Here is a 113,555-nt window from a genome sequence, read left to right on the forward strand (position 1 = left end):
GGACACGAGGGCCTCCTGGACGTCGGTGCAGATGTCGTCGCAATCCACACCGAAACCAGAAGGCCCTCCTGTCGTTCAACAACCACCCACGGCGTGTCGCCTGTCACCAACGTCCCCGAACAGCACATCTAGCACGTCGATCAGCGCGCTCAGCCACGGCTCGTCCGCCCGGCCCCGCCGCCTCAGCGACCGCGCGATGTCCCAGCGGCCGTCCAGGCGGCCGTAGGCGTAGACGTACTCGACGGGCCGCCCGCGGGCGAGCCAGTCCCACACCCGCTTGTCGAGCGGCACCGCGGTCAGCGTGAGGGCGGAGGAGGCGGCGCGCGTCCAGGGCACGCGCCGGTCGCGCCACGGCCACGGCGCGGGGTCGGTCCTGGCCAGCGGGACCAGGCCGAGCACCCGCACCTCGCCGAGGCGGACGCCTTCCTCGGCGCACCACCGGCCGAGCTCGCCCGTCGCGGCGGTGAAGGAGCGGCCCGGGCCCACCAGGTCGCAGACCGCCACCGGCCGCCGCGGCGGCCCCGCCAGCGCGGCCGGGGTCAGCCCGGCGGCCGCCGCGGCGAGCCGCCACTCGGCGGCGGTGCAGCCGCGCAGCGTCGGCAGCCGGTGCACGGCGGCGGCGTGGCCGGTGCCGCGCAGCGCGACCTCCAGGAGCTGCCGGACGGGTCCGGCGGCGTCCTCGGCCAGCAGGAGCGGGCCGCCGCCCGAGCGCGCCGGCACGCCGGCGGTGCCCGCGGCGAGCCGCCCGAACCACACCCAGTCCCATCGTCCGTCGGGCCGCCGCGGCGCGCCGCCCAGGATCTCGTCGGCCGCCGGATCCCAGGGGGTAGGGGTCGTCGGCCTCGCGGGTCTCGACCTCGCAGAGCCGCACGGCGGCGGGCACCAGCCGCGTCTCCTGCCACACCGCGCAGTCGTCGATCCTGGTGCCGACCTCGGCGCCGCACGACGCGCACGCCAGGTTGGGCCGGGACCCGATGCCCTGGCACCCGTGGTCCGGCGGATCGTCCCGCACCTTCTCGATCACCAGGCGCGTGTTGTGGACGTCCCCGGGCGCGAAGATGAGCGTGCCGCGGCGGTCGGGGGCATCGTCCACGGCATAGGTGCCGGGCGCCATGCCCAGCGGGATCTCGCCGTGGCGGGGGTCGGTGCCGTGGTCGGGCAGGGGGACGCGCAGGACGGGCGCGGTGAGGCGGGCGCCGCAGGCCGCGCAGTGCAGCACGGTCCGCCGCCCGCCCCGCGCCACGTCCGCCACCTCAGCCCTTGACGCAGACGAGCTGCCGCAGGTGCGCGACCACCTCCACCAGGTCGGACTGCGCTTCGATCACCGACTCCAGGTCCTTGTAGGCGGCGGGGATCTCGTCGAGGACGCCGCCGTCCTTGCGGCACTCCACGCCCTGCGTCTGCGCCACCAGGTCGTCGACGGTGAACGTCTTGCGGGCCTTGTTGCGGCTCATCCTGCGTCCGGCGCCGTGCGAGGCGGAGTTGAAGGCCGCAGGGTTGCCCAGGCCGCGCACGATGTAGGTGCCGGTGGCCATCGACCCGGGGATGATGCCCAGGTCGCCCTTGCCGGCGCGGATCGCGCCCTTGCGGGTGACCAGCAGCTCCACCCCGTCGTAGACCTCCTCGGCCACGTAGTTGTGGTGGCAGGAGATCATCTCGCCCCAGCGGCAGCGCTGCTCGCCGAAGGTGCGGGTCATCACGTCCTGCGCCAGGGCGAGCATGACGGCGCGGTTGCGGCGCGCGTACTCCTGCGCCCAGAACAGGTCGCGCCGGTACTCCTCCATCTTGCGGGTGCCGGCGAGGAACACCGCCAGGTCCCGGTCGGGCAGGTCCTGGTTGTGCGGCAGCTTGCGGGCGGCCTCGATGTGGTGCTCGGCCAGCTCCTTGCCGATGTTGCGGGAACCGGAGTGCAGCACGATCCACACCGCGCCGCCGTCGTCGGCGCACACCTCCAGGAAGTGGTTGCCCGACCCGAGGGTGCCCATCTGGCCGCGGGCCCGGCCGAGCCGGCCGCGCACCGCCGGGTGCAGCTCCTCGAAGCCCTTCCAGAAGTCGTACCAGCCGCGTTCCTTCAGCCCGGGCAGTGCCGACGGGTCCACCGGCGTCTTGTGCGCGTGGTGGCCGACCGGGATCGCCTTCTCCAGGCGCGAGCGCAGCCGCCCGAGGTCGTCGGGCAGGTCCTCGACGGTCAGGGACGACTTCACCGCGGTCATGCCGCAGCCGATGTCCACGCCGACCGCGGCCGGGGACACCGCGTTGCGCATCGCGATGACCGAGCCGACGGTCGCGCCCTTGCCGTAGTGCACGTCGGGCATGACCGCCACGCCCTCCACCCACGGCAGGGCGGACACGTTGCGCAGCTGGTCGAGGGCGACGTCCTCGACGGTGGCCGGGTCCGTCCAGATGCGGATCGGAACGCGGCCGCCCTTGAGCGTCTGGTACGGCATCACCTGCTCCTCTCCACGATCGACGGCGAACCGAACCGTGATCTATGACGCCAGACCGCAAAGCGCCGGTTCAAACGATTTTCTGCGCAATTCTTTCTGCGGATCCGCCGGGCCGACCGGGAAAGATCACCGGCCGGGGACGCGGCGGCCGTCGGCGACGCGCTGGGTGAGGCCCTGGCCGTCCAGGTGCTCCAGCAAGGCCACGGCCACGCGGCGGTCGGTGCCCAGGGCCTGCGCGGCCCGGCCGACGCTGAACGGCTGCGGCAGCGCGCCGAGGATCCGCAGCGCCTCCCGGTCGGCCCCGGACGGCAGGACGACGTCGCCGCCCAGCCGCAGGATCGCGCCCGCCTGCTCGGCGGCGTCCAGCACCGGCGGGGTCAGGCCGAGTTCGGCCAGCCGTTCGGGGAGGGGCGCGCAGAACGGCGCGGACCGCAGCTCCTCGCGCAGCCGCCCCACCGCGACGACGACGTGCGGCGGCGGGCCCTGGTCGGGGCCGTGCACCCGGCCGCCGGCCAGGCGCAGCGGGGGCCGCACCAGGGCCTCGACCAGGCGGCAGGAGGGCAGGCCGAGCCGCAGCCGGGCGCGCTCCAGCGGCAGGCCCGGCGCCAGCGGCCGGGACGCGGCGCGCTCGGCGACCAGGCCCGCCAGGCGGTGGTACAGCGCCTCCCAGTGGCCGGGGTCGGCGAGCCACTCGCCGACCCGCACGGCGTCGGCGGGCGGCGCGCAGCCCATTGCGGCCAGTTCCGCGGCGTGCAGCACGCCGTGGCGGCGCAGCATCACCTCGCCGTCGGGGCGGTCCGGCCAGGACGCCAGCTCCCGGGCGCGGGCGGAGGTGTCGCCGCGCCGCACCAGCGTCGGGGGCCGCACGTCCAGCACGCTCACCCGGGCGACGGCGCGGCGCGCCGGGTCGCGCAGCACGGCGACGTCGCCGACGTGCAGCGGCAGCCGCGCGTTGAGGGTCAGGCGGGCGGTGTCGGGGCCCAGCGGCCGCAGCGCCACGGGCACGGCCGCCGCGCCGATGTGCAAGGTCATGCGCCGGGCCAGCCGCCCCGACGCCTCGCCGAACCCGGTGCGCACGTCGACGCAGCCGGTGGCGGTCCACCGGCGGGGGGTGACCAGGGCCGTGCCGCGTGCGACCCGGGCGGGGGCGACGCCGTCCAGCTCCACCGCCACGCGTGCCACGCCGTGCGCCCGCGTGCACGGCTCCCCGCCCGCCTCGACGGACCGCACCCGCACCCGTGCCCCGGCGGGCATGAGCAGCAGCTCGTCGCCCGCGGCGATGGTGCCGGCGGCCAGCGTGCCGTGGACGAGGGCGCCGCCGCCCAGGCCGCGCCCGACGCGGTCGGCCCACAGCCGGACCGGCGCCGCCGGGTCGGGTTCGGGCAGCCGCCCGGCCAGGCGGTCCAGTGCCGCGGCCAGCTCCTCGATGCCCGCGCCGGTGCGGGCGCTGACGGCGACGCTCTCGGCGCCCCGCAGGCCGGTGCGGGCGAGCCGTTCGCGCGCCTGGCGCAGCGCCAGCCGGGGGTCGGCGCGGTCGGAGCGGGTCACCACCAGCACGCCGTTGCGCACGCCGAGGGCGTCGACGGCGGCCAGGTGCTCCTCCGACTGGGGCATCCACCCCTCGTCGGCCGCCACCGCGAGCAGCACCGCCGGGACGGGGCCCGCGCCCGCGAGCATGGTGGCGACGGCCCGCTCGTGCCCGGGGACGTCCACGAACGCCATCCGGCGGCCCGACGGCAGCGTCGTCAGGGCGAACTCCAGCGCCGGGGACGGGACGCCGCGGCGCCCTTCCCGCCCGGCCCGGTCGCCGTCGCCGGCGTCTGCGCCGGGGTCGGGGTCGGCCGGGTCGTCCTGCCCGGCCGGCGGCAGCCCGGCCAGGGCGCGCACGAGCGTGGACTTGCCGTGGCCGGCGTGCCCGGCGGTCGCGACGACCTGCATCAGCTCCCTTTCCGGGGGCCGGGAGCCGCGGCGCGCCGCGGGCGGGCGCACCGGCGGCCGGGGACGGGCCGGCCGGCGGGCCGTTCGCGGAGCAGCCGGCCGCGATGACCGCGGACGCGGAGGATGGGGATACGAGGGACATTTGGCCGGGGGTCCACGTTGAGCAACCCTATGGACGCCGGGGGCCGTCGCGAAAGCCGAACGGGTTCACAGTATGAGATCACAATTACTGTTCCGGATGCGCGGCATCAGAGCGGAGCATGGCGGGGCGGGAGCCGCAGAACGGGAGGTGAGCCCCCCTTCCGGGAACCGCGCCCGGAAATCGGCGGAACGCCCGGAAGGGGGCGAACCGAACACATCCCCCGGACACGCGTCCGAACAATGCGGGCAGAACGGCGGGAGGAAGGCGGCGCCCGGAAAGGTGTCAGGAAAACCGCCCGTGACCCGCTCTGCGCGCGATACGGTATCGACCGACCGGCATCGACCGGTCAGCGTCGACCGACCGGCATTGCCCGGTCCGCATCGGCAGGTCAGCAGCCGGGCGCGGGGTGGTCGCGTCCGCCCGGGTGGGCGAGGAAGTCGTCGACCATGCGGTTGACGAGTTCGGCGAGCCGCCGGCGCTCCTCCTCCGACCACGAGGCGAGCGCCTCGTGCATCCAGCGGCGGCCCACCGCCCGCAGGCACTCGACCGCGTCGCGTCCCTCGGCGCGCAGCCGCACCGGCTGGGCGCGCCGGTCGCGGGCGTCGAGCACCCGCTCGACGTAGCCGGCCTCCTCCAGGCGCCGCACGAGGCGGGAGACGTGCGGGGCTTCGACGGCCAGGCGGGCGGCCAGCTCGCCGGGCCGCATCGGTCCACCGGTGTCGGCCAGCAGCCGCAGCAGCGGTACGGCGGCGCGGTCCACCGGCACCCCGGCGGCGGCGACCGTCCGGTCGTGCAGGCGGTGCCGCGTGAGCATGTGCGCCACCCGGCTCAGCGCCCGCTCGATCTCCACGATGTCGTCGGGCACGGCGCCGGACGGGGCTCCGCCGGGCGCGTCGCCGCTGGTTGCGGCGTCTGCGGGCACGGCGCCGGCGGGTTCGGCCTGCTTCGGGGGAGACATGTGATCCACCTTACAGTGCAATTACTTAATTTCAGAAACTAAGTACAATATCGGATTTGTCCATCTTCTCCCCGAACCCGGCCCGGCACGGGCCCAGGAGGTCGCTGCATGCCCGGCGTCGCCACGCCACCCGCCGAACTGACCGAACGCGCCCCCGCGGCGCCGCGCACCGGCCCGGCGCTGCTGGCGCTGGCCGCCGCGGGACTGGTGGTGTCGGTGCAGCAGACCCTGGTCATCCCCGTGCTGCCCCAGCTGATGCGCCTGTTCGACGCCTCGGTCAGCGCTGTGACGTGGGTGTTCACCGCGTCCCTGCTGGCCGGCGCGGTGGCCACGCCGGTGCTGTCGCGGCTCGGCGACATGTACGGCAAGAAGCGCATGATCATGCTGGCGATGGGGCTGCTGCTGGCCGGGTCGGTGGTGTGCGCGCTGTCCGGCTCGCTCGGCGTGCTGGTCGCCGGGCGCACCCTGCAGGGCACCTCGGCGGCGCTGATCCCGCTGGCCATCGGCATGATCCGGGACACCTTCCCGGCCGAGCGGATCACCACCGCGATCGGCGTGGTCAGCGCCACCATGGGCGTGGGCGGCACCGCCGGCATGATCGTCACAGGGCTGATCGCGGACCGGACCGAGGGGCACCGGCCGATCTTCTGGGTGGCCGCGGGCCTGGCCGCCGCCGGGCTGGCGCTGGTGCGCCTGTGCGCGCCCGACAACGGCGCCCGCGTGGGCGGCCGCCCCGACATCCCCGGCGCCGCCGTGCTGGCGGCGTGCCTGCTGTGCCTGCTGCTGGGCGTCAGCGAGGGCAACCGGTGGGGCTGGACGTCGGCGGGCGTGCTGGCGCTGTTCGGCGGCGCCGCCGTGCTGTGCGCGGCGTGGGTGGCGGTCGAGCTGCGGGTGCGCGAGCCGCTGGTGCGCCTGGCGCTGCTGGTCGGCCCGAAGTCGCTGTCGGCGAACCTGGCCTCGGCGCTGCTGGGCTTCTCGATGTTCGCCACGTTCACCCTCATCGCGGGCCTGGTGCAGGCGCGCCGGGACGAGGTCGGCTACGGGCTGGACGGCTCGGTGCTGGACGTGGGCCTGTACATGCTGCCCAACACCGTCACCATGCTGGTGATGTCGATGCTGTCGGGGCGCATAGCCGCCCGCATCGGGCCCGCCTACACCCTGGCCCTCGGGTCGGCGTTCGTGGCCGTCAGCTACCTGTGGCTGGCGGTGTCCGTCTCCCACGCCTACGACATGCTGGCGTTCAGCACCATCCAGGGCGTCGGGTTCGGCATCGCCTACGCGGCGCTGGGCACGCTGGCGGTGCGGCACGTGCCGATGGACCAGAGCGGCATCGCCAGCGGCATCAACTCGCTGGTGCGCACGACGGGCGGCAGCGTCGCGGGCGCCGTCACCGCCGCCGTGCTCAGCGCGCACACCATCGCGGGCACGTCCGTGCCGTCGCAGGGGGCGTACCAGCTGTGCTTCGCCATCGTGGCCGCGGGTGGCCTGCTGGCGGCGGTCGTGGCGGCGGGGCACGGCCTGCGCCACGGATGACCGCGGGTCTCGGCCGCGGCCCGGCCGGGTGCGGGCCCGGTGGCCGGACGGTGAAACACCCCTGCGGGACTTGACGAACGGCGCCGCGGGCATGCCCTATAAAGGTGCGCCCCGAAGTGCGATTGGGGCGGGGGACCCGACCCGGAGGACGACATGGGCGCCTACGCGGCCGCGTACGAACGCAGCATCACCGACCCGACCCGGTTCTGGGGGCTGGCGGCGCGCGACATCCGCTGGCTGGTCCCGCCGGACCGGGTGCTGGACGACGGGGCGCCGCCGTTCTACCGGTGGTTCACCGGGGGCGAGCTCAACACCTGCGACAACGCCCTGGACCTGCATGTGGAGGAGGGCCGCGGCGACCAGGCCGCCCTCATCTACGACAGCCCCGTCACCGGAACCGTGCGCAGCTACACCTACCGGGAGCTGACCGACCTGGTGGCGCGGTTCGCCGGGGCGCTGCGCGCGCAGGGCGTCGACCGCGGCGACCGGGTGGTGATCTACCTGCCGATGATCCCCGAGGCGGTGATCGCCATGCTGGCGTGCGCCCGGCTGGGCGCGGTGCACTCGGTGGTGTTCGGCGGGTTCGCCGCCCGCGAGCTGGCGGCGCGCATCGACCACGCCCGGCCCAAGGCCGTGGTGTCGGCGTCGTGCGGCATCGAGGGCAGCCGCGTGGTGGCGTACAAACCGCTGCTGGACGAGGCCCTCGAGCTGGCCGCGCACAAGGTCGAGCGCTGCGTGATCCGGCAGCGCCCGCAGCTGCACGCCGACCTGGTGCGCCCGCGCGACGTGGAGTGGGACGAGGCGGTCGCGCAGGCCGAACCGGCCGAGTGCGTCCCGGTGGCCTCCACCGACCCGCTGTACATCCTCTACACCTCCGGCACGACGGGCCGTCCCAAGGGCGTGGTCCGCGACAACGGCGGGCACGCGGTCGCGCTGCGCTGGTCGATGGAGAACATCTACGGCGTGGGGCCCGGCGACGTGTTCTGGGCGGCCTCGGACGTCGGCTGGGTCGTCGGGCACTCCTACATCGTGTACGCGCCGCTGCTGACCGGATGCACGACCGTCCTGTACGAGGGCAAGCCGGTCGGCACGCCGGACGCGGGCGCGTTCTGGCGGGTGGCGTCGCAGCACCGGGTCAAGGTGCTGTTCACCGCGCCGACCGCGATCCGGGCGGTGAAGAAGGAGGACCCGCGCGGCGAACTGCTCGCCTCCTACGACCTGTCGCGCCTGGAGGCGCTGTTCCTGGCGGGCGAGCGGCTGGACCCCGACACCTACCGGTGGGCGGCCGACCTGCTGCGCCGCCCCGTGATCGACCACTGGTGGCAGACCGAGACCGGGTGGCCGATGGCGGCGAACCCGCGGGGCCTGGAGCCCCTGCCGGTCAAGCCGGGGTCGCCGTCGGTGCCCGTCCCCGGGTACGACGTGCGGGTGCTGGCGGCCGACGGCACCCCCGCCCCGCCCGGCGTGGACGGCGACATCGTGGTGCGGCTGCCGCTGCCGCCGGGCACGCTGCCGACGCTGTGGCAGGACGACGCGCGGTTCGTCGAGTCGTACCTGACCCGCCACCCCGGCCACTACCTCACCGGCGACGGCGGCCACATCGACGAGGACGGCTACGTGTGGGTGATGGGCCGCACCGACGACGTCATCAACGTGGCCGGGCACCGGCTGTCGACGGGCGCGATGGAGGAGGTGATCGCCGCGCATCCGGCGGTGGCCGAGTGCGCGGTCATCGGCGTCCAGGACGCGGTGAAGGGGCAGGTGCCGCGCGCGCTGGTGGTGCTGGCGAGCGGCGCGGACGCCGAGCCCGAGGTGCTGCGCGACGAACTGGTGCGGATGGTGCGCGAGCAGGTCGGCCCCGTCGCGGCGCTGAAGGAGGTCGCGGTGGTGCGGGCGCTGCCCAAGACCCGCTCGGGCAAGATCCTGCGCGCCGCGATGCGCGGGATCGCCGACGGCCGGGAGGTCGCGGTGCCGTCGACGATCGAGGACCCGGCGGTGCTGGACGAGCTGCGCGGCGTGCTGCGGCCGGGCCCCGCGTCGCAGGACGCCGCGTCGCAGGGCCCCGCGTCGCAGGGCCCCGCGTCGCAGGGCCCCGCGTCGCAGGGCCCCGCGTCGCAGGGCCCCGCGTCGCAGGGCCCCGCGTCGTAGGGCGCCGCGTCGTAGGGCGCCGTGGTAGGGCGCGGCCGCCGGTCAGGGGACGGCGGCGGTGCTGGGCTCGCGGCCGCCGCCCTGGCCCGCCAGACGGTTCAGCGTCCGGGCGAAGGCGAACATCGCCGCGCCCGCCGCGACGGTCACCGCACCCAGCAGCAGGAAGTACCGCACCCCGCCCCACACGTCCTGCAGCCGGGCGACCTGCCCGCCGAGCGCGTCGCCGCACGCCACCGCCAGGAACCACACGCCCAGCAGCTGACCGACGAACGCGCGGGGCGCCAGCTTGACGGTGACCGACAGCCCGACCGGCGACAGCGCCAGCTCCCCCACGGTCTGCAGCAGGTAGACGGCGACCAGCCACAGCAGCGACACCCGGGCGCCGCCGGCCGCCGCGTGCGCGGCCACGGCCATCACCGCGAACGACAGCCCGCACATCACCAGCCCGAAGGCGAACTTCTGCGGGATGCTCACCCGGTCGCCCAGCCGCAGCCACAGCCAGGCGAAGAACCCGGACAGGCAGATGATCATGATGGGGTTGATGTTCTGCGTCCAGCTCGCGGGCATCCGCCAGCCGAACACGGTCAGGTCGACGCTGCGGGCGGCGAAGATGTTGAGCGGCCCGGCCGCCTGGTCGTAGATCATCCAGAACAGCGCGGCGGCCGCGAACAGCCACACGTAGGCGCGCAGCCGCGTCCGCTCCTCGGCGGTCACCTCGCGGCTGCGGAACAGGTAGGCGAAGTAGACCACCGGGACGGCCACGGCCGGCGCGGTCAGCGCCACGGTGACGTCGTCGACCGTGATGCCGCCGAGCAGCACGGCGGCGACGGCCGCGGCGGGCACCGCCGCGGCGAGCACGGCGGCCGCCGCCCGCACGAGCCTGCGGCGCTCGTCCGGGGTCAGCCGGTGCCCGGGCTGGTCGCCGACGCCGCGCAGGTGCCGGGCACCGAGCACGTACTGGGTGAGGCCGAGCGCCATTCCCGCGGCCGCGGCGCCGAACCCCAGGTGCCAGTCGACGTTCTCGCCGAGGTAGCCGACGACGAACGGGGCCAGCGCGCCGATGTTGACGCCCAGGTAGAACAGGGAGAACGCCGAGTCGCGGCGCGCGTCGTCCTCCTGGGCGTACAGGCGGCCGACCATCGTGGAGATGTTGGGCTTGAGCAGCCCCGACCCCAGGATGATCAGTGCCAGGCCCAGGTAGACCGGTCCTGGCCCGGCCGGCACCGCCATCGCCACGTGCCCGCACATGATGACCGTGCAGCCCGCCAGCACGGTGCGGCGCGCGCCGAGGATCCGGTCGGCCACCCAGCCGCCGGGCAGGGCGGCGAAGTAGACCATCGCCATGTACACGCCCAGCAGCGCCTTGGCGGTACCCTCGGCCAGGCCCATGCCCGACTGGGCCGGCGGGGCGATCAGGAACAGCACAAGGATCCCGCGCATCCCGTAGAAGCTGAACCGCTCCCACATCTCGGTGAAGAAGAGCGTGGCCAGCCCCCAGGGGTGCCCGAAGAACGTGCGCCCGGACGGCGCGCGCGCCAGAGTCGTCGCCATGCGCTCCCCCCGAGTTCCGCCGTGGCGCGTACACGTACCGGAACGCGTTTCTACCCGCGTGATCAGCGGCCGAACGGGCGGGCGGCGGGGTCAGCGCACGACGGGGTCAGCGGACGACGAGGGTGTGGGCGCGGCGCTCGACGAGCTCGCCGATGACGACCGCGCCGGGGATCTCGCCGGCGATCAGCAGGCCGCCGGAGGTCTGCGCGTCGGCCAGCAGCAGCCGGCGCTCCTCGGCGAGGCGGCCGAAGTCGGTGTGCGGGGACACCCACGCCAGGTTGCGGCGGGTGCCGCCGGGCACGAACCCGTCGCGGACGGACTCGCGCGCCCCGTCCAGGACGGGCACGGCGGCGGCGTCGACCACGGCGGTGACGCCGCTGGCCCGGGCGAGCTTGTACAGATGGCCGAGCAGCCCGAAGCCGGTGACGTCGGTGGCGCAGCGCACGCCCGCGGCCAGCGCGAGCCGGGCGGCCTCGTCGTTCAGGGCGGCCATCGACTCCACGGCGTGCGGGAACGCCTCGCCGGTGGCGCGGTGCCGGGCGGTGAGCGCGCCGGTGCCGATCGCCTTGGTCAGCGACAGCGGCAGGCCGGGCCGCCCGTCGGCCAGCCGCAGCAGCCGGCCGGGGTCCGCGGTGCCGGTCACCGCCAGACCGTACTTGGGCTCGGGGTCGTCGACGCTGTGCCCGCCGGCGACGGGGCAGCCCGCGCGTGCGGCGACGTCGCGGCCGCCGCGCAGCACCTCCCGCGCCACGTCCGCGGGCAGCACGTCGCGCGGCCAGCCGAGCAGGTTGAGCGCCATGACGGGCTCGCCGCCCACGGCGTACACGTCCGACAGCGCGTTGGCGGCGGCGATCCGGCCCCAGTCGTAGGGGTCGTCCACGACGGGCGGCAGCACGTCCACGGTGGACACCACCGCGCGGGTGCCGTCGAGCCGCAGCACGGCCGCGTCGTCGCCCTCGGCGGCGCCGAGCAGCAGGGAGCCGTCGCCGGCCGGCCCGGTCAGCCCGGAGATCAGTCCTTCCAGCTCGCCGGGCGGCAGTTTGCCCGCGCCGCCGCCACCGTGGGCGTACTGGGTCAGGCGCACAGCGGGGGAGGTCACAGCGGGATTTAACCGACAACACGCGAAATGATCAAGCAAACTGAGCGTATGGGGGCGGTTACCGACACCCCTCACAAATGCCTAACCAATGCCTCACTGGTCATGAAACCCGGATGAGGCTCGCGAAACCCACCAAGGTTTACCGTGAAGGCATGAGACGCCGCAGGCTGGCGTACGGCCTGATGATGGGCACCTGCCTGACGCTGTTCGTGCTCGCCTGGGCCGTGGTCCGGCGCTACTCCCCCGCGGCGGCGGTGGCGATGTCGCTGGTCGCGATGGTCATCCCGCCGTTCGCCGCGGTCGTGGCCAACCGGGGCATCGACCGCGGGGACGAGCGCGGCGAGGGCCACTGCGCCGACCGTCCGCAGGGCCGGGGCGGCGGCCGTCCGGGGGGTTGATCTCGCGCGACGCCGCCTCGCGGGGTACGGTCGCGGCTATGGGGCGGATCACCGTGCGCAAACCGGTCCTGCGGCTGAGCACCGCGGGGGTGCGGGGACGGCGCCCCGACACCCTCGCCGTCGAGGAACCCCTGGAGATCCGCGTCGCCGGGCGACCGCTCACCATCACCATGCGCACCCCCGGCGACGACTTCGACCTGGTCGCCGGGTTCCTGGTCGCCGAGGGCGTCATCGCGCGCGCCGACGACCTGGTGGCGCTGCGCTACTGCGCGGACACCGCCGAGCAGAACACCCTGGACGTGGTGCTGGCGGACCACGTGCCCCCGCCCGCCCCGGGCATGACCCGCGCGTTCGCCACCACCAGCGCCTGCGGCGTGTGCGGCAAGTCCAGCATCGAGGCGCTGCGCGTGGACCGCCCCTACGACATCGCCGCCGACCCCGTCGAGCTGACGCCCGAGGTGCTGGCGCGGCTGCCCGAGCGGCTGCGGGAGGCGCAGCGGGTGTTCGACCGCACCGGCGGCCTGCACGCGGCCGCGCTGTTCGACGCGGCCGGCGAGCCGCTGGCCGTGCGCGAGGACGTGGGCCGGCACAACGCCGTCGACAAGGTCGTCGGCTGGGCGCTGCGGGCGGGCCTGCTGCCGCTGACCGGCCGGATCCTGATGGTCAGCGGCCGGGCCTCCTTCGAGCTCACCCAGAAGGCGGCGCAGGCCGGGATCCCGGTGCTGGCGGCGGTGTCGGCGCCGTCGTCGCTCGCGGTGGACCTGGCCGAGGACGCCGGCATGACCCTCGTCGGGTTCCTGCGCGGCCAGACCATGAACGTCTACACCGGCGCCCACCGCGTCACCTCCTGACTCACGACGTTTCTGTCACCCGGGTGCCAACTGTGGGCCCGGTTTTGTGGCCTCGCTGTGAAGACCCCGCACCCGGCGCACGATTCACTTCTGGGACCGCCGAACCGGCTTCGGTCGTGCCCGAGGAGAGAGCGATGACGGACGTCGATGAGCGGCATCCTGTGATCAAGCCGCGCCGGGTGTCGTTCGACTGGTCGGACACCCCGCTGCACTGGATCCCCGGCGACCCGGTGGCCACGCACATCATCAACTCCTTCCACATCGTCCTGCCCGAGGGCGAGAAGTGGTTCATCCAGTGCGTCAAGGACGCGCGCCCGCACATCAGCGACGAGCGGCTGCTGGCGGAGATCAAAGGGTTCATCGGCCAGGAGATGGTGCACGCCCGCTCCCACCAGGGCGTGCTGGACCGGGTGCTGGCGGCCAACGGCATCGATGTCAGCCCGATCACCGAGCAGGCGGCGCGCGGCAACGCCGAGCGGCCCGCGCGGATGGCCGAGCTGAAGAAGCGCTCGCCCCGGGCGTGGCGGCGGCGGCTGCGCTTCGAGCTCGCCGCGGTCGCCGCGATCGAGCACTACACCGCCGTGCTCGGCCAGTGGATCATGGACAACCGGCGGCTGGACGCCGACGGCGCCGACCCGACCATGCTGGACCTGCTGCGCTGGCACGGCGCCGAGGAGGTCGAGCACCGCTCGGTGGTGTTCGACGTGTACCGGGCGATGGGCGGGCGCTACCCGATGCGCGTCGCGGCCTGGGCGGTGTCGCTGCTGTTTCTGTACTGGGCGCTGATCGGCGGGGCGCTCTACCTGCTCCGGCGGGACCCGACCGTGCGCGGCCCGGTGACGCTGCCGCGCCTCTACCGCGCCTACCGGCGGTCGGTCCGCAGGGGCCACGTGCCCGGCATCTTCCGGCTGCTGATCGGGGAGGCGCCGGTGTACCTGCGGCCGTCGCACCACCCCTCGCAGATCTGCTCGACGCCGCGGGCCCTGGAGTACCTGAAGCGCTCCCCCGCCGCGCAGGCGGCGGGCCAGGCCCCGTCCTGACCCCCGTGGCGGCGGCGCCCGGACCGCTTCCCCGGCGGAGAATCTCCCTCCGCGCGGCGGCATGCCGTACATTTTCGACTTGGCGTCCGCCGGTGGGCGGACGCCGGTCCGACCCCCCGACCCGCCGCAGGCGCGCCGGCGCGCCGACGGAAAGGCGTCCGCATGACGGTGAACGAGATCAGCCCCGCCGCCCCGGTGCAGCCTGCCATGGCGCAGCCCGATCAGGCGCAGTCCGATCCGGCGGAGGCCTCCCCGGCGCAGGCCGGCGCGGCCGGGGCCGGCTCCGGCGGGGCGAAGGCCGCGGCGAGGCGCGCGGCCAAGAGGCGGCGGCGCGTGCGCGGCGACGGCGTCGACCTGGCCGTGTACGAGCAGGGCGACCCGTCCCGTCCGACCGTGCTGCTCATGCACGGCTACCCCGACACCCACGCGGTGTGGGACGAGGTGGCCGAGCGCCTCGCCGACCGCTTCCACGTGGTGCGCTACGACGTGCGCGGCGCGGGCGCCTCGTCACGGCCGCGCGGGCGCATGCGGTACACCCTGGACTACCTGGTGGCCGACCTGGAGGCCGTGCTGGACGCCACCGCGCCGGAGAAGAAGGTGCACCTGGTCGGGCACGACTGGGGGTCCATCCAGGGGTGGGAGGCGGTGTGCACCCTCCCGCAGCGGTTCGCCTCGTTCACCTCGATCTCCGGCCCGTGCCTGGACCACGTGGCGCACTGGATGCGCCGCAGGCTGCGGCGCCCGACCCCGCGCAACCTGCGGCAGGCGGCCGGGCAGGCACTGCGGTCCTGGTACATCTACCTGTTCCAGACGCCGCTGCTGCCCGAGGTGCTGTGGCGCGCCGGGGCGGCCCGCGTGTTCGCCCGCGCCCTGGAGGCGGGCGAGGGCGTGCCGCTGCGCCCCGGGCACCCGGCCCGGACGCTGCCGCGCGACGGCGCCGCCGGCGTCCGGCTGTACCGCGCCGACATGCGCCGGCGCCTGCGCAGGCCGCGCGAGCGGCGCACGGACGTGCCGACGCAGGTGATCGTGCCCACCCGCGACCTGTTCGTCTCCCCGCATCTGGTGGCGGGCCTGGCCGGGCGCGCGCCCGACCTGTCGCTGCGGACGGTCGACGCCGGGCACTGGGTGCCGCGCAGCCGCCCCGACGTGGTCGCCGAGTGGATCGCCGAGCACATCGGCGCGGGCTGAGCGAGCACATCGGCACGGACTGAGTCGGCCCTGAGCCGGCCGTGAGTCGGCCCTGAGTCGGCAGGGTTTACCCGCGCGGGGTTTTCCGGCGGCCCCGGACATGCGAACTTGTGAACACGACATCAGGCCGACGCCCCCCTCGGCAGGTGGGCCCTACCGGCGCCGGAGTGTGTGACATGCGAATCCGCGACATCCTGCGTAGGAAAGGCGACGCGGTGACCACGGTGCGACCCGAGGCCGCGGTCCGGGACCTGCTGGCCACCCTGGCCCAGCACAACATCGGCGCGGCGGTGGTCTCGCCGGACGGCACGGCGATCGCCGGGATCGTCTCCGAGCGGGACGTGGTGCGCCGCCTGCACGAGCACGGCGCCGCGCTGCTCGGCCGCCCCGTCCGCGAGATCATGACCGCGGAGGTGCGCACCTGCACGCCCGACGCCGACGTGGACGAGCTGCGGCGCACGATGACCGAGCACCGCATCCGGCACCTGCCCGTCGTGGACGGCGGGCGGCTGGCCGGGATCGTCAGCATCGGCGACGTGGTCAAAAGCAGCATCGACGAGCTGGAGAGCGAACGCGAGTACCTCGTCGGCTACATCCAGCGCGCGCCCTGACGCGCGCCCCTCGACGCGCACGTCCCCCCGCCCGCGCGCGACGTCCAGCCGCGTGTGACAGCCCGAGGCGTCACACGTAGGTGGGCAGGGACGGGCGGACGGCGGGGGCCGCGTCGACCTGCGCCTGCGCCTGCGCCAGCCGGTCCACCGCGGCGCGCAGCGTCTCGGGCGGCAGGACGTACGGCAGGCGCAGCCGGTCCTCCAGCACGCCGTCCTCGCCGAACACCGGGCCGGGCACCACCCGCACGCCGAGCAGCAGCGCCGCGTCGGCGATCTGCGTGGCGACCGGCGCCTCCAGCCGCGGCCACAGCGACATGCCGCCCTCGGGCAGGGTGAAGGTCCAGCCGGGCAGCCGCTCGCGCAGCGCGGCGGCCAGCGCGTCGCGGCCGCGCAGCAGCGACGCCGCGCGTTCGGCCCGTACCTCCTCCCGCCGCAGCAGCAGCTCCCGCACGATCAGCTGCTCGAGCACCGGGCTGGCGATGTCGGTGGCCTCGCGCGACAGCGTCACCCTGCGCGCCAGCGGCGCGGACGCCCGGATCCAGCCGATGCGCAGCCCGCCCCACAGCAGCTTGGACGCCGACCCGACGCTCACCACCCGGCCGCCGGTGTCGAACACGGCCAGCGGCGGCGGCACCGGGGCGGCCAGGTCGTGCGCCAGGCCCGCGAACGTCTCGTCGGCGATGAGCACGGCGTCGGCGCGGCGGGCGGCCTCCACCAGCGCCTCCCGGGCGGACGCGGGCATCAGCAGGCCGGTCGGGTTGTGGAACTCGGGGACGGTGTAGACGGTGCGCACGGCCGTCTGCCGCATGGTGGCGGCGATCAGTTCGACGTCCCAGCCGTCGGCGACGCCGACCGGCACCAGCCGGGCGCCGCGGCGGCGCAGCGCGCCCAGCGCGTGCGGGTAGGTGGGCCGCTCCACCAGCACCGGGTCGCCGGCCTGCACCACCAGCTGGGTCAGCAGCGTCAGGGCGTGCTGCGCGCCGGTGGTGACGACGATCTGGTCCGCGCGGGTGGGCAGCCCGCGCGCGGTGTAGCCGTCGGCGATCACCTCGCGCAGCTCGGGCAGCCCGGCGGGCTGGTATCCGGGTTCGGCGGTGTGCCGGGGCAGTTCGGCCACGGCGGCTTCGACGGCCTCGCCGAAGATCTCGGGTGCGGCGGGGGTGGCGCAGCCCAGGTCGATGAACCCGGGGCCGGTGGGGGCCGCGGCCATGCCGAACCGCGGGTCGCCCTCGGCGCCGCCGCGCCGGGCAGGGGCGACGGCGGCCATGTTCGTCGCGGGCAGCGCCGTCCAGCTTCCGGAGCCCTGCCGGCTCTCCATGTAGCCGTCGGCGCGGAGCCGGTCGTAGGCGGCGGTCACGGTGGTGCGGCTGACGCCGAGGGCGGCGGCCAGGTCGCGTTCGGCGGGCAGGCGCGTGCGCAGCGCCAGCCGCCCGTCCAGGATCAGGCCGCGCACCGCCCGCGCCAGCGCAAGGTAGTAGGGGCGCTCCTGCGGGACGTCGCCGAGCAGCCGGGCCAGCTGCGGACCGCTCACATACCGGGAGGACATGGGTCCACTTTCGCATGATTGGCCCTATGTCGGCCAGACCATTGCCGCCCAAAATATTGGACGTTGTCCATATATCGAGGTGGGAGAGTAGGCACGAATGGCCCTGATGGCACGCCGTCTGGTCCAGCTGTATGCGGGATTGGCCCTTTACGGTCTGGGCATCGCCCTGCAGGTGTCGTCCGGGCTCGGCAACGACCCGTGGGACGTGTTCCACCAGGGCATGGCGCGCCGGTTCGGGCTGTCGATCGGCGCGTGGATCGTCATCATCGGGGCGTTGGTGATGCTGGCCTGGATCCCGCTGCGGCAGCGGCCGGGGATCGGCACGGTCAGCAACGCGCTGCTCGTCGGGGTCTTCGCCGACCTGTTCCTGTACCTGCTGCCGGACCCGGACGCCGCCGCGGCCCGCTGGGCGTTCCTGGTCGCGGGCATCGCGGTCAGCGGGTTCGCCACCGGCTGCTACATCGGCGCCGGGCTGGGTCCGGGGCCGCGCGACGGGCTGATGACGGGGCTGGCGGCCCGCGGCCACTCGGTCCGCGTCGTGCGCACCTCCATCGAGCTGAGCGTGCTGGCGGCGGGCTGGCTGCTCGGCGGCACGGTCGGTGTCGGCACCCTGCTGTACGCCGTGGCGATCGGCCCCCTGGCGCACGTGTTCATCCCCCTCCTGCAGATCAAGGAGCCCGTGCGGGACACCGTGCCTCCCGCCGCGGAGCGCACCGAGCCCGAGCCGGAACCCGCGTCGAACTGACCCCGGGGACGGCCGGGTCAGGTGAGGAACAGGCGGACGACCTGCTCGGCCACGGTCGCGAGCAGGCCGGCCGCCCCCTCGGTCAGCTCGGCCAGCGTGCGCGGGCCGTCGGCCAGGCTGAACGCGGCGGTCAGGCCGAGCGCGTGCAGGTCGTCCAGCGGCCCGGCCACGCTCCCGGCCAGCGCCACCGCCGGCACGCCGCGCTCGCGCGCCAGGTCCGCCACGACGGAGACGACCTTGCCGCCCGCGCTCTGGTCGTCCAGCCGCCCCTCCCCCGTGATCACCAGGTCGGCGGTGTCGAGCGCCGCGGGCAGGCCCATCAGGTCGGCCACCAGCTCGGCGCCTTGGGCGGGTGCGGCGTCCAGCACGCCGACCAGGCCGCCGCAGGTGCCGCCCGCCGCCCCGGCGCCCGGCAGGTCGTGCACGCGCCGCCCGGTGCGCTCGGCCAGCACGTCGGCGAACCGCACCAGCGCCGCGTCCAGCTCGGCGACCTGCTCGGGCGTGGCGCCCTTCTGCGGCCCGAACACCGCCGCCGCGCCGCGCGGGCCCACCAGGGGGTTGGTCACGTCGCAGGCGACGCGGAAGCGCGTCTCGCGCACCCCTTCGGCCAGCCCCGAGTCGTCGATCGCGGCGAGCCGGGCCAGCGCCGCGCCCCCGGGCGGCAGCTCGGCGCCGGCGGCGTCGGTGAAGCGCACGCCGAGCGCGCGCAGCAGCCCGGTGCCGCCGTCGGTGCCGGCGCTGCCGCCGATGCACACCAGCACGTCGCGGGCGCCGCGCCGCACCGCGTCGGCGACCAGCTCGCCGGTGCCGCGGGTGTCGGCGCGCAGCGGGTCCAGCTCGCCGGGGTCCAGCAGCGGCAGCCCGGACGCCGAGGCCAGCTCGACGACGGCGGCGCGTCCGTCCCGCGACAGCGCGTACCGGGCCGCGACGGGGCGTCCCAGCGGGTCGTGGGCGGTCAGCCGGACCTCCTGCCAGCCGGCGCCGCGTAGGAAGCAGTCCAGGGTGCCCTCGCCGCCGTCGGCCATCGGCACCGCGACGGTCTCGGCGCCGGGCGCCGCTCGCCGCACCCCCTCCGCCACGGCGGCGCACACCTGGGCGGCGCTCAGGCTGCCTTTGAACGAGTCGGGCGCGATGACGATCCGCAACGCTGGGCTCCCTTCTTCCGGGCACCGAACCATACGGGACCCGCCCGCGTCGGGCATTGGGCGCTCCGACAAAGGATCGCCGCCGCGTCTCCCGGAAAACTGTGCAGAGTGCACAACGGGTTAGCCGGTCTCGGCGGCCTCCAGGGCGACGTGCAGGGTGGCGGCGTCGGTGAAGCGGCGGGGGTCGCGGCCGGTGAGGTCGGCGATCCGGGCCAGCCGGTAGGCCAGGGTGTTGCGGTGGACGTTCAGCGCGCGGGCGGCCGCGGCGGCGTCGCGGTCGTGGTCGAGGTAGGCGCGCAGGGTGCGGCGCAGCTCATCGGGCAGCGCGCCGAGGACCCGCCCGGCCATCGCGGCGCGCTCCGCCTCGTCCACGCGGGCCAGCAGGACGGGCAGCTCCAGCTCCTCCAGCCGCCGCCGGCCCGTCCAGGGGCGGCGCAGCGCCAGCCGGGCCCGGGTGAGCACGTCGGTGAGCGCGGCCAGGTCGGCGGCGTCGCCCGCGTCCAGCAGGGCCCCGCCGGGCAGCTCCGCCCGCAGGGCCTCCAGCCGGGGCCGCAGCGCGGCCGCCGCGCCGGCGGCCGCCACCGCCCACAGCACGCCGTCGGCGTCGACGGCGGCCAGCACGCGCCGCTCGTCGGCGCCGAGCCTGCGGTCCAGGTCGCGGGTCGCGGCCGGGTCGGCGGCGCGCAGCGCGAACACCCGCGACGGCGGGCCGGGGCGGGCGTCCACCAGGCGCAGCCGGCGGCGCCACTCCGCCGCCGCAGGCCGCCCGGCCAGAAGGTCGGCGAGGATCTGCTCGCGGACGCGCCGCCGCCAGCCGGTCTCCTCGCGCAGCGCCCGCTGCGTGATCATCAGCTCGGTCATCAGCACCACCGCGGCGGCCAGCTCGCCGACCTCGCGGGGCTCGCCGGACACCCCGACCACCCCGGCGACCTCGGTGCCGCCGCCGGCGCCGCCGTCCCGGGCGGCGCGGATCGGCAGATTCACCCCCGCCCGGGTGCCGCCGAGCCGCCGGGCCTGCGCCCCGGTCACCGCGAACGGCTCGCCGGTCTCCAGCACCCGCCGGGCGCCCTCGTGCACCTCGCCGACGCGGGCCGGGTCGCCGCTGGCGATGATCACGCCGTGCCGGTCCATGATGTTGACGTTGCGGCCCAGCCGGCGGGTGATCTCGGCCACGATGGCCCGGGCGTCCTCCGCGCTGATCACACGGCCACGATAGCCGCGGGAGCGCGGCTCACGACTCGGCGGCCAGCTTGGTCAGCACCGAGGTGAACTCCCTTGGCAGCACCACCGAGTCGCCGTGGTAGCGCACGTCCAGCAGCGTCAGCTCGCCCATCCGCCACCAGTACAGGTGCGGGCTGAGCGAGCCGGGGCCGTCCTCGTAGGCGCGGTGGGCGTGCGCCTGCAGCTCGCGGGCGGCGTCGACGGCGGCCCGGTAGCGGGCGCGCGGGGAGCCGGCCCAGGGAAGCAGCGGGTGCGCGACGATCTGGCTGCGGTGGGGCGCCACCACCAGCGCGCCGTACGGGCCGATCGGCAGGTACTCCTCCAGCCACGCCAGGTGGGTGGCGGCGTAGAACGTCCAGCCGTGCAGCACCGACACCCGCACGCCGCGCAGCTCGTCCTCGTCGACCTGCAGCGGCCCGTCGGCGCGCACGTTGGAGCGGCCGAGCATGAACAGCGCGTCCCCCGACACCGGCCAGCCGTGCATCTCTTCGGTGGTGACGGTGCGGACCGTGGTGGGGGTGTCGACGACCACCACCTCGATCAGCCCGGGCGCGAACGGGCGCGAGGCCAGCACCCCGTTGTCGGCCTCGGCCGGGTAGATGCGGGTGCGCAGCAGGTGCTGGGCCAGGTCGAAATCGCTGAGGTCCAGCGGCTCCTCGACGGCGGTGACGATCGTGGTGACGTGGTCGGACACCAGCGCGGGCCAGTCGTCGCGCGGCACCAGCCGGGCCAGCTGCCGCAGGTTGCGCATGCTGACGTGCAGCCGGTTGCGGCCCTCCAGCAGCATGACGTCCCCGGGGACGCGGCGGCAGGAGTAGCCGAGGCTCTCGGCCACCAGCACCAGCAGCGAGTCCAGGGCGCCGTGGTCCCACCGGCCGTCCCGGCGACCGTCGTCCCACGCGCCGGGACGGGCATGCCGGCCGCTCATCGCACTCCTCCCGGGAGGGGTCGGCTGTCACTTGCGCGGCGTCCGGCCGGGACGCTCAGGGTCAGCGCCGCGGCGTCCAGCCGTACGGGGGCGCCGAGCTCCAGGGTGACCTGGCACGGCCCGTGCCCGGCGGGCACCCCGGCCAGCACCGGGACGCCCAGGGGGGCCAGCCGGTCGGTGAACACCGCGTCGAGCTCGGCCGGGTCGCCGCAGTCGGTCCACGAGCCCAGCACCACGCCCGCCGCACCGTCGAACCACCCGGCCTGGAGCAGCTGCGTGAGCATCCGGTCGACGCGGTAGGGCGCCTCGCACACGTCCTCCAGCAGGACGATGCGGCCGGCCGCCGGCGGCGGGGCGTGGGAGGTGCCGATCAGCGCGGTGAGCAAAGCCAGCGTACCGCCCGTCAGCACGCCTTGGGCACGCCCGGGGCTCAGCGCGTGACTGCCGGTGACCGTCGTGCCGGCCGGGTCGCCGAACAGGGCCGACCGCAGGTGCGCCAGCGTGCGCCGCCGGTCGGCGTCGAGCGGGCCCGCGAGGTCGGCGACCAGCCCGGCCACCATGGGGCCGAAGGAGGTGCTGACGCCCAGCCGCGCGCCGAACGCCGCGTGCAGGGCGGTGATGTCGCTGGAGCCGTGCAGCAGCTTGGGGCCGCGGTCGGTGGCCGACGCGGCGGCGAGCGCGTCCCAGTCGAGCAGGTCGAGCAGGCGGGTGGCGCCGTAGCCGCCGCGGGCGCACAGCACCGCGCGGATGTCCGGGTCGCACCAGGCGGCCTGCAGGTCGGCGGCGCGGTCGGCGTCGGTGCCCGCCAGGCGGTGCCAGCCGTCGCGGGCGGCGCCGCCGGCGAGGTCGGTGCGGTCCAGGACGTGCCCGCCCAGGACCACCTCCAGCCCGAGATCGCGCAGCACGCCGCAGCCTCGCTCCAGCCGGGCGGGATCGACCGGCCCGCTCGGCGCCACCACGGCCACCCGGTCCCCGGGGCGCAGCCCGGTGAACCTGCGGGGCGCTTCGTCCTCCGGTGCGGCCCCCTCGCGGGTGCCCCCGCTGTTCAACCTCGTCCCTCCTCGCACCGCGACGGATAGAGCTTGTCAGGAGAAGGACGTCAAAGGAAGGGCCGCCCGGTTGCGAATCGGCGATTCGGTGCCCGGCGTGACGCGCCGCAGGCCGCAGCGGTCACCGGGCCGCCCCGACCGCCAGATCGACCAGCCGGGGCAGCGTGTCGCCGACGGGGCGGCGCAGCACCGCGTCGGCCACCGGGTCGTAGGGGGTGGGCTCGGCATTGATGATCACGAGGCGGGCGCCGTGCTCGACCGCCTCCAGGCACAGGCCCGCGGCGGGCTGCACGGTCAGCGACGTCCCGACCGCCAGTAACAGGTCGCAGCCGCGGGCCGCGTCGACCGCCGCGTCCAGCACGTCGGGGTCGAGGGCCTGCCCGAAGGAGATCGTGGCCGACTTCTGGATGCCGCCGCAGTCGAGGCACGGCGGGTCGTCCTCGCCCGCCTCCACCCGGGCCAGCACCTGCGGCATGGGCGTGCGCAGCCCGCACGCCAGGCACTCGGCCTCGAGCATGGTTCCGTGGATCTCGATCACCCGGTCGGGCGCCGACCCGGCGCGCTGGTGCAGGCCGTCGATGTTCTGGGTGACGATGGCGCGCAGCCGGCCCGCCCGCTCCAGCCGCACCAGCGCCTCGTGCGCGGCGTTGGGCTCGGCGTGCCAGGCCGGATGGTCGCGCCGCGACCGCCAAGCCCGCCGCCGCACCTCGGGATCGGCCAGGTAGGCGCCGATCGTGGACTGCGCCGCCGCCTCGGGGTTCTTCGTCCACACGCCCTGCGGGCCGCGGAAGTCGGGGATCCCGCTGTCGGTGCTGATGCCCGCGCCGGACAGCACGGTGATCGCCTGGGCCGTCGGGAGCCATTCCCGCAGGGTGGTCGGAGCGTCCATTCCTCCAAGGCTAGGCCGGGAAAGCACTCTTTGTGCTCCTATTATCCCTGTGAGCGCGTCGGCCTGTCGGCTCCCGTCCCGGCGAGGTGAGAAACTGAACACTCGTATGAGGTCCACGCCGCACATCCTCGTGGTCAACGGCACCAAGGTCCGCCGTCCCGTGTTCATCCTGGGCTCGCCCCACTCCGGCGCGGACCTGCTGGCCCGTGCCGTGAAGCGGTCCGCGGGATTCCATCTGACCATGGGCCGCCCCGGGGTGCTGCGGGTCACCTACGCGTTCGCGCGGCGGCCGTCGATCGCCACCGGCCGGGGCCGGGGCGCCGCCCGGGTCCTGCGCGACGCCTACGCCGAGGCGTGGCAGATCTCCGCGCGCGCCTGCGCGCAGTGCCCGGACATGTGCCGCGAGGCGGCCGGGCTGCCGCCGGTGCCGGCCGGCGGCCCCGCCGCGGACGACGCGCCGTGCGTGGCGCCGCGCGACGTCGACCGGTTCGCCGACGCCTCCCCCGACCTGATCTACAGCGCGGACGTCCTGCTGGACGCCTTCCCCGACGCCCAGCTGCTGCAGGTCATCCGGGACGGGCGGGACGTGGTGGCCGACATGCTCGCCGACGAGCGCTGCCTGGCCTGGTTCAAGCCGGGCCTGGCCAACCTGGACGAGGTGTTCCCCAACCCGTTCTTGGGCGTGGAGGACGCGGCCGACCGGGCCCGCTGGCCGCGCGCCGCCCCGGCCGTCAAGTGCGCGCTGCGCTGGCGCGGGTCGGTGCGGCTGAGCGCCCGCCTGCGGGCGCAGACGCCCGAGGAGCAGCTGCTGACGGTGCGTTTCGAAGACCTGGTGCGGCGGCCCCGCCGGGTCGCCGAGGCCGTGTCGCAGTACCTGGGCGCCTCGATCTCCGCGGGCGTGCTGACCGGGCTGGTGCGCCGGGGCTCCTCCGTCCCGGACGACCGGCGCGTGGGCATCTGGCGGGAGCGGCTGACGCCCCGGCAGCTCACGCAGGTCGAACGGGTGGCGGGCACCGAGCTGGGGCGCCTCGGCTACACGCCCGCCGCCGCGGGCTGAGCCCCCGCGGCGGCGGGCTCCGTCGTCTGCGAACCAGGCCGGCGGGTCAGCGGCGCCGGGCCGGCGCGGCCGCAGGCGGCTGCGCCCCGGACAGCCGGCCGGGGCCGAGCCAGCCGATCGCCACGCCCGCGGCGCCCAGGCCGACCACCAGGACGGCGCAGCGTCCCGTCCCGCTCCTGACGATGCGGCCGGGGTTGATCGTCACACGCACGCCGTGCTCCTTCCTCAGCGCGTGCCACGACGCGGCCGCCGGCGCCCTGCGGCGCGCACCGGCCGCCGTCCCAGGGAAGGCCGCCGAGGTGACCGCCCGGTGACAGGTCCGGCGCGTCCCGGCAAAGAGCAGGCCGAAAAACGGCAGGCCCGGAGAAATCAGGCACGGACCCGTCAGTCCGCGGCGGCGCGCTCGGCCTCCCGGGCGGGCTCGGCGGGGTCGGCCTGGCGGGCGAACTGGGTGCGGTACAGCTCGGCGTACAGGCCGCCGCGCAGCAGCAGCTCCTCGTGGCGGCCCCGCTCGGCGACCCGGCCCCCGTCGATCACCAGGATCTGGTCGGCCTCCCGGACGGTGGACAGCCGGTGCGCGATCACCAGGGAGGTGCGCCCGGCCAGCGCGGTGGACAGCGCCCGCTGGACGGCCGCCTCGGACTCGGAGTCCAGGTGCGCGGTGGCCTCGTCCAGCACCACCACCGACGGCGACTTCAGCAGCAGCCGGGCGATCGCCAGGCGCTGCTTCTCGCCGCCCGACAGGCGGTAGCCGCGGTCGCCCACCACCGTGTCCAGGCCCTCGGGCATCGCGGCGACCAGGTCGCCGATGGCGGCGGCGTCCAGCGCGGCCAGGATCTCCTCGTCGGTGGCGTCCGGGCGGGCGTAGCGCATGTTCGCGCCGATCGTGTCGTGGAACAGGTGGGCGTCCTGGCTGACCACGCCGATCTGGGCGCGCAGCGACTCCAGCGTCACGTCCCGCACGTCGTGGCCGCCGATGCGCACCGCGCCGCCGGACACGTCGTACAGCCGCGACACCAGGTGCGTGATCGTGGACTTGCCCGCGCCGGACGGGCCGACCAGCGCGTACATCTGGCCCGGCGGGACGGTGAACGTCACGTCCCGCAACACCTCGCGGCCGGGGGCGTTGTCGCTGCGCGCGATCGACTCCAGCGACGCCAGGGACACCTCGGCGGCCGACGGGTAGGAGAACGACACGTGGTCGAACTCGATCGAGGGGGCGGCGCGTTCGCCTTCGACCGCCCTGCCCCTGGCGGTGGCGGACGCGGCGGCGTGCCCGTTGCCGGCGCCGGCGGCCTTCTCCGCCGTCCCGTTCCCGCCGCCCTTCCCGGTCTTCACGAGCGGGCCCGCGCCGGCGCCGGTGCCGTCGCCGTCGGCGGAGAGGGTGAGGGGGCGGGCGTCCGCGCGGTCGGCGATCAGCGGCTTGAGGTCCAGCACCTCGAAGACGCGGTCGAAGCTGACCAGCGCGGTCATCACGTCCACGTGCACGTTGGACAGCGCGGTCAGCGGCCCGTACATGCGGGTCAGCAGGGTGGCCAGGGCGACCAGGGTGCCGAGCTGGAATTTGCCGTCGACCACCAGGAAGCCGCCGACGCCGTACACCATGGCCGTGGCCAGCGCCGCCACCAGGGTCAGCGCGGTGAAGAACACCCGCCCGTACATGGCGGCCACGACGCCGATGTCGCGGACCCGGGCGGCGCGCTGGGAGAAGTTGTCCTCCTCCTCGGCCGGGCGCCCGTACAGCTTGGCCAGCATCGCGCCGGCCACGTTGAACCGCTCGGTCATCAGCGAGCTCATCTCGGCGTCCAGCTGCATCTGCTCGCGGCTGACCCGCTGCAGCCGCTTGCCCACCCACTTGGCGGGCAGGATGAAGATCGGCAGCAGCAGCAGCGCGATCAGGGTGACCTGCCAGGACAGCACGAACATGGTGACCAGCACCAGGATCAGGCTGATCACGTTGGACACCACCGACGACAGCGTGGTGGTCAGGGCGCGCTGGGCGCCGATGACGTCGTTGTTGAGCCGGCTGACCAGCGACCCGGTCTGCGCCCGCATGAAGAACGCGACCGGCTGCCGCTGGACGTGCCCGAAGACCTGGGTGCGCAGGTCGTAGATGAGGCCCTCGCCGATGCGCGCCGAGTACCACCGCTGGGCCAGGCCGAGCACGGCCTCCAGCAGCGCCAGCCCGGCCACCGCGACCGCCAGCCACACCACCACGGCGTGGTCGGCCTGCACGATGCCGCGGTCGATGATCGACTTGAGCAGCAGCGGGTTGGCCACCACGATGCCGGCGGTGAGCGCGTTGAGCGTCAGGAACAGCACCAGCTCGCGGACGTACGGCCGGGCGTAGCCGGCGATGCGCCGCACGGTGCCGGGCTTGAGCCGCTGCCGGGTGACCGACGCGTCCCGGCGGAACGAGGCCATCACCTGCCAGCCGTTGCCCGGCATTCCCGGCATCCCCACAGCGACCTCCGAGGGTCCGGCGCGGCCGCGACACCCCGGCGGCCACGTCCATGGTCCGACACGACGACGTGCTTCGTAATCAAGTAATCAGATCTGCGTCAGCACAGCACAACACATCGCCGGCATCCGGGCTTCCCAGGTCAGCTCTGGGCGTAACGCGACGGCGACGGCACATTCGCACAACCGCACGGCACCCGCCATATACGGCCTTGTCGTGGACGTACCCCGCCTCCGGATAGTAGATGTGCTGATCAACGTCTTCCGGCTCGCAACCCCCCTCTGGAGCCCACGTGACCCGACGTCTGCTGCGCGGGCGGGCCGCCGGCGCCCTCGCCCTCGCGGCCGCGCTGGCCGCCGCGACCGCGCCGCCCGCCGGGGCGGCCGCCCGCCCCTCCGTCCCGAAGATCAAGGTGGTGAACGGGGAGACCCAGCCGGTGTTCTCCCGCGCCGACGCCGTCACCCAGACCGTCGACATCGAGACCGAGGCCGACAGCGACCGCGACGGCGTGCGCGACCGCGTCCGGCTGCGGATCATGCGCCCGAAGGAGACCGACCGGGGCCTGCGGGTCCCGACGATCCTGGAGCCCAGCCCGTACTGGGCGGGTGTCCACGACGACGTGCCGATGCACCCGGTGGACATCGGCGGGGCGCAGGCCCGGTCCGGCGCCGCGGTCCAGCGGAACCTGGCCGAGGTCTTCCCCGGGTACTACGACAACTACTTCCTGCCGCGCGGTTATGCGGTGGCGAACCTCGACAGCATCGGCACCGGCGGCTCCACCGGCTGCCCCACCTCCGGGGACCGCGCCGAGCAGGCCGGGGTCAAGGCCGCCGTGGACTGGCTGAACGGCCGGGCCCGCGGCTGGGCCCCGGACGGCGCCCCGGTGCAGGCGACCTGGTCCACCGGCAGCGTCGGCATGATCGGCCAGTCGTACAACGGCACGCTGCCCAACATGGCGGCGGCCGCCGGCGTCACCGGGCTCAAGGCGATCGTGCCGATCGCCGCGATCTCCAGCTGGTACGACTACTACCGCGCCAACGGCGGCGTCGTGGCGCCCGGCGGCTACCAGGGCGAGGACCTGGACGTGCTGGCCAAGGTGGTGCTCACCCGCCAGAACCCGGAGGTGTGCGCGAAGGTCATCGACGAGCTGACCGCCGCCCAGGACCGCGAGACCGGCGACTACGGCAAGGTGTGGGCGGAGCGCGACTACGTCCGCGACGCCCGCAAGGTCAAGGCCGCCGTGATGGTCGTGCACGGCCTGAACGACTGGAACGTCAAGGTCAAGAACTCCGTGCAGTGGTGGAACGCCCTCAAGGAGGCGGGTGTGCCGCGGAAGCTGTGGCTGCACCAGGGCGACCATGCCACCCCCTTCCGCTGGCGGCTGGAGGAGTGGCTGCGCCAGACGCACCACTGGTTCGACCGGTGGCTGTACGGGATCCGCAACGGCATCACCGCCGAGCCGCGCGTCGACATCGAACGCGCCCCCGGCCGCTGGGAGACGGCGCGCGACTGGCCGGTCCCGGGGACCCGCACCGTGCCGCTGAGCCTGAACGCCGGCGCGGACGGGCAGCCGGGGGTCCTGTCGACGCGTCCGCGTCCGGGCGCGCCGCAGTCGATGGTGGACGCGGGCCGCACCCGCACCGCCGAGCAGCTGCTGGTCGGCGAGGACCGGGCCGACCCCAACCGGCTGGTCTACCTGACGCCGGAGCTGGAGGAGGCCGTCCGCGTCAACGGCATCCCCCGGATGTCGGTGAGGGCGTCGTTCGATGACGGGGCGGCCGCTTCCGACGAGCGGTCGCCATACCTGACGGCGCTGCTGGTGGACTACGGCACCGACACCCGCCCCACCGGCGCCCGCGTCGACACCGGCGAACGCGTCTGCTACGGCGAGGGCGTCCCGGGCGACGACGGCTGCACCACGCGGCAGGCTCTGCGCACCGAGACCGCCCCCTTCAAGATCGTGACGAGGGGGTGGCTGGACGTCCGCAACCGGCACAGCCCGAGCCGCACCGAGCCGATCGCGCCGGGCAGGGAGTACACGTTCCGCTGGGACCTGGAGCCCACCGACTACGTGTTCGAACCCGGCCACCGCATCGGCGTGGTAGTGCTGTCCACCGACCACGACTTCACGCTGCGCTACCCGGCGGGCACGCGGCTGACGGTGCGTCCGGGCAGCAGCAGGCTGCTGTTCCCGGTGGCGCCGGGCGGTTCGCTGGAGGGCCTCGGATAGGGCGGCGCGGCGCCAGCGCGCGGACGGGCCGTCAGGACGGCGCGGCTCCCCTGACGGCCCGTCCGCGCGGCCGGGGCGGTCAGGTCGCCGACCGCCCGGCGCCGAACACCTCGCGCAGGCGGCCGATCTGCTCGCGGCGCTCGGCGGCGCACTGCTCCTGGAGGGTGTTGCCGGGCGCCTGCTGCAGCAGCCGCTTGGTGGCCGCGGCGGCGCCGGCGTTCACCGCCAGCAGCGAGTCGACCAGCCCGCGCACCGCCTCGTCCAGCCGGTCGCGCGGGGTGACGATCTCGGCGATGCCCAGGCGGGCGGCCTCCTCGGCGGGCACGTTGCGCGCCGTCAGGCACAGCTCCAGGGCGCGCGGCACCCCGACGATGTCCACCAGCGGCTTGGTGCCGGTCAGGTCGGGGACCAGGCCGAGCGCGGGCTCCTTCATGCAGAACACCGCGTCGTCGGCGGCCACCCGAAGGTCGCAGGCGAGCGCGAGCTGGAAGCCGCCGCCGATGGCGTGGCCGTGCACGGCCGCGATCGTCACGATCTCGGGGCGGCGCAGCCACAGGTAGCCCTCCTGCAGCTCGGCGATGAGCCGGTCGGTGGCCTCGGCGTCGGAGCCGTCGGGCTGCTCGCCGCCGGAGAACATGGCCAGGTCGATGCCGGCCGAGAACGACGGGCCCGCGCCGCGCAGCACCACGACCCGCACCTGCGGCGGCAGCGTCCGGCCGATGCGGGCCAGGCCCCGCCAGGTGGCGAAGGTCATCGCGTTGCGGCGCTCGGGGCGGTTCAGCGTGACGGTGGCGACCGCGCCGTCGACCTCCAGCAGCAGCCCCGCTTCGGCCAGTTCCGCCGCGTCCGGTGGTGCGGCCGGTTCCGGCCGCGGCTGCTGCACCCTGGCGTCCGACATGTGACGGTCCCCTTCCGCTGTGATGCCCTGGCGCGGCGGGGCGGGTCCGGCTCCCGGCACCGGGGCCGGATACGAACCGACCCGCCGCCGCGAAACCGAACGATACTCGGTCGGCTGCGGGGGCGGGTCGGACGGTGCGCTCCTTTGGGGGTCTAGCGTCCGGTCAGGACTTCTTGCCGCGGGTGGCGCCGCCGCGCCCCCGCAGGTTGACGCCGGACTCGGTGAGAATCCGGTGGATGAAACCGTACGAGCGACCGGTGGCGGCTGCCAGGGCGCGGATGCTCTCGCCGGAGTCGTACCTCTTCTTGAGTTCGGCCGCCAGCTTGTCGCGCTCGGCACCGGTCACGCGGGTGCCCTTCTTAAGGGTCTCGGCCACGAGTACCTCCCGTAGTGATGTGGTGACCGCTGCGTTATCCCCCGCCATGATCAGTCATTCCCGCGCGTTCGGCTACCCACTCCGCCAGAAAAGATCTGCAGAAGCTGCCCCGCAGGTCACGCAAGTGCCACCAGATCGGCAAACTCGTCACTCCAGATGTCCTCGACACCATCCGGCAGCAAAATCACCCGGTCCGGCCGCAGCGCCTCCACGGCGCCCTCGTCGTGGGTGACCAGGACGATGGCCCCGGTGTAGGTGCGCAGGGCGTTGAGGATCTCCTCGCGGCTGGCCGGGTCGAGGTTGTTGGTGGGCTCGTCCAGCAGCAGCACGTTGGCGCTGGAGACCACCAGCATGGCCAGCGCGAGCCGGGTCTTCTCCCCGCCCGACAGCACCCCGGCGGGCTTGTCGACGTCGTCGCCGGAGAACAGGAAGGAGCCCAGGATCTTGCGGACCTCCACCGGCGCCAGGCCGGGCGCGGCCGACTGCATGTTCTCCAGCACGGTCCGGTCGGTGTCCAGGGTCTCGTGCTCCTGGGCGTAGTACCCGATGCGCAGCCCGTGCCCGGCGACGACGGTGCCGGAGTCGGGCTTGTCGACCCCGGCCAGCAGGCGCAGCAGCGTCGTCTTGCCCGCCCCGTTCAGGCCCAGGACCACGACCCGGCTGCCCCGGTCCACGGCCAGGCTCACATCAGAGAAAATCTCCAAAGATCCGTACGATTTCGACAAACCCTCCGCGGTGAGGGGGGTGCGGCCGCACGGCGCCGGGTCCGGGAAGCGGATCTTGGCGACCTTGTCGGCCCGCCGCTCGCCCTCCACCCCGGCCAGCAGCTGCCGGGCCCGGCGGTCCATCTGCTGGGCCGCCTTGGCCTTGGTGGCCTTGGCGCGCATCTTGTCGGCCTGCGCCAGCAGCGCCGCCGCCTGCCGCTGGGCGTTGGCGCTCTCGCGCCTGCGCCGCCGCTCGTCGGTCTCGCGCTGGGCCAGGTAGGTCTTCCAGCCGACGTTGTAGACGTCGATGACGCAGCGGTTGGCGTCCAGGTGGAACACCCGGTTGACCACCGCGTCCAGCAGGCCCACGTCGTGGCTGATGACGACCAGGCCGCCCTGGTGGGAGCGCAGGAAGTCGCGCAGCCACAGGATGGAGTCGGCGTCCAGGTGGTTGGTGGGCTCGTCCAGCAGCAGCGTGTCGGCGCCGGAGAACAGGATGCGGGCCAGTTCGACGCGGCGCCGCTGGCCGCCCGACAGGGTGCCCAGGGGCTGGCCCATCACCCGGTCGGGCAGGCCCAGGCTGGAGGCGATGGACGCGGCCTCGGCCTCGGCCGCGTACCCGCCCAGCACGTGCAGCCGCTCCTCCAGCCGCCCGTAGCGGCGCACCGCGCGGTCGCGCTCGCCGTCGACGGCGGTGGCCATCGCCTCCTCGGCCGCCCGCAGGTCGCGCAGCACCTGGTCCAGGCCGCGCGCCGACAGGATCCGGTCGCGGGCGGTCTCCTCCAGATCGACCTCGCGCGGGTCCTGCGGCAGGTAGCCGAGGCTGCCCGAGCGGGTGACACTGCCCGCGGCGGGCAGCGCCTCCCCGGCCAGCACGCGGGTGAGGGTGGTCTTGCCGGCACCGTTGCGGCCCACCAGGCCCACCCGGTCGCCCGGGTTGACGCGGAACGTGGCGCCCTCGATCAGCAGCCGGGATCCGGCGCGCAGCTCGATGTCGTTGGCAGTGATCACGGTAGACAGGGCTCCCTGACGGAGAGGTTCGACGGACGGGCGGCAGCACAAGGCGCGTCACGGTCCGCGACCATGACGCGCCCGGGGTCCTGTCAGCTCGGGAGCGAGACCATCTGATCAGTGTACGAGACGCACGCAACCGGATTTCGACGCTCGCGCGGCGCCCGCGCGGGCCCCGCGGACCCGGAATGCCAGGATGAAAGGGACGGGCGATGCGGCGTGGGGCGAGCGCACGAGGGGAGAGCGCGATGAGCCACGTCACCACCAACCAGCCCGAGGGCACGCCCACCTGGCTGGAGCTGGGCGTCCCGGACCTGGAGGCGGCCGGGCGGTTCTACGGCGGCGTCCTGGACTGGGAGCTCCGGGACCAGGGGCCCGAGACGGGCGGGTACCGGCTGTGCCTGCTGCGCGGCGAGCCGGTCGCGGGCGTCATGCGCTCAACCGAGGAGGGCGCCGCGTGCGGGTGGACCGTGTACTTCGCCACCGGCGACTGCGACGGCGCGGCCAAGCGGGCCGCCGACGCGGGCGGCGAGGTCGTCCACGAGCCGATGGACGTCATGAACCTCGGCCGGATGGCGATCGTCACCGACGCGGTGGGCGCCGGGCTCGGCCTGTGGCAGGGCCGCGCGCACATCGGCGCACGGCTGGTCAACGAGCCCGGCGCGCTGGTGTGGAACGAGCTGGTGACCGGCGACGCCGACGAGGCCCGCGAGTTCTACCGGAACCTGTTCGACTACACCACCGAGCCGATCGCGGGCGATATGGACTACACGCTGCTGCGGCGCCCCGACGGCCACGAGGTCGGCGGCATCCACGGCGAGCCGGGCGCCGCCTCCTCGCAGTGGCTGAGCTACTTCGAGGTCGACGACGTGGACTCGGCGGTGCGCGCCGTGCAGGCGGCGGGCGGCGCGCTCGACGGCGAGCCGTGGAACTCCCCGTACGGCCGGATGGCGCACGTCAGGGACCCGTTCGGCGCCGAGTTCCGCCTGGTCCGGCCGCCGGACCGGGTGCCGGACTCGGTGTGACGCACCGCCGTCGGCCGGCGGTCAGTCCTGGCGTTCGGCGGCCAGCCGCCGGCCGATCGTGTGGTGCAGGCGCTGCAGGCCGGACACCCCGAGCACGCCGATCTGGCCCTCCAGGTCGCGCAGCAGCGCGTCCTCGTCGGCGACCACCTCCGACGACTGCATCAGCACGGTGCCCTGCCCGGTGAAGTCGAACTGGTGCTCCTCGCCCGAGGTGCCGCCGATGCCGAACATCGACCGCGCCGCGCCGATCACGCCCCGCATGTAGGAGTGGTCGTAGTGGTGCGCGGGCGAGGGGCAGTCGGCCCAGCCCAGCAACGCCTGCGGATCGACCCGGATGGGCGGCTCGACGAAGTGCACCGGGCCGTTGGAGGCGGCCACGAACCGGCCGGTGCCGATCAGCGTCAGGAACCCCGGGATGATCGACTGCTTGAGCTCCAGGCCCGGCTCGAACGCCAGCAGGTTCCCGGCGCGGATGGTCAGGTTGCCGTCGTCCAGGTCGTAGGAGTTGACGTCGAAGCCGCGGTCGGCCAGCAGCAGCTTGCCGCGGCCCTGCGCGACGATCCAGTCCTGGGAGTACAGCGGGGAGTGGAAGTTGGCGGCGACCAGCGCGTCCAGCGGCCCGGACGACAGCGCCTGGAAGCGGATGTCGCCGTAGTAGGCGATCATCTTGCCCTTCTGCGCGAACCACTGGCCGTCCAGGTCCACGCAGAAGGCGTAGGCGGTGACGTTGTCGTTGGCCGGCAGCGTGGCCGCGCTGTACACGGTCGGGGAGGTGGGGGGCGTCACGGTGGTCAGATCTTCCTCTCGCTCGGCTGCACGTAGACGACGCCGTCGCCGACGAGCTGCAGTTGGAAGGCCTCGCCGGACCCGCGGCCGATCAGGTCGCGCAGCCCGACCGCCGTGGTCAGCTTGTTCTGCAGGCGGCCGCGGTGCGCCACGTACGCCTGGGGGTCGACGTGCACCGGCCGCTGCGGCGTCACCGGCATCTCCATGACGCCGCCGTGCGTCAGCAGCGCGCACGAGCCGTCGCCGGTGAGGGTGGTGGTGAACAGGCCCTGGCCGCTGACGGCGCCGCGGATCACCCCGCCGATGCCGCCCTGCTCGCCGAGGAACATGGTGCCGACCCGCAGGCTCGCGTCGTGCACCAGCAGCCGGTCGGCCTCGACGTACAGGGTGTCGCCGCCGGACAGCTCGACGACGGTGACGTGCAGCCCGGCCTTTCCGAACATCACGCTGCCCTGCCCGGTGACGTGCATCATCTCGGTGCGCTCGCCGGCGACGGCGCGGCCGAGGGCGCCCGCGATGCCCTGCCCCGCGGTGGTGGACGGGGCGAAGTGCACGCGCCCGGTGTAGGCGAGCATGGCGCCGCGCCTGCTGTAGACCTCCTGGCCGGGGCCGATCGGCACGCGCACCATCTTGGAGGTGATCGACTGGTATCCGGGCATGCTCAGACCTCCAGGATTCCGCCGCGCTCGGCCGGCTGGACGTAGACCACGCCGTGCCCCTGGTACCGGAACTGCACGCTCTCCCCCGAGCCCTGGCCGAGCACGGTGCGCCAGTTGACGTCGGTGACGACGTCCTGCCGCAGCTGCCCGGAGTGGGCCACGTAGGCGTGCGGGTCGACGCTCAGCGGCGTCTGCGGGGTGACCTCCAGGGCGATGGCGGGCCCGTCGGACAGGATCGCCACGGTGCCGTGCCCCTCCACCTTGGTGGTGGCCAGGCCCTGCCCGGTGCCCATGCCGCGCAGCCCGACGAACTGCACGCCGGTCCGCAGCCGCCCGTCGAGCGCCAGCAGGCTCTCGGACTCCACGAAGAAGGCCTCGCCGTTCAGCGGGACGAGGGTGACCTCAGTGGCCTCGCTGGCCAGGTACACGGTGCCCTGGCCGGTGATCTCCATGAGCGTCATGCCCTCCCCGGCGATCCGGCGCTTGAGCGCGCCGCGCAGCCCCTCGCCGCCGGAGATGCCCTGGCGTTTGAACGTCATCCGGCCGTCGTAGGCGACCATCGACCCGTTGAGCGCCCTGATCGTGTCCCCGGCCAGCTCGACGGCCAGCATCTTCGAGCCGTTCAGTCGAAATCGCGCCACGGATCCAGAACATACCTGCGCGCATACCGGGGCGCACCGCCCCACGGCGGCGCCCCCGCGCCGCGCGTCCGCCCGTGCCCGGCGCGTTGCCCTCCTGATCGGTGCGCCGATCCGGGAAGATGGCCGCCATGTGGATCGCGCCCGAACGCCGCCGCCTCAGCCGCTGGGCCGTACCCGGACTGGCCCTGGCCGCCGGAGTGCTGGTCGCGGTGCTGCTCGCCGCCGACGGCCGGGCCGGCACCGGGCTCGTCGCCCTGGCGGTGCTGGCCGGCTACGCCCTGCTGCTGGGGTACCGGCGGTACGAGCCCGCGCTGCCGGGCACCGAGGGCTTCGGGACCGGGCACCGGGCCCGCGCCCACGCCCGCGCGGCGGCCCTGACCGGGGACGTCCTCACCGGCGCCATCGTCGCCGCGGTGATCGTGCAGGGGCTGCGCGGCGCCGACATCGCGCCGTACGCCTGGCTGGCGGCGCTGGCCGGGGCGACCTACGCGCTGTCGGCCACGTTCGGCGGCCGCTCCCTGTGAGCCGGGCGCCCGGCCCTGACGCCCGCCCTTGATCTTTTAGCGTGAACGCGCCGTCCGTGTCGCCGATCCGGACGAACAGTGCGTTAACTTCTCCCGACAACTGTGGTTTTTGGCCTGGTGAGAGCGGCATGATGCCGCTGTGTCCGCCCGAGATGTCCTGATTCCGGCGCGCGCCGTGTTCCAGCCGGTGGTCGACCTCGGCACCGGCGCGGTCGTCGCGGTGGAGGCGCACAGCGCCCCCGGGCAGGGGGAGCCGCCCATGGCGCGCCCCGATCCCGCCGCCGAGGACGTGCGCCGCGCGGTGGCGGCCGCCCGCGCCGCCGCCGAGCTGGGCACCCGGCTGCCGCTGCAGGTCGGCGTCCGCGCCGCGACCATCGCGCACGGCGAGTCGACGCTGGCGGACCTGCACCGCGGGCTGGCCGAGACCGGGCGCCGCCCGGGCGAGATGATCGTCTGCGTGTCCGGCGCGTTCCACCCGGCGCACCGGCCCGCGCTGCTCGGCGGCCTGCGCGGGCTGCGCCGCGCGGGCTACCTGGTAGGCCTCGGCGGGCTCGGCGCCTCCCCGGTGCCGCTGGACCTGCTCGCCGACGCCGTCCCGTACCTGGTCAAGATCGACGCCGATCTGGCCCGCCGCACCGGCTCCGACCGGCGCCGCGCGGCGCTGGTGACGGCCCTGGTCGAGCTGACGCACCGGCTGGGCACCCATGTGCTCGCCCCCGGCCTGTCCACCGAGGAGCACGTGCTGCAGGCGCGGGAGGCGGGCGTTCGGCTGGTGCAGGGGCCGGCGCTGGCGCCGCCGGAGTGGCGGCCCGGCATGCGCATCACCGTGCCGGTGGCGGCCCGGGAGGCGCCCCGCTCGCCGCGTCCCGATACGGAGCTGGGGCCGCGGGTGTCGGAGTTCACGCTGCCCGCCATGACGCTCCCCGTGACCGCCACGGCCGACGAGGTGCTCACCGCCCTCAACTCCGAGACCGGCGCCACCAGCGTGGTGCTGGTGGACGAGGGGCAGCGTCCCCGCGCCACGGTGGACCGCACCCGCTTCCTGCTGCAACTGTCGGGGGCGTACGGGCACGCCCTGCACGCGCACAAGCCCGCGATGCGGCTGGCCGACCCGCCGCGCGTCGTCCCCCGCACGGTGCCCGCCATCGCCGCCCTGCGCGCCGCAGGCCACGAGGACGAGCGCGTGTACGACGACCTGGTGGTGACCGACGAGGTGGGGCGCTGCCTGGGCATCGTCCGCGTCGCCGACCTGATCCGCGGCCTGTCCCCGTGAACCGGGCCCGGCCCGCCGGGGCGCGGCCGGCGCGCTGAGAGGGCCGTGAAGCGGTCATTCACCCTCGGACGACTCAGAACGGGCGATCGGCGGTGAAAAGCCGCCAGCGGCGGCCTCCTGCGCGAGGATGGCCGCCTGCACCCGGCTGCGCAGCCCCAGCTTGGCCAGGATGCGGCTGACATGCGTCTTGGTGGTCGTCTCGGCCATGGCGAGCCGCTCGGCGATCTGCCCGTTCGTCAGGCCCTGGCCCAGGCAGGCGAACACCTGGCGTTCCCGCGGCGTCAGCGCGGCCAGCGCCTGCGGGTCGGGCCGCGCCGCCGGGTCGGCGGACCGCGCGGCGAAGGCCCCGATCAGCCGGCGGGTCACCCGGGGCGAGATCACCCCGTCCCCGGCCGCGACCGTGCGCACCGCCTCCACCAGCCGGTCGGCTTCGACGTCCTTGAGCAGGAACCCGGCCGCGCCCGCCCGCAGCGCGCCGAAGACGTACTCGTCCAGGTCGAACGTGGTCAGCACCAGCACGTCGGCGAACCCGGAGATATCCCGGGCGGCCGACACGCCGTCCAGGCGGGGCATGCGCACGTCCATGAGCACCACGTCCGGGCGCAGCTCCCGGGCCAGCGCCACGGCCCGCTCCCCGTCGGCGGCCTCGCCGACCACCTCGATGCCGGGGGCGGCGCCCAGGATGAGCACCAGCCCCGCCCGCACGGCCGCCTGGTCGTCGGCCACCAGCACCCTGATCACGCGGTCGCCTCCCTTACCCGGTCGTCGTCCTCGGCGTCGCAGGCGGGCGGCGCGGCCGGCAGCTCGGCCCGCACCACCCAGGCGGGCCCCTCGGGCCCGGCGGTGAACGTCCCGTCCAGCACGGCGGCGCGCTCGCGCATCCCGACCAGGCCGCTGCCGGCCCCTGGCAGGCGGGAGCCGTCCGGCCCGAGCGGGCTGCGCACCGTGACCGCGACGCCGCCGGGCCGGTACTCCAGCAGCACCTCGGCGCGGCCGGGGCCGGCGTGCTTGAGCGCGTTGGTCAGCGACTCCTGGACGATGCGGTAGGCGGCCAGCTCGACGGCGGCGGGCAGCTCGCGCGGCCGCCCGGCCACCGTCAGCCGGGCGTCCAGGTCGGACCGCAGCGTCCGCGCGACCAGGTCGCCCAGATCCGCCAGGCGGGGCGCGGCGGCCGGATCGGGCTCGCCGTCGTCGCGCAGCAGCCCGATCATGCGCCGCATCTCCTCCAGCCCCTGCACGCTGTTGTCGCGGATCACCTCCATGGACCGCTGCACGGCGGCGCGGTCCAGGTGGGGCATCTTCAGCACGGCCGACGAGTGCAGGGCCACGGCGCTGAGATGGTTGGCGATCACGTCGTGCAGCTCCCGGGCCATGCGGGCGCGTTCGGCGGCGACGGCGGCGCGCCGGTCCAGCTCGGCCAGCCGCGCCATCTGCTCGGCGCGCAGCCGCTGCGCCTCGGCCTTCTCCCGGTGCTCGCGCACGGCCATGGCGGTCATCACCGGCATGGCCCAGCTCACGCCCGCCACCGCCCCGGTGATGACGGCGCCGGCGAAGCTGCGCCAGCCGACGCCCACGACCGCCATCAGCACCACGGTCACCGCCGCGGTCGCGCCCAGCAGCCACTCCCCCGTGTGGCGCCGCCGACCGTACACGGCGGCCGCGTACAGGGCGTCGCCGTAGAGGACGACGACGGCGAAGCTCACGCCCATGGCAGCGTCGAGCAGGCTGAAGGGGGTGGCCCAGGCCAGCGCGGGAAGCGGGGCGGTGCGCCGGAACGGCACCGCCGCGCACATCCCCAGCAGCGGCAGCGCCCGCCAGGCCAGGCCGGGGTCCCAGTCGTCGCTCCAGCGCACGTAGGCGTGCACGGCCAGCAGCAGCAAACCGCCGGCCAGCGCGGCGACGGCGATCAGGGTGTCCTGCCGCGTCACGCGGAGACGGCGGACGGCGGGCTGCACGGGGGACGGCACGCTCTCCATCTCAGCATCCTCCGGGAACCGCCGCGATCCGCCTGGGAGAGGGGGCGGCGTACATCGTTCGTAGGACCCCCGGTTTCGTCTTCCGCGCCGAGGAACGCGCCCGCCTGCGCCGGGATCCTGGACGTCGACGCCCGGCGGCGGCCGGGCGACGACGGAACGAGGGACCATGCTTCTGGCGATCATCGCCGCCTGCGAGATCGGCTTCTGGGCGGTGCTGGCGGCCGGCCTGGCCGCGCGCTACCTGCTGCGGTGGCGCCGCGTCAGCGCCGTGCTGCTGGTGAGCGTCCCGCTGCTGGACGTGGTGCTGCTGACCGCCACGGTGATCGACCTGCGGCACGGCGCCACGGCCGGGTTCTCCCACGGCCTCGCGGCGGCCTACCTGGGCTACTCGGTGGCGTTCGGGCACGGCTGGGTGCGGTGGGCGGACGAGCGGTTCGCGCACCGCTTCGCGGGCGGGCCGCCGCCCCAAGGCGCACCGCGCTACGCCCCCGAGCGCACCCGCCACGAATGGCGCGAGTTCGGCAAGGCGGCGATCGCCTGGGCGATCGGCTGCGGGGTGCTGCTCGGCATGATCGCGATGGTTGGCGATGCCGACCGCACCGAGGCCCTGCTCGGCTGGGTGCTGCGGCTGACGGTGATCCTGGCGATCTGGTCGCTGTGGCCGATCACGCACACGCTGTGGCCGGCCCGTCCCGACGACGGCGCCGGACGCAACGGCGGAGGGGACGGGCGGGACACGGCCGCGGCGGGCGGTCGCGGCGAAACCCGCCGGTGACGACGGGCGGGCCGGACACACGGGCACCGCCGGGACGCATCCGGGGCCGCGCGCGGTGGCTCCGGACGCGCTCCGTCAGCAGATGCCGAAGGCGGGTCAGACGTTGAAGCCGAGGGCGCGCAGCTGCTCGCGGCCGTCCTCGGTGATCTTGTCGGGGCCCCACGGCGGCAGCCACACCCAGTTGATCCGCACGTCCTTGACCAGGCCGTCCAACGCGCTGGCGGCCTGGTCCTCGATGACGTCGGTGAGCGGACAGGCCGCGCTGGTCAGCGTCATGTCCAACGTGACCGTGTCCGCGTCCTGGTGGACGCCGTAGACCAGGCCGAGGTCCACGACGTTGATGCCCAGCTCGGGGTCCACGACGTCCTTGAGCGCCTCCAGGATCTCCTCCTCGGCGACGCCCCCGCCCTCGGCCGCCGGGGTGTCGGCGGCGGGCTGGGTGCCGGTGCCGGGCTTATCGCTCATGATGCCTCTCCGAGAGCTCGGGCGGTCGCGTCCTTCCACGCCATCCAGGCGAGCAGGGCGCACTTGATCCGGGCCGGGTACTGGGACACCCCGGCGAACGCGACCGCGTCCTCCAGCACGTCCTCGTCCGGTTCGCCCTGGCCGCGCGACTGCATCAGGGCCAGGAACTCGTCGCCGACGGCCATCGCCTCCTTGACCGACCGGCCGATCACCAGGTCGGTCATCACCGAGGCGCTGGCCTGGCTGATGGAGCAGCCCAAGGCGTCGTACGAGACGTCGGCGACGCGGGCGTCCTGGCCCTCGCCCTCCAGGTGCACCCGCAGCGTCACCTCGTCGCCGCACGTCGGGTTGACGTGGTGCGCCTCGCCCTCGTACGGCTCCCGCAGCCCCTTGTTGTGGGGGTTGCGGTAATGGTCCAGGATGACCTCCTGGTACATCGCCTCAAGCTGCATGGCTTCCTTTCCTTCCGGTGGACGTTCCCGCCGGGGCGGGGCGCCGGAGACGTCCCCTGGGTACAACCGGCGCGCGGCTCGGCGTCTTTGTGAAGTCAGCGCCTTCCGAAGAACTCCTGCGCCTTGCGCACCCCGTCGACCAGGGAGTCCACGTCCGCCAGAGTGTTGTACAGGTAGAAGGTCGCCCGGGTGAGGGCGGGGACGCCGTACCGGCGGCAGATCGGCCAGGCGCAGTGGTGGCCGACGCGGACCGCCACGCCCAGCTCGTCCAGCACCTGCCCGACGTCGTGCGGGTGGATGTCGTCCACGGTGAACGACACCGCCCCGCCGCGCGACTCGGTGGTGCGCGGGCCGACGACCCGCACGCCGGGGACCTCGCCCAGCCGCTCCAGCGTGTAGGCGACCAGCGCCTCCTCGTGGGCGTGCACGCGGTCCATGCCGATGCCGGTGAGGTAGTCGCAGGCCGCGGCCAGCCCGACGGCCTGCGCGGTCATCGGCACGCCCGCCTCGAAGCGCTGCGGCGGCGGCGCGAACGTGGTCTCCTCCATCCGCACCACCTCGATCATCGACCCGCCGGTGAGGAACGGGGGCATGGCCTCCAGCAGCTCGCGGCGGCCCCACAGCACGCCGATGCCGGTGGGGCCGAGCATCTTGTGCCCGGAGAAGACCAGGAAGTCGGCGCCCAGCCGGGACACGTCCACCGGCTGGTGCGGCACCGACTGCGCGCCGTCCAGCACCAGCAGCGCGCCGACCTGCCGGGCGCGCTCGGCGATCCGCTCGACCGGCGGGACGGTGCCCAGCACGTTGGACTGGTGCGTCACCGCCACCAGCTTGGTGCGCTCGTTGAGCAGCGCGTCGAGGTCGTCGAGGTCGAGCCGGCCGTCGTCGGTCAGCCCGAACCAGCGCAGCGTGGCGCCGGTGCGCCGGCACAGCTGCTGCCAGGGCACCAGGTTGGCGTGGTGCTCCATTTCGCTGACGAGGATTTCGTCGCCGGGCCCCACGCGGAACCGCTCGGCCTCGGGCCCCGCGGTGGCGGCGTTGCTCATCGCGTACGCCACCAGGTTGAGCGCCTCGGTGGCGTTCTTGGTGAACACGATCTCGCCGGGCGTCCCGCCGATGAACGAGGCGACGGTGGCGCGCGCCGACTCGTACGCCTCGGTCGCCTCCTCGGCCAGCAGGTGCGCGCCGCGGTGCGGGGCGGCGTTGCGCCGCTCGTAGAACTCCCGCTCGGCCTCCAGCACGGCGGTCGGCTTCTGCGAGGTGGCCCCCGAGTCGAGGTAGACCAGCGGCCGCCCGCCCCGCACGGTGCGCGCCAGCAGCGGGAAGTCCTTCTTGATCTCCTCGGGCAGCAGACTCATCGCGACGCGCCAGCCTTCACGTACTTCTCGTAGCCCTCGTTCTCGAGGACCTCGGCCAGTTCGGGGCCGCCCGCCTCGACGACCCGGCCACCCGCGAACACGTGCACGAAGTCGGGCTTCACGTACCGCAGGATGCGGGTGTAGTGCGTGATCAGCAGCACGCCGGTGTCGGTGCCCGCGGAGAAGCGGTTGATGCCCTCGGAGACGACCTTGAGGGCGTCGACGTCCAGACCGGAGTCGGTCTCGTCCAGCACCGCGATCTTGGGCTTGAGCATCTCCAGCTGCAGGATCTCGTGGCGCTTCTTCTCGCCGCCGGAGAAGCCCTCGTTCAGGCTGCGCTGGGCGAACGCCGGGTCGATGGACAGGTTCTGCATCGCCTGCCGCATCTCCTTGGAGAAGTCGCGCAGCTTGGGCGCCTCGCCGCGCACCGCGGTGACCGCCGAGCGCAGGAAGTTGGACACCGACACGCCCGGCACCTCGACCGGGTACTGCATCGCCAGGAACAGCCCGGCGCGGGCGCGCTCGTCGACGCTCATCGCCAGGACGTCCTCGCCGTCCAGCGTGACGGTGCCCGCGGTCACCTCGTACTTGGGGTGGCCGGCGATGGCGTAGGCGAGGGTGGACTTGCCGGAGCCGTTCGGCCCCATGATCGCGTGGGTCTCGCCGGACCGCACGGTCAGGTCGACCCCGCGCAGGATCTCCTTGGCCCCGTCGGTTCCCTCGCCGACGGAGACGTGCAGGTCGCGGATCTCAAGGGTGGCCATGTCTTCTGTGAACTCTCTGTCGTGTCCGGAGCCGGTCTCGTGGTGGCGGACGCCCGTCGCCCGGGCCGGCGGGCTATTCGTCGCCGCCGTCGAGCGAGACGTAGACGTCGCCGTCCTGCACCTTCACCCGGTACGTGGCGACCGGCTGGGTGGCGGGCGGGTTGGTGGGCTTGCCGGTGCGCAGGTCGAAGCACGAGCCGTGCAGCCAGCACTCGATCGTGCCGTCGTACACCTCGCCCTCCGACAGCGACACCTCGGCGTGCGAGCAGATGTCGTTGACGGCGAACACCTCGTCGCCGGAGCGGACCAGCGCCACCGGGGTGTCCTCGACCTCCACGGCGAGCGCCCCGTCGGCCGGGACGTCGGCGAGCGGGCAGACCTTGACGTACGGCATCACTCACCCGCCCCCTGGTCCAGCCCCTTGTCCAGTTCCTCCTCGATCGCCTCGGCGACCTTCTCGCGCACCTCGGCGACCTCGATCTTGTCGATCAGCTGGCCGAGGTACCCGCGCACCACCATGCGGCGCGCCTCGTCCCGGGGGATGCCGCGGGCTTGCAGGTAGAACAGGTGCTCGTCGTCCATCCGGCCGGACGCCGAGGCGTGCCCGGCGCCGACCACCTCGCCGGTGAGGATCTCCAGGTTGGGCACCGAGTCGACCCGGGTGCCGTCGGTCAGCACCAGGTTGCGGTTCAGCTCGTAGGTGTCGGTGCCCTCGGCCTCCGCGCGGATGATCACGTCGCCGATCCACACCGCGTGCGCGTCCTGGTCCTGCAGGGCGCCGCGGTAGTCGACGCGGCTGCGGCAGTGCGGGACGGCGTGGTCGACCAGCAGCCGGTGCTCCAGGTGCTGGCCGCCGTCGACGAAGTACACCCCGTACAGCTCGGCGTCGCCGCCGGGGCCGGTGTAGGCCACCGACGGGGAGATGCGCACCAGGTCGCCGCCCAGCGACACGTTGTGCCCGGTGAAGCGGGCGTCGCGGCCGAGCCGGGCGTGCTGGTGCGACACGTGGACGGTGTCGTCCTCCCAGTCCTGCAGGCTGATCACCGACAGGGACGCGCCGTCGCCGACCACGAACTCGACGTTGTCGGCGTAGGTGGCCGACCCGCGGTGGCTGAGCACCACGGTCGCCACGGCGAACGGCTCGACCACGACGGTGGTGTGCCCGTAGGCGGCGCCGGAGGCGTCCTCGCCGCGCAGCCGCACCACGGTCGGCGCGGACGCCACGGCCTCCTTCGGCACCGTGATCACGGTGGCGGTGTCGAACGACTCCCACGCCTGCGCGCTGACCCGGTCGGCCGGGACGTACGCCCGGCCGAGGCGCTCGTCGTCGCGGCCGACGGTCTCCACGGTCACCTCGGGCGCCGCCTCGACGTCCACGACGACCTTGCCGCCCTCGGCGGCGGTGCCGTTGTGCAGGCCGCGCAGGCGGCGCAGCGGGGTGAACCGCCACTCCTCCTCGCGCCCGGTGGGCACCTCGAAGTCGCCGACCTTGTAGGACTCCCTCTCGTGCAGGGTCGACACCGGAGTACCGGACTCCAGGCCCATCAGCCGACCGCCCCTTCCATCTGCAGCTCGATCAGCCGGTTCAGCTCCAGCGCGTACTCCATGGGCAGCTCGCGCGCGATCGGCTCGACGAACCCGCGCACGATCATCGCCATGGCCTCGTCCTCGCTCAGGCCCCGGCTCATCAGGTAGAACAGCTGGTCCTCCGACACCTTGGAGACGGTGGCCTCGTGGCCCATCTCCACGTCGTCCTCGCGCACGTCCACGTACGGGTAGGTGTCGGACCGGCTGATCTGGTCGACCAGCAGCGCGTCGCACTTGACGGTGGACTTGCTGTGCTGGGCGCCCTCCTGGATCTGCACCAGGCCCCGGTAGGAGGTGCGGCCGCCGGCGCGCGCCACCGACTTGGAGACGATGGTGGAGGAGGTGTTGGGCGCGGCGTGCACCATCTTGGCGCCCGCGTCCTGGTGCTGGCCCTCGCCGGCGAACGCGATCGACAGCGTCTCGCCCTTGGCGTGCTCGCCCAGCAGGTACACCGCCGGGTACTTCATGGTGACCTTGGAGCCGATGTTGCCGTCGATCCACTCCATGGTGGCGCCCTCGTAGGCGACGGCGCGCTTGGTGACCAGGTTGTAGACGTTGTTCGACCAGTTCTGGATGGTCGTGTAGCGGCAGCGGGCGTCCTTCTTGACGATGATCTCCACGACCGCCGAGTGCAGCGAGTCCGACTTGTAGATCGGCGCGGTGCAGCCCTCGACGTAGTGCACGTAGGCGCCCTCGTCGACGATGATCAGGGTCCGCTCGAACTGGCCCATGTTCTCGGTGTTGATCCGGAAGTAGGCCTGCAGCGGGATCTCCACGTGCACGCCCGGCGGCACGTAGATGAACGAGCCGCCCGACCACACCGCGGTGTTCAGCGCGGCGAACTTGTTGTCGCCGGCGGGGATCACCGAGCCGAAGTACTCCTGGAAGATCTCCGGGTGCTCGCGCAGCCCGGTGTCGGTGTCCAGGAAGATGACGCCCTTCTCCTCGAGGTCCTCGCGGATCTTGTGGTAGACCACCTCGGACTCGTACTGGGCCGCCACGCCGGCGATCAGCCGCTGCTTCTCGGCCTCGGGGATGCCCAGCTTGTCGTAGGTGTTCTTGATGTCGGCGGGCAGTTCCTCCCAGCTCGCCGCCTGCTTCTCGGTGGAGCGGACGAAGTACTTGATGTTGTCGAAGTCGATGTCGGACAGATCCGAACCCCAGGTGGGCATCGGCTTTTTGGAGAACAGCCGCAGCCCCTTGAGGCGCAGGTCCAGCATCCAGTCGGGCTCGCCCTTCTTGGCCGAGATGTCGTGCACGACCTCCTCGTTCAGGCCGCGGCGCGCCGACGCGCCGGCCGTGTCGGGGTCGGCCCAACCGAACTTGTACCGATCGAGCCCTTCCAGCTCGGGGTGGGCTGCCGTGGTCATAGGGAGGTCCTCCCGGACTCCTCGTCACTGGTCAGATTCATTTCGGGGGAGCCACTCCCCGCGTCCGCCGCCGGAGACGGCGAGCCCTGCGGCCGCCCGGAGGGCGACACGCCGGCCTCCTCGCACAGGGACCGCGGACTCACGTGGGTGGTGCAGATGCCGTCGCCGTGGGCGATCGTCGCCAGGCGCTGGACGGGCGTGCCCAGCAGGCGGCTGAACGCCTCGGTCTCGGCCTCGCACAGCTGCGGAAACTCCGCCGCCACGTGCGCGACGGGGCAGTGGTGCTGGCACAGCTGCTCGCCGCCGCCGGGGCGGGGCGCCTCGGCCGCGGCCGCCGCGTACCCGTCGCCCGACAGCGCCTCGGCCAGCTTGCGGACCCGCTGGTGGGGCGGGGCCGCCTGCACGACCGGGTGGTAGCGCCGCTCCAGGTCGGCGATCTGCCGGCGGGCGAACTCGGCCACCGCGCGGTCGCCGTTCTTCTCGGCCAGGAAGCGCAGGGCCGCGGTCGCCAGGTCGTCGTAGGCGTGCACGAACGCGCTGCGCCCGGCGTCGGTGATGGCGAACCACTTGGCCGGGCGGCCGCGCCCGCGCCGCGCCTGCGGCCGGGCCCGGCGGATTTCGATCATCCCCTCGGCGAGCAGCGCGTCCAGGTGCCGCCGGATGGCGGCGGGCGTGAGGCCCACCTGTTCGCCCAGCGCGGAGGCGGTGATCGGACCGTGCTCGAGGATCAGCCGCGCCACCCGGGCGCGGGTGTCGCGCTCGGCCGTGCCGTGCCGCTCCTCCGCCCCGATGGCGTGGCCAGGCGACGGCACGCCGGACCGCGCGCCCGCGGTCTGCGTCCTCGTCGGTTCCCCGCTCACGTTTTTCACAACATCAGTGTGCCGTAATTCCTTCCCCGCGACCAACCGGATCTCGATGTCATAGGTCACGCAGGTAAGGCTTACCTAAGAAGTGCGTCGGCGGCGGGTCCCCTCACCGTTTTCGGTTTTCCGTTCCGCCACATCCGACACGAGTGTCACACTGATCGGTGTCACACTGATCGGAAATGGCCGCGGTATTGCGGATCAGCGGCGGAAGCGGCCGGACGAGGCGCGCCTGCGCCCGCCCGCGGCCTCGAACGCCGCGACGGCGACGGCGGTGGCGGCAAAGCCCAGCACCACCAGGGCGCCCGCCGCCACGACCGGGACCAGCCCCCGCCCCCGGTCCGGCAGGACGGCCTCGCCCGGCTCGTGGCCGCCGAAGGTCGCCAGCCGCTGGACGTAGTCCGGGTCCTCGGCGGCGGTCAGCTCGGCGAGCTCCCTGAGGATCCGCCACTCCGACGGCGACAGCGCCATGTCTTCCCCGCAACGCGAACTTGCAGGTAAACAGCCAGTTTATTGACCCTTATCCGGCCTTTGACCAGCCGGCCCGGGTGGCGGCGGCGACGGGCCGCGAGCGGAGGGGAGCCGGCGGGGCGGGGGCCGTTTCCGGGGCACCGGGCACGGCCGCGCCGGGGGCCGGACCTAAACTCGACTCCATGGCTTCCCCCCAAGGCGACGCGCTGGAGCTGGACGGCCTGGTCAAACGCTACGGCCGGACCGTCGCGGTGGACGGCCTGTCGCTGCGTGCCGCGCGGGGGGCCGTCACCGCGCTGCTCGGCCCCAACGGAGCGGGCAAGACCACCACGATCGAGATCTGCGAGGGGTTCCGCCGCGCCGACGCGGGAACGGTCCACGTGCTGGGGCTCGACCCGGTCGCCGACGCGCGCGCGTTGAAGCCGCGGGTCGGGGTGATGCCGCAGTCCGGCGGCGTGCCCGGCACGGCCCGCGCGGGCGAGTTCCTGCGCCTGGTCGCCTCCTTCCACACCCGTCCGCTCGACCCGGGCGCCCTGCTCGACCGGCTCGGGCTGGCCGCGCACGCACGCACCCCGTTCCGGCGCCTGTCGGGCGGGCAGCAGCAGCGGCTGTCGCTGGCGGTGGCCGTGGTGGGCCGTCCCGAGCTGGTGTTCCTCGACGAGCCGACCACCGGCCTGGACCCGCAGGCCCGGCACGCCACCTGGGAGCTGGTCGAGGGGCTGCGCGCCGCCGGGGTGTCGATCGTGCTGACCACGCACCACATGGAGGAGGCCGAGCGGCTGGCCGACCACGTCGTCATCGTCGACCACGGCCGCGTCGTGGCCGAGGGCAGCCCGGCCGAGCTGACCGGCGCCGAGCGGCAGCTGCGCTTCCGCGCGCGCCCCGGCCTTGGCCTGGAGGAGCTGCTGGCGGCGCTGCCGCCGGGCACCGCCGCCAAGGAGTCGCCCGCCGGGCACTACCTGATCGAGGGGGAGGTCAGCCCCGAACTGCTGGCCACCGTCACCGCCTGGTGCGCCTCCCACGGCGTCATGACCGAGGACCTGCGCATCGAGCGGCGCACGCTGGAGGACGTCTTCCTGGAGCTGACCGGACGGGAGCTGCGGTCATGACCCCGGCCCACGAGACCGCCCACGGGACCTCCCGCGAGAGCACGGGGCACGGCGCCCTCGACCTGGCCCCCGCCCCCGGCGCCGCGCCCGTCCCGCGCATGGTCCTCGCGCAGACCGGCTACGAGCTGCGGACCCTGCTGCGCAACGGCGAGCAGCTGCTGCTCACGCTGATCATCCCGGTGGTGCTGCTGACGCTGTTCGGCGCCACCTCCCTGCTCGACCTCGGCCCGGGGCCGCGGGTGGACTTCCTGACGCCCGGCATCCTGGCCCTGGCGGTGATGTCCACCGCGTTCACCGGCCAGGCCATCGGCACCGGGTTCGAGCGGCGCTACGGCGTCCTCAAGCGGCTCGGCGCCACCCCGCTGCCGCGGTCCGGGCTGATCGCCGCCAAGACCCTCACCGTGGTCGCGGTGGAGGTGCTGCAGGCGGCGGTGATCTGCTCGGTCGCCGCGGCCATGGGCTGGCGGCCGCACGGCGACCCGCTGTCGGTGCTGGCGCTGGTGCTGCTGGGCACCGCCGCGTTCAGCGGCTTCGGGCTGCTCATGGCCGGGACGCTGCGCGCCGAGGCCACCCTCGCCGCCGCCAACCTCGTCTACATCCTGCTGCTCGCGGTGGGCGGCGTGGTGTTCCCCCTGGACGACCTGCCCGCGGGAATACGCGACGCGCTGCAACTGCTGCCGATCTCGGCACTGGCCGAGGGGCTGCGCGACGTCCTGCGCGACGGCGCGGCGCTCCCCGGCGGCCCGCTGCTGGTCCTGGCGGTGTGGACGGCCGCCGGCCTTGCCCTGGCCGCCCGCTTCTTCCGATGGGAGTGATCCGTGGCGCTCGCTGAGTCCCCCGGCTCGTACGAACGTCCCGGCGGGTTCGCGGCACGCGCGCGCCTGCTGTCGCCGGCCGCGGTGCCGCCGCCCGCGCTGATCCTGCTGGGCATCCTGTCGGTGCAGGTGGGCGCGGGGCTGGCCAAGCACATGTTCGACCGGCTGCCCCCGGCCGCGGTGGTGTCGCTGCGGCTGCTCACCTCCGCGGTGGTGCTGGGGATCGTCACGCGCGGGGCGCTGCGGGAGGCGCTGCGCGCCCGGTCCCGGCGCGACTGGGCGGTGGTGGCGGGGTTCGGGCTGACGCTGGCGCTGATGAACTTCTCCATCTACCAGTCGTTTGCCCGCATCCCGCTGGGCGTGGCGGTGACCACCGAGTTCCTCGGGCCGCTGGCGGTGGCCATCTGGGGGTCGCGGCGGCCGCGCGACGCGGTGTGGGCGGTGCTGGCCTTCACCGGCGTGCTGATGCTGGCGCGCGGCGGCGAGATCGACCCGGTCGGCGTCGCGTACGCGCTGCTGGCCGGGGCGTGCTGGGCGGCCTACATCCTGCTGACCGCGGCGACCGGGCGGCGGTTCCCCGGCTCGACGGGCCTGGCCGCGGCCAGCATCATCGGCACCGCCGCGATCATCCCCGCGGGGGCCGCGACGGGCGGCGCGGCGCTGCTCGACCCGCAGCTGCTGCTGTTCGGCCTGGGCGTGGGCCTGCTGTCGTCGGTGATCCCCTACAGCCTGGAGATGGAGGCGCTGCGGCGCATGCCCGCCCGGGTGTTCGGCATCCTGATGAGCCTGGAGCCCGCCGTGGCCGCGCTGATCGGGGTGGTGCTGCTCGGCGAGGTGCTGTCGGGCCGCCAGTGGGCGGCGATCGGCTGCGTCATCGTCGCCTGCGTCGGCGCCACCCGCGACCGCGAGAAGCCCGCCTGATCGACCGTCCGCGGGACCGGCCGCGGGCGGTGGCGGGACGGCGCAGGCCCGTGAAAGGATCATTCTCAGGACGAACCGGAAAGGAGCCGCCGTGACCGGCCGCGCCGACGAGCAGGGACTGCCGCCCGAGTTCTTCGAGGCGGGAACGGCGTCGTTCGTCGACTTCCTGCGCGTCCACTCCCCCGAGCTGCTGCCCGTCAACCGCCTGGCCGAAACCGGCCTGCACGGCGCCCCGCCGGACCTGCCGCACGGCACCACCGTGCTGGCGGTGGTCTACGACGGCGGCGTGATGATGGCCGGCGACCGCCGCGCCACCCGCGGCCACGAGATCGCCTACCGCGAGCTGGACAAGGTGCAGCGGGCCGACGAGTACTCGATCGTCGCGTTCGCGGGCACCGTCGGGCTGGCGATGGAGATGGTGCGGCTGTTCCAGGTCGAGCTGGAGCACTACGAGAAGATGGAGCTGTCGCGGCTGTCGCCGGCGGGCAAGGCCCGTCGGCTCGGCGCCGTCGTGCAGGCCAACCTCGCCCAGGCGATGCAGGGCCTGGCGGTGGTGCCGCTGTTCGCCGGCTACGACCCCGACGAGGACCGCGGCCGCATCTTCACCTACGACATCACCGGCTCCCCGCAGGAGGCCCGCGACTTCCACGCCGAGGGGTCGGGTTCCCCGTCCGCCCGCGGCGCGCTCAAGAAGCTCTACCGGCCCGGCCTGAACGAGCGGGACGCCGCCGCGGTGTGCGTGCACGCGCTCTACGACGCCGCCGACGACGACACCGCCACCGGCGGCCCCGACCGGCAGCGGCGCATCTACCCGACGATCGCGGTCGCCACCGCCGACGGCTTCCGCGCCCTGTCCGAGGACGAGGTCGCCGAGATCGTCGAAGAGGTCGTGCAGGGCCGCTTCGAGCGCCCCGACGGGCCGGTCGCCCCGCTGCGCTGACCCCGGCGGCGCCGGGCTCCGGCGGCCCGGCGGGGCGGCGGTACCCGCCGTACCCGGCTCCTAGACTGCCGCTATGGCACGGGCGAACGACGAGGCGGCGGAGCTGATCCAGGAGCTGGCGGATCTGCTGTCCATCACCGGGGGCGACGCCTACAAGATCCGCGCCTACGAGAAGGCGGCGCGGGCGATCGCAGGCTACCCCGAGGACATCTCCGGGCTCGACCTGGCCGGGCTCAAGAAGATCCCCACCGTCGGCGACGCGATCGCCCGCAAGCTGCTCGACTACCTGGCCACCGGCACCATCCGGCAGGTCGAGGAGCTGCGCGCGCAGATACCGGCGGGGGTGCGGGCGCTGACCGCGATCCCAACGCTCGGGCCGAAGAAGGCCATGGCGGTGCACGAGGCGCTCGGCGTCTCCTCGGTGCCCGAGCTGGCCGAGGCGATCCGCCAGGGCCGGCTGCGCGGCCTGCGGGGCTTCGGCGCCAAGACCGAGGTGAACATCCTGCACGGCATCGAGCTGATGCGGCAGGCGGGCGGGCGCGTCCTGATCGACGTGGCGGCCGACCTCGCCGAGGAGGTCGTGGCGGAACTGTCGCGGGTCGCCGGGTGCGTGCGCTGCACCTACGCCGGGTCGCTGCGCCGCATGCGCGAGACGATCGGCGACGTGGACGTCCTGGCCGCCTCCGCCGACCCGGGCCCGCTGATGGAGGCGTTCACCGCGCTGCCGTTCGTCACCGAGGTGATCGCGCGCGGCGCGAAGAAGACCTCCGTGCGCACCGCCAGGGGCCTGCAGGTCGACCTGCGCGTCGTCCCGCCCGAGTCGTGGGGCGCCGCGCTGCAGTATTTCACCGGCTCCCAGGCGCACAACATCCGCACCCGCGAGATCGCCGTCCGCGCCGGGCTGAAGTTGTCGGAGTACGGGCTGTTCGACGCCGACACCGGGGAGCTGATCGTCTCCGAGACCGAGGAGGAGGTCTACCGGCGGCTCGGCCTGCCGTGGATCCCGCCGCCGCTGCGCGAGGACGGCGGCGAGATCGAGGCCGCGCCGGCCGGGGAGCTGCCCCGCCTGGTCACCGTGGAGGACCTGCGGGGCGATCTGCACAGCCACACCGACCTGACCGACGGCACCGCGTCCCTGGCGGACATGGTCGCCGCGGCCGCCGGCCGCGGCCTGGAGTACTACGCCGTCACCGACCACGCGCCCAACCTGTTCATGCAGCGCATGACCGACGAGAAGGCGCTGGCCCAGCGCGCGGAGGTCCGCGCCCTGCAACAGCGCCACCCCGGGCTGACGCTGCTGCACGGCACCGAGCTCAACATCGACCCCGACGGCGGCGTCGACTGGGACGCCGGTTTCCTCGCCGGCTTCGACGTCTGCGTGGCGTCGGTGCACTCGCACTTCACCCAGGACCGGGCCGCGATGACCCGCCGCCTGGTCCGGGCCTGCGAGAACCCGCACGTGCACGTGATCGGCCACCCCACCGCTCGCCTGATCGGCAGGCGGCCGCCCGTCGACGCCGACTGGGACGAGGTGTTCCGGGCCGCCGCCCGCACCGGCACGGCGCTGGAGATCGACGCCTTCCCCGACCGGCTGGACCTGCCCGCCGACCTGATCCGCCGCGCCAAGCGCTTCGGCGTGAAGTTCGCCGTCAACACCGACGCCCACGCGGTCGGCCACCACCGCAACATCCGCTACGCCGTGGGCACCGCCCAGCGCGGCTGGCTCACCCCCGACGACGTCATCAACACCTGGCCCCTCGACCGCCTGCGCGCCTTCCTCCGCAAGGCCTGACGGCGCGCCGGGGGCCGGCAGGTCAGGCGGGCTGGGGGGCCGTGTTCCGGGGCGGAGAGGGCGCCGCGGCGGGCAGCGGGCCGCGGTCGCGCATGGACAGCAGGATGCGGAGCACGGCGATCCACATCAGCGACGCGACGAGCATGTGCAGCACCACCAGCGGCGCCGGCACCCCCAGGAAGTACTGGACGTAGCCGAGCACGCCCTGCCCCAGCTCCAGCGCGAACAGCCCCAGGGTGCGGCGGCGCACGTCGCGGGGCGCGTCCGTCCGGTGCAGGGCGGCCAGCAGCGCGACGGTGAGCGCGACGGTGGTCCACGCCAGCAGGCTGTGCACGCGGGCGACGTCCTCGATGTTGAAGCCGAAGCGGCGGGAGTCGGCGTCGCCGGCGTGCGGGCCGGTGCCGGTGACGACGGTGCCCGCGACCAGCACGGCGCCGGTGGCGGCGACCAGCGCCTGCGCGAGGCGGCGGACGGCCGGGCCGACCAGGGCGCGCGGCGGCGCGTCGCCCTCCCCGGCGCGCACCCACAGCGCCACGCAGAAGATCAGCAGCGCGGGCGAGAGCAGGAAGTGCAGCGACACCGACGCGGGGTGCAGCTCGGTCAGCACCACGATGCCGCCGATGACCGCCTGGGCGACCACGCTCAGCGGCTGGGCGGCGGCCAGCAGCACCAGGTCGCGGCGGCGGGGCGCCAGCCGCAGGGCCGCGACGAACACCAGCAGGCCCAGGCCCAGCACCACGAAGGTCAGCATCCGGTTGCCGAACTCGATGGCCATGTTGACGCCCGGGTGCTCGGGATTGTGCGTGGGCACGAGGCTGTCGCCGGTGCACCTGGGCCACTCGGGGCACCCCAGCCCCGACTCGGTGACCCGCACGGCACCGCCGGTGGCGATGATCCCCGCGTTGCCGATCACGCTGAGCAGGGCGAGCAGCCGCAGCGACGCGGGGGTGGGACGCCACACGGCGTCGCGCACTCTGGTGACAAGGGACAGCACTTCGTCGGCCACGCATTCATCGTATTGGCGGCCCGCCGTGACCCGGATCCGCCCCCGCGGTAGCCGCCAGGGGGCCATGTCAGGGGCCGTGTCAGGGGCCGTGTCAGGGGCCGTAGGGGTTGCGCGGCGGCATGAACCCGGACGGGCCCCGCGGCGCCCACGGCGGCGCGGCGGACGGCGGCGTCCGCAGGAACGCCTGGCGGGCCAGCGCCATCAGGTTCAGCAGCGCGTCGCGGCGCACAGCGAACCACCGGGGGTCGGCGACGCCGCGTTCGACGCGCTTGTGCAGCAGCGCCAGCTCGGTGGCGGCCAGCTGGTAGTCGGCCATGGCGCGGGCCGCACCGGGGCCGCCGACCATCCGGGCCCAGCGGCGGGCGATCCGGCGGGACGCCATGGACCGCAGCATCTGCACGTCCTGCGGCGTGACCAGCCCGGTGCCGGCGTACATCGGCAGGTAGGCCTCGATGCGGCGGACGGTGCCGCGGCGGTCCACCAGCACGAGGCCGACCAGCACGAGCAGCACGCAGAAGTCCAGCACGTACACCACGGCCAGCCCGCCCAGCCCGAACGTGGTGGCGCCGTTCCACAGCCCGTGCAGCAGCATCGCGCCGCACAGGCCGATCAGCGGGACCACGATGCGGCCGCGGCGGTGGGTGGCGGCGTAGGCGACGCCGAGGCCGGTCATCGAGGTGAACAGCGGGTGGCTGAGCGGCGCGACGATGCCGCGCAGCACGAACACGGCGCCGAGCTGGTGCGCGCCGCCCTCGTCGAAGGCCCGCATGTAGTAGGTGACGTTCTCCATCATCGCGAACCCGAGGCCGACCATGCCCGCGTAGATCAGCCCGTCGGCGATGCCGTCGATCTCGTTGCGGCGGAACCACAGCAGGCCGAACAGCACCGAGCCCTTGAGGGTCTCCTCGATCAGCGGGGCGCCCACCACTGCGCTGACGAGGTGCCCCTCGGCCTCGCCGAACACCGGCACGGTGACGTAGACCATGCCGATCGTGTTGAGGACCAGCGCGCCGAGCACGGCCACCCCGGCGCCCCACATGAAGGAGAAGACCAGCGTGCGCGGCGGCTCGGGCTCCAGCCGGTCCAGCATGAGCATCAGCGCGATCAGCAGCGGGATCGGCAGGATCGCCAGGACCAGCCCGGTCCAGAAGCCGGGCCCGCCGTACAGGGCGGAGACGCCCAGTGCGGCCAGGGCGCACAGCGAGGAGGCGGTGAGCCCGGTGATCAGCCCGATCGGCGGGCGCCCGGGAATGCGTCCCTCCAGGACCGCCTTGGGGTCTACGCGTGCCATGTCGCGAGCGTAACCGGCTGGTCGGCCGGGTGGTGAGCGGGCGTCGCCCGCGGCGGCGGGCTCAGTGCAGCAGCGGGTCTACCGCGACGGCGGTGAACAGCAGCGCCAGGTACACGTTCGACAGGTGGAAGAAGCGCATGGGGCGCAGGTGCACGCCCGTGACACCCGCGCGGACGGCCTTGAGCAGGCGGTGCCCCTCGGCCAGGAACACCAGGCCGAGCACGACGGCCACCCCGCCGTACACCGGCCCCATGCCCGCGACGGGCCACAGCAGCAGCGAGCACGCGACGGTGGCGTAGGTGTAGACGAGGGACTCGACGACGACGCGCCGTTCGCCCGCGACGACCGGCAGCATCGGCACCTTGGCGACCGCGTAGTCCTCGCGGTAGCGCATGGCCAGCGTCCAGGTGTGCGGGGGCGTCCACAGGAACACCACGCCGAACAGCACGAAGGGCGTCCAGGCCAGCTCGCCGGTGATCGCGGTCCAGCCGATCAGCACCGGCATGCAGCCGGCGATGCCGCCCCACACGACGTTCTGCGCGGTGCGCCGCTTGAGCAGCAGCGAGTACACGAAGATGTAGAACAGGATCGCGAACGCCGCCCCCGCCGCCGAGACCGCGTTGACGGTGAGCAGGAAGCCGACCGTGGACGCCACGGCCAGGGCGATGCCGAAGACGAGCGCCTCGGTGGGGGTCACCTGCGCGCGGGCCAGCGGGCGGCGGCGCGTGCGGCGCATCTTGGCGTCGATGTCGCGGTCGATGTAGCAGTTGATGGCGTTGGCGGCGGCGGCGGCCAGGGTGCCGAACGCCAGCGTCGCCAGCACGGTGCCCAGCGGCGGGACTCCCCCGGAGGCCAGGAACATCACCGGAATGGTGGTGATCAGGAGCAGTTCGATGATGCGGGGCTTGGTCAACGCCACGTAGGCCCGCAGCAGCTCGGGCAGCGGGCGCCGCCCGGCCGCGGCCTGCGCGGCCGGTGGAAGCGCGGGCGCCTCGGGGGCCATCCCGGTCGGTATCTCGTCGGCGAGGTCGACCGCGTACTTGTTACTGAGCACCGTCACAATCGGTCCACGTTCAGCTAGGCATAGGAGATTCGCGTACCACCTCGGCGGCGCCCCCGCGTTTTGGGTCGCACCTCGGTTCGGTGAAACGACCGCGGCCGCTCGGAGCGACCGCGCCATCACTGTAGTCCGCCCCCCGCGGGGGTCACGCACCGGGTCGCCGGACGCGCCGCCGCCGAGGGGCGGGTCCGGCGGGGCCGCAGAGGACGCGGGGGCCTGTCTGTGGGACTCGTCGTCCCCCTGGAGTTCACCCGGGCGGGGGGTTAGGGCCATAGGCGATCGGGCAAGGGTGGTCAAGGCGGCACGCCCCCGCCGCCTGCCCGCACGTCAATGGAGACGGGACGGCGGTCCGCTAGGCTCGGACCAGGCGAAGCATGATCTTCACCGGCCACGGCGGGACGACGTCCGAGGACGGCCGAGCGACATCGCGCCCCGCGCGCGACCGCAGGCCGGGCGAGGGGTCCGCGCCGGGCGGGAAGAACACGCGGGCCGGGCCACGTTGCGCCTAGGGGCGGGGCGAGCGCGGCGGCGCCGCGCACATCGCACACGACAATCCGAGACAGTGGTTCGAGAGGAGCCTGGCGTTCCGTGACTGGGGACAGCAGCACCTTTGAATGGTCCGACCTGGACCGGCGGGCCGTGGACGTGATCCGCGCCCTCGCCATGGACGCGGTGGAGGAAGCGGGTTCCGGTCACCCGGGCACGGCCATGAGTCTGGCTCCCGCCGCCTACCTGCTCTTCCAGCGCTTCCTGCGGCACGACCCCACCGACCCCGCGTGGCCCGGGCGCGACCGGTTCGTGCTCTCCTGCGGGCACTCCAGCCTGACCCTGTACATCCAGCTGTACCTGTCGGGCTACCCGCTGACGCTGGAGGAGCTGAAGGCGCTGCGCAAGTGGGGCAGCCTCACCCCCGGCCACCCCGAGTACGGGCACACCGCGGGCGTGGAGACCACCACCGGGCCGCTGGGGCAGGGCATCGCCAACGCGGTCGGCATGGCGATGGCGGCGCGCCGCGAGCGCGGCCTGTTCGACCCCGACGCCGACCCGGGCACCTCCCCGTTCGACCACACCATCTGGGCGATCTGCTCCGACGGCGACATCGAGGAGGGCATCAGCCACGAGGCCAGCGCCCTGGCCGGGCACCAGAAGCTGGGCAACCTGGTCGTCATCTACGACGACAACCACATCTCGATCGAGGACGACACCGCGATCGCGCTGTCGGAGGACGTGCGCGCCCGGTACGCCGCCTACGGCTGGGACGTGCACCACGTCGACTGGACCGAGGGCGGCGACTACCACGAGAACGTCGAGGCGCTGGCCGCCGCGCTGGAGGCCGCGCGTGCCGAGACCAGCCGCCCCTCGTTCATCGCGCTGCGCACCATCATCGGCTGGCCCGCCCCCAACAAGCAGAACACCGGCAAGATCCACGGCGCGGCGCTGGGCGCCGACGAGGTCGCGGCGACCAAGCGCGTCCTCGGCCTGGACCCGGACAAGACGTTCGACGTGCCGGCCGACGTGCTGGCGCACGCCCGCCAGGTCGTCGACCGGGGCCGCGCGCTGCACGCGCAGTGGACCAAGTCGTTCAAGGCGTGGCGGCAGGACAACCCCGAGCGCGCCGCCGAGTTCGACCGGCTCGCCGAGCGGCGCCTGCCCGACGGCTGGACCAAGGCGCTGCCGGAGTTCGAGGCGGGCAAGGAGCTGGCCACCCGCGCCGCGTCCGGGCAGGTCCTCAACGCGCTGGCGCCGGTGCTGCCGGAGCTGTGGGGCGGCTCGGCGGACCTGGCCGAGAGCAACAACACCACGATGAAGGGCGAGCCGTCGTTCATCCCGGAGGAGTTCCAGACCAAGGAGTTCCCCGGGCACCGGTACGGCCGCACCCTGCACTTCGGGGTGCGCGAGCACGCGATGGGCGCGATCCTCAACGGCATCGCGCTGCACGGCGGCACCCGCCCGTACGGCGGCACGTTCCTGGTGTTCAGCGACTACATGCGTCCGGCGGTGCGGCTGGCGGCGCTGATGAAGCTGCCGGTGACGTACGTGTGGACGCACGACTCCATCGGCCTGGGCGAGGACGGCCCGACGCACCAGCCGGTGGAGCACCTGTGGGCGCTGCGCGCGATCCCCGGGCTGGACGTGGTGCGCCCCGCCGACGCCAACGAGACCGCGGTGGCCTGGCGCACGATCCTGCAGCACACCGACCGCCCGACGGGGCTGTGCCTGACCCGGCAGAAGGTGCCGACGTTCGAGCGCGGCAACGGGCTGGCGTCGGCCGAGGGCACCGCCAAGGGCGGGTACGTGCTGGCCGAGGCCGAGGTCGACGGCGGGCGGCCGCAGGTGATCCTGATCGCGACGGGCAGCGAGGTGCAGCTGGCGCTGGAGGCCCGGGAGATCCTGGAGGGCGAGGGCACCCCGACGCGCGTGGTGTCCATGCCGTGCGTGGAGTGGTTCGAGGCGCAGGACGACGCCTACAAGCAGCAGGTGCTGCCGCCGGCGGTGCGGGCCCGGGTGTCGGTGGAGGCCGGCGCGGCGCTGGGCTGGCGCACCTACATCGGGGACGCGGGCGAGTCGGTGAGCCTGGAGCACTTCGGCGCCTCGGCCGACCACAAGACGCTGTTCCAGCAGTTCGGGCTGACCGCCGAGCGGGTGGTGGCCGCGGCCAGGGCCAGCCTGATCAAGGCGCATGCGGAGGGCGCCGGGCGTGGTGAGACCACCGGCAACTGAGCGCCGTACCCCCGATCGCGACCCCGAGCAGGAGGAACCATGAGTGAGACGTTGAAGCGGCTGTCCGCCGAGGGCGTGTCGGTCTGGCTCGACGACATCAGCCGGGAGCGGCTGCGCACCGGCAACCTGGAGCAGCTGGTCCGGGAGAGGAACGTGGTGGGGGTGACCTCCAACCCCACGATCTTCGCCAAGGCGCTCAGCAAGGGCTCGGCCTACGACGAGCAGGTCCGCGACCTGGCGGTGCGGGGCGTGGACGTCGAGGAGGCGGTCCGCGCCATCACCACCTACGACATCCGGTGGGGCTGCGACGTGCTGCGCCCGGTGTACGACCGCACCGAGGGCCTGGACGGCCGGGTCTCCATCGAGGTCGATCCGCGGCTGGCCCGCGAGACCGAGAAGACGGTCGCCGAGGCGCGGGCGCTGTGGTGGATGGTGGACCGGCCCAACCTGCTGATCAAGATCCCGGCGACCGTGGAGGGGCTGCCCGCGATCACCGCGGCGCTGGCCGAGGGCATCAGCGTGAACGTCACACTGATCTTCTCGCTGGAGCGGTACGGGCAGGTCATCGACGCGTTCTTGGCCGGGCTGGAGCAGGCCCGGGCGAACGGGCTCGACCTGTCGAAGATCGCCTCGGTGGCGTCGTTCTTCGTCAGCCGGGTGGACACCGAGATCGACAAGCGGCTCGACAAGATCGGCTCGGAGGAGGCGGCGAAGCTGCGCTCCAAGGCGGGCGTGGCCAACGCCCGGCTGGCGTACGCGCTGTACGAGGAGAAGTTCGGCTCCGACCGGTGGCAGGCGCTCAAGGACGCCGGGGCGCGTCCGCAGCGTCCGCTGTGGGCGTCGACCGGCGTGAAGGACCCGAACCTGCCCGACACGCTGTACGTGGACGAGCTGATCGCGCCCGGGACGGTCAACACCATGCCGGAGGCCACGCTGGAGGCCACCGCCGACCACGCCGAGGTGCGCGGCAACACCGTCCAGGGCGCCTACGACGAGGCGCGGGCGCACATGCAGGCGCTCAAGGACGTCGGCGTCGACTACGACGACGTGGTGCGCGTGCTGGAGGACGAGGGCGTGGAGAAGTTCGAGGCGTCCTGGAGCGAGCTGCTCGGCACGATCCGCCGCGAGCTGGAGGACAAGGCGGCCGACGGGGGCGGCGCGTGACGCCGGGGAGCGGCGGTCGCGCCTGCTGTAGCCACACCGGTGGCCGGCCGGGCGGCCGGTCCGGGAGGTGCCGGCGGTGACCGCGGTGGTGACCGCGGGCGGTGTCTCGGTCACCATCCGGGGCGCCGTCGTCGACGAGAGCGAGACGATCCTGTCCCGCCTGGTCTCCGACGGCGTGCCGCGCTCCCTGACCTCGGGGCATGCGGGCCTGTGGGGCCCGGACGCGGCGCCGGAGGCGTCCCGGCGGCTGGGGTGGCTGCGGCTGCCCGAGCGGTCGCGGGCGCTTCCGGCGCGGCTGGCCGAACTGGCCGGTGCGGCCCGCGACGCGGGGCTGGACCGGGTGGTGCTGGTGGGCGCGGGGGGCGCCGCGCCGGCACCGGAGGTGATCGCCCGCACCTGCGGCGTCCCGCTGACCGTGCTGGACACCACCGATCCGCTGGAGGTGGGCCGGACGCTGGACGGCGACCCGCGGCGCACGCTGGTGGTGGTCGCCGACCCGTCGGGCGGCGACGCGCAGACCGACGCGCTGCGCCGAGTGTTCGAGGCCGCGTTCGCAGAGGCCGGGCTGGCCGGCGCCGACCTGGCGCGGCACTTCGTGGTCGTCACCGATCCCGGTTCGCCGCTGGCGGAGGCGGCGGGCGCGGCCGGGTACCGGCTGCTGCCCGCGCCCGGCGACGTCGGCGGCCGGTACGCGGCGCTGTCGGCGCTCGGGCTGGCGCCCGCGGCGCTGGCGGGCGCGGATGTGGCCGGGCTGCTGGACGAGGCGGCGGCGCTGCTGCCGGTGCTGGCGCAGCCCTACGACAACCCGGCGCTGGCGCTGGGCGCCGTGCTCGGCGCATCGGCGCCGGCCGGCCGGGACAAGCTGGCGATCGCCGACGGCGGGTCCGGCCCGCGCGGCCTGGGCGGCTGGATCGAGCATCTGGTCGCCGAGTCGACCGGCAAGGACGGCCGGGGCGTGCTGCCGGTGGTGGTCGAGGGCGTGGACGCGCCCGGGTTCGAGCCCGCCGAGGATGTGCGGCGGGTGGTGCTGGGGGCCCGCCCCGGCGATGCGGCGACGCACGGCCCGTTCGCGGAGGATGCGGCGCTCAGCGTGTCCGGGCCGCTGGGCGCTCAGTTCCTGCTGTGGCAGTACGCGACGGCGGTGGCGTGCCGGGTGCTGGGCGTCAACCCGTTCGACCAGCCGGACGTGCGGGCGTCCGAGCGCAACACCGCGGCGCTGCTGCGCGCCGAGGAGGGCCTGGCCCCCACCGTGATCAGCCGGGTGCCGGCGCTGGTGTGCGGCGAGGTGGAGGTGCACGCCCCCGAGGAGCTGGTGCGGGGCGCCACCGACCTGACCGGCGTGCTGGAGGCCCTGCTGGAGGCGGTGCCCGACGGCGGCTACCTGGCCGTCATGGCGTACCTGGACCGGGAGGGCGACGCCGCTGCGGCGGATCTGCGCGGGCTGCTGGCGGCGCGCGGCGCGGCGATCCGCAAGCGCCCGGCCCCGGTCACGTTCGGGTGGGGGCCGCGGCTGCTGCACACGACCGGCCAATACCACAAGGGCGGGCCGCAGAACGGGGTGTTCTTGCAGCTCACCGGGGAGGCCTCGCGCGACGTGGCGGTGCCGGGCCGGCCGTACAGCCTGCGGGAGCTGCAACTGGCCCAGGCGTTCGGCGACCTGCGGGCGCTGCGGTCGGTGGGCCGCCCGGCGGTGCGGCTGCACCTGCGCGACCGGGCGGCGGGCGTCGCCCGCCTCGCCGCGGCGCTCACCGGCTGAACGTGTCCGGAGATCCGGGACTGGGTCGCGAATGCCTGTTCTCTCCTGAAACGATAGGGCGTCGGGAGGAACGGTGTCCGGATTCGACGTACTGACGCGGGGCGAGGTGCTGGACGCGGCGCTGCAGGCGCGCGACTACCTCGTCAGCTGCGGGGTGCCCGGCGCGCTGGCCGCCAAGGATCCCAGGCTGTGGGGCCGCCGCGCGGTCGACCACAGCCGGCTGGGCTGGCTCGACCTGCCCGTGGCCTCCCGCGGCCTGCTCAACCAGATCGAACCGCTGGTCACCGAGGCGCGCTACTCCGGCCTGGACCACGTCGTGCTGATCGGCGTGGGGGCCGACGCGCTGCCCGCGCAGGCGATCGTCGAGGCGCACTCCCCCGCCGGGCTGCCGGTGGCGGCCGCCGGTTCCGCGGCGGCCTCTCCGGCGGCCTCTTCGGCGGCCTCTTCGGGGGCCTCTTCGGGGGCGCGGCCGGACGCGCCGGGCGGACTGACCGTGCTGGACGGCGGGGACACCGCCCCGCTCGGCTACGCCCTGGACCGGCTCGACCGGACGCTGGTGGTGCTGGCCAGCAAGCCGGGGGTGTCCATCGAGGGGGACGCCTACCGGCGGATCTTCATGGCGGCGTTCCGCGAGCACGGTCTGTCCGAACGCGAGATCGCCTCCCGGTTCCTGGTGATCACCGACCACGGCAGCCCGCTGCACGACTTCGCCCGCCAGTGCGGCTACCGCATCGGGCTGACCGACCCGTACCTGCCCGGCCACTACGGGGCGCTGTCGGCCTACGGGCTGGTGCCCGCGCTGCTGGCCGGGGCGGACGCCTACCGGGTCCTGGACGAGGCGGCGACCGTGGCGGCGTCGCTGGGGCGCGACGAGGACAACCCGGGCCTGCTGCTGGGGGCGATCCTGGGCGGCTGCGCGCAGCGCGGCGTCGAGGGCGGCCCGCGCGACAAGGTGATGCTGCGCGAGCCCGGCGGCCCGACCGCGCTGAGCGCCTGGATCGCGCAGCTGCTGGCGGTGGCGACGGGCAAGCGCGGCCGCGGCATCCTGGCGTTCGACCCGTCCGGCGGGCCGGGCGAGCGGCCGGACGTGCACAGCATCGCGATCAATCCGCGGGCGGAGGGGTCGTCGGAGAGCGACACCTCGCTGTGGGCGCCGCTGGGCGCGCAGTTCCTGCTGTGGGAGTACGCCACGGCGGTGGCGGGCTGGCTGATGGGCGTGAACCCGTTCGAGCCGGGCAGCCTGGTGGTGCAGGAGGCCGAGGACGACGCGGCGACGATGCTGCAGGCGGCGGGTACGGGCCCGCTGCTGACCGGCGACCCGGCGTTCGTCGACGGCGGGATCGAGGTGCACACCGACGTGCCGTCGCTGGGCGGGTCGCGGCTGGAGGGGGTGCTGGACGCGCTGCTGGCGCACATGCCGGTGAACGGGTACGTGTCGGTCGCCACGTACGTGTCGGGCGACCTGTCCGGCCGGTACCTGGCGCCCGCGCTGGCGCGGCGCAGCGGCCGCCCCGTCCTGTACGGGCAGGGGCCGGCGTACCCGCACGCCACCGGCCCGGTGCACAAGGACGGGCCGGGCGGCGGCGCGTTCCTGATCGTCACCGGGGAGCCGGCGCCGGGCGACCCGCTGGCCGACCATCCGGTGCCCGGCCGCCCGTACGGGCTGGCCAAGCTGCGGTTGGCGCGGGCGCTGGCGGAGGTGCGGGCACTGCGGCAGCGGGGCCTGCCGGTCGTCCGGCTGCACCTGCGCGACCCGGTGGAGGGCGCGGCGCGGCTGATCGAGGCGGTGCGCGCGGCGCCGGGGGTGCGGACCGGCGTGCGCGCCCGCGGAGCGGCCCGCGTCGCGGGAGGCGACGGGCGGGCGGGACGGACGGGGCCGTGACCGAGTACACCCCGGTCGTGTCGGGCGGGGTCACCGTCACCGCGCGCGATCCGGTGCGCCAGCACGCGCGGCGGGTCATGGGGCGGCTGTGGATCGACCAGGTCCCGGTCCGGCTGGCCTCGGAGGATTGCACGCTGTGGCCGTCGGCGGCCGCCGCCGAGGCGGAGGGGCGGGCGCTGTGTTGGCCCGGGCAGCCGGGCGCGGCGCGCGCCCTGCTCGGCCGGGTGGCGCAGCTGCGGGCCCGGGCGCACAACGCGGGCCTCACGGAGGTGGCGCTGCTGGGCGGCGGCCCGCCGGCCCGCGCCGCCGACGTGATCGTGCGCCGGTGGCTGGCCGAGCGGGAGCCGCCCGGGCGGCCGCCGGAGGGCGGCGGCCCGCTGACGGTGTTCGACAGCGCCGACCCGGGGCCTGTGGCGCGGCTGGCGGCCGACCGCGGGCGGCTCGGCCGCACCCTGGTCGTCGCCACCGGGGACGACCCCGGCACCGACGCCCTGTGCGGGGCGTTCACGGCCCTGTTCGGGGAGCTGGGGCTGTCGGCGGCCGAGACGGCGCGGCGGTTCGTGACGGTCGCGCCTGCCGGGAGCAGGTCCGCCAAGCTGGCCGCGGAGGCGGGCCACGCGGTGGTCGAGGCCCCGTCGCCCACGGTGTTCGGGGCGCTGTCGCCGTACGCGCTGGTGCCCGCGGGGCTGGCCGGGGCGGACGTGGCGGCGGTGCTGGACGCGGCGACCGCGGTGCTGCCCGCCCTGACCCGTCCGGAGAACAATCCGGGCCTGGTGCTGGGCGCGATCCTGGGCGGCACGGCGCGCGCGGGCCGCGGCACGGTCGTGCTGGGCGGCTACTCGGCCGCTCCTCAGGAGCTGGCCGACTGGATCGCTCCCATGCTGGCCGGGGCGACGCACGGGCGGCTGCTTCCGGTGGTGCAGCACGGCGGCCTGCCGGTGCTGCCCGACGACGACCTGTTCCTGGTGACCATGGACGGGCGGCCGCGGCAGGACGACGTCACGGTGTCCGGACCGCTCGCCGCGCAGCTGGTGGTGTGGGAGTACGCGGCGGCCGTGGCCGGGCACCTGCTGGGCGAGGACCCGCTGGCCCGCCCCGCCGATCCGGACCCCGCCGATCCGGACCCCGCCGATCCGGACCCCGCCGAGCCGGACCCCGCCGAGCCGGACCCCGCCGACGAGCCGGTCTTCGTCGACGGGCACGGGGACGCGGCCGTGGCGGCGCACACCGCCGACCCCGACCTGGCCGCCTGCGCCGACCTGCCCGCCCTGCTGGACGCGCTGGCCTGGCGGGTCGCCGACGACGGGCACCTGGCGATCGTCGCCTTCTGCGACCCCGACCCGCGGCGGGGGCAGGGCGCCCAGGTCAGGCGGCTGGCCGGGCTGCTGGCCGCGCGCACGTCCCGGCCGGTGACGGTGACCTGGGGCCGCCGGCTCCCGGCGACCGGGAATGATCGCCGCGAGCGGGGTGTCTACCTGATGCTGACCGGAAACGCCGCGCGAGACGTGCCGGTCGCCGGACGGCACCGCGGGCTGGGCGCCGCGCAGTCGGCGCGGGCGTCGGCCGTGGCGCGGGCGGCGCGCCGCGGCGGCCGCCCGGTGGTCCGGTTGCATCTGCAGGACCGCAGGTCGGGCCTGGCCCGGCTGCTCGAACTCGCCCGGGGAGGGGCATGAGCTCGTCCTGGCCGAGCACAGGTACACCGAGCGCAGGTGCACCGAGCGCACGGACCGGGAGCGCACGTACCACGACACGCAAGCCGACATCCGACCCGACATTTGACCGAACACGACGGCCCGCGCACGGGGGATCCCGGGGAACGCGCGCGGCCACGGGAGATAGCAGGATGAATCAGTGGGCAGGAACGGTCCACGGCACGATGCGGGAAGAGAGGGCCGCCACGTGACCATCGCACACAACCCGCTCCGGGACCCGCGGGACAAGCGGCTCCCCCGGGTGGCCGGGCCCTGTGTCCTGGTCCTGTTCGGAGTCACCGGAGACCTGTCGCGCAAGAAGCTGCTGCCCGCCATCTACGACCTGGCCAACCGGGGGCTGCTTCCGCCGGGCTTCTCGCTGGTGGGCTTCGCGCGCCGCGCCTGGGAGCACGAGGACTTCCGGCAGATCGCCTACGACTCGGTCAAGCAGTACGCCCGCACCCCGTTCCGGGAGGACGTCTGGCGGCACCTGGCCGAGGGCATCCACTTCGTGCCCGGCGAGTTCAGCGACCCGGGCGCGTTCGAGGCGCTGGCCATGGCGCTCAAGGAGCTGGACCAGACCCGCGGCACCGGCGGCAACTACGCCTTCTACCTGTCCATCCCGCCGAAGTTCTTCCCCCAGGTGGTCGAGCAGCTGCGCAGCGCCGGGCTGGCGGAGCGGTCGGCGGGGTCGTGGCGGCGGGTCGTCATCGAAAAGCCGTTCGGCCACGACCTGGCCAGCGCGATCGAGCTGAACGACACCGTGCACCGCGTCTTCCCCGAGGAGTCGATCTTCCGGATCGACCACTACCTCGGCAAGGAGACCGTGCAGAACATCCTGGCGCTGCGGTTCGCCAACGAGATGTTCGAGCCGATCTGGAACCGGTCGTACGTCGACCACGTGCAGATCACGATGGCCGAGGACATCGGCATCGGCGGCCGGGCCGGGTACTACGACGGCATCGGCGCCGCCCGCGACGTCATCCAGAACCATCTGCTGCAGCTGCTGGCGCTGACGGCGATGGAGCCGCCCACCTCGTTCAGCGCCGAGGCGGTGCGGGCCGAGAAGGCCAAGGTGCTGTCGGCGGTGCGCATCCCCGGCGACCTGTCGCTGGCCACCGCCCGCGGCCAGTACGCCGCCGGCTGGCAGGGCGGCGTGAAGGTGCGCGGCTACCTGGAGGAGGAGGGCATCCCCGCCGACTCGCGCACCGAGACCTACGCCGCGGTCAAGCTGGAGATCGGCAACCGGCGGTGGGCCGGCGTGCCGTTCTACCTGCGCACCGGCAAGCGGCTCAGCCGCCGGGTCACCGAGGTCGCGGTGCTGTTCCAGCGCGCGCCGCACCTGCCGTTCTCCGAGACCGACACCGAGGAGTTGGGGCAGAACGCCCTGGTCATCCGGGTGCAGCCGGACGAGGGCATCACGGTGCGGTTCGGCTCGAAGGTGCCGGGCTCCTCGATGGAGGTGCGGGACGTGAACATGGACTTCGCCTACGGCGAGTCGTTCACCGAGTCCTCCCCCGAGGCCTACGAGCGGCTGCTGCTGGACGTGCTGATCGGCGACCCGCCGCTGTTCCCGCGGCAGGAGGAGGTCGAGCTGTCCTGGCGGATCCTGGACCCGGTGGTGGAGTACTGGGCCGGGCAGCCCGCGATCGACCAGTACAAGTCCGGCGGGTACGGGCCCGACAGCGCCGACGAGCTGATGGCGCGCGACGGGCGCGCATGGAGGCGACTCTAAGAGATGAACATCGATCTGGCCGACACCACCACGCGCCGCATCCAGGACGCGCTGACGCAGGCCCGGCACCTGATGGGCGGTCCGGCGGTCGGCATGGTGCTCACCCTGATCATCGTGACCGACGAGTCGGCGCAGTACGACGCCGTGCGCGCGGCGACCGAGGCGTCCCGCGAGCACCCCTGCCGGGTGCTGACGGTGATCTCCCGGGACGCGCGCGGCAGCTCGTCCCGGCTGGACGCCGAGATCCGCATGGGCGAGACCGGCCCCGGCGAGACGGTCCTGCTGCGCATGTACGGCCCGCTCGCCGAGCACGCCGACTCGGTGGTCACCCCGCTGCTGATGCCGGACACCCCGGTGGTGACGTGGTGGCCGGGCGGCCGGGTGCCCGAGACGCCCAGCCGCGACCCGCTGGGCCGGCTCGCGCAGCGCCGCGTCACCGACTCCTACGCCGCCCGCGACCGGCTCGGCACGCTGGCGCGGCTGGCCGAGCGGTACGCCCCCGGCGACACCGACTTCGCCTGGACGCGGCTGACGTCCTGGCGGTCGCTGCTGGCGGCCGCGCTGGACCAGGACCACGCCGAGATCACCGCCGGGGAGGTGGCGGCCGAGCCGGACAGCCCCAGCGCCGAGCTGCTGGCCGCCTGGCTGTCGGTGCGGCTGGGCGTGCCGGTGTCGCGGGGCACGTCGGACGGCCCGGGCATCACCGGGGTCCGGCTGGTCACCGGCCGGGGCGACATCGAGATCTGCCGTCCCGACGGGCGGGTGGCCACGCTGCGGCGGCCCGGGCAGCCCGACCGGCAGGTGGCGCTGCTGCGCCGTCCGATGCCCGAGCTGCTGGCCGAGGAGCTGCGGCGGCTCGACCCCGACGAGGTGTACCGGGAGGCGGCGATGCGGTTCGCCAAGGACCTGGCCGCCGGGAAGGGGCGCGCGGAGTCCGCCCCGGCGGCGCCGGGACCGGAGGCGACATGAGCACCCCGGGTGTGCTGGTCCACCGCGACCAGGAGCTGCTGGCCCGGGCGGTGGCGGCCCGCCTGGTGACCCGCCTGGTGGACGTGCAGGCCGCGCGCGGCTCGGCGTCGATCGTGCTGACCGGCGGCGGGGTGGGCACCGCGGTGCTGGCCGAGCTGGCCGCCAGCCGCGCCCGCGACGCCGTCGACTGGCGGGCGCTGGACATCTGGTGGGGGGACGAGCGGTTCCTGCCGTCCGGCGACCCCGAGCGCAACGAGACCGGGGCCCGCAAGGCGCTGCTGGACCACGTGGACGTGGACCCGGCGCGGGTGCGGCCGATGCCGTCCACCGACGGCCCGGACGGCGCCGATCCCGAGGCGGCGGCCGACCGGTACGCGGCCGAGCTGCGCGCCGCGGCCCGTCCCGAGGACCACGGGCCGGTGCCGTCGTTCGACGTGCTGATGCTGGGGCTCGGGCCGGACGCGCACGTGGCGTCGCTGTTCCCGGAGATGCCCGCCTTGTACGAGGAGGAGCGGACGGTCGTGGCGGTGCGGGGCGCGCCCAAGCCGCCGCCGACCCGCATCTCGCTGACATTCCCCGCCATCCGGGCTGCCCGCGAGGTGTGGGTGATCGCGGCCGGCGAGGCCAAGGCCTCGGCGGTGCGGCTGGCCCTGTCGGAGGCGGGTCCGATCCAGGTGCCCGGCGCGGGCGCCCGGGGACGGCGGCGCACGCTGTTCCTGCTCGACCGGGCCGCCGCGTCCCAGCTGCCGCCCGGCATCGAACGCCTCAGCTCGCCGTAGCAGCGGTCGTCCTCCACGGCGCCGGGTCTTCTCCTGCGGAAGGCCCGGCGCCTTCGTGTCCCCGCCGCGAACGGACGGGGCGGCCGATAGACGAAAGTCGATGCCGGCGTCGACCTGCGGACATGGGCGGCCCGCCGGCCGGTGGGTAGGTTGGGGCGCGTGGTGCTGCGCAGATCCGCCCGCGAGTGGCTCTACGACGTCGCCGTCACGGCCGCCGCGGCCCTGCTGAGCTTCCTGCTGGTGCTGGGCGCACGCTCCGATCCCGACCCCGACCCCGCGCTGTCCACCGACCTCGCGTTCGGCGGTGCGGCGCTGACCCTGCTGTTCCTGCTGCGCCGCCGCCGGCCCCTGCTGGTCTGGGCGGTGCTCATGGCGGGGCAGCTGTTCTCCACGTCCGCGATGGGGCCGCTCGGGCTGACGCTGTTCACCATCGCGGTGCACCGGTCCTGGTGGGTCGCGGTCACCGTCGCCGGGGTGGAGGCGACGTTCATCACGCTGGCGTTCACGGCCTCGACCTGGCGGTCCGAGCGGGAGTACTGGGAGACCCTGGCGGTGTTCCTGCTGGGCATCGCCGTGCTGGTGGCGGCCGGAATGCTCGTCCGGTCCCGCCGCCAGCTGATCGATTCGTGGAAGGAGCGGGCCCTGCAGGCCGAAATGCAGCACCAGATGCGCGTGGAGGAGGCCCGGCACCTGGAGCGCGAGCGGATCGCCCGGGAGATGCACGACGTGCTGGCGCACCGGATCTCGCTGCTGGCGGTGCACGCGGGGGCGCTGGAGTTCGGGGAGGGCGCCACCGAGCGGCAGCGGGAGGCGGCCGGGGTGATCCGCCGCTGCGCCTACGAGGCGATGGAGGACCTGCGGGAGGTGATCGGCGTGCTGCGCGACGACGGCGCCGACGCCGAACAGCCGCAGCCGACGCTGACCGACGTCCCGGCCCTGGTCGAGGAGTCGCGCCGCGCCGGGACGCCCATCACCTTCGACGATCGCGTCACCGACCCCGAGTCCGTCCCCACGAGCGTGGGGCGGCACGCGTTCCGGGTCGTGCAGGAGGGCCTCACCAACGCGCGCAAGCATGCCCCCGGGTGCCGCGTGCGGGTGCGGCTGGCCGCCGCCGAGTCGGGCCTGGCCATCGAGATCGTCAACCCGCTGCCGGCGGGCCGGGCCGCCACCGCGCTGCCCGGCGCGGGGGCCGGGCTGATCGGGCTGCGCGAGCGCGCCGAGCTGGTCGGCGGGCGCCTGGAGCACGGCCGCACCCCCGAAGACGCCTTCGTCCTGCGGGCCTGGCTCCCGCTGCCGTCGCGGTGACCACCGCGCGCGAGGCGCCCCGTAAGGTGATCGGCGTGACCACCCCCATACGCGTGCTGATCGTGGACGACGACGCGCTGGTCCGGGCGGGCCTGTCCATGATGCTGTCCGGCGCCGAGGACATCGCGGTCGTGGCGGACGTGGCCGATGGCAGCGAGGTGATCCCCGCGGTCAACGAGCACCGCCCCGACGTGGTGCTCATGGACATCCGGATGCCGCGGCTGGACGGGCTGGCGGCGACCGAGCGGCTGCGCGCCCGCCGCGACCCGCCCGAGGTCATCATTCTGACCACGTTCGACACCGACGACCACATCCTGCGGGCGATGCGCGCGGGCGCCAGCGGCTTCCTGCTCAAGCACACCCCGCCGCCGGACATCGTCCGGGCGATCCGGCAGGTGGCGGCCGGGGAGCCGATGCTGTCGCCGGCGGTGCTGCGCCGGATGATGGCCTACGTCGCCGAGGCCGCCGGGGTGGATCCGCGGCAGGCGCGGGCGCGGGCGCTGCTGGACCGGCTCAGCGACGGCGAGCGGGCGGTGGCGCTGCTGGTCGGGCAGGGCAAGACCAACGGCGAGATCGGCCGGGAGCTGTCGCTGAGCGTGGCGACGGTCAAGGCGTACGTGTCGCGGCTGCTGACCAAGCTGGACCTCAACAACCGCGTGCAGATCGCCCTGCTGGTCCACGACGCCGGCCTGGCCGACCCGTCCTAGCGGAAGGCCGGGCCACCAAGGTCGGGAGCGCGCCGACTTCGGTCGCGGCCGTCTCGACCTTCGGCCGACGCGGCGGCCCGACCGCGCCGGGCAGCCTGGACCGCATGATCGAAGTCGAGGGTCTGACCAAGCGGTACGGGGACGTGACCGCGGTCGCGGACGTGTCGTTCACGTGCGCGCCGGGCACCGTCACCGGGTTCCTCGGCCCGAACGGGGCCGGCAAGTCCACCACCATGCGCATGATCTGCGGGCTGACGCCGCCGACGGAGGGGTCGGCGACCGTCAAGGGCGTCCCGTACCGGCGCATCGCCAACCCCGGGCGGCACGTGGGCGTGCTGCTGGACGCCAGTGCGCAGCACTCGGGCCGCACCGGCCGCGAGACGCTGCGGCTCACCGCGCAGATCCTGGGCGTGGACCCGGCGCGGGCGGACCGGATGCTGGAGGTGGTCGGGCTGCCGGCCAAGGCGGCGCGGCGCCGGGTGGGCGGCTACTCGCTGGGCATGCGCCAGCGGCTGGGCATCGCGCAGGCGCTGATGGGCGATCCGAGCGTGCTGATCCTGGACGAGCCGGCCAACGGCCTGGACCCCGAGGGCATCTACTGGATGCGCACGCTGCTGCGCGACTTCGCCGAGCGCGGCGGCACCGTCCTGCTGTCGTCGCACCTGCTGCGGGAGGTCGAGGCGGTGGCCGACCGGTTCGTGGTGATCGCCGGCGGGCGGATCGCGGCGCAGGGCGGCAAGGAGGAGCTGCTGTCGCGGCACGGCGGCACCCGGGTCCGCGGGGAGGACCCGGCCGCCCTGGGCGCGGCGCTGACCGGCGCGGGGCTGTCGTTCCGGACCGCCGATGACGGCGCGTTCCTGGTGGACGCCGACGCCGCCGCGGTGGGCCGGGCCGCCGCCCGCGCCGGCGTCGTGCTGCTGGAGCTCCGCCAGGCCGACGGGGGCGGGCTGGAGGAGCTGTTCCTGTCGCTCACCACCGCAACGGCGCCGTCCGCCCCGGCCGGCGCGACCGAAAAGACCGAGGAGGCCGTCCGATGACGACCGCCACCGCCCTGCCCGCAGTGGAGAGCGAGCCTCCCCGCCCGTCCCTGGCCCGGCTGACACTGGTCGAGCTGCGCAAGATGACCGACACCCGGTCGGGCCGCTGGCTGCTGGTCCTCATCGCGCTGACGGCCGTGGCGATGACGCCGGTGATGCTGTTGGCCGCGCCCGAGGAGGAGCGGACGCTGGCCGGTTTCTTCTCCGCGGCGCTGACGGGGGTGTCGTTGCTGCTGCCGGTGCTGGGCATCCTGTCGGTGACCCAGGAGTGGTCGCAGCGCACCACGCTGACCACGTTCGCGCTGGTCCCCGCGCGGCACCGGGTGGTGTCGGCCAAGCTGGCGGCCGGGTCGCTGCTCGGCGCGGTGTTCGTCGCGACCGCGCTGGCCGTGGCGGCGGTGGGCCGCGGCCTGGCCGAGGTGCTGGGCCGGTCGGACGGGGCGTGGACGATCGCGCCGTCGCGGGTGGCCACGACGGTGCTGTTCGCGGTGATCGCGGTGTTCTCCGGGGCGGCGTTCGGGATGCTGTTCATGAACTCGCCGCTGGCGATCGTGCTGTACTTCGCGCTGCCGACCGCCTGGTCGGTGCTCACCGAGACGGTCACCGCGCTCAAGGACGCGGCGGGCTGGCTGGACACCAACCGCACCCTCAACCCCCTCCTGGAGGAGGGGGTCACCTGGGAGGAGTGGGCGCGGGCCGGCACGTCGCTGGTGGTGTGGCTGCTCATTCCTCTGCTCGCGGGCCTGGTCCGGTTGATGCGGCGCGAGGTGAAGTAGGGGCCTCGGCGCCGGGGGGCCGGCGCGCCGCCAGCGGCATCGCACGAGGATCGCGGCGGCGGTCAGGCCGAGCGGCGGGTTGATGAAGAACGCCCAGCGCCAGGAGGCGTGGTCGGTGAGGGCGCCGCCGACCAGCGGCCCGGCCAGGCTGGCCACGGCGAAGTTCAGCGCCGACCAGCCCTGGTACCGGGCCCGCGAGCGTGCCGCGCTCTCACCTCGCTCACGGGTGTCTGGCAGCTAGAACGGGGCGCGATGCTTACCCACGTACCGGGGGCGGCGGTAGTCCGCGATCACTCAACCGTCTCAAGCGCCACCTTGCCGTGGCCACCCGCTACGACAAGCTCGCCGTCCGCTACCAGGCCACCCTGGAGATCACCGCCATCAACGAATGGCACCACCTACTTCAAAACACGCGCTAGGCGAAGGGGGCCGGGGCCGCGCGCAGCCCGCCCCGGCGCGCCGCGCTCGTGCGGGCCCAGCCGACCAGCCGCGCCGCCGCGTGGGCGGACTCGACCGGCTGCAGCCGCGGATGCAGGATGCGCACGACCTCCAGATCCCGTCTGCGCAGCAGGCGCAGGCGGACGGCGCCGCCCAGCCCCTCCACCGGCAGATCGGGCACGTGCGCGCCCTCGTCCGGCCAGGCGGGACGGCCGTTGTCCGGGCCGGGCCCCTGCCGCAGGCCCTGTCCCGGCACGGATGCGTCCCCGGCGGCGGACACCGCCTCCGTCATCCGACGCGGGAACAGGACGTCCAGTTCGCCGATGCGCTCCGGCTCGCTGTAGTAGTCGGCGCGGTCGCGGAAGGCGCGGACCGGCTGGGTGTGCCGGAAGCGGGCGCCGCCCCGCAGCCAGGGGTACATGCGGCCCCGCAGGGCCTCGTCGAGCGCGTGCCGCAGGCCGTCCTCGGAGTCCTCGTCGCAGGCGCTGCCGATGGCGTACACCGGCGAGCGGCGGTGCCGCGTCAGCGCCACCCACAGCGGCACGCCCAGTCGGGTGGCGCCGGTGAAGAACTCGGTGCGCCATCCGGCCGCCTCGTCGGCCGCCCGGTCGCCGCGCCACCAGGCCGGCTCGCGGGCCGGGCGCAGCGGGGTGCCGGTGAACCAGGCCAGGCGCAGGGCGTCCCGCTCGTACAGCTCGCGCACCGCGTGCGCGGTCGCCACCGCCCGGCCGGGGCCGGCCGCGGTGCCGTCGGTGGTCGGCTCGCACCACTGCGGCACGCCGGGCTCGCGGCCCGGCCGCGCCGTGCACAGCGCGACCGGCAGGTACACCGGACGGCCGGTGACCAGGTCGTCGGCCAGCGTCCAGTCGACCGGGGCGTCCGGGTCGTAGCGCGGGAACGGCCAGGCCGCCGGGTCCAGCGGCTCGCCCAGGTAGGACCGCACGTCGAACACGTCGAGGCCGCCGGCGCGCAACTCGTTCTCGCTGACCTTCTCGGCGGCCCGCGGCGGATCGTAGGCGCACAGCGCGATCCGCTCCACCAGCTCGCCGGTGAACCGCTCGGCCACCGCGGCCGCGTCGCTGTCGCACACCGCGGCCTCGATCGGCCGCCGGCCGCGGGCGGTCAGCTCGGCCATGACCAGATGGCGGCCCAGCAGCATGTCCGGCGCCTGGTAGCAGCGCACGGTCACCCCGGCGCGCAGCAGGTCGGCGCGCCGTTCCAGGGCCGCGGCGACCCGGTCGGACAGGTCCGCGGCCGCCTGCGGGGCGGTGAACACCGACACGCGCAGGGTGTTCACGCGTCCCGCCCGTCGATCGAGGTGACCGGACGCCGGACGGGGACATCGGGTTCGGACATCAGGGCTCCTGTAGGCGGCGTAGTGATCGGGACGCGGTCGGCCCACACGGCCAGGGGATGGCGTTCGGCGGCCGACAGCCACAGCCCGCCGTCGGGCAGCCGGTCGCGCAGCTCGTCCGGAACGTGCCGCAGGTGGCGCACGACGCCGCGCGGCCCGGCGTCGACCGTGAGCCGTGCGGTGACCGAGTCGGGCGCGGCGGCGCGGCCGAGCAGCAGCAGCCGGGGGGTGACGCGGCCGCACGCGCAGGGCCCGGCGGCGTCCAGCAGGACGCCGACGTCGCCGACGACGCAGCGGACGAACGGCATCGCGGTGTTCAGCAGGTCGGTGAGGGCCAGCAGGCCGGCGGTGCCGGTCGGCACGGGGCGCCGGGTCACCGGGTGCAGCACCTCGACGTGCACGGCGTCGGCGTTGACGTGCATCGCCCGGCAGTCGGGGTAGCGGACGGCGACCGGCGCGGTCATTTCCGCCACGGTGTACAGCTCGGCGGGCGCCTCCGGCGGGCCGCCGTGGTCGATGCCCAGCAGGGCGCGCGTCGGCCGGGGCAGCTCCCACGCCGACGCGAGCGCCGCGTCGGCGCCCGCCGCGCGCAGCGCCGCGCACACCGCCGGGGTCCCGACGAGCAGGTCGCCCGGCCGTCCGCCCGCCGCCAGCTCCGCCTCGGCCTCGCGCAGCCCCAGCCGCCGGCGCCGGATCCGCGGATCGTACAGGCAGGGCCCCGAGGCGGGCGGCTCGCGCCACGGCACGACGGCGGTGCAGGTGAACGACGGCGGCAGGCCGAGGGCGTCGAACAGGCGGCGGTCGATGGCGGCGCGTTCGGCCGCGGCTGCGCGCGGGCGGGCGATGACGGCGGCGTCCGCGGCGCCGGGACGCCTGCGGCCGCGGCCGAGAAGGGGGACCTCGTCCAATGCCGCCCACGGGGAATGGCCCGCCGCGTCTTCGGCGCCCTGGCGCAGGATGCCGGCGCTTTTCCGGTACGCGCGTGTACCCGCGGCCGCCGAAAGGACCGCGCGCAGCCTCCGCTCCCGCACTTTGCGCAGCAGTTCCGCGTCGCGTTCCGCCGTCGCGGCGCACCGTATTCGGCTTTCGGTTCCGGCGTCCGATCCGCCGTCGGATCCGCGCCGCGGCCGGACCGGCGGCCGGCCGTCCGTTCTCACGCCGGCCCGATTCCGTGCGCCTCCGCACGCCTGCGGCGGGGCCGGCCGCCGGGCTCGGCGGGGTGCGCGGTCCGGGTGTGCGCCGTCGCGTCCGTCCAGGTCATCTGCGGCCATCCCTGATACCGGTGCACTCCATGTCGCAGAGATTGTCTTGATCTGACAGCACCAGTCAACAGGCAATGGAGAACGGGTGCGAAACCGCCCGAAGACCGAAACAAAATAACGACGCATCCCAATGCCGCCACCTGCCGCGTCGGCTTCGACCCCATGATCCAAATCCCGGCGGCGAATGGCGGATTGACCGAATCTTTGCCGACGCCCCGGGGCTGCCGGGGGCCGGGGCGGCGTCCCGGACGGGACGAACCCGGGCGAAACCGCCAGCTCACTCCGCCGTAGCGGCCGTGTAACAGGCGTCGGCCACCCTGGGGGGCGGCCCCGCTCCCCGACTGCGGAAAGGATCGTTCCAATGCCGCTGCTGCGCATCCGCACCGAGATCGAGGACAGGCCCGGCCGCCTGGCCCTGCTGACCGCCGCGCTGGCCCGCCGCGGCGCCAACATCCTCGGACTGTCGGTGCAGGTGGACACCCGCGGCGTGGTGGACGAGTTCGTGGTCAGCGTCCCCGGCGGAGCGGACGCCGCGCCGGAGCGGGCGCTGGCCGAGGCGCTCGGCGCGGCGGGCGGGGCGCGCACCACGGTGGTCCCGGCGCGCCCGCACGAACTGGTGGACGAGCCGACCCGGGCGCTGGCGCTGGCGGCGCGGCTGCGCGCCGAGCCGCGGGCGCTGCCGGAGGTGCTGGCCGAGCTGCTGCGCGCCCACGAGGCGTCCTGGACCACCGGCCCCGCCGCCGACGACGGGGCGCCCGACGTGCTGACCGTGCCGATCGGCGAGCGCCGCGCCGTGCGGCTGCGCCGGTTCGGCCTGCCGTTCACCGCCACCGAGGCGGCCCGCGCGGACGCGCTGGTGCGGGCGGCGCTGCCCGCGCCGTCCCCGCAGCCGGCGTCCCGCACCGTGGCGCTGCGCGACGGGACGCGGGTGGTCGTGCGGCCCATCCGGCCCGCGGACGCCGACGCCGTCCGCGACCTGCACGAGCGGTGCTCGCTGGAGTCGCGCCGCATGCGCTACTTCAGCGCCAAGCCCGCCCCTCCCCCGCGCGCGATCGAGTCGTTCAGCGACCCCGCGCACGGCCTGACACTGGTCGCCGAGGGGCCCGACGGGTCGCTGCTGGCGCTGGCGCACCTGATCCACGTGCTGGACCCGGGCGTGGCCGAGCTGGCGTTCCTGGTGGAGGACGCCTGGCAGGGCCGCGGGCTCGGCCGGGCGCTGACCGAGCTGCTGGTCGTGCTGGGCCGCGAGCGCGGGCTGGTGGAGCTGCGGGCGACCACGCTGACCGAGAACCGGCGCACGCTGGCGCTGCTGGCCTCGCTGGGCGGCCGGATCCGGCGCACCGGCGAACCCGGCGTCGCCGAGGTGCGGCTGCGCCTGGACGGCCGCGGCGCCGCCCCGTCCGCCCCCGCGGCCGGCGGCCCGCTCGCCCGCCAGGGGGCGTAGCGGCCGCCCGGCCCGCCGCCGCGCCGCCCCCGCCCTGCCGGGCTGGCAGGATGGCCGGGTGAGCGGCATCTACGACGAACCACGGGTGTACGAGCTGGCGTGCGGGTTCCGGGACGTGCCCGCCGAGGTGGACGCGCTGCTGGCCTGGTGCGCGCGGCACCGCCGCGGCGGACCGGTCCGCACCGTGCTGGAGCTGGCCGCCGGGCCCGCCGAGCACGCCCGCGAGTTCGCCCGGCGCGGCGTCGCGGCCACCGCCCTGGACGTCAACCCGGCGATGTGCGCCTACGCCGAGCAGGCCGCCGAGCGCGAGGGCGTCGCCCTGCGCGTCGTGCGGGACGACATGACCTCCTTCGCGCTCGGCCGCCGGTTCGACCTTGTGGTGACCATGCTGGACTCCACGTCGCACCTGATGACGCTGGACGCGTTCACCGCCCACCTGGACCGGGCCGCCGCCCATCTGGCCGACGGCGGCCTGTACATCGTGGAGATGTCGCACCCGCGCGACCGGCTGTCCGACGAGCCGAGCGTCAGCACCGGGTGGACGGTGGAACGCGACGGCGTGCACGTCACGGTCCGGTGGGGCGAGCCCACCGACCGCCTCGACCCGGTCACCCAGATCTGCGACGACCACGTCACGGTCACCGTCGCCGAGGACGGCGCGACCCGGGTGGTCCGCGACGTGGTGCCGTACCGGTTCTGGTCGGCGACCGCGGTGGAGGCCGCCGTGCGCCTGTCCGGCGCGCTGCGGATCGCGGCCCGCTACGGCGACTTCGGCGACGTGCCCGTCACCGACCCGCAGGCGTGGCGGATGATCCTGGTGCTCGCCCGCCCCGCCGCGGACGCCGGTCAGGGCGCGGGCGCCCAGCCCGGCATCGGGTAGCCGGCCATGAGCTCGCGGACCTCCCCGGCGACGCGGTCCAGCGCCGTCTCGTCCTGCTTGGCCACGGCCTGGACGACCTCGTCGATCCAGGCGGCGATCCGCGGCATCTCCTGCGGGGTGAGGCCGCGCGTGGTGATCGCCGCGGTGCCCAGCCGCAGGCCGGACGGGTCGAACGGCTTGCGCGGGTCGAACGGCACGGTGTTGTAGTTCAGCTCGATGCCCGCCCGGTCCAGGGCCTGCGCGGCGGGCTTGCCGGGCACGCCCCGGCCGGTCAGGTCGATCAGGATCAGGTGGTTGTCGGTGCCGCCGGACACCAGGTCGAAGCCGCGCTCGGCGAGCGCGGCGGCCAGGGCCCGGGCGTTGGCGACGACCCGGTGCGCGTAGTCGGCGAACTCCGGCCGGGCCGCCTCCTCCAGCGCCACCGCGATGGCCGCGGTGGTGTGGTTGTGCGGCCCGCCCTGCAGGCCGGGGAAGACGGCCTTGTCGACGGCCTTGGCGTGCTCCGCCGTCGTCATGACCATGGCGCCGCGCGGGCCGCGCAGCGTCTTGTGCGTGGTGGTGGAGATGACGTCGGCGTGGCCGACCGGCGACGGGTGCGCGCCGCCCGCGATCAGCCCCGCGATGTGCGCGATGTCGGCGGCCAGCACCGCGCCGACCTCCCGGGCGATCTCGGCGAACGCCGCGAAGTCGATGGTGCGCGGGATGGCGGTGCCGCCGCACCAGATCAGCTTGGGCCGCTCGCGGCGGGCCAGGTCGCGGACCTCGTCCATGTCGATGCGGCCGGTGTCGGCGCGCACCCCGTAGCGGACGGGCCGGAACCACTTGCCGGTCGCCGACACCGACCAGCCGTGCGTCAGGTGGCCGCCCATCGGCAGCGACATGCCCATGACGGTGTCGCCGGGCTCCAGGAAGGCCATGTAGACGGCGAGGTTGGCGGGCGACCCCGAGTACGGCTGCACGTTGGCGTGCTCGACGCCGAAGACGCGCTTGGCCCGCTCGATGGCCAGCAGCTCGATCGGGTCGATGTTCTGCTGGCCCTCGTAGTAGCGGCGGCCGGCGTACCCCTCGGAGTACTTGTTGGTCAGGACGCTGCCCGTGGCCTCCAGGACGGCGGGCGACACGTAGTTCTCCGAGGCGATCAGCCGGATCTTCTCGTACTGGCGGCGCGCCTCGGCCTCCACGAGGTCGGCGACGGCCGGGTCCTGGTCTCGCAGTCGGGCGATGGCCGGATCGTGCATGACATCCTCCGCGCTGTTCCAACGCCGGAGGCGCGGTGCGGGCACCCCCGGCTGACGGGGGCCCGTACACCCAGGCGCGCGGTGTGCGGACTCTGTACGCTCCCCGGTGGTCGACTCCACCTTGACTGCGCCAGTCGCGTGCGTCCCATCGTAGTCGGCGCCGTCGGCGCCGCCGGCGCCGCCGGCGGCGGCGCCCCGGCGTCGCCGCAGGTGGCCGGGGTCACGCCGGCGGCAGGGCGGTGCCGATGACGCGGGGGGCGACCACCGACAGCCGGGCCTGGCGCGGGAACACCAGCCTGCGGCAGCTTTCGATGCGGTATCCGGCGCGCCGCAGCTCCGCCACCGTGTCGCGGTTGGCGTGGCAGCCGCCCATCAGCCGCGACCACACCGGGTCGACCAGGTCCTGGCGGCGCCCCCAGCCGCCGTCGGCGCGCACGTGCTCGTAGAAGCGCAGCCGCCCGCCCGGCCGCAGCACCCGGCGGAACTCCGCCAGCGCGGCGGCGGGGACGGACACCGAGCACAGCACCCCGGACACCACGATCGCGTCGGCGCGGGCGTCGCCGAGCGGGATCCGCTCGGCGGTGCCGTCGGTCACCCGGACCTCGACCGGTGCGGAGCGCGCCGCCTCGGCCGCCTTGCCCCGCAGGTAGGGCTGCGGTTCGACGGCGAGCACCTCGGTGACGCCCCGGGGGTAGTGCGGGAAGTTCAGCCCGTTGCCGGGCCCCACCTCCACGATCCGGCCGGTCAGCCCGGCCAGCAGTTCGCGGCGCAGCTCGGCGTGGCCGCGCGCCTCGGCCCGTCCCGCCACCAGATCGAAGAACCGGGCGAAGATCGCATTGCTCATGGCCCCGATCGTCGCTCATGTGCCGTTCCGGTGGAACCCTCCGGCGGCCGGGCGGGCGCGGGCATGCGAACGGCCCGGCGCCCCTTCTCGGGACCCGGGCCGTGGGACGGTCACGGGGGCGCGGCCGTGCGGTCAGCTGCGTCCCGCGGACTCCATGGCGGCCTTGACGGCGGCGCGCTTCTCGCGGAGCTTGGCGAGGGCCTCCTCCAGGATCGCCTCGCCGTCGGCGTCGCTGCGCCGCTCCTTCACGTAGGCCAGGTGCGTCTTGTAGGGCTCGGTCTTCGGCGGGGCCGGGGGGTTGTCGCGATCCTGCCCCGCGGGGAACCCGCAGCGGGGGCAGTCCCACGTTTCGGGAATGGCGACGTCCGTCGCGAAGCTGGGGCGCACCTCGTGCCGGTTGGCGCAGTAGAAGGTGACCCACACGCGGGGGGCCGCCTCCCCGCGCTCGGCCTCTCCCATCGGACCGGCCCCAACCCGGCTGCCCCGAATCGCGTTGCCACTAGCCACGGACTAACTCCTCGCTTGATCTGCCGCTCGCTGGAATGCCGCCGCATGCCGCGCCCTCCGGGACGGGCGCGGCACGGTGGCGCGACGGCCGGTGTCTCGGGTCCGGGGACCGCTCAGCCGGCGCCCTTGCTCTTGAACAGCAGTCCGAGCACGATGATCGAGGCGAACCAGATCACCCCGACGCCGATCGTCAGCCGGTCGAGATTGCGCTCGACCACCGACGATCCGCCCAGCGACGAGCTGATGCCGCCGCCGAACATGTCGGACAGGCCCCCGCCCTTGCCCTTGTGCATCAGGACGAGGATCACCATCAGCACGCTGGTGATGGCGAGCACGACGGACGTTGCGATGATCACGTTTCAGCGCCTTCTCTGGCCGCCCCGCCGTACGGGGCGTGTTCTCGAACGATTACACGGACTGGACATGGTACGAGCCGAGCGGTTTACCCGTCACGTACGAAGGGTACGACGGATCACCGGCTGGTTCGGCGAGAATCCGCATGTCGTTGCCGAATCGATCCGCAATCGAGGCGGTTCTCAGGCGGGCAGGTCCCGGTACCGGCAGATTTTGACGAACTCGCCGGCGTCCAGGCTGGCACCGCCCACCAGCGCGCCGTCCACGTCCCGCTCCTTCATGAGCTTGGCGACGTTGCCGCTCTTGACCGACCCGCCGTACAGCACGCGGACCTGATCGGCCACGTCGCCGTCGTACAGCTCGGCGAGGCGGCCGCGGATCGCGCCGCACACCTCCTGCGCGTCCTGCGGGGTGGCGACCTCTCCGGTGCCGATCGCCCACACAGGCTCGTAGGCGATGACGACCGACCGGGCCTGCTCGGCGGGGATCTTCTCCAGCGCGCCGTCCACCTGGGCGAGCGTGTACGCCACGTGCTCGCCGGCCTTGCGCACCTCCAGCCCCTCCCCGACGCACACGATCGGGGTGACCTGGTTGGCGAAGGCGGCCTTGACCTTGGCGTTCACCAGCGCGTCGTCCTCGTTGTGGTACTGGCGGCGCTCGGAGTGCCCCACGACGGCGTAGGAGCAGCCGAGAGCGGCCAGCATGGCGCCGGAGACCTCGCCGGTGTAGGCGCCGGAGGCGTGCGGCGAGACGTCCTGCGCGCCGTAGCGCAGCCCCAGCTTGTCCATCTCGACGCTGCTCTGCACCGAGCGCAGCGCGGTGAACGGCGGCAGCACCACCACCTCGACGGCCTCGTAGTCGGGCTCCTTGAGGGTGAAGCCGAGCTGCTGCACCAGCTTGATGGCCTCCAGGTGGGTGTTGTTCATCTTCCAGTTGCCGGCCATCAGCGGCTTGCGGGAAGGGGTCGCGGCCATCGTGTCAGTCCTCCAGAGCGTTCAGGCCGGGCAGCGTCTTGCCCTCCAGGTATTCCAGGCTGGCGCCGCCGCCGGTCGAGATGTGCGAGAAGGCGCTCTCGTCGAAGCCGAGGCCGCGCACGGCAGCGGCCGAGTCGCCGCCGCCGACGACGGTGAACGCGCCGGAGTCGATCAGCCCCTGGGCGACGGCGCGGGTGCCGTGCGCGAACGGCTCCATCTCGAACACGCCCATCGGGCCGTTCCAGAACACCGTGGCCGCGCCCGCCAGCCGGGAGGCGAAGAGCTTGCCCGACTCCGGGCCGATGTCCAGGCCGAGCCGGTCGGCGGGGATGGCGTCGGCGGGCACCACCGAGTGCTCGGCGTCGGCGGCGAACGCGGTGGCGGCCACCACGTCCACCGGCAGCACGATCTCCACGCCGGCCTCCTCGGCGCGGCGCAGGTAGCCGCGGACGGTGTCGAGCTGGTCGCGCTCCAGCAGGCTCTTGCCGACCTCGTGGCCCTGGGCGGCCAGGAAGGTGAACACCATGCCGCCGCCGATGAGGATCCGGTCGGCCTTGCCGAGCAGGTTGTCGATGACGCCGAGCTTGTCGGAGACCTTGGAGCCGCCCAGCACCACCGCGTACGGGCGGGCGACGTCCTCGGTGAGCCGCTTGAGCACGTCGACCTCGGCGGCGATGAGCCCGCCGGCGGCGTGCGGCAGCCGCTGCGGCACGTCGTAGACGCTGGCGTGCCTGCGGTGCACGGCGCCGAACCCGTCGCCGACGTACAGCTCGGCGAGGGCGGCGAGCCGGTCGGCGAACGCGCCGCGCTCGGCGTCGTCCTTGCTGGTCTCGCCGGGCTCGAAGCGCAGGTTCTCCAGCAACGCCACCTCGCCGTCGGCCAGGCCCTCGGCGGTGGCGCGGGCCGAGTCGCCGACGACGTCGGAGGCGAACCGCACGTCGGTGCCGAGCAGCTCGCCGAGCCTGGCGGCGACGGGGGCGAGGGAGAACTCGGGCTTCACCTCGCCCTTGGGGCGGCCCAGGTGGGCGCAGACGACGACCCGGGCGCCCCGGTCGCGCAGCGCCCTGATGGTCGGCACGCTCGCCCGGATCCGCCCGTCGTCGGTTATCTTCCCGTCGGCCAGCGGCACGTTCAGGTCCGAGCGGACGAGCACCCGCCGCCCGGCGACATCGAGATCGTCAATGGTGCGCATCGCAGTGGATGTCCCTTTCACAGGCGTCCGCCGCGCGCCCGGTGCCCTGACGGCGGCCGGGCGCGCGGCGGGAGGCGCGGTCGCGGGAGGAGGCGGTCAGAGCTGCCCGCCGACCAGCTTGACCAGGTCGACCAGCCGGTTGGAGTAGCCCCACTCGTTGTCGTACCAGCCGACGACCTTGATCTGGTCGTCGATCGCCTTGGTGAGCTTGGCGTCGAAGATGCAGGACGCGGGGTCGGTGACGATGTCGGCGGACACGATCGGGTCCTCGGTGTAGGTCAGCACGCCGCGCAGCGGGCCCTCGGCGGCGGCCTTGAGCGCCGCGTTGACCTCATCGACCGTGGCCTCGCGGGCCAGCTTGACGGTCAGGTCGGTGGCCGAGCCGGTGGGGATCGGCACGCGCAGCGCGTACCCGTCCAGCTTGCCCTTCAGCTCCGGCAGCACCAGGCCGATGGCCTTGGCGGCGCCGGTGGAGGTCGGGACGATGTTGAGCGCGGCGGCGCGGGCGCGGCGCAGGTCCTTGTGCGGGCCGTCCTGCAGGTTCTGGTCCTGCGTGTAGGCGTGGATGGTGGTCATCAGGCCGCGCTCGATGCCGAAGGTGTCGTGCAGGACCTTGGCCATCGGCGCCAGGCAGTTGGTGGTGCAGGACGCGTTGGAGATGATGGTGTGGTTCGCGGGGTCGTAGTCGCCGTCGTTGACGCCCATCACGATGGTGACGTCCTCGTTCTTGGCGGGCGCCGAGATGATGACCTTCTTGGCGCCGTTGTCGGCGTGCACCTTGGCCTTGGTGGCGTCGGTGAACAGGCCGGTGGACTCGACCACCACGTCGGCGCCGAGGTCGCCCCACTTGAGGTTGTTCGGGTCGCGCTCGGCGAACGCCTTGATGGTGCGGCCGCCGACGGCGATCTCGTCCGCGGTGGCCTTCACCTCCTCGCCGAGCCGGCCGAGGATGCTGTCGTACTTCAGCAGGTGGGCGAGGGTGGCGTTGTCGGTCAGGTCGTTCACCGCCACGACCTCGATGTCGGCCCCGCTCGCCAGCACGGCGCGGAAGAAGTTGCGGCCGATCCGGCCGAACCCGTTGATGCCTACTCGGATGGTCACGGAACCGCTCTCCTCGTACCTCGTGGACGCGCCCGGGCGTCGGTCCGGGCCGCTGATCTTCCTGGGTCCGGGGTGCTCCCCCACCTGCCGACCCTATCGAATGAGGGGGCCGCGGCCCGACACCGGCGGGCGTGAAACGGAGGTGGCCGCGCCTCCCCCGCCCGGGTGACGCGCCCGCCGGCGCGGCCGGGGTGACATGTGCAGAGCGCGGGCGGGGCGCGGGGCGGCTCAGGCCCGGATGGGGACCTCGACGTCGGGCAGATCGGACGGTTCGGGCTCGCGCCAGGCGCCGGACAGCAGCACCCCCAGGGTGAGCAGGTTCCAGCTCTGCCCCGGGCGGCGCGGCGGCACCTCGGCCAGGCGCCGTTCGACCGCGGCGCGGTCCAGGATGGAGAACAGCTCCGCAGGCCCGTCCAGGATGTACTCGCGGAAGACGTCGGCCAGTTCGGGCCCGTAGGACTTGCGCCAGTTGAACCCGGCGGCGCCCGTGCCGGGCGGGGTGGCGCGGCGCCGCCAGGCGGGCCACTCGCGCAGCGAACGCGGCCGGTCGCGTTCGAACCTCCAGCGTTTGCCCTCGAACGGAACGTCCCGCAGCTGCGGGGCGAACGCCTCCATCACCAGCGCCACCGGCTCCTCGCTCAGCCGCCACTCCACCGGCAGCGCCAGCGCCGCCCGCACCACCCGGTTGTCCAGGAACGGGTGGTAGTACGCCCAGTTCATCAGCGTCGCGGTGTGCGAGCCCGCCAGCCAGCGCCCGGTCTTGTAGAACATGTGCAGCTTGTCGAGCACGTCCAGGCCGTCGCGCTCGTAACGGGCGCACCACTCGTCGTAGTAGCGCCGGGCGTAGGCGTTGGCGTCGGCGTTGAGGAACTCCTCCTGCGCCAGGAAGATCGTCTTGAGCCGGGCGCGGACCCCCTCGGGGCTCAGGTCGCGCTGGTCGGTGAGGAAGCCGCCGCGCAGCCGCTCCCCGCCCGAGCCGGAGGTGCGCGGCTCGGGGTCGTAGGGCGCCCACCCGTTGACGCCCTCGTAGGCGGAGTTCATGCCCTCGCACATGCGCACGAGCGCGTGGGCGCGGCGCAGCGGGTGCCGCACGACGACCGCGCCCGACCGCTGCTTGTCGATCGTCACCTCGCATTCGGCGCCCAGGGCTGCGGCGACCCGCTGCGCCAGCACCACGTCGGGGCTGTCGGCCAGGCCGTGGGTGGCGCCGAAGAACGGCACCCCGGCGGCGTGGCAGGCGGCGGCGATCAGGCGGCTGTCGCGGCCGCCGGACAGCGCGATCCGCACCGGCCGGTCGTGCCGCCGGAACGGCTCGACGGCGGCCAGCAGCGCCTCGGCCAGCGGCCTGACGCGCTCGCGGGCCTCGCGGCGGCCGCGCGGCATCGGCCCCTGCTCGGGCAGCGGGCGCGGCACCACGTCGAGCGGGCCGCCGAACGGGGCGACCAGCGTGGCCGCGTTCGGCAGCGCCGTCACCCCCTCGAACGGCGTCTCGTCGGAGGCGAAGAACCCGTGCCGCACCAGCGCCTGCAGGCCCATGACCGCGTAGACGGGCGCCGGGCGGCTCAGCCCGGTCGCCGCGGAGCGGGCCGCCAGGTGCGCCAGCAGCGCCCGCGAGGCGGCGAGCCGCAGCCCGCCGGCCTCGGCGTGGTAGACGGGGCAGGCCCGGGTGATGGACGTGGCGGCCTGCAGCCCGTCCGGGCCGAGCCGGAACACCGAGAAGCAGCCGCCGCGGTCGTCCACGCGGTCGTCCAGCCGGTCGGCGGCCAGCAGCAGGTCGGCGTCGCCCTTGCCGCCCAGGTAGCCGCAGTAGCCCAGGGCCCGGTCCCCGGAGGTGAGGATCGGGTCGGGGAAGGGCGCCTCGGGCGGTTCGTTCGACCAGGCCAGCAGTGCGGCGCCGCCGTCCGGCGACAGCCACTCGGCGGTGCGCCAGCGGTCCGGCGGGACGGGCACCGCCTCGGCGATCGAGCGGCGGGCGGCGGTGAGGACGGCCGGGTCGATCCGGTCTCCGGGACGCCGTACGGCGACGGCCAGGTACGCACGCATGCGCGGCACCCAACCACCGCCCGGCGAACGGCCCGTGAACACCGGGGGACGGGCCGCCGACGTGCGTCCGGCGGCACCGCCCGGTGGCCGGGTCCGGTCAGGGGGCGAGCATGTCGGCGGTGAGGTTGGCCTCGGTGCCGGGGATGCCGAGGTCCTGGGCGCGCTTGTCGGCCATCGCCAGCAGCCGGCGGATCCGCCCGGCGATGGCGTCCTTGGTCAGCGGCGGGTCGGCGAGCTGGCCGAGCTCCTCCAGCGACGCCTGCTTGTGCTCCAGCCGCAGCTTGCCCGCGTTCACCAGATGCTCGGGCGCGTCGTCGCCGAGGATCTCCAGCGCCCGCGCCACCCGGGCGCCGGCGGCGACCGCGGCGCGCGCCGAGCGGCGCAGGTTGGCGTCGTCGAAGTTGGCCAGCCGGTTGGCGGTGGCCCGCACCTCGCGGCGCATCCGCCGCTCCTCCCAGGCCAGCACGCTGTCGTGCGCGCCCAGCCGGGTGAGCAGCGCGCTGATCGCGTCGCCGTCGCGCACCACCACCCGGTCGACGCCGCGCACTTCGCGGGCCTTGGCGTGGATCTTCAGCCGGCGGGCGGCGCCGACCAGGGCCAGCGCGGCCTCCGGCCCGGGGCAGGTCACCTCCAGCGACATCGACCGGCCGGGCTCGGTGAGCGAGCCGTGCGCCAGGAACGCCCCCCGCCAGGCCGACTCGGCGTCGCAGGCCGCGCCCGCGACCACGTGCCGGGGCAGGCCCCGCACCGGGCGCCCGTTGTTGTCGATCAGTCCGGTCTGGCGGGCCAGCGACTCGCCGTCGCGGAACACCCGGACCACGTACCGGTTGCCCTTGCGCAGCCCGCTCGGCGCGAGCACCACCACGTCGGAGGTGTGCCCGAAGACCTCGGCGATGTCCTTGCGCAGCCGCCGCGCGGCCGCGCCGGTGTCGATCTCGGCCTCGATCACGATCCGCCCGCTGACCAGGTGCAGGCCGCCGGCGAAGCGCAGCAGCGTCGACACCTCCGCCTTGCGGCAGCACGGCTTCATGATCGACAGCCTGCTCAGCTCGTCCTTCACCACGCCGGTCATCGCCATAGATGAACCCTCCCCCTTGTGAACTCCCAGCAGTGTGGCCGATGTCGGCCCGGCCGGGCCTCACTCACGGAAAATCTTCACGAAGGCTTGGGCCAGCCGGGCGGGATCGTGACGCGGCGACCCGTCATCGGCGGCGACATCGGCCAGCAGCAGCCGCCCGCCCAGGTCCTGGACGGCCTTGTCCAGGGCGGCCGGGTCGTCCACCACGCCGCGGTCGGCGACGACCACGTCCACGCGCAGGTCGGGCGCGTGGTCCTGCAACACCTCCAGGTGGGTCTGCGGCGAGAAGTCGTCGGTCTCGCCGGGCTGCGGGGCCAGGTTGAGGGCGACGACCCGCCGGGCCTTGGTCTCGGTCAGGGCGCGCGCCAGCTCGGGCACCTTCAGGTGCGGCAGCACGCTGGTGAACCACGAGCCGGGGCCGAACACGACCCAGTCGGCCTCCTCCACGGCGCGCACCGCGTCCGGGCACGCGGGCGGGTCGGGCGGCACCAGCGACACGCTGAGCACCTTGCCGGGGGTCTTGGCGCACGCCACCTGCCCCTTGACCTCGGTGATGGCGTCGGGCGCATCCGGGTCGGCGCCGCGCACCTGCGCGACGATGTCCAGCGGGACCGACGCCATCGGCAGCACCCGGCCGTGGGCGCCCAGCAGCCGCCCGACCCAGTCCAGCCCGGCGACGGTCGGGTCCTCGACGGGCGCGCCGGCGCCCGCGCCGGGGCCGGGGGCCGGGGCGGGTTCGAAGGTCCGCGCCACGACGGCGCCTCCTGCGGCGGGCACGGCGGCCCGCGTCAGCGCCTCGTCCGCCGACGCGCCGTCCGCGCCGCTCCTCGCGCCGCCGTCCGCGCCGCTCCTCGCGCCGCCGTTCGCGCCGCCGTTCGCGAGGGCCTGGGCGCCGAGCAGCTCCCACAGGGCGACGATCAGCAGGTTGCCGACGGCGTGCTCGTGCAGCGCGCCCTCGCTGCGGAACCGGTGCTGGACGACGTCGCGCCATGTGCGGCCCCAGTCGTCGTCGCCGCACAGCGCCGCCAGCGCCATGCGCAGGTCGCCGGGCGGCAGCACGCCCAGCTCGCGGCGCAGCCGTCCGCTGGAACCGCCGTCGTCGGCGACGGTGACGACCGCGCACAGCCGCCGGGTGACGCGCCGCAGCGCCGACAGGGAGGCGTACAAGCCGTGGCCGCCGCCGAGCGCGACGACCCGGGGTCCTGGGGGATTCACCGTCGCGCTCCCGGCCCGCCCGTCACTCACGGCCCAGGTCGCGGTGGGCGACCTGCACGTCGATGCCGTCGTCGCGCAGCCGCGCGGCCAGCTGCTCGGCCATCGCCACGCTGCGGTGCTTGCCTCCGGTGCACCCCACGGCCAGCGTCACGTAGTGCTTGCCCTCCCGCTCGTAGCCCTCGGCCAGCAGCCGCAGGACCTCGGTGTAGGCGTCCAGGAACTCCTTGGCGCCGCGCTGGCCCAGCACGTAGTCGCGCACCGCCGCGTCGCGGCCGGTCTTGGGCCGCAGCTCGGGCACCCAGTGCGGGTTGGGCAGGAAGCGGCAGTCGACGACCAGGTCGGCGTCCACGGGCAGGCCATACTTGTAGCCGAACGACACCACGGTCGCGCGCAGGCTGGACTCGCCGGTGTCGGGGCCGAAGAAGCCGACGATCTTGGCGCGCAGCTCGTGCACGTTGAGCCCGCTGGTGTCGATCACCAGGTCGGCCTCGGCGCGCACCTCGCGGACCAGCTCGCGCTCGCGGGCGATGCCGTCGACCAGGCGGCCGTCGTCCTGCAGCGGGTGCGGGCGGCGCACGCTTTCGAACCGGCGCACCAGGTCGGCGTCGCCGGCCTCCAGGAACACCACGCGGGGGTGCACGCCGCGCGCCTCCAACTCGGCGATGGCCGAGTGCAGGTCCTCGGTGAAGGCGCGGCTGCGCACGTCGACCACCATGGCGATGCGGGGCACCGCGTCCTTCACCCGGCCGCCCAGGTCGGCCATGGTCGCCAGCAGCGCCGGCGGCAGGTTGTCGACCACGAACCAGTCCAGGTCCTCCAGCGCCTTGGCGGCCGTGCTGCGGCCCGCCCCGGACATGCCGGTGATGATCACGATGTCCGGCACGTGTTTGTCGGTGCTCATGTCGGCCTCCCCCTGTGCTCGCCGCGCATGCCCGTGTCCGTACCCGCGGCGGCCGCCCCCGTGCGCCCGCCGCTCACCGGTGCTCCCCCTGGCCCGACCGCGTGCGCGCACCGCCGCCGGCGCCGTCCGGCCCGCCCGCCGCCTCGGACTCCGGCGCCGGCGCGTCGGAGGGCTCGGCCGGGCGGGGGCGGGGCGTGGAGGCGGTGCCGTGCAGCGCGGCGACGATGGCCTGGGCGCTGCGCAGCCCGATGCCCGGGACCTCGGCGACCTGCTCGGGCGTCGCCTCCTTCAGCCGCTTCACCGAGCCGAAGTGCTTGAGCAGCGCCGCGCGGCGGGCCGGGCCGAGGCCGGGCACCCCGTCCAGCTCGCTGGCCGTCATCGCCTTGGACCGCCGCTGCCGGTGGTAGTTGATCGCGAACCGGTGCGCCTCGTCGCGGACCCGCTGGATCAGGAACATGCCCTCGCTGTTGCGCGGCAGGATCACCGGGTCGGGTTCGCCGGGCAGCCAGATCTCCTCCAGCCGCTTGGCGATGCCGCACACCGCCACGTCGTCGACGCCCAGCTCGTCCAGGGCCCGCTGCGCCGCCGCCACCTGGGGCGGGCCGCCGTCCACCACGACCAGGTTGGGCGGGTAGGCGAACTTGCGGGGCTTGCCGGTCTCGGGGTCGATCGGCTGGTGCGCGCCCTCGGCGCCCTGGGCGTCCTGCGCGTTGTCGGGACGGGTGTCGCCGAGGGTGTCGAGCTCGCCGGTCTTCTCGCGCTCGGCCAGGTACCGCCGGAACCGGCGGGTGATCACCTCGTGGATGGAGCGCACGTCGTCCTGGCCCTCGACGGCCTTGATGCTGAACCGGCGGTACTCGCTCTTGCGGGCCAGCCCGTCCTCGAACACCACCATGGAGGCGACCACGTTGGTGCCCTGCAGGTTGGACACGTCGTAGCACTCGATGCGCAGCGGCGCCTCGGCCAGCTCCAGGGCCTCCTGCAGCTCGCGCAGCGCCCGGCTGCGGGTGGTCAGGTCGCCGGCCCGGCGGGTCTTGTGCTGCTTGAGCGCCTCCACGGCGTTGCGTTCGACGGTGTCGAGCAGGGCCTTCTTGTCGCCGCGCCGCGGCACGCGCAGCCGCACCGGGCCGCCGCGCTGCTCGGCCAGCAGCTCGGTCATGGCGTCGGCGTCCGGGGGCAGCGCGGGCACGCAGACCTCGCGCGGCACCGCCTCGCTCTCGCTGTAGATCTGGGTGAGGAAGTGCTCGACCAGGTCGGCGGTGGTGACCGCCTCGACCTTGTCGACCACCCAGCCGCGCTGGCCGCGGATGCGGCCGCCGCGCACGTAGAACACCTGGACGGCGGCCTCCAGCTCGTCTTCGGCGAAGGCGATCATGTCGCAGTCGGTGCGGTCGCCGAGGACCACGGCCTGCTTCTCCAGCGCCCGCTCCAGGGCGCGGATGTCGTCGCGCAGCCGGGCGGCCCGCTCGTACTCCTGCTCGGCGGCGGCCGCGCGCATCTCGGCCTCCAGCCGCTTAGTGAACCGCGCGGTGTCGCCCGCCATGAAGTCGCAGAAGTCCTCGGCCAGCCGCCGGTGCTCCTCGGGGGTGACGCGGCCGACGCACGGCGCCGAGCACTTGCCGATGTAGCCGAGCAGGCAGGGCCGGTCGAGCCGGCGCTGCCGCTTGAAGACACCGGGGCGGCACGTGCGCACCGGGAACACCCGCAGCAGCTGGTCGACCGTCTCGCGGATCGCCCAGGCGTGGGAGTACGGCCCGAAGTAGCGCACCCCCTTGCGCTTGGCGCCGCGCATCACCATCACCCTCGGGAACTCCTCGTCCCGGGTGACGGCCAGGTAGGGGTAGGACTTGTCGTCGCGGTAGCGGACGTTGAAGCGCGGGTCGAACTCCTTGATCCAGGAGTACTCCAGCTGCAGCGCCTCGACCTCGGTGCCCACCACCGTCCAGTCGACGCGCGCCGCGGTCTGCAGCATCGTCTGGGTGCGCGGGTGCAGGCCGGCGAAGTCCGCGAAGTAGGAGTTCAGCCGGGAGCGCAGGTTCTTCGCCTTGCCCACGTACACGACCCGGTCGTGCTCGTCGCGGAACCGGTACACCCCCGGGGATTCGGGGATGGAGCCCGGTGCGGGTCGATAGGTCGCCGGATCTGCCACGCCAGAAAGCCTAGTAGCCCCTGCCGACACCCGCGGGCCGGCCGCGGGTCCGGGCGGGCGGCCCGCACCGGCGGCACCGGCCGCCGGGACCGCCCGCCCCGCCGCGCTTTCCTACGCCAGGGTGATCTGGCCGCCCTGGACGTTGATCTGCTTGGCGGTCAGGCCCTTGTCGGCCGGGCCGCTGACGACCGAGCCGTCGCTGATGTTGAACTTGCTGCCGTGGCAGGGGCAGTTGATGGTGCCGCCGGACACCGCGTCGACCGGGCAGCCGCGGTGCGGGCAGGTGACGTCGAACGCCTTGAACTGCCCCTGCTGCGGCTGGGTCACCACGACCTTCTGGGCCTTGAACACCTTGCCGCCGCCCACCGGGATCTCGCTCGCCTGGGCCAGTGCGGCACCGCCGCCCGCCGCCGAGCTCTGGCCGCCGGAGTCCTGCCCCCCGGAGGCGTCGCCGTCCGAGTCGTCGGACCCGCCGCACGCCGCGAGCACACCCGCGGCCCCCGCCAGGCCGACGCCGAACAGGACCCCGCGGCGGGAGCTGCCCTCTTCGGCCGGCCGCTCGCCGTTTCCGGTCCGCGGTGCGGGCTCCTGTGCCATGCCATGTCCTCTCGTATGTCGATACCGTCCGTTGTCACTTCTCACCAGGAGCACGTGCGCACTCCCCCGATGGTTCAAAACAGAACCAATTCTCCGGCACGGCCTGCGGGACGGCGGCACCGGGTCCGGGCGGGGCGCCGCGCTCGCGCGCCCGCCCGGCGCCCCGGTCAGTCGAGGAGTTTGGCCAGGAACTTGCCGGTGTGGCTGGCCTCGACCTTCGCCACGTCCTCGGGAGTGCCCGCGGCGACGACGGTACCGCCGCGCGAGCCGCCCTCGGGGCCCATGTCGATGATCCAGTCGGCCGTCTTGATGACGTCCAGGTTGTGCTCGATGACGATCACCGTGTTGCCCTTGTCGACCAGGCCGTTCAGCACGCCGAGCAGCCGCCGGATGTCCTCGAAGTGCAGGCCGGTGGTGGGCTCGTCCAGCACGTAGATGGTGCGGCCGGTGGAGCGGCGCTGCAACTCGGCGGCGAGCTTGACGCGCTGCGCCTCGCCGCCCGACAGGGTGGGGGCGGGCTGCCCGAGCCGCACATAGCCCAGGCCCACGTCGTTCAGGGTCTTCAGGTGCCGGTGGATCGCCGAGACCGGCTCGAAGAACTCGGTGGCCTCCTCGATCGGCATGTCCAGGACCTCGGCGATCGTCTTGCCCTTGTAGTGGACCTCCAGGGTCTCCCGGTTGTACCGGGCGCCGTGGCACACCTCGCAGGGCACGTAGACGTCCGGCAGGAAGTTCATCTCGATCTTGATGGTGCCGTCGCCGGAGCAGTTCTCGCAGCGGCCGCCCTTGACGTTGAAGGAGAACCGGCCCGGCTGGTAGCCGCGCACCTTGGCCTCGGTGGTCTGCGCGAACAGCTTGCGGATGTGGTCGAACACGCCGGTGTAGGTGGCCGGGTTGGAGCGCGGCGTGCGGCCGATCGGCGACTGGTCGACGTGCACCACCTTGTCGAGCTGCTCGATGCCGGTGACCCGGCGGTGCCGGCCGGGCACCGTCTTGGCGCCGTGCAGCTGCTTGGCCAGCGCGTTGTAGAGGATGTCGTTGACCAGCGTGGACTTGCCGGACCCGGACACGCCGGTGACGGCGGTGAACAGCCCGAGCGGGAACGCCACGTCCACGTTGCGCAGGTTGTTCTGCCGGGCGCCCTTGACGACGATCTCGCGGCCCTTGCTCCGGGGCCGGCGCACCTTCGGCACGGGGATCTCGCGGCGGCCCGACAGGTAGGCGCCGGTCAGCGACTCCTCGCTGGCCAGCAGCTCGTCGACGGTGCCGGACACCACGATGCGGCCGCCGTGCTCGCCGGCCCGCGGGCCGATGTCGACGACCCAGTCGGCCGCCCGGATGGTGTCCTCGTCGTGCTCCACGACGATCAGCGTGTTGCCCATGTCGCGCAGCCGCAGCAGGGTCTCCAGCAGCCGGTGGTTGTCGCGCTGGTGCAGGCCGATGGACGGCTCGTCCAGCACGTACAGCACGCCCACCAGGCCGGACCCGATCTGGGTGGCCAGCCGGATGCGCTGCGCCTCGCCGCCGGCCAGGGTGGCCGAGGCGCGGTCCAGGCTGAGGTAGTCCAGGCCGACGTCCAGCAGGAAGCCCAGCCGCGCGTTGATCTCCTTCAGCACGCGCTCGGCGATGTGCTTTTCGCGCTCGCTCAGCTCCAGCGACAGCAGGAACTTGGCGCACTCGCCGATCGGCATGGCCGCGACCTCGGCGATCGACTTGCCGCCCATGGTGACCGCCAGCACGTACGGCTTGAGCCGCGCGCCCCTGCACGACGGGCACGGGATCTCGCGCATGTAGCCCTCGAAGCGCTCGCGGGTAGAGTCGCTCTCGGCCTCCGAGTGCCGCCGCTGGATGTAGGGTATGACGCCCTCGTAGGCGGTGTAGTAGGAGCGGGTGCGCCCGTAGCGGTTCTTGTAGCGGACGTGCACCTGCGTCGAGTGGCCGTTCAGGATCGCCTTGCGCGCCTTGGCCGGGAGCTCCTCCCACGGGGTGTTGAGGTCGAAGCCCATGGCGTCGCCCAGGGCCGACAGCAGCCGCAGGAAGTAGTCGCTGACGTGCCCGTTCGACCACGGCTGGATGGCGCCCTCGCCCAGGGTGAGGGACGGGTCGGGCACGACCAGCTCCGGATCGACCTCCATGCGGGTGCCCAGGCCGGTGCAGTCGGGGCAGGCGCCGTAGGGGGAGTTGAACGAGAACGAGCGCGGCTCCAGCTCGTCGAACGACAGGTCGTCGTAGGGGCAGTACAGGTGCTCGGAGAACATCCGGGTGCGGCCCTCGTCGTCCTCGGGCAGGTCGACGAAGTCCAGCACGATCGTGCCGCCGGCCAGGGCGAGCGCGGTCTCCACCGAGTCGGCCAGCCGCTGGCGCGCCGACTGCTTGACCGTCAGCCGGTCGACGATCACGGAGATGTCGTGCTTCTCCTGCTTCTTGAGCTTGGGCGGGTCGTCCAGCCGGACCATCTGACCGTCCACCATCGCCCGCGAGTAGCCCTTGGACTGCAGCTCGCGGAACAGCTCGGCGTACTCGCCCTTGCGGCCGCGGATGACGGGGGCGAGCACCTGGAAGCGGGAGCCCTCCGGCAGCTCCAGCACCCGGTCGACGATCTGCTGGGGGGCCTGGCGGCTGATGGGGCGGCGGCACACCGGGCAGTGCGGGTGGCCGATGCGCGCGTACAGCAGCCGCAGGTAGTCGTAGACCTCGGTGATCGTGCCGACCGTGGAGCGCGGGTTCTTGCTGGTGGACTTCTGGTCGATGGACACCGCCGGGGACAGGCCCTCGATGAAGTCGACGTCGGGCTTGTCCATCTGGCCGAGGAACTGGCGCGCGTAGGCCGACAGCGACTCCACGTACCGGCGCTGCCCCTCGGCGAAGATCGTGTCGAACGCCAGAGACGACTTGCCGGACCCGGACAGCCCGGTGAACACGATCATGGCGTCCCGGGGCAGGTCCAGCGAGACGTCCTTCAGGTTGTGCTCGCGCGCTCCACGCACGATGAGTCGGTCATGCACGGCGTTCTTCCGGTTCCTTGTCTGGGCGCGTCGGGCGGACACGATGGCCTCGGGCAACCAGGGGCGCGGCACTGGCACGACACTCCCCCGGGGCATAACGCGGCGTCGAGCCGCCGCATTTCGTGCCGGTCCCGGCCCGCATCCGATTGTGGTCGGCGCCCGCTCCCGCGGGGGCCGGGCGACACCATCGAACCGTACACGTGTTCGAAGATCTCTCGCTACCTGAACCCGCCCGCGGCGCGCCGGCCGGAGCGCCCGGACGCCGTTCAGCCGATGCGCGAGGCGCGGGCGCGGCGCCGCGCCTCGCTCCCCCCGTAGGCGTCCCGCGGCATGGCCCACACCATGTCGCGGCCGGTCTCGGCGGGGAGGACGCGGGCGCCGCCGCGCCCGGCGGGCGAATCGTCGTCAGGGGCGGGGGCGCAGGCCGTCGAAGACGACGTTCAGGGTGCGGCGGCGCAGGTCGTCGTCCCACGCGCCGTGCAGCGCGCCCTGGCAGGTGGCGGTGAGGATCGCCATGACCTCGTCGATCGCGACGTCGGGGCGCACGGCCCCGGCGCGCTGGGCGGCCTCCAGCAGTTCGCCGACCACCTGCTGCAGGGCGCGGATCTGGTCGCCCGGTTCGATGCCCATCCCCTCGGCGTCCAGCAGGCCGAGCACGGTGCGCACCCGGGCCGCCCGTTCCACCAGGAACGCGAAGAAGTCGAAGAAGGCGGTGGCGGGGTCGGTGTGCGCCGACAGCGCCGCGGCCTCGGCGAGCAGCCGGGTCCGCAGCTCCTTCATGATCGCCGCGAGCAGGTCGCGCTTGGTCGGGAAGTGCCGGAACACCGTGCCGATCGCCACCCCGGCGCGGGCGGCGACCTCCTCGGTGGAGGCGCTCTCGCCCTTCTCGGCGAACACCTCCTCGGCGGCGGCGAGGATGCGCGCCCGGTTGCGCCGCGCGTCGGCGCGCATCCTGCGCCCCGCGTCGGCGGCGTCGTCAGGCCGGTTCGCCATCGTCCAGGGCGAAGTCCAGGTAGCGCTCGTAGGAGCGCTGGACGGCCGCCTTGCCGTCGGCGTGCACGATGCGCCGCCACCAGGCGCCGTACACCCGGCGGAAGTCGTAGGGCTCCAGCAGCCGCAGCGCTCGGCGGATGGTCCGGGGCCGCTCGGGGATGAAGTTGGGGTAGGACCACATGAAGCTGACCCAGCGGCGGTCCTGCACGACCTGCAGGATGTCGCCGGAGAGCAGGGCGCCCTCCCCGTCCTCGCCGTCGCGCCAGTGCAGCACCTGGCCGCCGGCGAAGTGCACGCCCGCGTTGATGAGGGTGAGCCCGTCGCCGATCTCCAGGGTGTCGCCCGACCAGAAGCGCACCGCGTCGTCGGGGCGCGCGACCCACTGGCGGTCGGCCTCGTGGATGTAGACGGGGGCGTCGAAGGCGTGCGCCCACTCGATCATCGAGCCGTAGAAGTGCGGGTGGCTGATCGCGATCGCCGAGATCCCGCCCAGCTCGCGCACCCGGCGGACGAGGTCGTCGTCGATGAGCGTGATCATGTCCCACAGCACGTTGCCGGACGGCGTGCGCACCAGCAGGGCGCGCTGCCCGATGGAGGTGGGCGGCTCGGCGCCCACCCCGATGATGCCCTCGCCCTCCTCCTCGATCCGGCCGCGGTGCCCGGCGGCGCGCAGCTCCTCCAGGGCCGTCCAGCGCTGGCCGTCCCACCCGACGTACTGCCGCTCGTCCAGGCAGATCGGGCAGTCCGCGCGCGGCTCCCCGTACTGGACGCCGCACGTCGCGCAGATCGGATACTTCATGATCGCCATTGTTCCCCATCGGGGCGGGCCCATCCGACCGGCCCCGACCTGGGCCGTCTCCCCCGAGTGCGGGTCAGCCGCCGGGGCCGACGTCGGGGTCGCCGGACAGGCGGCGCAGCGCGTCCAGCGACCGCACGGTGATCATGTTGCGGGTCATGCCGAGGCCGCCGCGCACCCGTTCGCCCGCCAGGATCTGGGCGACCCGGCGGCGGCCCATGCCCGCCCAGCGGCCGAGGTCCTGCTGGTGGACGGGCACATTGATCTCGTAGCCGCCGCCGGGGCCGGGGCGGCCGAAGCGCGCCGCGAGCCGCAGCAGGCGGCTGGCCAGGCGGCGTTCGGCGTCGTCGGGGAAGTGCGCGATGCGCAGCTCGTTGGCGTCGCGCAGCCGCTCGGCCAGCACCGCGGCCACCGCCCACGCGGCGCCCGGGTGGGCGTCCAGGACGGCCCGGAACCGCGCCGCGGGCACCACCAGCGCCTCCACGGCGGTGAGCGCCTCCACGTTGGCGTGCCGGACGCCGCCGTCCGCGGCCTCCACCTCGCCGACCAGGTCGCCGGGGCCGAGCACGTCCAGGATGGCGATCTCGCCGGCGTGGTCCACCCACACCTTCACCGCGCCCCGGAGCAGGACGTACACCTGGGCGCTGCGGGTGTGCTCGCGCATCAGGAAGGTGCCCGGTTTGATCAGGGCCGTGGTGGCGGCCTCGCGCAGCGCCTTGCGCGCGCGTTCGGGGAGGGCGTCCCAGAACGTGATGATGCGCGGGGTGGTGGTGGTCAACTCGCCTCCTCTCCGCTCCCGGCAGGCGGAAGCCGCACAGGTACCCCCGATCCCAGTGAAACCCGGCGGTGCGCCGGCGGACCGCGTAGAACGGCACAGGTCCCGAAATCAACCGGAGATCATCCGGACCGGGCCGGGTCCTCGTCGTCGGCCCGGTCCGACCGCAGCCACTGGTCGAGGGCCTGGACGCGGCGCGCGCAGTCCGCGGCGGCGGCGTGGTCGCCGAGCGCCAGATGCGACGCGCGCCGCCGGTCCAGCGCGGCGCGCTGGCCGCGCAGGTCGCCCATCTCGCGGCGGATGGCGAGCTCGGCGTCGAAGTGCCCGACGGCGCGGGCGTGCCGGCCGAGGCGCTGGCAGGCGCGTCCCATGGTGTGCAGGGAGTAGGCCTGCCCGCGGGTGTCGCCGAGCTCGGTGGCGGTGTCGAGCGCGTACCGCCCCGCCTCCAGCGCCTCCTCGGCCTTGTCCAGGCTCAGGTAGATGGACGCCAGGTGCACCAGCGCGGTGCCCTCGCTGTGCCGGTCGCCGACCTCGCCGAGGACGCGCAGCGCCTCCAGCTCCGTGTCGAGGGCCTCCTTCGGGCGGCCGCTGCGCAGCAGCACCATGGCGTAGGTGTCCAGGCCGACGCCCATGCCGTAGGAGTCGTCGATCTCGCGGCGGATCTCCAGCGCCTGCCGGGCGGCGTGCTCGGCCTCCTCGTGCAGGCCCAGCTGCAGGTAGGTGCGGGCGAGGCTGCCGAGCGTGGTGGCAAGCCCGCCCCGCGCGCCCAGCCGGTGCCACAGGTCCAGGGCCTCCAGGCCGAGGACGAACGCCTCCTGGTGGCGCTCCATGCGGCGCTGCACCAGCGACAGGTGCTCCAGGTCGTGCGCCTCGCCGTGCAGGTCGCCGATCTCCCGGCGGATCTCCAGGGCGCGCAGCAGCCGCTCGCGCGCCTCGGGGTAGCGGCCGAGGCGCCAGCACACGATGCCGATCTGGGCGAGGGTCTCGGCCTCGCCGTGCCGGTCGCCGACCTCGCGGTGCAGCCGCAGCGCCTCCCCGCAGTAGCTGAACGCCTCGGCGAACCGGGCCGCGTCGCACATCAGCATGCCGAGGGTGGCCAGGGCGCGGGCCTCGCCGTGCCGGGCGCCCAGGGCGCGGTAGGTGCTCAGCGCCTCCTGGGCGTCCTGCAGGGCCAGGTCGCGAAGGCCCAGCGCGTTGTACATGCGGGCCAGTTCGGTGAGCGCCTGGGCGGCGCCGACCCGGTCGGCCTGCTCCTGGCGGATGTACAGGGCCTCCAGGGCGCGGGACACGGCGGCGTGCACGGCGCCCTTGCGCCGGTGTACCTGCGCGAGGGTGAGCAGGGCCTCGGCGACGCCGGGCATGTCGCCGATCCGGCGGCGGATGCGCAGGGCGCCGCCCGCGTGCTCCAGGGCGGCGTCGTAGGCGGCCAGGCCCAGGTGGGCGCGGGCCAGGATCTCCTGCGCGTCGGCGATGCCGCCGCCGTCGCCCAGCTCGCGGTGGATGTTCAGGGAGCGCCGCGCATGGGCGATGGCCGTCGGGTAGCGGCCCAGGGTGGTGTGCACGTCGGCCAGGTTCGCCAGGGCCGCGGCCTCGCCGAACCGGTTCGGCGGGTCCAGCGACCGGAAGCCGCGCCGGGCGTCCTCGCCGTAGCCGATGGCCTGGACGGACCGGCCGACCACGGCGTGCGCGACGGCCAGGTTGTGCAGCATGACGGCGGCGGCCGTCCAGTCCTCCTCGGTGCGGGCGGCGTGCAGGCCCGCCTGCTGCACGGCGATGTTGTCGTCGGTGTAGCGGCGGAAGTGCTGGAAGTCGAACAGCGCGTCGGCCAGCTCCCAGCAGGTGCGGTGCAGGCCCAGCCGGGCGGCCTGCTTCACGGCCGCCACCAGGTTGCGCCGTTCCGCCTCGAACCAGGCCAGGCTCTGGGCCCGTGCGGACGCCGGGTGGCCCTCGGGGGTGTCGGCGGTGTCGTCGTCGTCGGCGGCGGTGTGCAGTGCGGGGCGGCGGCGCCGCCCCAGCGCGGCCCCCGCCCGCCGCGCGTCGGCCAGGTAGCGGGCCAGCATGCGGCGCTGCGCGGCCAGGCGGTCGTTGTCGGCGTCCTCGATGAGGCCGCGTTCGCGGGCGAAGTCGCGCAGCAGGTCGTGCATGCGGTACCGGCCGGGTGCGACGTCGTGCACCAGGTACGCCTGCCGCAGCCCTTCCAGGCATTCGCGCGCCTCGTCCTCCGGGCGGGCGAGCAGCGCGGCCAGCACGCGCGGGGTGAAGTCGGGACCGGCGGACAGGCCGAGCCTGCGGAACGCGGCGCGCTGGTCGCGGCGCAGCCCCCGGTAGGCGACCTCGAAGGTGGGGCTGAGCACGCCGTGCAGGGCGTGCGGGCCGCCGGCGCCGTGCGGGCCGGGCTCGCGCAGGCCGCCGCCGTAGCCCGCGCCGCCGTAGCCTCCGGAGGCCGCGCCGTCGGGGTCGGCGAGCTGCCGCAGCGTCTCGCCGATCGGCTCGCCGGGGTTGTCGGCCAGCCGGCCCGCCATGATGCCGAGGGCCAGCGGCAGGAAACCGCACTCGCGGGCGAGCCGCAGCGCGGCGGCGCGGTCGTCGCGCACCCGGCGGTCGCCGGGGCCGAGCAGCGCGGCGAACAGGTCCACCGCCTCGTCCGGGTTCATCTCCCGCAGCTCCAGCGTGCGGATGTCGGCGCCCTCCAGCAGCACGGGCAGCCGCCGCCGCGTCGTCACCACCGCCAGGCCCGCGCCCATGGCGGCCAGCAGCGGGCGGATCTGCTCGGCGCCGGCGGCGTCGTCCAGCACCAGCAGGGCGCGCCGCCCGGCCAGCAGCGAGCGGCACTGCGCGGCCAGCTCGGCCTCGCCGCGCGACAGCTGGTCGCCGGGGACGCCGAGGCCGCGCAGCACCTGCCCCATCGCCTCGGCCGCGGTGACCGGGGCGCGGCCGGTGCCGCGCAGGTCGGTGAAGACGACGCCGTCGGGGAAGCGGTCGGCGACCCGGTGCGCCCAGTGCAGCGCCAGCGCCGTCTTGCCGACGCCCGCCATGCCCTGGATGACGACGGCGCGCGGCGTCTCGGCCTGCGCCACCAGCATGTCGAGCTTGCCGAGGCTGACCGCGCGCCCGGTGAAGTACGGGTTGTCGGCGGGCAGGCGCGGCGCCGCCTGCCCGGACGGCTCCAGCGGCACCGGCGTGGGCGCGGCGATGACGGCGCCGGCAGCGCCCGCAGCCGAGGCGGGCGCCGGGGCGACGGCGCCGTCTCCCGCGGGCAGGGCGCCGGCGGCGACGGACGGCAGCAGGGCGGCCCAGTCGTCGCCCCACGGTCCGGCCGCCCGGCGCAGCGCCTCGGCGTCCAGGATGATGAGGGGGCGGCTGCGGCGGTCCAGAATGCCCTTGGCGCGCCACCGCCGGAACCAGCGCACCAGGGTCTCGCGGGAGATGCCCGCCCAGTTCGCCAGCTCCGCCTGGCTGAGCCGCGTCGGCACCTCGATGCCGCGGGCGGTGCGGTCGCCGAACCGGTGCGCCAGTTCCAGCAGGTGGTAGGCCAGGCGCTGCGGGTGCTCGGCCGCGCGCACCGCGTGCCGCCGGCCGCCGAACGTGACGCTCTGCGCGACCGCGTGCATCATCGCCTCGGTCACGCGCGGGTTGGCGGCCAGCAGCCCGGCGAACTTCCCCCGGTCCACGCGCAGCGCGGTGACGTGGTCGAGCGCCGCCACCGACCCGCGCTGCGGATGCCCCCACGGCGCCAGCGCGCCCACCAGGTCGCCCGACCCGAACAGGTCGATGATGGACTCGTCGCCCTCGCTGGAGTCGACGAACTCCTTGGCGACGACGTTGCCGGACGTGCGCGCGCCGGTCTTGAACACCACGTACACGCCCGCGGCCGCCACCCCCTGGTGGCACAGCATGCCGCCGGGCGGGATGTCGGTGCGGCGCCCCATCGCCCGCAGCGCCTGCCGGTCGGTGGCCGACAGCCGCTCCCAGAAGCTCCCGGGCCGTACGTCGTGGTCGATCAACGGATCACCCCGCGCCGGCCGCGGCCACGGCCAGGGTCCAGCAGACGTACAGCACGGCGGTCGCCACGGCCCACACCACCGCCTGCCAGGCCAGCTCGCAGCAGCGGTGCGCCGCCGCGAGCAGCCGCCGCAGCTGCTCGTCGAGCACCCGCCCGTCCAGCGCCGTGCCGAGCGCGAACGGCGTCCACGGCACGCCCGGGTCGAGCGGCGCGCCGGTGCGGCCGCGGATCTCGCCGAGCGCGGCCACCACCATCAGGCGCGACCGGACCGCCAGCCCCGCCGAGACGGCGAACGTCACCGCGACCGGCACCAGCAGCGCCAGCGGAAGCACGCCCAGGCGGCCGCCCCCGTGGGCCACCTGGGCCAGCACTCCGAGCAGCACCACGGCCAGCACGGCCGCGGCGACCGCCGCGTCCTGCCCACAGGTCCGCAGCAGGCCCTCGGCGGCCCGAAAGAGGCGGTCCGGCCGGATCTCCTCGTTCGCCGTGCCGCCCGACCGCGGCGCCGTGCCGCGCTCGAAGGGGGACCTCGTCACCACCGCGTCACCGTCCTCCCGCATCGCCGTTTCCGACCCCTATGACGATGGTGGTACGTGAAATGCGGGAACTCCGTCCGGTACGGCACGGTGCGGCTGCGTCTGGCGACTCAAACGGCCCGCACGCACGGCCGCACCGGCGATACGGGAAGATGGTCGTCCGGCCGGGCCGCGCCCCGGCCGCGCACCGACGGGAGGACGGCGATGAGCTACACCGGAGACGTCGAAGTCGGCGGCGGGCCGGACGTGCGGGAGCTGCCCGGCCTGACGATCACCAAGGTGGCGGTCGGCCCGTACGACAACAACGCCTATCTGCTGCGCTGTACCGCCACCGGCGACCAGCTGCTGATCGACGCGGCCAACGAGGCGCCCCGGCTGCTGGAGCTGATCGGCGACGGTCCGCTCGGCCGTATCGTCACCACGCACCGGCACGAGGACCACTGGATGGCGCTCAGCGAGGTGGTCAAGGCGACCGGCGCGCCGGTGGTGGCCCATCCGCTGGACGCCGAGGCGCTGCCCGAACCGGTCGCCGAGCCGGTCGAGCACGGCGACACCGTCCGCGTGGGCGAGGCGGTGCTGGAGGTGATCCACCTGCGCGGCCACACGCCCGGGTCGATCGCGCTGCTGTACGACGCGGGCGGCGCGCTGGCCGACAGCCCGCACCTGTTCACCGGCGACAGCCTGTTCCCCGGCGGGGTCGGCAACACCTGGGGCGACCCGGCGCGCTTCCGGCGGCTGCTGACGGACGTGGAGGAGCGCGTGTTCGACCGGCTGCCCGACGCGACCTGGTTCTACCCCGGTCACGGCAAGGACTCCACGCTCGGCCGCGAACGCCCGTCCCTGCCGGAGTGGCGCGAACGCGGCTGGTAGCGCCGGACGGCGGCGATCGGGGGCGCCGGGGCACCGCGTCCGCCCGGTCAGGCCTGACCGTCGAGCAGGACCGCGGGGACGTCGGCGCGGCGAGCGCGCAGCCACTCGCCCAGGGCCTTGGCCTGCGGGTCGAAGCGGGCCTGCGCTGCGACACCCTCCCCCAGCAGCCCCTCCACCACGAAGTTGAGGGCGCGCAGGTTGGGCAGCACGTGGCGGCGGACGGGCAGGTCGGCGGTCTCGGGCAGCAGGCGGCGCAGCTCCTCGACGGTCAGGTGGTGGGCCAGCCAGCGCCAGGCGTCGTCCGTGCGCGCCCACACGCCGAGGTTGGCGTCGCCGCCCTTGTCGCCGCTGCGGGCGCCGACCAGCGTGCCGAGCGGCACCCGCCGGGTCGGCAGCCCCGCGGGCAGCGGTTCGGGCAGCGGCGGGTCGCCCGGGTCGGACGGCTCGCACGTCACCGGCGCCGGGGGGATGACGACGCGTGCGCCGTCCGGCAGCACCGCGACGTGCGGCACCTCGGCGGCGTCGACGAAGGCGGCCGAGTAGACGCCGTAGGGCGAGGCGTCCTGGGGCGGCGCGGTGAGGTGGAACCCCGGGTAGCTGGCCAGCGCCAGCTCGACCGCGGCGCCGCTGAACGCCCGTCCGACCACGGCGGCGTCGGGGTCCCTGACCTCGCAGTGCAGCAGGGCGCTGGCCTCCTGCTCGGTGTCGGCGTCCGGGCGGTCGGTGCGGGCGAGCGTCCAGCGGATGTGCGCGGGCGGGCGGTCTTTCAGGGCGCGTTCGAGCTGCTCGCGCACCAGCGCGGCCTTGGCCTCGATGTCCAGCCCGGTCAGCACGAACGTGACGGCGTTGCGGAAGCCGCCGAGGCGGTTGAGGCACACCTTCAGCCGCGGCGGCGGGGGCTCGCCGCGCGCCCCGCTGATCCGGACCCGGTCGGGGCCGTCGGCGGTGAGGGTCAGGGTGTCGAAGCGGGCGGTGACGTCGGGGCCCAGGTAGCGGGCGCCGCCGATCTCGTACAGCAGCTGCGCGGTGACCGTGCCGACGGTGACGGCGCCGCCCGTCCCCTCGTGCTTGGTGATCACGCTGGTGCCGTCGGCGTGCACCTCGGCGATCGGGAAGCCGGGCGCGGTGACGTCGTGCTCGGTGAAGAACGCGTAGTTGCCGCCGGTCGCCTGGGCGCCGCACTCGATGACGTGCCCGGCGGCGACCGCCCCGGCCAGCGCGTCGAAGTCGTCGCGGGCCCAGCCGAACCGGGCGGCGGCCGGGCCGACGACCAGCGAGGCGTCGGTGACGCGGCCGGTCACCACGACGTCGGCGCCGGCCCGCAGGCATTCGGCGATGCCCCACGCGCCGAGGTAGGCGTTGGCGGTCAGCGGCCGCCCGAACCCCAGCTCGGCGGCGCGCGGCAGCAGGTCGTCGCCCTCGACGTGGGCGACGGCGACGTCCAGGCCGAGCCGGGCGGCCAGTTCGCGCACCCGGTCGGCCAGCCCGGCGGGGTTGAGCCCGCCCGCATTCGTGACGATCTTGACGCCGCGGTCGGCCGCCTCGCCGAGGGTGTCCTCCAGCTGGCGCAGGAAGGTGCGGGCGTAGCCGCGGGCGGGGTCCTTCAGCCGGTCGCGGCCGAGGATCAGCATGGTCAGCTCGGCGAGGTAGTCGCCGGTCAGCACGTCCAGGGGCCCGCCGGTGAGCATCTCGCGGACGGCGGCGAACCGGTCGCCGTAGAAGCCGGAGGCGTTGCCGATGCGGATCACGGCCGCTCCCCGGGCTTGCGGCCGGCGCCGGGCGGGCCGGCGAACGCCTGCGCGATGTGCAGCCAGCGCTCGGCGTCGGCGCCGACGGCGGTCAGGCCGGTGTCGGCGGGGTGCCGCCGCTGCGTGACGACCAGGCAGAAGTCGAGCGCGTCGCCGGTGACGCGCTGCCGGGCGTCCGGCGGCCCCCAGGTCCAAATGCCGCCGTCGGGGGCGGTCAGCTCGACCCGGAACTGCTCGTCCGGCGCCTGCAGCCCGTGCAGGCCGAACGCGAAGTCGCGGGTGCGCACGCCGATGTGGGCGACGTGCCGGATCCGCGCGGTGGGCGCGCGGCGGACGCCGAGCGCGTCGTAGACGTCCTGCGCGTGCGCCCAGGTCTCCATCAGCCGGGCGGTCGCCATGGACGCCGCGGTCATCGGCGGCCCGTACCAGGGCAGGCGCCGCCCCTCGGGGACTTCGGCGAGCGCGGCGGCCAGGTCGGCCCGACCGCGGCGCCACGTTGCGAGCAGTTCGGCGCGCGGGGCGCGGGCGCCGTCGCGGGCCGCGTCGTCGACGTACCCGGGACCCCCGTCGGCGGCGCGCCGCCGCTCGGCGGGGAAGTCGTCGGGGGTGCGCGCCGCGATGAGCGCCTTGGCGTCCGTCCAGGCCAGGTGGGCGATCTGGTGCGCGATCGTCCAGCCCTGCGCCGGGGTGGGGGTGGACCAGTCCACGTCCGGGCGTGCGACCAGCGCGTCCAGCTCCCCGCTCTCGGCGGCCAGGTCGGCAAGGATGGGTCCGGCATCGGCCACTGCCGCTCGCCTCCTCCCTGGGTCCTTGAAGGAGGGTGGCACCGCCGGCCTAAAGAATCAAGCGTGCATGATTGTTTCTTTCCGGTCGGCATGACCGGGCCCGGCCCGTGCCGGGGCGGGCGGCACGGGCCGGGCGCGGTTCGCAAGGGGGGTGCTCCCCGGGCGGTTCGCTCAGCAGCGCCGGCCGCGGTTGATGCACGACACGGCGCGGCGCATCAGGCTGTCGGGCATCACGTTCTCGAAGTCGGCGTGGTCGGTGACGGGGTTGTGCAGCTGCTCGGGGAAGCTGTCCACCGCGTACACCCGGCCCTGCCGGATCTGCGCCTTGCTGAGGTTGATGTTGTAGCTGAGCGTCATGCGCAGCTGCGGCACGGCGCGCGTCCCGGACGGGCAGGCGCCGTCGGCGTTCGGGAACACCACGTGCGTGCGGTGGTTGGCGCTGTCGGTGTTGCGGCCGTCCCAGCAGCTCGGAAAGTCAAGGACGCGGGTCACCCGGCTGCCCCGGGGGCAGATCGGGTACTTGTCGGAGACCACCCGGTTGGTGAAGCCGGAGCACGTCCAGGCCGCCCGGGCGTTGGCGGGGCCGTTGGTGGCCGCCTTGGCGTCGCCCATGATGATCCGCATGAACCTGGGCATCGCGGTGACCTTGCCGGTGGCGTTGCCGCGGAACTGCAGCGACACCGACGCGGGCCGCAGGACGCGTCCGACGTTTCCGTCGGCGGCGCTCTGGTCGTTCTGCGGCGCGTCGTCGGGGCTGCGCAGCCGGATCACCGGCCAGAAGTAGGTCGACTTGTCGCCGTTGGTGCACGTGGTGCCGGCGCGGGCCAGGCTTTCGTCGGTGGAGAACCCGTCGGTGGACAGGTTGCCGACGTAGTCGTGGGTGTGGTGGGCGCCGTTGGACACGCCGGGCGCGACGATGAAGTTGTCGGAGTTGAAGTGGCCGTTCTCGTTGCGGCCGCACCGCGAGGTGAACGTGCCGCGGGAGCCGCCGCGCCTGACCTTGGGCCGGCGGACGTTGGGCCGCACCTGCCGGATGTCGATGAAGTCCTGCGCGTTGGGCCGCGTCTGCTGTCCGCCGCCGTTCTGCTGCCCGGCGTTGCCCGTGCCGTTCCCGGAGCCGTTGCCCTGCCCCGTGCCGGCGTCGGTGGTGCCGCTGAGGGTGCATTCGGCCAGCGCGTCCAGCCCGGTGGGCCGTTCGGCGACCCGGCCGATGGCGGTGGCGATCCGGTTGATCGTCGCGATGCGCTTGTCGCGCAGCGGACCGAGGATCGCGTTGTTGACGAAGTTGGGGCCGCCCTGCCCCACCGTGGCGGCCAGCCGCCGATTGGCCTCCTGGATCTGGGTGTTCAGCAGCGCCAGGTTGCGGTCGACCTCGGCCTTGGCCTGGGCGGGGACGGCGGGCAGCCGGGACGCCACGTCCGGGCACTGGATGGTCTGGGCGCGGGCGGCGGCCGCGGCGTTCGCCCCGGCCGCCGCCGGGCCGACGCCGGACAGCCCGGCCAGCAGCAGGCCTCCGCCGGCCGTGAGCCCGACGGTGCGCAGAAAGGTTCGCGGTCGCCGTGCGGATCGCATGCGGCGCTCCCTCCTTGTTCAGGGTGTGAGGAAGGGCACCCGGCTCCGTCCAGCGGGTACGCGCCCCCGCCCGGCGGGGTTCAACGCGCCGCAGAAGAAATCCGGAACGGACTTCGGAACGAACATCGAGCGGGTTGCGCGGCCGTCCGCGGATCACGCGGCGTGACCGAGCCGCAGCGGGGCGGCGACGGGCGCTTAGGCGGCGCTCAGCGGCGGGTCAAGCGAACCTTAAACGCGCGCGTCGCGTCCCCGCCGGGGCCTAGCCTCGGCGATGTCAGCGATCTTCGATCCGGGCGGGCGGCCCGCGCGGTGCTCGATCGACGCACCCGGCTTCCAGCCGCGCGGGCCGCCCGCCCCCTCCTCTGGAAAGGGGGCGCACGAGGTACAGCAGGCACACGACACCGTGGGTACGCGCGGGGCGCCCGCCGTGTTCGACCCCCTACCCCGCAACCTTGACGATCACGGGTGGGGCGCGCGCACGGCGCGGCCGTCCCCGCAGGCCAGCGCGGCGACCTCGGCCCGCGCCTCCGCCAGCGAACGCGCCGCGAAGTCCCGCAGGTGCGCGAGCTGCGGGAGATGCTCGGCCATCGTCATCTCCGCGTGCACGAAGCGCAGGTTGTCTTCGGGTACGCCGAGGTGCTCGCGGAAGTACGCCCGCAGGTACGGCTCCTGGAAGTCGCATCCGTGCCGCGGGGTCTGCGGCCCGTAGGCGCCGCCGCGCGCGGTGACCACCACGACCGCGGTGTCCCGCAGCACGCCGGCCCCGGTTTCGGGGTCGAGGTAGGCGCCGGGGAAGGTGATCCGGTCGATCCACGCCTTCAGCGCGGCGGGCACCGAGAAGTTGTACATGGGCGCGCCGATCAGGATCGTGTCGGCGGCCCGCACCTCTTCGACCAGGGACCGGGTCAGCGCCCAGTCGCGCCGCTCGGCGTCGTCCGCGGCCAGCGCCGCCACCTGGTCGAGCGGGACGAGCCCGCGCTTCTCCACGCGCCGCCCGAGGTCGACGTACGGCGCCCCGAGCGGCGGAACCGGATCGGCCGCCAGGTCGCGGTACCGGTACCCGGCCGCCGGGCCGTGCCGGCGCCGCCACTCCTCGGCGAACATCGAGGTCAGCCGCCTGCTGACGGAGCCGTCCGCATGGTCGGCCCCGGAGTCCAGATGCAGCAGGGATATCATGCTCTCACCGTCCACTCGGCCCCCTGACCGGCAGGGGCGCGTCCTGTTGTCCGTTCACCGCCCTTACGACGACGCGCGCCGAGGAAAGGTGACCGATGGACGATCAGGTTGCGCTGGCCGAGCTTTTCGACCGCTCCCGGGGGCAGCTGCGGGGCATGGCGTTCCGCATGCTCGGTTCGGCGGACGAGGCGGACGACGCCGTGCAGGAGGCGTGGCTGCGGGCCAGCCGCGCCGGTTCGGGCGAGGTGGCCAACAAGGCGGCCTGGCTCACCACGATCGTCGGCCGGGTGTGCCTGGACATGCTGCGCTCGCGCCGCCGGCGCGGCGAGCATCTGGTCGACACGGCCGGTTTCGAAGCGCTGACGGCCGCGGACGGCGCCGCCGGCCCGGAGGACGAGGCGGTGCTGGCCGACTCGGTCGGGCTCGCCCTGCTGGTGGTGCTGGACGCGCTCGGCCCCGCCGAACGCGTCGCCTACGTGCTGCACGACCTGTTCGCCGTGCCGTTCGAGGAGATCGCCCGCATCGTGGAGCGGTCGCCGGCCGCGGCCAAGAAGCTGGCCAGCCGCGCCCGGCGCCGCGTCCACGGGCGGCCGGACGCGCCGGCCGCCGACCTGGCCCGTCAGCGGCGGGTGGTGGACGCCTTCCTCGCCGCGTCCCGGGCGGGCGACCTGGACGCCCTGCTCGCGGTGCTGGCGCCGGACGCCGTACGGCGCAGCGACCGCGCCGCGCCGGCCGAGGCCGAGGTGCGCGGCGCCCGCCGCATCGCCGAGGAGACCGCCGGCAACGCCGCCCGCGCCCGGTTCGCCCGGCCCGCGCTGGTGGACGGCCGGGTCGGGCTGGTCGTCGCGCCGCGCGGGCGGCTGCGGCTGGTGCTGCGGCTGACGATCGGCGGCGACCGGGTCGAGGTGATCGACGTCATCGGCGACCCGGACCGCCTGCGCGGGACGCGCGTCGCCCTGCTCGACGCGCCGCCGCCCGTGCGGGCCGCCTGACGGCGGGCCCGCGCCGGACGCGCGCCGAGCAGGTGCGCAGTGCGTGCGGGGTCGTCAGGAGGAGCGGGCCGCCTTCAGGTGGGCGGCGGCGGCCTGCTCGAGGTGGACCAGGTCGGAGGAGACGGTCGCGAACGTGTAGCCGTCGGCGAGGCGGGCGGCGGCGGTGGCGCCGTCCGGGCAGTGGAAGCCCGCCGCGATGCCCGCCTTGGCGGCGGCCTCGGCGATCCGCGCCGTCGCGTCGGCGAACGCGTCGGCCACGTCCGGGTCGCCGGGGAACCGGCCGCCGAGCGCCAGGGTCAGGTCGGACGGGCCGACGTACACCCCGTCCAGGCCGGGCACGACGCAGATCTCGTCGAGGTTCTCCAGCGCCCCGGCCGTCTCGATCATCACCACGCAGGCGACGGCCTGGTCGGACTCGGCAGGGCGCGGGCCGACGCGCAGCCCCGCCCGCATCGGCCCGTAGCTGCGCACGCCGTGCGGCGGGTAGCGGCAGAACGAGACGGCGGCCGCGGCGTCCTCGGCGTTGTTCACCAGCGGGACGATCACGCCGCGGGCCCCGGCGTCCAGGGCGCTGCCGATCCAGTACCCGTCGTTGGCCGGGACGCGGACCATGCCCGCCGACACGCCGCGGGCGTCGATCGCCGTCATCGCCGACAGCCAGCCCGGATAGGCCATGAGCCCGTGCTGGCCGTCGGCGCAGACGTAGTCGTAGCCGAGGCCGGCGATGCGCTCGGTGCCGACGGGGTTGTCGCACACCACCCAGTAGCCGAGCAGGCGTTCGCGGGCGCGCAGCCGGGCGGCGAAGGCGGACGGTCCGTTGTCGCTCATATCAGTGGTCCTTTTATCGGTGATCCTGTGCGGCGTGGTCAGCGGTTGTAGGCGGGCGCGGGACCGCGCAGGCGCTCCCAGACAGCGTCGCAGAGCTCGAGGAGGTCCGCGCCGGGCGGGGGCCCCTGGGCCGCGGCGATGTTGGCCTCCAGGTGCTCGACCTTGGACGAGCCGACGAGCACCGCGCCCACGGCGGGACGCGACAGCAGCCAGCGGAACGCCAGCTCCGGCAGGGTCAGGCCGGCCTCGGCGGCGCCCTCGGCGAGCGCCTCGACGGCCTCGAACAGGCGCCGGTCCCAGTACCGCCGCCGGTACATCTCGGCCAGGCCCGAGTCGCCGAACCGGCCGGTGGCGGGCGACTCGTCGAACCGGTGCCGGCCGGTCAGCAGCCCGCCGCCCAGCGGGTTGTAGACGATGTTGACCAGCCCGGCGCGCTCGGCGAACTCGGTGTACTCCTCCTCGATGCGCCGGCTGATCAGGTTGTACAGCGGCTGGGACAGCACCGGGACGGGCGCGCCGCGGCCGGCCGCGGCGGCGCGCAGCTCGGCGATCTGCCAGGCGGCGAAGTTGGACACCCCGACGTAGCGGATCTTGCCGGCGGCGACCTGCTCGGCCAGCGCGTCCAGGGTCTCCTCGATCGGGGTGCGCCGGTCGGGCTGGTGCAGGTAGTAGACGTCGAGCCGGTCGGTGCGCAGCCGGCGCAGGCTGCCGTCCAGGCAGCGGCGGATCGCCTCGGCCGACAGCGGCGGGGCGTCCCCGGCGTCGGGGTGCGGGATGCCGACCTTGCCGGCCAGCAGGAAGCGGTCGCGGCGGGTCGCCAGCAGCTCGCCGAGGATCTCCTCGCAGGCGCCGCCGGCGTAGCCGTTGGCGGTGTCGAGCATCGTGACGCCCGCGTCGGCGGCGACGTCCAGCATCCGCGCGGCGGTGTCGCGGCCCGCGGTGTCGCCGAACGTCATCGTGCCCAGCACCAGCCGGGACAGCTCCAGGTCGGTGCCCGGTACCGGGACGGTCTCCATGGTCCTCTCCGTCATGATCGTCACACCACCGGGTTGGCGGGGTCGAGGCCGCGCAGGACGCGCACCACGTCGGTGGCGACCGTGGTGCCCATGGCGGCGTTGGCCTCGTGGCTGAACGCGCCGCAGTGCGGGGTGAGCACCACGTTGGGCGCGTCCAGCAGCGGGCTGCCGTGCGGCGGTTCACTGGCGAACACGTCGACCGCCGCGCCCGCCAGGCGGCCCTCGCGCAGCGCCTCGGCGAGCGCCGCCTCGTCGACCAGCCCGCCGCGGGCGGTGTTGACCAGGTAGGCGCCGGGCCGCAGGCGGGCCAGCTCGGCGCGGCCCAGCAGCGGCGGGGCGCCGGGCGCCAGCGGCAGGTGCAGGGTGACCGCGTCGGCGGCTTGCAGGCACTCGTCCAGGCCGGCGGCGCGGACGCCGTGCTCGGCGAAGACCTCGGCGGGCAGGTGCGGGTCGTGGGCGACGACGGTCATGTCGAAGCCGCGGGCGCGGCGCGCCACGGCCTGGCCGATGCGGCCGAAGCCGATCACGGCGAGGGTGCGGCCCGCCAGCTCGGGGCCGAAAAACCGGTCCCAGCGGCCCTGCACGACCGAGCTGTGCGCCGGGACGATCTGCCGCACCGCCGCCAGCAGCAGCGCCATGGTCATGTCCGCGACGGCCGTGGTGTTGGCGCCGGGGGCGTTGACGACGCGGATACCGGCGGCTTTCGCGGCCGCCACGTCGATGTTGTCGACGCCGACGCCGTGCTTGGCGATCACGCGCAGCGACGGCGCCGCCTCGATCACCCTGGCGGTCACCGGGTCCAGTCCGACGATCAGCGCGGCGGCGCCGGCCGCCTCCTGGACCAGTTCGTCCTCCGCCAGCGGGTGCGCGAAGCGGGAGCGCCGCGCCGGGACGCCCGCCTCCTCGAACACCCGCCACGGGCTGTCGGTGTACCGGGCGAAGCTCTGGGTGGTCACCACCACTTCGCCCGTAGAGCCGGACATATCCGTCATCCCCCTGATCCGATTTCGATTCCGAAGACCTCGAGCACCGTGTAGACCCCCAGGAAGCTGATCGCGATGGTGCTGAGCACGAGTGCGGCGGTGAGCAGCCGGCCGTCCCGGAACTCGCGGTCCACCTCGGCGCGCCGCAGCCACCACACCGCGATGACGACGGCGATCAGGAAGATCCCTCCGCCGATGCCGCCGATCTGCACCATGAGCACCGGCGACTGCAGGTAGAGGAAGAACAGCGCCCACAGCGGCGGCAGTGTCAGCGTCAGGATGCGGATGACGCGCTGCCGCTTGCGCACGTCGGTCCAGTCGAACACGCCCAGCAGCCCCAGGGTGTTGGTCCACAGCCGCGGCACGCTGGCCGACGAGGCGATGGCGGTGGAGTACAGCACGGCGAACGCGCCCGCCAGGAACAGGTACTCCGCCCACGGGCCGAGGGTGTCGGTGTAGATGCGCGACAGCGTGGTGATCATCTCGTTGCCCTCGGGCACCAGGTTCTGCGGGTGCAGCACGGCCGCGCCGATCAGGTAGAACGACAGCGTGCACAGGGTGCACACGGCCCAGGCGGCCAGGGCGTCCACGCGCATGACGCGGATCCAGCCGCGCGCCCGGCGGGCGCGCTCGGCGGTGCCGTCGTCGGGGCCGGTCCAGCGGGCGTAGCCCTTCTCGATGCACCAGTAGGTGTAGGTGGTCATCTCGTCGGCGCCGACGCCGGTGATGCCGAACATGGCCACGGCGAAGCCGAGCGTCCCGGCGGGGACCGCGAACTCCAGCCCGGAGGCCAGGTCGGACGGGCCGTACCCGAAGTCGGTCAGCGGCAGGCCGAGGGCCAGCAGCACGGTCGCGACCGTGAACACCACGACGGTCAGGAACGCCGCCCGCTCGACGGTGCCGTACCGGTTGCGGTACAGCAGCAGGACGATGCTGAGCACGACCGCCACCGTCCAGAAGGTCAGCGACGGCGTGGACAGCGGTTCGCCCACCACCGGGAGCAGCACGCTCAGCGCGGCCGCCGCGCCGCCGATGATGCCGCCGCGCTGCATCATCTTGGCGAAGTCCATGCCGATCCACAGCACGTTGATCCAGCCGACCCGGCCGAACCGCGGCGGGACGCGGCCGTAGCCCTCCAGCGCCGGGGAGCCGGTGAGGATCGTCCACTTGGCCAGCTCGATCTGCACCCAGACCTTCACCAGCGTGCTGACGATCACCAGCCACAGCAGGACGAAGCCCGCCTTGGCACCGAGCGAGGTCGTGGTGATCAGCTCGCCGGAGCCGACGACCGCCGCGG

The 113,555-nt window shown here is 74.6% G+C and carries 98 protein-coding genes, 1 pseudogene and 1 riboswitch (1 of these 100 running past the window's edge); of the genes and pseudogenes, 35 read left to right on the forward strand and 64 right to left on the reverse strand.

Going from position 1 to position 113,555, the window contains the following annotated elements; genetic code table 11:
* Positions 1-75: 75 nt before the first annotated feature.
* The 4 genes from QSK22_RS19955 to QSK22_RS19970 all read right to left on the reverse strand — a co-directional run bounded on the left by QSK22_RS19955 (position 76) and on the right by QSK22_RS19970 (position 5,485).
* On the reverse strand, positions 76-756 hold the full coding sequence (locus QSK22_RS19955) for a hypothetical protein (RefSeq protein WP_285495758.1): 681 nt from the start codon (positions 754-756) through the stop codon (positions 76-78).
* Between the two features lie 497 nt (positions 757-1,253).
* Entirely contained in the window at positions 1,254-2,447 is a 1,194-nt protein-coding gene (locus QSK22_RS19960; RefSeq protein ID WP_285495759.1) for an RtcB family protein, read from the reverse strand.
* Positions 2,448-2,573: 126 nt separating this feature from the next.
* Positions 2,574-4,385, reverse strand: a complete 1,812-nt coding sequence (locus QSK22_RS19965; protein ID WP_285495760.1) for a SelB domain-containing protein — start codon at positions 4,383-4,385, stop codon at positions 2,574-2,576.
* Between the two features lie 530 nt (positions 4,386-4,915).
* Positions 4,916-5,485 carry a MarR family winged helix-turn-helix transcriptional regulator gene (locus tag QSK22_RS19970; protein WP_285495761.1) on the reverse strand — a complete coding sequence of 190 codons (570 nt, stop codon included), beginning with the start codon at positions 5,483-5,485 and terminating at the stop codon, positions 4,916-4,918.
* Between the two features lie 108 nt (positions 5,486-5,593).
* On the opposite strand from QSK22_RS19970, the gene QSK22_RS19975 reads away from it, so the two are divergent.
* Entirely contained in the window at positions 5,594-7,018 is a 1,425-nt protein-coding gene (locus QSK22_RS19975) for an MFS transporter (RefSeq protein ID WP_285495763.1), read from the forward strand.
* Positions 7,019-7,171: 153 nt separating this feature from the next.
* On the forward strand, positions 7,172-9,166 hold the full coding sequence (locus tag QSK22_RS19980; RefSeq protein WP_285495764.1) for a propionyl-CoA synthetase: 1,995 nt from the start codon (positions 7,172-7,174) through the stop codon (positions 9,164-9,166).
* A gap of 42 nt (positions 9,167-9,208) precedes the next feature.
* Here the strand turns inward: QSK22_RS19980 and QSK22_RS19985 are convergent, their stop codons facing one another.
* Both QSK22_RS19985 and selD read right to left on the reverse strand, forming a co-directional pair.
* Positions 9,209-10,717: a peptide MFS transporter gene (locus tag QSK22_RS19985; protein ID WP_285495765.1), complete on the reverse strand. Its 1,509-nt coding sequence runs from the start codon at positions 10,715-10,717 to the stop codon at positions 9,209-9,211.
* 106 nt (positions 10,718-10,823) lie between these two features.
* Positions 10,824-11,816 (reverse strand): selenide, water dikinase SelD, encoded by a 993-nt coding sequence (selD, locus tag QSK22_RS19990; protein WP_285495766.1) that lies wholly within the window; start codon positions 11,814-11,816, stop codon positions 10,824-10,826.
* Between the two features lie 152 nt (positions 11,817-11,968).
* Here selD and QSK22_RS19995 point away from each other — a divergent pair, with 152 nt between their 5' ends.
* From QSK22_RS19995 to QSK22_RS20015, 5 genes are all read left to right on the forward strand, one after another.
* On the forward strand, positions 11,969-12,214 hold the full coding sequence (locus QSK22_RS19995; RefSeq protein WP_285495767.1) for a DUF3099 domain-containing protein: 246 nt from the start codon (positions 11,969-11,971) through the stop codon (positions 12,212-12,214).
* A 38-nt stretch (positions 12,215-12,252) separates the two neighbouring features.
* A complete protein-coding gene (gene fdhD, locus QSK22_RS20000; RefSeq protein WP_285495768.1) occupies positions 12,253-13,065 on the forward strand; it encodes a formate dehydrogenase accessory sulfurtransferase FdhD in 813 nt (270 codons plus the stop codon).
* A gap of 134 nt (positions 13,066-13,199) precedes the next feature.
* Positions 13,200-14,105 carry a metal-dependent hydrolase gene (locus tag QSK22_RS20005; RefSeq protein ID WP_285495769.1) on the forward strand — a complete coding sequence of 302 codons (906 nt, stop codon included), beginning with the start codon at positions 13,200-13,202 and terminating at the stop codon, positions 14,103-14,105.
* 162 nt (positions 14,106-14,267) lie between these two features.
* Positions 14,268-15,293, forward strand: coding sequence for an alpha/beta fold hydrolase (locus tag QSK22_RS20010; protein WP_285495770.1), 1,026 nt, complete (start codon positions 14,268-14,270; stop codon positions 15,291-15,293).
* Positions 15,294-15,469: 176 nt separating this feature from the next.
* Positions 15,470-15,904, forward strand: coding sequence for a CBS domain-containing protein (locus QSK22_RS20015; protein WP_285495771.1), 435 nt, complete (start codon positions 15,470-15,472; stop codon positions 15,902-15,904).
* Between the two features lie 70 nt (positions 15,905-15,974).
* Here the strand turns inward: QSK22_RS20015 and yczR are convergent, their stop codons facing one another.
* Positions 15,975-17,450, reverse strand: coding sequence for a MocR-like transcription factor YczR (gene yczR / locus QSK22_RS20020; RefSeq protein WP_285495772.1), 1,476 nt, complete (start codon positions 17,448-17,450; stop codon positions 15,975-15,977).
* A gap of 97 nt (positions 17,451-17,547) precedes the next feature.
* On the opposite strand from yczR, the gene yczE reads away from it, so the two are divergent.
* Positions 17,548-18,195 carry a membrane protein YczE gene (gene yczE / locus QSK22_RS20025; protein ID WP_285495773.1) on the forward strand — a complete coding sequence of 216 codons (648 nt, stop codon included), beginning with the start codon at positions 17,548-17,550 and terminating at the stop codon, positions 18,193-18,195.
* Positions 18,196-18,212: 17 nt separating this feature from the next.
* Here yczE and QSK22_RS20030 read toward each other — a convergent pair whose 3' ends face one another.
* From QSK22_RS20030 to QSK22_RS20050, 5 genes are all read right to left on the reverse strand, one after another.
* Positions 18,213-19,340, reverse strand: coding sequence for a glycerate kinase (locus tag QSK22_RS20030; RefSeq protein WP_285495774.1), 1,128 nt, complete (start codon positions 19,338-19,340; stop codon positions 18,213-18,215).
* A 120-nt stretch (positions 19,341-19,460) separates the two neighbouring features.
* Positions 19,461-20,543 carry a CdaR family transcriptional regulator gene (locus tag QSK22_RS20035; RefSeq protein WP_285495775.1) on the reverse strand — a complete coding sequence of 361 codons (1,083 nt, stop codon included), beginning with the start codon at positions 20,541-20,543 and terminating at the stop codon, positions 19,461-19,463.
* A gap of 28 nt (positions 20,544-20,571) precedes the next feature.
* Positions 20,572-21,489, reverse strand: coding sequence for a hypothetical protein (locus QSK22_RS20040; protein ID WP_285495776.1), 918 nt, complete (start codon positions 21,487-21,489; stop codon positions 20,572-20,574).
* Positions 21,486-22,538 carry a S66 peptidase family protein gene (locus tag QSK22_RS20045; RefSeq protein WP_285495777.1) on the reverse strand — a complete coding sequence of 351 codons (1,053 nt, stop codon included), beginning with the start codon at positions 22,536-22,538 and terminating at the stop codon, positions 21,486-21,488. Before QSK22_RS20045 ends, QSK22_RS20040 begins: the two co-directional genes overlap by 4 nt.
* A 121-nt stretch (positions 22,539-22,659) precedes the next feature.
* Positions 22,660-23,427 carry an SIR2 family NAD-dependent protein deacylase gene (locus QSK22_RS20050; protein ID WP_285495779.1) on the reverse strand — a complete coding sequence of 256 codons (768 nt, stop codon included), beginning with the start codon at positions 23,425-23,427 and terminating at the stop codon, positions 22,660-22,662.
* Between the two features lie 106 nt (positions 23,428-23,533).
* On the opposite strand from QSK22_RS20050, the gene QSK22_RS20055 reads away from it, so the two are divergent.
* Positions 23,534-24,484 carry a sulfotransferase gene (locus tag QSK22_RS20055; protein WP_285495780.1) on the forward strand — a complete coding sequence of 317 codons (951 nt, stop codon included), beginning with the start codon at positions 23,534-23,536 and terminating at the stop codon, positions 24,482-24,484.
* 46 nt (positions 24,485-24,530) lie between these two features.
* On the opposite strand, the gene QSK22_RS20060 is transcribed toward QSK22_RS20055, so the two are convergent.
* Positions 24,531-24,695: a hypothetical protein gene (locus QSK22_RS20060; RefSeq protein WP_285495781.1), complete on the reverse strand. Its 165-nt coding sequence runs from the start codon at positions 24,693-24,695 to the stop codon at positions 24,531-24,533.
* 173 nt (positions 24,696-24,868) lie between these two features.
* A complete protein-coding gene (locus QSK22_RS20065; RefSeq protein ID WP_502872342.1) occupies positions 24,869-26,941 on the reverse strand; it encodes an ABC transporter ATP-binding protein in 2,073 nt (690 codons plus the stop codon).
* 296 nt (positions 26,942-27,237) lie between these two features.
* Between QSK22_RS20065 and QSK22_RS20070 the strand changes: the two genes are divergently transcribed.
* A complete protein-coding gene (locus tag QSK22_RS20070) occupies positions 27,238-29,175 on the forward strand; it encodes a Xaa-Pro dipeptidyl-peptidase (protein WP_285495782.1) in 1,938 nt (645 codons plus the stop codon).
* A 79-nt stretch (positions 29,176-29,254) separates the two neighbouring features.
* Here QSK22_RS20070 and QSK22_RS20075 read toward each other — a convergent pair whose 3' ends face one another.
* From QSK22_RS20075 to QSK22_RS20085, 3 genes are all read right to left on the reverse strand, one after another.
* Complete coding sequence (locus QSK22_RS20075) at positions 29,255-30,073, reverse strand: enoyl-CoA hydratase/isomerase family protein (RefSeq protein ID WP_285495783.1); 819 nt, start codon at positions 30,071-30,073, stop codon at positions 29,255-29,257.
* A gap of 163 nt (positions 30,074-30,236) precedes the next feature.
* Positions 30,237-30,449, reverse strand: a complete 213-nt coding sequence (locus tag QSK22_RS20080) for a helix-turn-helix domain-containing protein (RefSeq protein WP_012852589.1) — start codon at positions 30,447-30,449, stop codon at positions 30,237-30,239.
* Positions 30,450-30,565: 116 nt separating this feature from the next.
* Positions 30,566-32,164 carry an ABC-F family ATP-binding cassette domain-containing protein gene (locus tag QSK22_RS20085; protein WP_285495784.1) on the reverse strand — a complete coding sequence of 533 codons (1,599 nt, stop codon included), beginning with the start codon at positions 32,162-32,164 and terminating at the stop codon, positions 30,566-30,568.
* A gap of 248 nt (positions 32,165-32,412) precedes the next feature.
* Here QSK22_RS20085 and QSK22_RS20090 point away from each other — a divergent pair, with 248 nt between their 5' ends.
* Entirely contained in the window at positions 32,413-33,189 is a 777-nt protein-coding gene (locus tag QSK22_RS20090; protein WP_285495785.1) for a VOC family protein, read from the forward strand.
* Positions 33,190-33,210: 21 nt separating this feature from the next.
* Here QSK22_RS20090 and QSK22_RS20095 read toward each other — a convergent pair whose 3' ends face one another.
* Genes QSK22_RS20095 through QSK22_RS20105 form a run of 3 tightly spaced genes read right to left on the reverse strand, consistent with a single transcriptional unit; the run spans position 33,211 to position 35,275 of the window.
* The gene (locus QSK22_RS20095) at positions 33,211-33,975 is read right to left on the reverse strand and encodes an AIM24 family protein (protein ID WP_285495787.1); all 765 of its coding nucleotides are present in this window, start codon (positions 33,973-33,975) and stop codon (positions 33,211-33,213) included.
* Positions 33,976-33,980: 5 nt separating this feature from the next.
* Positions 33,981-34,634 (reverse strand): AIM24 family protein, encoded by a 654-nt coding sequence (locus tag QSK22_RS20100; protein ID WP_285495788.1) that lies wholly within the window; start codon positions 34,632-34,634, stop codon positions 33,981-33,983.
* Between the two features lie 2 nt (positions 34,635-34,636).
* Positions 34,637-35,275, reverse strand: coding sequence for an AIM24 family protein (locus QSK22_RS20105; RefSeq protein ID WP_285495789.1), 639 nt, complete (start codon positions 35,273-35,275; stop codon positions 34,637-34,639).
* Between the two features lie 128 nt (positions 35,276-35,403).
* Between QSK22_RS20105 and QSK22_RS20110 the strand changes: the two genes are divergently transcribed.
* Both QSK22_RS20110 and QSK22_RS20115 read left to right on the forward strand, forming a co-directional pair.
* Positions 35,404-35,799 carry an ABC transporter permease gene (locus QSK22_RS20110; RefSeq protein ID WP_285495790.1) on the forward strand — a complete coding sequence of 132 codons (396 nt, stop codon included), beginning with the start codon at positions 35,404-35,406 and terminating at the stop codon, positions 35,797-35,799.
* A gap of 139 nt (positions 35,800-35,938) precedes the next feature.
* Positions 35,939-37,072: an EAL domain-containing protein gene (locus tag QSK22_RS20115; RefSeq protein WP_285495791.1), complete on the forward strand. Its 1,134-nt coding sequence runs from the start codon at positions 35,939-35,941 to the stop codon at positions 37,070-37,072.
* A 54-nt stretch (positions 37,073-37,126) separates the two neighbouring features.
* Here QSK22_RS20115 and QSK22_RS20120 read toward each other — a convergent pair whose 3' ends face one another.
* Together QSK22_RS20120 and QSK22_RS20125 are read right to left on the reverse strand one after the other, a co-directional pair.
* The gene (locus QSK22_RS20120; protein WP_285495792.1) at positions 37,127-37,813 is read right to left on the reverse strand and encodes a response regulator; all 687 of its coding nucleotides are present in this window, start codon (positions 37,811-37,813) and stop codon (positions 37,127-37,129) included.
* Positions 37,810-39,048, reverse strand: coding sequence for a sensor histidine kinase (locus QSK22_RS20125; RefSeq protein WP_285495793.1), 1,239 nt, complete (start codon positions 39,046-39,048; stop codon positions 37,810-37,812). The genes QSK22_RS20120 and QSK22_RS20125 overlap by 4 nt, the downstream gene beginning before the upstream one ends.
* A 166-nt stretch (positions 39,049-39,214) precedes the next feature.
* On the opposite strand from QSK22_RS20125, the gene QSK22_RS20130 reads away from it, so the two are divergent.
* Positions 39,215-39,823, forward strand: coding sequence for a hypothetical protein (locus tag QSK22_RS20130; RefSeq protein WP_285495794.1), 609 nt, complete (start codon positions 39,215-39,217; stop codon positions 39,821-39,823).
* 96 nt (positions 39,824-39,919) lie between these two features.
* Here the strand turns inward: QSK22_RS20130 and QSK22_RS20135 are convergent, their stop codons facing one another.
* The 9 genes from QSK22_RS20135 to QSK22_RS20175 form a co-directional block, all read right to left on the reverse strand.
* Positions 39,920-40,288: a metal-sulfur cluster assembly factor gene (locus tag QSK22_RS20135; RefSeq protein WP_285495795.1), complete on the reverse strand. Its 369-nt coding sequence runs from the start codon at positions 40,286-40,288 to the stop codon at positions 39,920-39,922.
* A complete protein-coding gene (sufU, locus tag QSK22_RS20140) occupies positions 40,285-40,740 on the reverse strand; it encodes a Fe-S cluster assembly sulfur transfer protein SufU (protein ID WP_285495796.1) in 456 nt (151 codons plus the stop codon). Before sufU ends, QSK22_RS20135 begins: the two co-directional genes overlap by 4 nt.
* 95 nt (positions 40,741-40,835) lie before the next feature.
* A complete protein-coding gene (locus QSK22_RS20145; protein ID WP_285495797.1) occupies positions 40,836-42,098 on the reverse strand; it encodes a cysteine desulfurase in 1,263 nt (420 codons plus the stop codon).
* Positions 42,095-42,862 (reverse strand): Fe-S cluster assembly ATPase SufC, encoded by a 768-nt coding sequence (gene sufC / locus QSK22_RS20150; RefSeq protein ID WP_285495798.1) that lies wholly within the window; start codon positions 42,860-42,862, stop codon positions 42,095-42,097. The genes QSK22_RS20145 and sufC overlap by 4 nt, the downstream gene beginning before the upstream one ends.
* 73 nt (positions 42,863-42,935) lie before the next feature.
* Positions 42,936-43,256 carry a bifunctional 3-phenylpropionate/cinnamic acid dioxygenase ferredoxin subunit gene (locus QSK22_RS20155; protein WP_285495799.1) on the reverse strand — a complete coding sequence of 107 codons (321 nt, stop codon included), beginning with the start codon at positions 43,254-43,256 and terminating at the stop codon, positions 42,936-42,938.
* Positions 43,256-44,407, reverse strand: coding sequence for a Fe-S cluster assembly protein SufD (sufD, locus tag QSK22_RS20160; RefSeq protein WP_285495800.1), 1,152 nt, complete (start codon positions 44,405-44,407; stop codon positions 43,256-43,258). The genes QSK22_RS20155 and sufD overlap by 1 nt, the downstream gene beginning before the upstream one ends.
* On the reverse strand, positions 44,407-45,819 hold the full coding sequence (sufB, locus tag QSK22_RS20165; RefSeq protein ID WP_285495801.1) for a Fe-S cluster assembly protein SufB: 1,413 nt from the start codon (positions 45,817-45,819) through the stop codon (positions 44,407-44,409). The genes sufD and sufB overlap by 1 nt, the downstream gene beginning before the upstream one ends.
* Complete coding sequence (locus tag QSK22_RS20170) at positions 45,816-46,679, reverse strand: helix-turn-helix transcriptional regulator (protein ID WP_502872341.1); 864 nt, start codon at positions 46,677-46,679, stop codon at positions 45,816-45,818. Before QSK22_RS20170 ends, sufB begins: the two co-directional genes overlap by 4 nt.
* Positions 46,680-46,883: 204 nt before the next feature.
* The gene (locus QSK22_RS20175; RefSeq protein WP_285495802.1) at positions 46,884-47,153 is read right to left on the reverse strand and encodes a DUF3040 domain-containing protein; all 270 of its coding nucleotides are present in this window, start codon (positions 47,151-47,153) and stop codon (positions 46,884-46,886) included.
* A 182-nt stretch (positions 47,154-47,335) separates the two neighbouring features.
* On the opposite strand from QSK22_RS20175, the gene QSK22_RS20180 reads away from it, so the two are divergent.
* From QSK22_RS20180 to polX, 5 genes are all read left to right on the forward strand, one after another.
* The gene (locus tag QSK22_RS20180) at positions 47,336-48,262 is read left to right on the forward strand and encodes an ABC transporter ATP-binding protein (RefSeq protein WP_285495803.1); all 927 of its coding nucleotides are present in this window, start codon (positions 47,336-47,338) and stop codon (positions 48,260-48,262) included.
* Positions 48,259-49,077 (forward strand): ABC transporter permease, encoded by an 819-nt coding sequence (locus tag QSK22_RS20185; RefSeq protein ID WP_285495804.1) that lies wholly within the window; start codon positions 48,259-48,261, stop codon positions 49,075-49,077. Before QSK22_RS20180 ends, QSK22_RS20185 begins: the two co-directional genes overlap by 4 nt.
* 3 nt (positions 49,078-49,080) lie before the next feature.
* Complete coding sequence (locus tag QSK22_RS20190) at positions 49,081-49,998, forward strand: EamA family transporter (RefSeq protein WP_285495805.1); 918 nt, start codon at positions 49,081-49,083, stop codon at positions 49,996-49,998.
* Between the two features lie 91 nt (positions 49,999-50,089).
* A complete protein-coding gene (gene prcB, locus QSK22_RS20195) occupies positions 50,090-50,938 on the forward strand; it encodes a proteasome subunit beta (protein ID WP_285495806.1) in 849 nt (282 codons plus the stop codon).
* Positions 50,939-51,011: 73 nt separating this feature from the next.
* Positions 51,012-52,730: a DNA polymerase/3'-5' exonuclease PolX gene (gene polX / locus QSK22_RS20200; RefSeq protein ID WP_285495807.1), complete on the forward strand. Its 1,719-nt coding sequence runs from the start codon at positions 51,012-51,014 to the stop codon at positions 52,728-52,730.
* Between the two features lie 22 nt (positions 52,731-52,752).
* On the opposite strand, the gene QSK22_RS20205 is transcribed toward polX, so the two are convergent.
* The 3 genes from QSK22_RS20205 to QSK22_RS20215 all read right to left on the reverse strand — a co-directional run bounded on the left by QSK22_RS20205 (position 52,753) and on the right by QSK22_RS20215 (position 56,030).
* On the reverse strand, positions 52,753-53,736 hold the full coding sequence (locus QSK22_RS20205) for a COX15/CtaA family protein (protein WP_285495808.1): 984 nt from the start codon (positions 53,734-53,736) through the stop codon (positions 52,753-52,755).
* Between the two features lie 91 nt (positions 53,737-53,827).
* Positions 53,828-55,027 (reverse strand): PrsW family intramembrane metalloprotease, encoded by a 1,200-nt coding sequence (locus tag QSK22_RS20210; protein ID WP_285495809.1) that lies wholly within the window; start codon positions 55,025-55,027, stop codon positions 53,828-53,830.
* Positions 55,028-55,088: 61 nt separating this feature from the next.
* Positions 55,089-56,030 (reverse strand): heme o synthase, encoded by a 942-nt coding sequence (locus QSK22_RS20215; RefSeq protein ID WP_285495925.1) that lies wholly within the window; start codon positions 56,028-56,030, stop codon positions 55,089-55,091.
* A 645-nt stretch (positions 56,031-56,675) separates the two neighbouring features.
* Here QSK22_RS20215 and tkt point away from each other — a divergent pair.
* The 12 genes from tkt to QSK22_RS20275 all read left to right on the forward strand — a co-directional run bounded on the left by tkt (position 56,676) and on the right by QSK22_RS20275 (position 72,609).
* Positions 56,676-58,808: a transketolase gene (tkt, locus tag QSK22_RS20220; protein WP_285495810.1), complete on the forward strand. Its 2,133-nt coding sequence runs from the start codon at positions 56,676-56,678 to the stop codon at positions 58,806-58,808.
* A 39-nt stretch (positions 58,809-58,847) separates the two neighbouring features.
* A complete protein-coding gene (tal, locus tag QSK22_RS20225) occupies positions 58,848-59,972 on the forward strand; it encodes a transaldolase (protein ID WP_285495811.1) in 1,125 nt (374 codons plus the stop codon).
* Between the two features lie 76 nt (positions 59,973-60,048).
* Positions 60,049-61,728 (forward strand): glucose-6-phosphate isomerase, encoded by a 1,680-nt coding sequence (locus QSK22_RS20230; protein WP_285495812.1) that lies wholly within the window; start codon positions 60,049-60,051, stop codon positions 61,726-61,728.
* 73 nt (positions 61,729-61,801) lie between these two features.
* Positions 61,802-63,610 carry a phosphoheptose isomerase gene (locus QSK22_RS20235; RefSeq protein ID WP_285495813.1) on the forward strand — a complete coding sequence of 603 codons (1,809 nt, stop codon included), beginning with the start codon at positions 61,802-61,804 and terminating at the stop codon, positions 63,608-63,610.
* Positions 63,607-65,283 (forward strand): glucose-6-phosphate isomerase, encoded by a 1,677-nt coding sequence (locus tag QSK22_RS20240; RefSeq protein ID WP_285495814.1) that lies wholly within the window; start codon positions 63,607-63,609, stop codon positions 65,281-65,283. Before QSK22_RS20235 ends, QSK22_RS20240 begins: the two co-directional genes overlap by 4 nt.
* Before the next feature lie 226 nt (positions 65,284-65,509).
* The gene (zwf, locus tag QSK22_RS20245; protein WP_285495815.1) at positions 65,510-67,036 is read left to right on the forward strand and encodes a glucose-6-phosphate dehydrogenase; all 1,527 of its coding nucleotides are present in this window, start codon (positions 65,510-65,512) and stop codon (positions 67,034-67,036) included.
* 3 nt (positions 67,037-67,039) lie between these two features.
* Positions 67,040-68,005: a glucose-6-phosphate dehydrogenase assembly protein OpcA gene (locus tag QSK22_RS20250; RefSeq protein ID WP_285495816.1), complete on the forward strand. Its 966-nt coding sequence runs from the start codon at positions 67,040-67,042 to the stop codon at positions 68,003-68,005.
* Entirely contained in the window at positions 68,002-68,784 is a 783-nt protein-coding gene (gene pgl / locus QSK22_RS20255; RefSeq protein WP_285495817.1) for a 6-phosphogluconolactonase, read from the forward strand. Before QSK22_RS20250 ends, pgl begins: the two co-directional genes overlap by 4 nt.
* A 159-nt stretch (positions 68,785-68,943) precedes the next feature.
* Complete coding sequence (locus tag QSK22_RS20260; RefSeq protein ID WP_285495818.1) at positions 68,944-70,089, forward strand: sensor histidine kinase; 1,146 nt, start codon at positions 68,944-68,946, stop codon at positions 70,087-70,089.
* 35 nt (positions 70,090-70,124) lie between these two features.
* A complete protein-coding gene (locus QSK22_RS20265; RefSeq protein ID WP_285495819.1) occupies positions 70,125-70,796 on the forward strand; it encodes a response regulator transcription factor in 672 nt (223 codons plus the stop codon).
* Between the two features lie 104 nt (positions 70,797-70,900).
* Positions 70,901-71,833, forward strand: a complete 933-nt coding sequence (locus QSK22_RS20270) for an ABC transporter ATP-binding protein (RefSeq protein ID WP_285495820.1) — start codon at positions 70,901-70,903, stop codon at positions 71,831-71,833.
* On the forward strand, positions 71,830-72,609 hold the full coding sequence (locus tag QSK22_RS20275) for an ABC transporter permease (RefSeq protein WP_285495821.1): 780 nt from the start codon (positions 71,830-71,832) through the stop codon (positions 72,607-72,609). Before QSK22_RS20270 ends, QSK22_RS20275 begins: the two co-directional genes overlap by 4 nt.
* A gap of 15 nt (positions 72,610-72,624) precedes the next feature.
* Here the strand turns inward: QSK22_RS20275 and QSK22_RS20280 are convergent.
* From QSK22_RS20280 to QSK22_RS20290, 3 genes and pseudogenes are all read right to left on the reverse strand, one after another.
* Positions 72,625-72,846: pseudogene (locus QSK22_RS20280) on the reverse strand (MFS transporter); the annotation flags it as partial.
* Between the two features lie 178 nt (positions 72,847-73,024).
* The gene (locus tag QSK22_RS20285; RefSeq protein WP_285495822.1) at positions 73,025-74,344 is read right to left on the reverse strand and encodes a YcaO-like family protein; all 1,320 of its coding nucleotides are present in this window, start codon (positions 74,342-74,344) and stop codon (positions 73,025-73,027) included.
* Positions 74,341-75,309, reverse strand: coding sequence for a phenylacetate--CoA ligase family protein (locus QSK22_RS20290; RefSeq protein WP_285495823.1), 969 nt, complete (start codon positions 75,307-75,309; stop codon positions 74,341-74,343). The genes QSK22_RS20285 and QSK22_RS20290 overlap by 4 nt, the downstream gene beginning before the upstream one ends.
* Before the next feature lie 715 nt (positions 75,310-76,024).
* Between QSK22_RS20290 and QSK22_RS20295 the strand changes: the two genes are divergently transcribed.
* Complete coding sequence (locus QSK22_RS20295) at positions 76,025-77,107, forward strand: GNAT family N-acetyltransferase (RefSeq protein WP_285495824.1); 1,083 nt, start codon at positions 76,025-76,027, stop codon at positions 77,105-77,107.
* Positions 77,108-77,165: 58 nt separating this feature from the next.
* Complete coding sequence (locus tag QSK22_RS20300) at positions 77,166-77,987, forward strand: class I SAM-dependent methyltransferase (protein WP_285495825.1); 822 nt, start codon at positions 77,166-77,168, stop codon at positions 77,985-77,987.
* Here the strand turns inward: QSK22_RS20300 and glyA are convergent.
* The 19 genes from glyA to QSK22_RS20395 form a co-directional block, all read right to left on the reverse strand.
* Complete coding sequence (gene glyA / locus QSK22_RS20305; protein WP_285495826.1) at positions 77,954-79,225, reverse strand: serine hydroxymethyltransferase; 1,272 nt, start codon at positions 79,223-79,225, stop codon at positions 77,954-77,956. The two genes, QSK22_RS20300 and glyA, sit on opposite strands and share 34 nt — an antisense overlap.
* Before the next feature lie 61 nt (positions 79,226-79,286).
* Positions 79,287-79,373: riboswitch (ZMP/ZTP riboswitch) on the reverse strand.
* Positions 79,374-79,445: 72 nt separating this feature from the next.
* A complete protein-coding gene (locus QSK22_RS20310; RefSeq protein WP_285495827.1) occupies positions 79,446-80,069 on the reverse strand; it encodes a class I SAM-dependent methyltransferase in 624 nt (207 codons plus the stop codon).
* Positions 80,070-80,201: 132 nt separating this feature from the next.
* A complete protein-coding gene (locus QSK22_RS20315; protein WP_285495828.1) occupies positions 80,202-80,576 on the reverse strand; it encodes an RNA polymerase-binding protein RbpA in 375 nt (124 codons plus the stop codon).
* Positions 80,577-80,689: 113 nt separating this feature from the next.
* Positions 80,690-80,932 carry a preprotein translocase subunit SecG gene (gene secG / locus QSK22_RS20320; protein WP_285495829.1) on the reverse strand — a complete coding sequence of 81 codons (243 nt, stop codon included), beginning with the start codon at positions 80,930-80,932 and terminating at the stop codon, positions 80,690-80,692.
* Between the two features lie 180 nt (positions 80,933-81,112).
* Positions 81,113-81,904 (reverse strand): triose-phosphate isomerase, encoded by a 792-nt coding sequence (gene tpiA / locus QSK22_RS20325; RefSeq protein WP_285495830.1) that lies wholly within the window; start codon positions 81,902-81,904, stop codon positions 81,113-81,115.
* A gap of 4 nt (positions 81,905-81,908) precedes the next feature.
* Entirely contained in the window at positions 81,909-83,096 is a 1,188-nt protein-coding gene (locus QSK22_RS20330; RefSeq protein WP_285495831.1) for a phosphoglycerate kinase, read from the reverse strand.
* A 96-nt stretch (positions 83,097-83,192) separates the two neighbouring features.
* The gene (gene gap / locus QSK22_RS20335; RefSeq protein ID WP_285495832.1) at positions 83,193-84,197 is read right to left on the reverse strand and encodes a type I glyceraldehyde-3-phosphate dehydrogenase; all 1,005 of its coding nucleotides are present in this window, start codon (positions 84,195-84,197) and stop codon (positions 83,193-83,195) included.
* Positions 84,198-84,425: 228 nt separating this feature from the next.
* Positions 84,426-86,240 carry an asparagine synthase-related protein gene (locus QSK22_RS20340; RefSeq protein ID WP_285495833.1) on the reverse strand — a complete coding sequence of 605 codons (1,815 nt, stop codon included), beginning with the start codon at positions 86,238-86,240 and terminating at the stop codon, positions 84,426-84,428.
* A gap of 97 nt (positions 86,241-86,337) precedes the next feature.
* Positions 86,338-87,318 (reverse strand): DNA-binding protein WhiA, encoded by a 981-nt coding sequence (whiA, locus tag QSK22_RS20345; RefSeq protein ID WP_285495834.1) that lies wholly within the window; start codon positions 87,316-87,318, stop codon positions 86,338-86,340.
* Positions 87,319-87,378: 60 nt separating this feature from the next.
* The gene (locus tag QSK22_RS20350; RefSeq protein ID WP_285495835.1) at positions 87,379-88,533 is read right to left on the reverse strand and encodes a gluconeogenesis factor YvcK family protein; all 1,155 of its coding nucleotides are present in this window, start codon (positions 88,531-88,533) and stop codon (positions 87,379-87,381) included.
* Positions 88,534-88,555: 22 nt separating this feature from the next.
* Complete coding sequence (rapZ, locus tag QSK22_RS20355) at positions 88,556-89,434, reverse strand: RNase adapter RapZ (protein WP_285495836.1); 879 nt, start codon at positions 89,432-89,434, stop codon at positions 88,556-88,558.
* Positions 89,435-89,507: 73 nt separating this feature from the next.
* Entirely contained in the window at positions 89,508-91,583 is a 2,076-nt protein-coding gene (gene uvrC / locus QSK22_RS20360; RefSeq protein ID WP_285495837.1) for an excinuclease ABC subunit UvrC, read from the reverse strand.
* 111 nt (positions 91,584-91,694) lie between these two features.
* The gene (locus tag QSK22_RS20365; protein WP_285495838.1) at positions 91,695-92,180 is read right to left on the reverse strand and encodes a Rieske (2Fe-2S) protein; all 486 of its coding nucleotides are present in this window, start codon (positions 92,178-92,180) and stop codon (positions 91,695-91,697) included.
* A gap of 167 nt (positions 92,181-92,347) precedes the next feature.
* Positions 92,348-95,185, reverse strand: coding sequence for an excinuclease ABC subunit UvrA (gene uvrA / locus QSK22_RS20370; protein ID WP_285495839.1), 2,838 nt, complete (start codon positions 95,183-95,185; stop codon positions 92,348-92,350).
* Positions 95,186-95,590: 405 nt separating this feature from the next.
* On the reverse strand, positions 95,591-96,178 hold the full coding sequence (locus QSK22_RS20375) for a TetR/AcrR family transcriptional regulator (protein ID WP_285495840.1): 588 nt from the start codon (positions 96,176-96,178) through the stop codon (positions 95,591-95,593).
* The gene (locus QSK22_RS20380; RefSeq protein ID WP_285495841.1) at positions 96,162-96,977 is read right to left on the reverse strand and encodes an MBL fold metallo-hydrolase; all 816 of its coding nucleotides are present in this window, start codon (positions 96,975-96,977) and stop codon (positions 96,162-96,164) included. Before QSK22_RS20380 ends, QSK22_RS20375 begins: the two co-directional genes overlap by 17 nt.
* 73 nt (positions 96,978-97,050) lie before the next feature.
* Positions 97,051-97,752 (reverse strand): Crp/Fnr family transcriptional regulator, encoded by a 702-nt coding sequence (locus QSK22_RS20385; protein WP_285495842.1) that lies wholly within the window; start codon positions 97,750-97,752, stop codon positions 97,051-97,053.
* 119 nt (positions 97,753-97,871) lie between these two features.
* Positions 97,872-101,753 carry a tetratricopeptide repeat protein gene (locus QSK22_RS20390; protein WP_285495843.1) on the reverse strand — a complete coding sequence of 1,294 codons (3,882 nt, stop codon included), beginning with the start codon at positions 101,751-101,753 and terminating at the stop codon, positions 97,872-97,874.
* Positions 101,754-101,757: 4 nt separating this feature from the next.
* Entirely contained in the window at positions 101,758-102,312 is a 555-nt protein-coding gene (locus QSK22_RS20395; protein WP_285495844.1) for a hypothetical protein, read from the reverse strand.
* A gap of 180 nt (positions 102,313-102,492) precedes the next feature.
* On the opposite strand from QSK22_RS20395, the gene QSK22_RS20400 reads away from it, so the two are divergent.
* The gene (locus QSK22_RS20400; protein WP_285495845.1) at positions 102,493-103,158 is read left to right on the forward strand and encodes an MBL fold metallo-hydrolase; all 666 of its coding nucleotides are present in this window, start codon (positions 102,493-102,495) and stop codon (positions 103,156-103,158) included.
* Positions 103,159-103,205: 47 nt separating this feature from the next.
* Here the strand turns inward: QSK22_RS20400 and QSK22_RS20405 are convergent, their stop codons facing one another.
* The 4 genes from QSK22_RS20405 to QSK22_RS20420 form a co-directional block, all read right to left on the reverse strand.
* Complete coding sequence (locus tag QSK22_RS20405; RefSeq protein ID WP_502872343.1) at positions 103,206-104,846, reverse strand: acyclic terpene utilization AtuA family protein; 1,641 nt, start codon at positions 104,844-104,846, stop codon at positions 103,206-103,208.
* Positions 104,847-104,902: 56 nt separating this feature from the next.
* Positions 104,903-105,691 carry a TIGR03084 family metal-binding protein gene (locus tag QSK22_RS20410; RefSeq protein ID WP_285495847.1) on the reverse strand — a complete coding sequence of 263 codons (789 nt, stop codon included), beginning with the start codon at positions 105,689-105,691 and terminating at the stop codon, positions 104,903-104,905.
* A 171-nt stretch (positions 105,692-105,862) separates the two neighbouring features.
* Positions 105,863-107,263, reverse strand: a complete 1,401-nt coding sequence (locus QSK22_RS20415; RefSeq protein WP_285495848.1) for a DUF1996 domain-containing protein — start codon at positions 107,261-107,263, stop codon at positions 105,863-105,865.
* 459 nt (positions 107,264-107,722) lie between these two features.
* Positions 107,723-108,439, reverse strand: coding sequence for an FMN-dependent NADH-azoreductase (locus QSK22_RS20420; RefSeq protein ID WP_285495849.1), 717 nt, complete (start codon positions 108,437-108,439; stop codon positions 107,723-107,725).
* Positions 108,440-108,534: 95 nt separating this feature from the next.
* Between QSK22_RS20420 and QSK22_RS20425 the strand changes: the two genes are divergently transcribed.
* Complete coding sequence (locus tag QSK22_RS20425; protein ID WP_285495850.1) at positions 108,535-109,431, forward strand: sigma-70 family RNA polymerase sigma factor; 897 nt, start codon at positions 108,535-108,537, stop codon at positions 109,429-109,431.
* 54 nt (positions 109,432-109,485) lie between these two features.
* Here QSK22_RS20425 and QSK22_RS20430 read toward each other — a convergent pair whose 3' ends face one another.
* The 4 genes in view from QSK22_RS20430 to QSK22_RS20445 are tightly spaced (at most 38 nt apart) and all read right to left on the reverse strand, a layout consistent with a single transcriptional unit that may run on beyond the window.
* Positions 109,486-110,259 (reverse strand): HpcH/HpaI aldolase family protein, encoded by a 774-nt coding sequence (locus QSK22_RS20430; RefSeq protein WP_285495851.1) that lies wholly within the window; start codon positions 110,257-110,259, stop codon positions 109,486-109,488.
* Positions 110,260-110,297: 38 nt separating this feature from the next.
* Positions 110,298-111,290, reverse strand: coding sequence for an aldo/keto reductase (locus QSK22_RS20435; RefSeq protein ID WP_285495852.1), 993 nt, complete (start codon positions 111,288-111,290; stop codon positions 110,298-110,300).
* Between the two features lie 5 nt (positions 111,291-111,295).
* A complete protein-coding gene (locus QSK22_RS20440; protein WP_285495853.1) occupies positions 111,296-112,258 on the reverse strand; it encodes a phosphoglycerate dehydrogenase in 963 nt (320 codons plus the stop codon).
* Positions 112,259-112,263: 5 nt separating this feature from the next.
* A protein-coding gene (locus QSK22_RS20445; RefSeq protein WP_285495854.1) for an Nramp family divalent metal transporter crosses the window boundary here: on the reverse strand, positions 112,264-113,555 show its 3' portion. Its footprint extends 145 nt past the window's final position; 1,292 of the gene's 1,437 nt are visible here — the last part of the coding sequence; the start codon falls outside the window, past its right edge; it ends in the stop codon at positions 112,264-112,266.

This window comes from Actinomadura sp. NBRC 104425 (assembly GCF_030269545.1).
Lineage (GTDB): Bacteria > Actinomycetota > Actinomycetes > Streptosporangiales > Streptosporangiaceae > Spirillospora > Spirillospora keratinilytica.

What these genes read in the sequence shown, in the direction of transcription:
- QSK22_RS20135 (WP_285495795.1), bottom strand. Translation starts at nt 40,288, where the DNA reads ATGAGCGATAAGCCCGGCACCGGCACCCAGCCCGCCGCCGACACCCCG.
- glyA (WP_285495826.1), bottom strand. Translation starts at nt 79,225, where the DNA reads ATGCACGATCCGGCCATCGCCCGACTGCGAGACCAGGACCCGGCCGTC.
- QSK22_RS20155 (WP_285495799.1), bottom strand. Translation starts at nt 43,256, where the DNA reads ATGCCGTACGTCAAGGTCTGCCCGCTCGCCGACGTCCCGGCCGACGGG.
- QSK22_RS20215 (WP_285495925.1), bottom strand. Translation starts at nt 56,030, where the DNA reads ATGGCCCCCGAGGCGCCCGCGCTTCCACCGGCCGCGCAGGCCGCGGCC.
- QSK22_RS20065 (WP_502872342.1), bottom strand. Translation starts at nt 26,941, where the DNA reads ATGCCGGGAATGCCGGGCAACGGCTGGCAGGTGATGGCCTCGTTCCGC.
- QSK22_RS20400 (WP_285495845.1), top strand. Translation starts at nt 102,493, where the DNA reads ATGAGCTACACCGGAGACGTCGAAGTCGGCGGCGGGCCGGACGTGCGG.
- QSK22_RS20145 (WP_285495797.1), bottom strand. Translation starts at nt 42,098, where the DNA reads ATGAGTCTGCTGCCCGAGGAGATCAAGAAGGACTTCCCGCTGCTGGCG.
- QSK22_RS20130 (WP_285495794.1), top strand. Translation starts at nt 39,215, where the DNA reads ATGCTTCTGGCGATCATCGCCGCCTGCGAGATCGGCTTCTGGGCGGTG.
- QSK22_RS20090 (WP_285495785.1), top strand. Translation starts at nt 32,413, where the DNA reads ATGAGCCACGTCACCACCAACCAGCCCGAGGGCACGCCCACCTGGCTG.
- QSK22_RS20330 (WP_285495831.1), bottom strand. Translation starts at nt 83,096, where the DNA reads ATGCGCACCATTGACGATCTCGATGTCGCCGGGCGGCGGGTGCTCGTC.
- QSK22_RS20420 (WP_285495849.1), bottom strand. Translation starts at nt 108,439, where the DNA reads ATGATATCCCTGCTGCATCTGGACTCCGGGGCCGACCATGCGGACGGC.
- QSK22_RS20275 (WP_285495821.1), top strand. Translation starts at nt 71,830, where the DNA reads ATGACGACCGCCACCGCCCTGCCCGCAGTGGAGAGCGAGCCTCCCCGC.
- tal (WP_285495811.1), top strand. Translation starts at nt 58,848, where the DNA reads ATGAGTGAGACGTTGAAGCGGCTGTCCGCCGAGGGCGTGTCGGTCTGG.
- QSK22_RS20005 (WP_285495769.1), top strand. Translation starts at nt 13,200, where the DNA reads ATGACGGACGTCGATGAGCGGCATCCTGTGATCAAGCCGCGCCGGGTG.
- QSK22_RS19965 (WP_285495760.1), bottom strand. Translation starts at nt 4,385, where the DNA reads ATGCAGGTCGTCGCGACCGCCGGGCACGCCGGCCACGGCAAGTCCACG.
- fdhD (WP_285495768.1), top strand. Translation starts at nt 12,253, where the DNA reads ATGGGGCGGATCACCGTGCGCAAACCGGTCCTGCGGCTGAGCACCGCG.
- sufB (WP_285495801.1), bottom strand. Translation starts at nt 45,819, where the DNA reads ATGACCACGGCAGCCCACCCCGAGCTGGAAGGGCTCGATCGGTACAAG.
- QSK22_RS20210 (WP_285495809.1), bottom strand. Translation starts at nt 55,027, where the DNA reads ATGGCACGCGTAGACCCCAAGGCGGTCCTGGAGGGACGCATTCCCGGG.
- QSK22_RS20440 (WP_285495853.1), bottom strand. Translation starts at nt 112,258, where the DNA reads ATGTCCGGCTCTACGGGCGAAGTGGTGGTGACCACCCAGAGCTTCGCC.
- sufU (WP_285495796.1), bottom strand. Translation starts at nt 40,740, where the DNA reads ATGCAGCTTGAGGCGATGTACCAGGAGGTCATCCTGGACCATTACCGC.
- QSK22_RS20015 (WP_285495771.1), top strand. Translation starts at nt 15,470, where the DNA reads ATGCGAATCCGCGACATCCTGCGTAGGAAAGGCGACGCGGTGACCACG.
- QSK22_RS20435 (WP_285495852.1), bottom strand. Translation starts at nt 111,290, where the DNA reads ATGACGGAGAGGACCATGGAGACCGTCCCGGTACCGGGCACCGACCTG.
- QSK22_RS20425 (WP_285495850.1), top strand. Translation starts at nt 108,535, where the DNA reads ATGGACGATCAGGTTGCGCTGGCCGAGCTTTTCGACCGCTCCCGGGGG.
- QSK22_RS20375 (WP_285495840.1), bottom strand. Translation starts at nt 96,178, where the DNA reads ATGGCGAACCGGCCTGACGACGCCGCCGACGCGGGGCGCAGGATGCGC.
- QSK22_RS19995 (WP_285495767.1), top strand. Translation starts at nt 11,969, where the DNA reads ATGAGACGCCGCAGGCTGGCGTACGGCCTGATGATGGGCACCTGCCTG.
- QSK22_RS20010 (WP_285495770.1), top strand. Translation starts at nt 14,268, where the DNA reads ATGACGGTGAACGAGATCAGCCCCGCCGCCCCGGTGCAGCCTGCCATG.
- yczR (WP_285495772.1), bottom strand. Translation starts at nt 17,450, where the DNA reads ATGTCCTCCCGGTATGTGAGCGGTCCGCAGCTGGCCCGGCTGCTCGGC.
- QSK22_RS20110 (WP_285495790.1), top strand. Translation starts at nt 35,404, where the DNA reads ATGTGGATCGCGCCCGAACGCCGCCGCCTCAGCCGCTGGGCCGTACCC.
- QSK22_RS20365 (WP_285495838.1), bottom strand. Translation starts at nt 92,180, where the DNA reads ATGGCACAGGAGCCCGCACCGCGGACCGGAAACGGCGAGCGGCCGGCC.
- QSK22_RS20395 (WP_285495844.1), bottom strand. Translation starts at nt 102,312, where the DNA reads ATGCGGGAGGACGGTGACGCGGTGGTGACGAGGTCCCCCTTCGAGCGC.
- QSK22_RS20055 (WP_285495780.1), top strand. Translation starts at nt 23,534, where the DNA reads ATGAGGTCCACGCCGCACATCCTCGTGGTCAACGGCACCAAGGTCCGC.
- QSK22_RS20180 (WP_285495803.1), top strand. Translation starts at nt 47,336, where the DNA reads ATGGCTTCCCCCCAAGGCGACGCGCTGGAGCTGGACGGCCTGGTCAAA.
- QSK22_RS20295 (WP_285495824.1), top strand. Translation starts at nt 76,025, where the DNA reads ATGCCGCTGCTGCGCATCCGCACCGAGATCGAGGACAGGCCCGGCCGC.
- yczE (WP_285495773.1), top strand. Translation starts at nt 17,548, where the DNA reads ATGGCCCTGATGGCACGCCGTCTGGTCCAGCTGTATGCGGGATTGGCC.
- sufD (WP_285495800.1), bottom strand. Translation starts at nt 44,407, where the DNA reads ATGGGCCTGGAGTCCGGTACTCCGGTGTCGACCCTGCACGAGAGGGAG.
- QSK22_RS20405 (WP_502872343.1), bottom strand. Translation starts at nt 104,846, where the DNA reads ATGCTCACCGGCGGGCCCCTGGACGTGCTGACCGGCGACTACCTCGCC.
- QSK22_RS20185 (WP_285495804.1), top strand. Translation starts at nt 48,259, where the DNA reads ATGACCCCGGCCCACGAGACCGCCCACGGGACCTCCCGCGAGAGCACG.
- QSK22_RS20175 (WP_285495802.1), bottom strand. Translation starts at nt 47,153, where the DNA reads ATGGCGCTGTCGCCGTCGGAGTGGCGGATCCTCAGGGAGCTCGCCGAG.
- pgl (WP_285495817.1), top strand. Translation starts at nt 68,002, where the DNA reads ATGAGCACCCCGGGTGTGCTGGTCCACCGCGACCAGGAGCTGCTGGCC.
- QSK22_RS19980 (WP_285495764.1), top strand. Translation starts at nt 7,172, where the DNA reads ATGGGCGCCTACGCGGCCGCGTACGAACGCAGCATCACCGACCCGACC.
- QSK22_RS20250 (WP_285495816.1), top strand. Translation starts at nt 67,040, where the DNA reads ATGAACATCGATCTGGCCGACACCACCACGCGCCGCATCCAGGACGCG.
- QSK22_RS20270 (WP_285495820.1), top strand. Translation starts at nt 70,901, where the DNA reads ATGATCGAAGTCGAGGGTCTGACCAAGCGGTACGGGGACGTGACCGCG.
- QSK22_RS20340 (WP_285495833.1), bottom strand. Translation starts at nt 86,240, where the DNA reads ATGCGTGCGTACCTGGCCGTCGCCGTACGGCGTCCCGGAGACCGGATC.
- QSK22_RS20040 (WP_285495776.1), bottom strand. Translation starts at nt 21,489, where the DNA reads ATGAGCGGCCGGCATGCCCGTCCCGGCGCGTGGGACGACGGTCGCCGG.
- sufC (WP_285495798.1), bottom strand. Translation starts at nt 42,862, where the DNA reads ATGGCCACCCTTGAGATCCGCGACCTGCACGTCTCCGTCGGCGAGGGA.
- QSK22_RS20125 (WP_285495793.1), bottom strand. Translation starts at nt 39,048, where the DNA reads ATGGAGAGCGTGCCGTCCCCCGTGCAGCCCGCCGTCCGCCGTCTCCGC.
- QSK22_RS20050 (WP_285495779.1), bottom strand. Translation starts at nt 23,427, where the DNA reads ATGGACGCTCCGACCACCCTGCGGGAATGGCTCCCGACGGCCCAGGCG.
- polX (WP_285495807.1), top strand. Translation starts at nt 51,012, where the DNA reads ATGGCACGGGCGAACGACGAGGCGGCGGAGCTGATCCAGGAGCTGGCG.
- QSK22_RS20075 (WP_285495783.1), bottom strand. Translation starts at nt 30,073, where the DNA reads ATGTCGGACGCCAGGGTGCAGCAGCCGCGGCCGGAACCGGCCGCACCA.
- QSK22_RS19970 (WP_285495761.1), bottom strand. Translation starts at nt 5,485, where the DNA reads ATGTCTCCCCCGAAGCAGGCCGAACCCGCCGGCGCCGTGCCCGCAGAC.
- QSK22_RS19975 (WP_285495763.1), top strand. Translation starts at nt 5,594, where the DNA reads ATGCCCGGCGTCGCCACGCCACCCGCCGAACTGACCGAACGCGCCCCC.
- QSK22_RS20310 (WP_285495827.1), bottom strand. Translation starts at nt 80,069, where the DNA reads ATGAGCAATGCGATCTTCGCCCGGTTCTTCGATCTGGTGGCGGGACGG.
- QSK22_RS20415 (WP_285495848.1), bottom strand. Translation starts at nt 107,263, where the DNA reads ATGCGATCCGCACGGCGACCGCGAACCTTTCTGCGCACCGTCGGGCTC.
- whiA (WP_285495834.1), bottom strand. Translation starts at nt 87,318, where the DNA reads ATGGCGATGACCGGCGTGGTGAAGGACGAGCTGAGCAGGCTGTCGATC.
- QSK22_RS19985 (WP_285495765.1), bottom strand. Translation starts at nt 10,717, where the DNA reads ATGGCGACGACTCTGGCGCGCGCGCCGTCCGGGCGCACGTTCTTCGGG.
- rapZ (WP_285495836.1), bottom strand. Translation starts at nt 89,434, where the DNA reads ATGAGCACCGACAAACACGTGCCGGACATCGTGATCATCACCGGCATG.
- QSK22_RS20100 (WP_285495788.1), bottom strand. Translation starts at nt 34,634, where the DNA reads ATGCCCGGATACCAGTCGATCACCTCCAAGATGGTGCGCGTGCCGATC.
- QSK22_RS20430 (WP_285495851.1), bottom strand. Translation starts at nt 110,259, where the DNA reads ATGAGCGACAACGGACCGTCCGCCTTCGCCGCCCGGCTGCGCGCCCGC.
- tpiA (WP_285495830.1), bottom strand. Translation starts at nt 81,904, where the DNA reads ATGGCCGCGACCCCTTCCCGCAAGCCGCTGATGGCCGGCAACTGGAAG.
- QSK22_RS19960 (WP_285495759.1), bottom strand. Translation starts at nt 2,447, where the DNA reads ATGCCGTACCAGACGCTCAAGGGCGGCCGCGTTCCGATCCGCATCTGG.
- QSK22_RS20380 (WP_285495841.1), bottom strand. Translation starts at nt 96,977, where the DNA reads ATGAAGTATCCGATCTGCGCGACGTGCGGCGTCCAGTACGGGGAGCCG.